General features: G+C 57.6%; 98 protein-coding genes, 2 tRNA genes, 5 pseudogenes and 1 other annotated feature (2 of these 106 running past the window's edge). Of the genes and pseudogenes, 55 read left to right on the top strand and 50 right to left on the bottom strand.

Annotation, left to right across the window (positions count from 1 at the left end):
- The 8 genes from I6L32_RS01820 to ltnD form a co-directional block, all read right to left on the bottom strand.
- Nucleotides 1-725: the 5' portion of a methyl-accepting chemotaxis protein gene (locus I6L32_RS01820; protein WP_216944568.1), read on the bottom strand. It extends 1,213 nt beyond the left edge of the window; 725 of the gene's 1,938 nt are visible here — the first part of the coding sequence; its start codon is at nt 723-725; the stop codon falls past the left edge of the window.
- A 59-nt stretch (nt 726-784) separates the two neighbouring features.
- A complete protein-coding gene (locus I6L32_RS01815; RefSeq protein WP_216944567.1) occupies nt 785-1,675 on the bottom strand; it encodes a DMT family transporter in 891 nt (296 codons plus the stop codon).
- Between the two features lie 90 nt (nt 1,676-1,765).
- Nucleotides 1,766-3,271, bottom strand: a complete 1,506-nt coding sequence (locus tag I6L32_RS01810) for a GntP family permease (RefSeq protein ID WP_010673294.1) — start codon at nt 3,269-3,271, stop codon at nt 1,766-1,768.
- On the bottom strand, nt 3,268-4,242 hold the full coding sequence (denD, locus tag I6L32_RS01805; RefSeq protein WP_223924706.1) for a D-erythronate dehydrogenase: 975 nt from the start codon (nt 4,240-4,242) through the stop codon (nt 3,268-3,270). The genes I6L32_RS01810 and denD overlap by 4 nt, the downstream gene beginning before the upstream one ends.
- Before the next feature lie 11 nt (nt 4,243-4,253).
- Nucleotides 4,254-5,027 (bottom strand): 2-oxo-tetronate isomerase, encoded by a 774-nt coding sequence (otnI, locus tag I6L32_RS01800; protein WP_010673296.1) that lies wholly within the window; start codon nt 5,025-5,027, stop codon nt 4,254-4,256.
- Nucleotides 5,024-5,656 (bottom strand): aldolase, encoded by a 633-nt coding sequence (locus I6L32_RS01795; protein WP_039041066.1) that lies wholly within the window; start codon nt 5,654-5,656, stop codon nt 5,024-5,026. The genes otnI and I6L32_RS01795 overlap by 4 nt, the downstream gene beginning before the upstream one ends.
- Entirely contained in the window at nt 5,649-6,899 is a 1,251-nt protein-coding gene (gene otnK, locus I6L32_RS01790) for a 3-oxo-tetronate kinase (protein ID WP_069784509.1), read from the bottom strand. Before otnK ends, I6L32_RS01795 begins: the two co-directional genes overlap by 8 nt.
- Nucleotides 6,896-7,804, bottom strand: coding sequence for an L-threonate dehydrogenase (ltnD, locus tag I6L32_RS01785; RefSeq protein ID WP_069784508.1), 909 nt, complete (start codon nt 7,802-7,804; stop codon nt 6,896-6,898). Before ltnD ends, otnK begins: the two co-directional genes overlap by 4 nt.
- Nucleotides 7,805-8,060: 256 nt before the next feature.
- Here ltnD and I6L32_RS01780 point away from each other — a divergent pair, with 256 nt between their 5' ends.
- Nucleotides 8,061-8,855 carry a DeoR/GlpR family DNA-binding transcription regulator gene (locus I6L32_RS01780; protein ID WP_041211238.1) on the top strand — a complete coding sequence of 265 codons (795 nt, stop codon included), beginning with the start codon at nt 8,061-8,063 and terminating at the stop codon, nt 8,853-8,855.
- Nucleotides 8,856-8,936: 81 nt separating this feature from the next.
- On the opposite strand, the pseudogene I6L32_RS01770 reads toward I6L32_RS01780, so the two are convergent.
- The 3 genes and pseudogenes from I6L32_RS01770 to I6L32_RS01760 all read right to left on the bottom strand — a co-directional run.
- Nucleotides 8,937-10,134, bottom strand: a pseudogene (locus tag I6L32_RS01770) (PQQ-dependent sugar dehydrogenase); the annotation flags it as partial.
- Nucleotides 10,135-10,294: 160 nt separating this feature from the next.
- Entirely contained in the window at nt 10,295-11,119 is an 825-nt protein-coding gene (gene ppk2, locus I6L32_RS01765) for a polyphosphate kinase 2 (protein ID WP_041214649.1), read from the bottom strand.
- A gap of 456 nt (nt 11,120-11,575) precedes the next feature.
- Nucleotides 11,576-11,652, bottom strand: a tRNA-Arg gene (locus I6L32_RS01760).
- Nucleotides 11,653-14,681: 3,029 nt separating this feature from the next.
- Between I6L32_RS01760 and I6L32_RS01755 the strand changes: the two genes are divergently transcribed.
- The gene (locus I6L32_RS01755) at nt 14,682-15,599 is read left to right on the top strand and encodes an IS5 family transposase (RefSeq protein ID WP_103261393.1); all 918 of its coding nucleotides are present in this window, start codon (nt 14,682-14,684) and stop codon (nt 15,597-15,599) included.
- 316 nt (nt 15,600-15,915) lie between these two features.
- On the opposite strand, the gene I6L32_RS01750 is transcribed toward I6L32_RS01755, so the two are convergent.
- A complete protein-coding gene (locus tag I6L32_RS01750; RefSeq protein ID WP_109422697.1) occupies nt 15,916-16,191 on the bottom strand; it encodes a transcriptional regulator in 276 nt (91 codons plus the stop codon).
- Nucleotides 16,192-16,987: 796 nt separating this feature from the next.
- Here I6L32_RS01750 and I6L32_RS01745 point away from each other — a divergent pair.
- From I6L32_RS01745 to I6L32_RS01725, 5 genes are all read left to right on the top strand, one after another.
- On the top strand, nt 16,988-17,395 hold the full coding sequence (locus I6L32_RS01745; protein WP_069785062.1) for an H-NS family nucleoid-associated regulatory protein: 408 nt from the start codon (nt 16,988-16,990) through the stop codon (nt 17,393-17,395).
- A gap of 141 nt (nt 17,396-17,536) precedes the next feature.
- Nucleotides 17,537-17,836, top strand: coding sequence for a hypothetical protein (locus tag I6L32_RS01740; protein ID WP_134697308.1), 300 nt, complete (start codon nt 17,537-17,539; stop codon nt 17,834-17,836).
- A 433-nt stretch (nt 17,837-18,269) separates the two neighbouring features.
- On the top strand, nt 18,270-18,686 hold the full coding sequence (locus I6L32_RS01735) for a hypothetical protein (protein WP_134697309.1): 417 nt from the start codon (nt 18,270-18,272) through the stop codon (nt 18,684-18,686).
- An 89-nt stretch (nt 18,687-18,775) separates the two neighbouring features.
- Complete coding sequence (locus I6L32_RS01730) at nt 18,776-20,032, top strand: relaxase/mobilization nuclease domain-containing protein (protein ID WP_162624661.1); 1,257 nt, start codon at nt 18,776-18,778, stop codon at nt 20,030-20,032.
- Between the two features lie 22 nt (nt 20,033-20,054).
- On the top strand, nt 20,055-20,765 hold the full coding sequence (locus I6L32_RS01725) for a hypothetical protein (protein ID WP_103261769.1): 711 nt from the start codon (nt 20,055-20,057) through the stop codon (nt 20,763-20,765).
- A 366-nt stretch (nt 20,766-21,131) separates the two neighbouring features.
- Here I6L32_RS01725 and I6L32_RS01720 read toward each other — a convergent pair whose 3' ends face one another.
- Together I6L32_RS01720 and I6L32_RS01715 are read right to left on the bottom strand one after the other, a co-directional pair.
- The gene (locus I6L32_RS01720; protein ID WP_103261767.1) at nt 21,132-22,763 is read right to left on the bottom strand and encodes a methyl-accepting chemotaxis protein; all 1,632 of its coding nucleotides are present in this window, start codon (nt 22,761-22,763) and stop codon (nt 21,132-21,134) included.
- 116 nt (nt 22,764-22,879) lie between these two features.
- Nucleotides 22,880-23,055, bottom strand: a pseudogene (locus I6L32_RS01715) (transposase domain-containing protein); the annotation flags it as partial.
- 1 nt (nt 23,056) lies between these two features.
- Here I6L32_RS01715 and I6L32_RS01710 point away from each other — a divergent pair.
- Nucleotides 23,057-23,664 (top strand): annotated as a pseudogene (locus tag I6L32_RS01710) (IS1595 family transposase); the annotation flags it as partial.
- Here I6L32_RS01710 and istB read toward each other — a convergent pair.
- Nucleotides 23,655-24,206 (bottom strand): annotated as a pseudogene (gene istB, locus I6L32_RS01705) (IS21-like element ISAeme17 family helper ATPase IstB); the annotation flags it as partial. The pseudogenes I6L32_RS01710 and istB sit on opposite strands and share 10 nt — an antisense overlap.
- 371 nt (nt 24,207-24,577) lie before the next feature.
- Here istB and I6L32_RS01700 point away from each other — a divergent pair.
- Entirely contained in the window at nt 24,578-25,558 is a 981-nt protein-coding gene (locus I6L32_RS01700) for an IS5-like element IS5 family transposase (RefSeq protein ID WP_216944565.1), read from the top strand.
- 272 nt (nt 25,559-25,830) lie between these two features.
- Here I6L32_RS01700 and umuC read toward each other — a convergent pair whose 3' ends face one another.
- Nucleotides 25,831-27,102 (bottom strand): translesion error-prone DNA polymerase V subunit UmuC, encoded by a 1,272-nt coding sequence (gene umuC, locus I6L32_RS01695; RefSeq protein ID WP_216944564.1) that lies wholly within the window; start codon nt 27,100-27,102, stop codon nt 25,831-25,833.
- Between the two features lie 3 nt (nt 27,103-27,105).
- Entirely contained in the window at nt 27,106-27,528 is a 423-nt protein-coding gene (gene umuD / locus I6L32_RS01690; protein ID WP_216944563.1) for a translesion error-prone DNA polymerase V autoproteolytic subunit, read from the bottom strand.
- Between the two features lie 92 nt (nt 27,529-27,620).
- Here umuD and vapB point away from each other — a divergent pair, with 92 nt between their 5' ends.
- Both vapB and I6L32_RS01680 read left to right on the top strand, forming a co-directional pair.
- Nucleotides 27,621-27,887: a type II toxin-antitoxin system VapB family antitoxin gene (gene vapB / locus I6L32_RS01685; RefSeq protein ID WP_337464697.1), complete on the top strand. Its 267-nt coding sequence runs from the start codon at nt 27,621-27,623 to the stop codon at nt 27,885-27,887.
- Between the two features lie 714 nt (nt 27,888-28,601).
- Nucleotides 28,602-29,045: pseudogene (locus tag I6L32_RS01680) on the top strand (IS5 family transposase); the annotation flags it as partial.
- 103 nt (nt 29,046-29,148) lie between these two features.
- Here the strand turns inward: I6L32_RS01680 and I6L32_RS01675 are convergent.
- Genes I6L32_RS01675 through I6L32_RS01645 form a run of 7 tightly spaced genes read right to left on the bottom strand, consistent with a single transcriptional unit; the run spans nt 29,149 to nt 35,884 of the window.
- The gene (locus I6L32_RS01675) at nt 29,149-29,580 is read right to left on the bottom strand and encodes a helix-turn-helix domain-containing protein (RefSeq protein ID WP_113721932.1); all 432 of its coding nucleotides are present in this window, start codon (nt 29,578-29,580) and stop codon (nt 29,149-29,151) included.
- A 32-nt stretch (nt 29,581-29,612) separates the two neighbouring features.
- Nucleotides 29,613-30,827 (bottom strand): DUF4236 domain-containing protein, encoded by a 1,215-nt coding sequence (locus tag I6L32_RS01670; protein ID WP_113721933.1) that lies wholly within the window; start codon nt 30,825-30,827, stop codon nt 29,613-29,615.
- Between the two features lie 5 nt (nt 30,828-30,832).
- Nucleotides 30,833-31,789 (bottom strand): HpcH/HpaI aldolase/citrate lyase family protein, encoded by a 957-nt coding sequence (locus tag I6L32_RS01665; protein WP_216944562.1) that lies wholly within the window; start codon nt 31,787-31,789, stop codon nt 30,833-30,835.
- Nucleotides 31,790-32,872, bottom strand: a complete 1,083-nt coding sequence (locus tag I6L32_RS01660) for a cysteine protease StiP family protein (RefSeq protein ID WP_216944561.1) — start codon at nt 32,870-32,872, stop codon at nt 31,790-31,792.
- A 3-nt stretch (nt 32,873-32,875) separates the two neighbouring features.
- On the bottom strand, nt 32,876-33,658 hold the full coding sequence (locus I6L32_RS01655) for a hypothetical protein (protein WP_254203870.1): 783 nt from the start codon (nt 33,656-33,658) through the stop codon (nt 32,876-32,878).
- A 7-nt stretch (nt 33,659-33,665) separates the two neighbouring features.
- Nucleotides 33,666-34,799 (bottom strand): phosphoribosyltransferase domain-containing protein, encoded by a 1,134-nt coding sequence (locus I6L32_RS01650; protein ID WP_216944559.1) that lies wholly within the window; start codon nt 34,797-34,799, stop codon nt 33,666-33,668.
- Nucleotides 34,796-35,884, bottom strand: a complete 1,089-nt coding sequence (locus tag I6L32_RS01645; RefSeq protein WP_113721938.1) for an ATP-grasp domain-containing protein — start codon at nt 35,882-35,884, stop codon at nt 34,796-34,798. The genes I6L32_RS01650 and I6L32_RS01645 overlap by 4 nt, the downstream gene beginning before the upstream one ends.
- Before the next feature lie 517 nt (nt 35,885-36,401).
- Between I6L32_RS01645 and I6L32_RS01640 the strand changes: the two genes are divergently transcribed.
- From I6L32_RS01640 to I6L32_RS01595, 10 genes are all read left to right on the top strand, one after another.
- Entirely contained in the window at nt 36,402-37,001 is a 600-nt protein-coding gene (locus I6L32_RS01640; RefSeq protein WP_113721939.1) for a TerD family protein, read from the top strand.
- Nucleotides 37,001-38,176, top strand: coding sequence for a TerD family protein (locus I6L32_RS01635; protein ID WP_216944558.1), 1,176 nt, complete (start codon nt 37,001-37,003; stop codon nt 38,174-38,176). The genes I6L32_RS01640 and I6L32_RS01635 overlap by 1 nt, the downstream gene beginning before the upstream one ends.
- Nucleotides 38,130-38,657, top strand: coding sequence for a tellurite resistance TerB family protein (locus I6L32_RS01630; RefSeq protein WP_270668022.1), 528 nt, complete (start codon nt 38,130-38,132; stop codon nt 38,655-38,657). Before I6L32_RS01635 ends, I6L32_RS01630 begins: the two co-directional genes overlap by 47 nt.
- Nucleotides 38,658-38,673: 16 nt before the next feature.
- A complete protein-coding gene (locus I6L32_RS01625; protein ID WP_113721942.1) occupies nt 38,674-39,723 on the top strand; it encodes a TerC/Alx family metal homeostasis membrane protein in 1,050 nt (349 codons plus the stop codon).
- A 32-nt stretch (nt 39,724-39,755) separates the two neighbouring features.
- Nucleotides 39,756-40,340, top strand: coding sequence for a TerD family protein (locus tag I6L32_RS01620; protein ID WP_113721943.1), 585 nt, complete (start codon nt 39,756-39,758; stop codon nt 40,338-40,340).
- A gap of 209 nt (nt 40,341-40,549) precedes the next feature.
- On the top strand, nt 40,550-41,128 hold the full coding sequence (locus I6L32_RS01615) for a TerD family protein (RefSeq protein ID WP_113721944.1): 579 nt from the start codon (nt 40,550-40,552) through the stop codon (nt 41,126-41,128).
- Between the two features lie 71 nt (nt 41,129-41,199).
- Nucleotides 41,200-41,853, top strand: a complete 654-nt coding sequence (locus I6L32_RS01610; RefSeq protein ID WP_149153937.1) for a hypothetical protein — start codon at nt 41,200-41,202, stop codon at nt 41,851-41,853.
- A gap of 27 nt (nt 41,854-41,880) precedes the next feature.
- Nucleotides 41,881-43,152, top strand: a complete 1,272-nt coding sequence (locus tag I6L32_RS01605) for a VWA domain-containing protein (RefSeq protein ID WP_113721946.1) — start codon at nt 41,881-41,883, stop codon at nt 43,150-43,152.
- A 144-nt stretch (nt 43,153-43,296) separates the two neighbouring features.
- A protein-coding gene (locus I6L32_RS01600; RefSeq protein ID WP_216944557.1) for an IS3-like element ISKpn10 family transposase occupies nt 43,297-44,384 on the top strand; the annotation gives its coding sequence in 2 pieces (ribosomal slippage) (nt 43,297-43,549 and nt 43,549-44,384; 1,089 coding nt in all).
- 1,245 nt (nt 44,385-45,629) lie between these two features.
- Nucleotides 45,630-47,900, top strand: a complete 2,271-nt coding sequence (locus I6L32_RS01595; protein WP_158657417.1) for a hypothetical protein — start codon at nt 45,630-45,632, stop codon at nt 47,898-47,900.
- Nucleotides 47,901-48,305: 405 nt separating this feature from the next.
- Here the strand turns inward: I6L32_RS01595 and I6L32_RS01590 are convergent, their stop codons facing one another.
- The 3 genes from I6L32_RS01590 to I6L32_RS01580 form a co-directional block, all read right to left on the bottom strand.
- A complete protein-coding gene (locus tag I6L32_RS01590) occupies nt 48,306-48,704 on the bottom strand; it encodes an antitoxin Xre/MbcA/ParS toxin-binding domain-containing protein (protein ID WP_254203898.1) in 399 nt (132 codons plus the stop codon).
- 281 nt (nt 48,705-48,985) lie between these two features.
- The gene (locus tag I6L32_RS01585) at nt 48,986-50,527 is read right to left on the bottom strand and encodes a tyrosine-type recombinase/integrase (protein ID WP_201980212.1); all 1,542 of its coding nucleotides are present in this window, start codon (nt 50,525-50,527) and stop codon (nt 48,986-48,988) included.
- 345 nt (nt 50,528-50,872) lie between these two features.
- The gene (locus tag I6L32_RS01580) at nt 50,873-52,024 is read right to left on the bottom strand and encodes a flagellar assembly protein FlgT (RefSeq protein ID WP_216944555.1); all 1,152 of its coding nucleotides are present in this window, start codon (nt 52,022-52,024) and stop codon (nt 50,873-50,875) included.
- A gap of 265 nt (nt 52,025-52,289) precedes the next feature.
- Here I6L32_RS01580 and I6L32_RS01575 point away from each other — a divergent pair, with 265 nt between their 5' ends.
- Nucleotides 52,290-52,910, top strand: a complete 621-nt coding sequence (locus I6L32_RS01575) for a FlgO family outer membrane protein (protein WP_010673310.1) — start codon at nt 52,290-52,292, stop codon at nt 52,908-52,910.
- An 88-nt stretch (nt 52,911-52,998) separates the two neighbouring features.
- Nucleotides 52,999-53,424 carry an LPP20 family lipoprotein gene (locus I6L32_RS01570; RefSeq protein ID WP_010673311.1) on the top strand — a complete coding sequence of 142 codons (426 nt, stop codon included), beginning with the start codon at nt 52,999-53,001 and terminating at the stop codon, nt 53,422-53,424.
- A 624-nt stretch (nt 53,425-54,048) separates the two neighbouring features.
- On the opposite strand, the gene pheA is transcribed toward I6L32_RS01570, so the two are convergent.
- Nucleotides 54,049-55,221 (bottom strand): prephenate dehydratase, encoded by a 1,173-nt coding sequence (gene pheA / locus I6L32_RS01565; protein WP_103244400.1) that lies wholly within the window; start codon nt 55,219-55,221, stop codon nt 54,049-54,051.
- Nucleotides 55,222-55,259: 38 nt separating this feature from the next.
- Nucleotides 55,260-55,393, bottom strand: a sequence feature (Phe leader region).
- Between the two features lie 191 nt (nt 55,394-55,584).
- On the opposite strand from pheA, the gene I6L32_RS01560 reads away from it, so the two are divergent.
- The 20 genes from I6L32_RS01560 (at nt 55,585) to galE (ending at nt 73,201) form a co-directional block, all read left to right on the top strand.
- Nucleotides 55,585-56,184 (top strand): HAD family phosphatase, encoded by a 600-nt coding sequence (locus tag I6L32_RS01560; protein ID WP_216945102.1) that lies wholly within the window; start codon nt 55,585-55,587, stop codon nt 56,182-56,184.
- Nucleotides 56,185-56,298: 114 nt separating this feature from the next.
- Nucleotides 56,299-57,162 (top strand): hypothetical protein, encoded by an 864-nt coding sequence (locus tag I6L32_RS01555; RefSeq protein WP_162726160.1) that lies wholly within the window; start codon nt 56,299-56,301, stop codon nt 57,160-57,162.
- A gap of 88 nt (nt 57,163-57,250) precedes the next feature.
- Nucleotides 57,251-57,805 carry a DUF3157 family protein gene (locus I6L32_RS01550; RefSeq protein WP_216944554.1) on the top strand — a complete coding sequence of 185 codons (555 nt, stop codon included), beginning with the start codon at nt 57,251-57,253 and terminating at the stop codon, nt 57,803-57,805.
- A 178-nt stretch (nt 57,806-57,983) separates the two neighbouring features.
- Entirely contained in the window at nt 57,984-58,613 is a 630-nt protein-coding gene (locus I6L32_RS01545; RefSeq protein WP_039041374.1) for an outer membrane beta-barrel protein, read from the top strand.
- 173 nt (nt 58,614-58,786) lie between these two features.
- A complete protein-coding gene (locus tag I6L32_RS01540) occupies nt 58,787-59,731 on the top strand; it encodes a DUF523 and DUF1722 domain-containing protein (RefSeq protein ID WP_010673317.1) in 945 nt (314 codons plus the stop codon).
- Between the two features lie 139 nt (nt 59,732-59,870).
- The gene (locus tag I6L32_RS01535) at nt 59,871-60,758 is read left to right on the top strand and encodes a MerR family transcriptional regulator (protein ID WP_143237944.1); all 888 of its coding nucleotides are present in this window, start codon (nt 59,871-59,873) and stop codon (nt 60,756-60,758) included.
- The gene (phrB, locus tag I6L32_RS01530; protein ID WP_216944553.1) at nt 60,755-62,179 is read left to right on the top strand and encodes a deoxyribodipyrimidine photo-lyase; all 1,425 of its coding nucleotides are present in this window, start codon (nt 60,755-60,757) and stop codon (nt 62,177-62,179) included. The genes I6L32_RS01535 and phrB overlap by 4 nt, the downstream gene beginning before the upstream one ends.
- A gap of 1 nt (nt 62,180) precedes the next feature.
- Nucleotides 62,181-62,609, top strand: coding sequence for a nuclear transport factor 2 family protein (locus I6L32_RS01525; RefSeq protein ID WP_010673320.1), 429 nt, complete (start codon nt 62,181-62,183; stop codon nt 62,607-62,609).
- Nucleotides 62,606-63,340 (top strand): SDR family NAD(P)-dependent oxidoreductase, encoded by a 735-nt coding sequence (locus tag I6L32_RS01520; RefSeq protein WP_182976018.1) that lies wholly within the window; start codon nt 62,606-62,608, stop codon nt 63,338-63,340. Before I6L32_RS01525 ends, I6L32_RS01520 begins: the two co-directional genes overlap by 4 nt.
- Complete coding sequence (locus I6L32_RS01515; RefSeq protein ID WP_049637022.1) at nt 63,337-64,596, top strand: NAD(P)/FAD-dependent oxidoreductase; 1,260 nt, start codon at nt 63,337-63,339, stop codon at nt 64,594-64,596. The genes I6L32_RS01520 and I6L32_RS01515 overlap by 4 nt, the downstream gene beginning before the upstream one ends.
- Nucleotides 64,593-65,372 (top strand): DUF1365 domain-containing protein, encoded by a 780-nt coding sequence (locus I6L32_RS01510; protein WP_042017709.1) that lies wholly within the window; start codon nt 64,593-64,595, stop codon nt 65,370-65,372. The genes I6L32_RS01515 and I6L32_RS01510 overlap by 4 nt, the downstream gene beginning before the upstream one ends.
- Nucleotides 65,373-65,478: 106 nt before the next feature.
- The gene (locus tag I6L32_RS01505; protein WP_182976017.1) at nt 65,479-66,735 is read left to right on the top strand and encodes a cyclopropane-fatty-acyl-phospholipid synthase family protein; all 1,257 of its coding nucleotides are present in this window, start codon (nt 65,479-65,481) and stop codon (nt 66,733-66,735) included.
- A 2-nt stretch (nt 66,736-66,737) separates the two neighbouring features.
- Nucleotides 66,738-67,217, top strand: coding sequence for a DUF2878 domain-containing protein (locus tag I6L32_RS01500; RefSeq protein ID WP_045523634.1), 480 nt, complete (start codon nt 66,738-66,740; stop codon nt 67,215-67,217).
- Complete coding sequence (locus I6L32_RS01495; protein ID WP_010673326.1) at nt 67,214-67,432, top strand: TIGR02450 family Trp-rich protein; 219 nt, start codon at nt 67,214-67,216, stop codon at nt 67,430-67,432. The genes I6L32_RS01500 and I6L32_RS01495 overlap by 4 nt, the downstream gene beginning before the upstream one ends.
- Entirely contained in the window at nt 67,389-67,931 is a 543-nt protein-coding gene (locus I6L32_RS01490) for a chalcone isomerase family protein (protein ID WP_182976016.1), read from the top strand. Before I6L32_RS01495 ends, I6L32_RS01490 begins: the two co-directional genes overlap by 44 nt.
- 11 nt (nt 67,932-67,942) lie before the next feature.
- Nucleotides 67,943-68,485 carry a DUF3833 domain-containing protein gene (locus I6L32_RS01485; protein ID WP_103244407.1) on the top strand — a complete coding sequence of 181 codons (543 nt, stop codon included), beginning with the start codon at nt 67,943-67,945 and terminating at the stop codon, nt 68,483-68,485.
- A 131-nt stretch (nt 68,486-68,616) separates the two neighbouring features.
- Entirely contained in the window at nt 68,617-69,084 is a 468-nt protein-coding gene (locus tag I6L32_RS01480; RefSeq protein ID WP_010673329.1) for a Dps family protein, read from the top strand.
- 236 nt (nt 69,085-69,320) lie between these two features.
- On the top strand, nt 69,321-70,970 hold the full coding sequence (gene hcp, locus I6L32_RS01475; protein ID WP_216945101.1) for a hydroxylamine reductase: 1,650 nt from the start codon (nt 69,321-69,323) through the stop codon (nt 70,968-70,970).
- A 100-nt stretch (nt 70,971-71,070) separates the two neighbouring features.
- The gene (locus I6L32_RS01470; protein ID WP_216944552.1) at nt 71,071-72,090 is read left to right on the top strand and encodes a hybrid-cluster NAD(P)-dependent oxidoreductase; all 1,020 of its coding nucleotides are present in this window, start codon (nt 71,071-71,073) and stop codon (nt 72,088-72,090) included.
- A gap of 85 nt (nt 72,091-72,175) precedes the next feature.
- Nucleotides 72,176-73,201, top strand: coding sequence for a UDP-glucose 4-epimerase GalE (galE, locus tag I6L32_RS01465; RefSeq protein WP_104454618.1), 1,026 nt, complete (start codon nt 72,176-72,178; stop codon nt 73,199-73,201).
- Between the two features lie 174 nt (nt 73,202-73,375).
- Here galE and I6L32_RS01460 read toward each other — a convergent pair whose 3' ends face one another.
- Nucleotides 73,376-74,125, bottom strand: a complete 750-nt coding sequence (locus I6L32_RS01460; RefSeq protein WP_039041345.1) for a DsbA family protein — start codon at nt 74,123-74,125, stop codon at nt 73,376-73,378.
- A 198-nt stretch (nt 74,126-74,323) separates the two neighbouring features.
- Between I6L32_RS01460 and I6L32_RS01455 the strand changes: the two genes are divergently transcribed.
- Nucleotides 74,324-74,411, top strand: a tRNA-Ser gene (locus tag I6L32_RS01455).
- 94 nt (nt 74,412-74,505) lie between these two features.
- Here the strand turns inward: I6L32_RS01455 and I6L32_RS01450 are convergent.
- The 6 genes from I6L32_RS01450 to I6L32_RS01425 form a co-directional block, all read right to left on the bottom strand.
- On the bottom strand, nt 74,506-75,201 hold the full coding sequence (locus I6L32_RS01450; RefSeq protein WP_080560416.1) for a family 16 glycosylhydrolase: 696 nt from the start codon (nt 75,199-75,201) through the stop codon (nt 74,506-74,508).
- Between the two features lie 240 nt (nt 75,202-75,441).
- Nucleotides 75,442-75,753 carry a PTS lactose/cellobiose transporter subunit IIA gene (locus I6L32_RS01445; protein ID WP_010673336.1) on the bottom strand — a complete coding sequence of 104 codons (312 nt, stop codon included), beginning with the start codon at nt 75,751-75,753 and terminating at the stop codon, nt 75,442-75,444.
- Nucleotides 75,754-75,763: 10 nt separating this feature from the next.
- Nucleotides 75,764-77,143, bottom strand: coding sequence for a glycoside hydrolase family 1 protein (locus I6L32_RS01440; protein WP_010673337.1), 1,380 nt, complete (start codon nt 77,141-77,143; stop codon nt 75,764-75,766).
- A 57-nt stretch (nt 77,144-77,200) separates the two neighbouring features.
- The gene (locus I6L32_RS01435; RefSeq protein WP_216944551.1) at nt 77,201-78,553 is read right to left on the bottom strand and encodes a PTS sugar transporter subunit IIC; all 1,353 of its coding nucleotides are present in this window, start codon (nt 78,551-78,553) and stop codon (nt 77,201-77,203) included.
- Between the two features lie 27 nt (nt 78,554-78,580).
- Nucleotides 78,581-78,886, bottom strand: coding sequence for a PTS sugar transporter subunit IIB (locus I6L32_RS01430; protein ID WP_010673339.1), 306 nt, complete (start codon nt 78,884-78,886; stop codon nt 78,581-78,583).
- An 831-nt stretch (nt 78,887-79,717) separates the two neighbouring features.
- Nucleotides 79,718-82,033, bottom strand: coding sequence for a glycoside hydrolase family 9 protein (locus I6L32_RS01425; protein WP_307773139.1), 2,316 nt, complete (start codon nt 82,031-82,033; stop codon nt 79,718-79,720).
- Nucleotides 82,034-82,787: 754 nt separating this feature from the next.
- On the opposite strand from I6L32_RS01425, the gene I6L32_RS01420 reads away from it, so the two are divergent.
- The 3 genes from I6L32_RS01420 to I6L32_RS01410 all read left to right on the top strand — a co-directional run bounded on the left by I6L32_RS01420 (nt 82,788) and on the right by I6L32_RS01410 (nt 88,875).
- Nucleotides 82,788-85,466, top strand: coding sequence for a glycoside hydrolase family 3 protein (locus I6L32_RS01420; RefSeq protein WP_042877829.1), 2,679 nt, complete (start codon nt 82,788-82,790; stop codon nt 85,464-85,466).
- A 93-nt stretch (nt 85,467-85,559) separates the two neighbouring features.
- Nucleotides 85,560-87,533, top strand: coding sequence for a methyl-accepting chemotaxis protein (locus I6L32_RS01415; protein ID WP_201901486.1), 1,974 nt, complete (start codon nt 85,560-85,562; stop codon nt 87,531-87,533).
- A 10-nt stretch (nt 87,534-87,543) separates the two neighbouring features.
- Nucleotides 87,544-88,875 (top strand): ABC transporter substrate-binding protein, encoded by a 1,332-nt coding sequence (locus I6L32_RS01410; protein WP_216944550.1) that lies wholly within the window; start codon nt 87,544-87,546, stop codon nt 88,873-88,875.
- 327 nt (nt 88,876-89,202) lie between these two features.
- Here the strand turns inward: I6L32_RS01410 and I6L32_RS01405 are convergent, their stop codons facing one another.
- From I6L32_RS01405 to I6L32_RS01380, 6 genes are all read right to left on the bottom strand, one after another.
- On the bottom strand, nt 89,203-90,225 hold the full coding sequence (locus tag I6L32_RS01405) for a LacI family DNA-binding transcriptional regulator (RefSeq protein WP_039041338.1): 1,023 nt from the start codon (nt 90,223-90,225) through the stop codon (nt 89,203-89,205).
- Nucleotides 90,226-90,364: 139 nt separating this feature from the next.
- Nucleotides 90,365-91,234, bottom strand: coding sequence for a MalM family protein (locus I6L32_RS01400; RefSeq protein ID WP_216944549.1), 870 nt, complete (start codon nt 91,232-91,234; stop codon nt 90,365-90,367).
- A 74-nt stretch (nt 91,235-91,308) separates the two neighbouring features.
- The gene (locus I6L32_RS01395; protein ID WP_039041336.1) at nt 91,309-92,598 is read right to left on the bottom strand and encodes a carbohydrate porin; all 1,290 of its coding nucleotides are present in this window, start codon (nt 92,596-92,598) and stop codon (nt 91,309-91,311) included.
- Between the two features lie 61 nt (nt 92,599-92,659).
- Nucleotides 92,660-94,009, bottom strand: coding sequence for a putative glycoside hydrolase (locus I6L32_RS01390; RefSeq protein WP_216944548.1), 1,350 nt, complete (start codon nt 94,007-94,009; stop codon nt 92,660-92,662).
- 811 nt (nt 94,010-94,820) lie between these two features.
- Nucleotides 94,821-97,946: a multidrug efflux RND transporter permease subunit gene (locus I6L32_RS01385; RefSeq protein WP_216944547.1), complete on the bottom strand. Its 3,126-nt coding sequence runs from the start codon at nt 97,944-97,946 to the stop codon at nt 94,821-94,823.
- A gap of 14 nt (nt 97,947-97,960) precedes the next feature.
- On the bottom strand, nt 97,961-99,118 hold the full coding sequence (locus I6L32_RS01380) for an efflux RND transporter periplasmic adaptor subunit (protein WP_216944546.1): 1,158 nt from the start codon (nt 99,116-99,118) through the stop codon (nt 97,961-97,963).
- Between the two features lie 155 nt (nt 99,119-99,273).
- Here I6L32_RS01380 and I6L32_RS01375 point away from each other — a divergent pair, with 155 nt between their 5' ends.
- Nucleotides 99,274-100,002 carry a response regulator gene (locus I6L32_RS01375; protein WP_048208200.1) on the top strand — a complete coding sequence of 243 codons (729 nt, stop codon included), beginning with the start codon at nt 99,274-99,276 and terminating at the stop codon, nt 100,000-100,002.
- Nucleotides 99,999-101,078: an ATP-binding protein gene (locus I6L32_RS01370; RefSeq protein WP_216944545.1), complete on the top strand. Its 1,080-nt coding sequence runs from the start codon at nt 99,999-100,001 to the stop codon at nt 101,076-101,078. The genes I6L32_RS01375 and I6L32_RS01370 overlap by 4 nt, the downstream gene beginning before the upstream one ends.
- Nucleotides 101,079-101,224: 146 nt before the next feature.
- Here the strand turns inward: I6L32_RS01370 and I6L32_RS01365 are convergent, their stop codons facing one another.
- The 3 genes from I6L32_RS01365 to I6L32_RS01355 all read right to left on the bottom strand — a co-directional run bounded on the left by I6L32_RS01365 (nt 101,225) and on the right by I6L32_RS01355 (nt 104,588).
- Nucleotides 101,225-102,715 carry a SulP family inorganic anion transporter gene (locus I6L32_RS01365; RefSeq protein WP_216944544.1) on the bottom strand — a complete coding sequence of 497 codons (1,491 nt, stop codon included), beginning with the start codon at nt 102,713-102,715 and terminating at the stop codon, nt 101,225-101,227.
- Nucleotides 102,716-103,034: 319 nt separating this feature from the next.
- Nucleotides 103,035-103,610, bottom strand: coding sequence for a DJ-1 family glyoxalase III (locus I6L32_RS01360; protein ID WP_124814165.1), 576 nt, complete (start codon nt 103,608-103,610; stop codon nt 103,035-103,037).
- A gap of 30 nt (nt 103,611-103,640) precedes the next feature.
- Nucleotides 103,641-104,588 carry a ketopantoate reductase family protein gene (locus I6L32_RS01355; RefSeq protein WP_124814167.1) on the bottom strand — a complete coding sequence of 316 codons (948 nt, stop codon included), beginning with the start codon at nt 104,586-104,588 and terminating at the stop codon, nt 103,641-103,643.
- Between the two features lie 358 nt (nt 104,589-104,946).
- Between I6L32_RS01355 and I6L32_RS01350 the strand changes: the two genes are divergently transcribed.
- A complete protein-coding gene (locus I6L32_RS01350; RefSeq protein ID WP_010673357.1) occupies nt 104,947-105,429 on the top strand; it encodes a YajQ family cyclic di-GMP-binding protein in 483 nt (160 codons plus the stop codon).
- Nucleotides 105,430-105,532: 103 nt separating this feature from the next.
- Here I6L32_RS01350 and I6L32_RS01345 read toward each other — a convergent pair whose 3' ends face one another.
- The 6 genes from I6L32_RS01345 to I6L32_RS01320 all read right to left on the bottom strand — a co-directional run bounded on the left by I6L32_RS01345 (nt 105,533) and on the right by I6L32_RS01320 (nt 110,725).
- Nucleotides 105,533-106,339, bottom strand: coding sequence for an outer membrane protein OmpK (locus I6L32_RS01345; protein ID WP_124814169.1), 807 nt, complete (start codon nt 106,337-106,339; stop codon nt 105,533-105,535).
- 156 nt (nt 106,340-106,495) lie between these two features.
- A complete protein-coding gene (locus tag I6L32_RS01340; RefSeq protein ID WP_254203897.1) occupies nt 106,496-107,797 on the bottom strand; it encodes an MFS transporter in 1,302 nt (433 codons plus the stop codon).
- 187 nt (nt 107,798-107,984) lie between these two features.
- A complete protein-coding gene (locus I6L32_RS01335; protein WP_216944542.1) occupies nt 107,985-108,314 on the bottom strand; it encodes a hypothetical protein in 330 nt (109 codons plus the stop codon).
- 114 nt (nt 108,315-108,428) lie between these two features.
- Nucleotides 108,429-108,980 (bottom strand): peptidylprolyl isomerase, encoded by a 552-nt coding sequence (locus I6L32_RS01330; protein ID WP_010673361.1) that lies wholly within the window; start codon nt 108,978-108,980, stop codon nt 108,429-108,431.
- Nucleotides 108,981-108,994: 14 nt separating this feature from the next.
- Nucleotides 108,995-109,567: a YajG family lipoprotein gene (locus I6L32_RS01325; protein ID WP_039040711.1), complete on the bottom strand. Its 573-nt coding sequence runs from the start codon at nt 109,565-109,567 to the stop codon at nt 108,995-108,997.
- A 24-nt stretch (nt 109,568-109,591) separates the two neighbouring features.
- Nucleotides 109,592-110,725, bottom strand: coding sequence for a methyltransferase (locus I6L32_RS01320; protein WP_216944541.1), 1,134 nt, complete (start codon nt 110,723-110,725; stop codon nt 109,592-109,594).
- 207 nt (nt 110,726-110,932) lie between these two features.
- Here I6L32_RS01320 and I6L32_RS01315 point away from each other — a divergent pair, with 207 nt between their 5' ends.
- The 5 genes from I6L32_RS01315 to I6L32_RS01295 form a co-directional block, all read left to right on the top strand.
- Complete coding sequence (locus I6L32_RS01315; protein WP_010673364.1) at nt 110,933-111,241, top strand: BolA family transcriptional regulator; 309 nt, start codon at nt 110,933-110,935, stop codon at nt 111,239-111,241.
- A 418-nt stretch (nt 111,242-111,659) separates the two neighbouring features.
- Nucleotides 111,660-113,003: a Na(+)-translocating NADH-quinone reductase subunit A gene (locus tag I6L32_RS01310; RefSeq protein WP_216944540.1), complete on the top strand. Its 1,344-nt coding sequence runs from the start codon at nt 111,660-111,662 to the stop codon at nt 113,001-113,003.
- A 3-nt stretch (nt 113,004-113,006) separates the two neighbouring features.
- A complete protein-coding gene (locus I6L32_RS01305; RefSeq protein WP_216944539.1) occupies nt 113,007-114,236 on the top strand; it encodes an NADH:ubiquinone reductase (Na(+)-transporting) subunit B in 1,230 nt (409 codons plus the stop codon).
- Nucleotides 114,226-115,014, top strand: coding sequence for a Na(+)-translocating NADH-quinone reductase subunit C (locus I6L32_RS01300; RefSeq protein WP_216944538.1), 789 nt, complete (start codon nt 114,226-114,228; stop codon nt 115,012-115,014). The genes I6L32_RS01305 and I6L32_RS01300 overlap by 11 nt, the downstream gene beginning before the upstream one ends.
- Nucleotides 115,007-115,343 carry the 5' portion of an NADH:ubiquinone reductase (Na(+)-transporting) subunit D gene (locus I6L32_RS01295; RefSeq protein ID WP_005303545.1) on the top strand. It continues 296 nt past the right edge of the window, so the window shows 337 of its 633 coding nt (coding positions 1-337); the start codon lies at nt 115,007-115,009; its stop codon lies off the right edge, out of view. The genes I6L32_RS01300 and I6L32_RS01295 overlap by 8 nt, the downstream gene beginning before the upstream one ends.

Genomic DNA, 115,343 nt, shown 5'->3' with positions numbered 1-115,343 from the left:
AGCGAAACCAGCTCGGCTTTGGGCTGATCCCCGAGCTCCTTGCGCTGCGGCTCCCCCAGGGTGAACTCGTCGGCCGGGGCCTCCTCGAAGAGATCCAGGCTCGGCAGGGCGGCTAGGGAATCCGCCTGCTTTTGCAGGGCGGCCAGCTCGAATTGCAGCCCCTCGAGGCGCTTGGCGCTCGCCTGCTCCATGTAGTTCTGGCGCTGGTGGGCGAGGGCGGGGAGGGCGGCCAGTATGTCGACGGCCCCCTGGCGATACTGCTCGGCGAGCGCCGGATCCCGCCCTGTGGCGGCCCCCTGCTGGCCATAGCGCAGCAGGGCGCGGGCCTGGGTGCTCAACTCGTTCTCGGCATTTTGCAGCAACCACTGGCTGTTGCCGGAGAGCTTGCCCGCCGCCAGGTAGTCGCCGTCGATACGTGCCCCCATCTGTTCGAGCCGGGCCCGCAGAGGGCCGGTCAGGGTGTCGTCCTGGCTGGAGAGCAGCGCCAGCGCCTGCTGGCGTACGCCCTGGGCCTGGGCCAGCAGCAGGGGATCCCCGCTGCCGAGGTAGTCGCGAAGCGCCCCCTGCAGGGAGCCGCTCAGCTGCCGCTGCAGGCGCTCCTGCTGGCGCTGGGCCTGCTCGGCCCGGTTGAACTGCTGCCAGCCCTGATAGAGGGCGGCGGCCTGAACACCGGCCACCAGCAACAAGACGAGGGAGGAGAGGGAGGCAAAATGGGCAATTTTCACTTTTCAGTCCTGCTTGAACCACGCAATGGGCGTGAGCTTAAGCAGGCCTGATGGCGTTTTTATGACATAGGCTCTGCAACTGGCTGAGTCTTGGGTGTTTTTACCAGCAGACCCAGCAGGGCGCCGCCCATGATGAGGGCCCCCGCCAGCAGATGGCGCGGGGTGAGCGCCTCGCCGTTGAGCCAGACCAGCAGCAGGGTGCTCAGCAAGGGGGTGAGGTAGGCGAGTGCCCCGATGCGGCGCGGATCCCCGTCCCGCAGCGCCAGATACCAGGTGACGAAGGCCGCCCCCATGGGGCCGAGGGCGAGCCCGGCGATAAGCAGCCAGTCCCCCTGGGGGATCCGGGCGAATGGCAAGGGGCCTTCCAGCATCCATGCCAGCAGCAGGGCCAAGAGCCCTGCGGGCAGGCAGGCGGCGGCCGTGACCACGGCGGGAGCGGGAGGCAGGCGGCGGGAGAGCACGGAATAGGCGCCCCAGACGATGGCGGCGCCGAGGGCCAGCAGGTAGCCGGGCAGATGGGCCTGTTGCAACTGCAGGTGACCATCGACCATCACCAGCACCGATCCCGCGAGACCCAGGGCCCCGGCCAGCAGATGGTGCAGGCTCAGGGGATGACCCGGCAGCAGCAGGGGCGTGAACAGTATGATGCACAGCGGCCAGAGGTAGTTGATGAGGTTCGCCTCCAGCACGGGGGCGTGGCGAAAGCTTGTGAACAGCAGCAGGTGATAGAGCAGCAGGGCGGTGATGGTCACCAGCCAGGTGAGGGGGCTGGCGCGCCACTGGCGCCAGAATGGCAGGGTGCCCGCCCCGCAGAACAGCAGCACCAGCCCCACCAGCACCAGCGGCGAGACGCTGGTGATCCGGGAGGTGAGCGCGGCGAGGGAGGCCCACAGCAAGATGGTGAGCAGGGCAAAACCGGTGGACTTGTCCCACCAGGAAGACGCAGGCATCCAACACTCCTTTGCAAGATGAATGAACGAAAAAGAGGGCCAGTCTAGCAGACTGGCCCTCGTCACACAGCGTTGCCGTGACGGTGCGGGTTATGACTCCCGGCTCGGGACGGCCCCTGCCGCCGGAGCCAGGGACTGCCCCTTGACGTACCAGACGATGAGGGCCAGCACCAGCAGCGGCAGCACGGGGTCGAACCAGGTGCCGCCGGAGCCGAACAGCAGGTTCAGCAGGGCGACGCCGGTGCCGCCGATGGCCCAGGCGATGGTGGTCGGGATGGACCAGACGATCATCTGCTGCTTGACGTCGGAGATCCCCATCATGCGGTTGACCACCCAGAACAGGCTGTCGTTGAAGTAACCGAAGAAGAGCGACCCCATGGTGGCGGCCTGGGCGGCCAGCAACATGTTGACCCCGGGGATCTGCGCCAGTATGGGGGCGGAGATGGAGGCCGCCGTCACCATGGCCACGGTGCCGGACCCCTGGATGAGGCGCACCAGGGTCGCCACGATGAAGGGGATCAGGATGGGGGAGATGGGCAGCTGGGCGATCTGCTCGGCCAGTTGCTGACCCGCGCCACTGTCGCGCAGCACGGCCCCCAGCGCCCCACCGGCACCGGTCACCAGCAAGATGATGCCGGCGGATTGCAGCCCCTCTTCCAGGCGGGCGGCGGTGGCGTGCCTGTCCATGTGCGGGACCAGGGTATAGACCGCCAGCAGCACGCTGATGGCCAGCGCGATGATGGGGGTGCCGATGAAGTTGATGCCCTGCACCAGGGGGTTCGCCATCAGGCCGTCCATGCCCTCCAGGGTGGCCAGGGTGGTGAAGATGGCCTTGACGAAGATGAGCACTATGGGCACCAGGATCGGCAGCAGCGACAGGGTCAGGCTCGGCAGGGTCTTGCCCTCCTTCTCCTTGAGGTACTGCTCATAGGTGGCTTGCAGCTCGTCCGGGGTCTGGGCGGCCTGGGCACCGAACTCGGGGTACTTCTTGTCGAGCCACTGGGCGTAGAAGACGATGCCGAGCACGCAGGGGATGGCCAGGGCCATGCCGGTCAGCAGCATGGCGCCGATGTCCACGCCAAACAGGCCGGCAACCCCCAGCGGGCCCGGGGTCGGCGGCACGGTATGGTGGGTTACCACCAGGCCGCCCGCGAGCGCCACCCCCAGGGTGAGCAGGGAGCGCTTGCCGCTTTTCGCCAGCGCCTTGGCCACCGGATAGAGGATGACGAAGGCGGAATCCACGAAGATGGGGATGCTGACGATGTAGCCCGTGATGGCCAGTGCCCACTCCTCGCGGCGCTTGCCGAGCCACTTGATGAAGCTGTAGGCGATCTGTTCGGCGGCGCCGGAGACCTCAAGCAGGCGACCCATCATGACCCCGAGGCCGATGACGATGCCGATGCTGCCGAGGGTGGAGCCAAAGCCCTGGGTGATCACGGTGAGGGTCTTGTCGATGCTCATGCCGCCGGTGATCCCGGCGATGCAGGCCGCCGCCAGCATGGCGATCAGGGCGTGCACCCGGGTACGGATGACCAGGAACACCAGCACGAAGACCGCGATGATGAGACCGATGATGGGGGTTGGGATGTCGCTCATGATGCCTCCTGCATGTCATGGGTAATGAAACTGTCGATGATGTCGGCAAACGTCCTGTCTGCCGCGAAGCCGAGGGTGCTGGCCCGCTGGTTGTCGATGCGTCCCGGCCAGCTCGCGACGATGCGCTCGATGGCCGGATCGGCGGCAAACTGCACCCGATCCCGGGCCGCCTGGCCACCGGCCCGGGCGAGGGCCTCCAGCATTTCGCCGACGGTCACGCTGATGCCGGGCAGGTTGATGCTGCGGGCGTCACCGGTGGCGGGAAGTCTTGCCGCCAGCAGGAAGTTCGCGACCACGGTGGCGGGGCTGGAGAGCCAGAGGCGCAGATCCGGGCTCACCGGGCAGATGGCGCTCTCCCCTTGCAGCGGCTCGCGGATGATGCTGCTGACAAAGGAGGAGGCGGCGCGGTTCGGCTTGCCCGGCCGCACGCAGATGGTGGGCAGGCGCAATACCAGACCGTCGACGAAGCCCTTGCGGCTGTAGTCGTTGACCAGCAGTTCCCCCATGGCCTTCTGGGCGCCGTAGGAGGAGGTGGGGGTCAGGGCGGTACCGTCATTCACCAGCTCCGGCAGCGGGCCGCCATAGACGGCGAGCGAGCTGGTGAAGACGAAGCGGATGCCCGGCCGGGCATGGCGGCACGCCTCCAGCAGGGTGCGGGTGGTGTCCAGGTTGACCTGCCAGCCGAGATCGAAGTCCTGCTCCGCGTGGCTGCTGACGATGGCCGCCAGGTGGTAGACCACGGCGGTCCGCTCGCTGATGAGGGACTCGGCGACACCGGCTTCGGTGAGGTCGGCCCGCAGACAGCGAACCCTGGGGTCCGGCAGGGGGGATTGCGGCTGCTGGATGTCCACCAGCAGCAGCTCGGTGAAGGGGTGGGGGCCTTGCAGCAGGGCCCGGGCCAGTTTCTGGCCCAGGAAGCCACCGCCGCCGGTGATGATGATCTGCATCTTGTTATCCTCAGACTCGTTCATGTTCAGGGTCGTTATTGTTGTGTCAGCCAGCCCAGCCCTTCCCGGGTGCCGGCTCTGGGGTTGTATTCGCAGCCTATCCAGTCGTGGTAGCCCGCCTGCGCCAGCGCCTTGAACAGGTGGGGGTAGGCGATCTCCCCCTCGTCCGGCTCGTGGCGATCCGGCACCGAGGCGATCTGGACATGGCCGATGGCCGGGCCCAGCTTGCCGATGAGACGGGTGAGATCCCCGTCCATGATCTGGGCGTGGTAGAGGTCAAGCTGCACCCCCACGTTGGGTCTGTCTATCTCCTGCACCAGGGCCAGGGCGTCGAGCTGGTGGGCCAGGAAGTAGCCTGGTACATCCCGATCGTTGAGCGGCTCCAGCAGCACCTTGATGCCGTCTTCGGCCAGGAAGTCGGCGGCGAAGCGGATGTTGTCGATCAGCGTCTGGCGGTGGGCCGAGAGGCTATGAGCAGGGTCCACGATGCCGCTCATGGCGTGTACCTTGGTGCAGCCGAGCGCCAGGGCATAGTCACGCACGCTTGGCAGGTGGCCGCGAAACTCCGCTTCCCGCCCCGGGATGGCAGCCATGCCGCGCTCACCCGCGCCCCAGTTGCCCGGCGGCATGTTGAACAGGGCCTGGGAGAGCCCCTGCTCGCGCAAGCGGCGGCCCAGCTCTGCGGCCGGCCACTCGTAGGGGAAGAGGAACTCCACCGCCTCGAAGCCTGCGTCGCGGGCGGCGGCGAAGCGCTCCAGGAACGGCACCTCGGTAAACAGCATGGTGAGATTGGCGGCAAACTTGCTCATGGTTTCATCCTCCTCAATTCATCAATTTCGGGTTCGCTCAGGTAGCGGATGGCGTGGCCATGGAGCATCAGTGCCAGGCGCGCCGTCTCCTCCAGCTCTTCCATGTTGTTGACCGCATCCACCAGATCCTTGCCCGTCACCACGGGGCCGTGGTTGGCAAGCAGGAAGGCGTTGCCTTCGGGAGCACGGCGCCCCAGCTCCTCGGCGATGCGGGCATCCCCCGGTTTGTAGTAGGGGATGAGCGGCAACTGGCCGACCCGCATCACGTAGTAGGGGGTGAAGGGGCGGATGACGTTGGCCGGATCCAGCCCCTCCAGACAGGAGAGGGCGGTCAGGTGGGTGCAGTGCAGGTGTACCACGGCCCGGCAGTCCGGATTGTTGTGGTAAATGGCAAGGTGGAAGGCCACCTCCTTGGAGGGGCGATCTCCCCCCAGGTGTTCCCCCTGCAGATTGACGTGAGAGAGCCTGTCGGCGCTGAGCCGTCCCAGGCAGGAGCCGGTCGGGGTGGCGATCAGGGTGCCGTCCGGTAGCAGGGCGGAGAGGTTGCCGGCGCCCCCGGTGGCATAACCGCGCTGGAAGAGGGAGGCTCCCAGCATCACCATGGTGTCGCGCAGTGCCTGTTCAGTCATGGAAGTGCTCCTGAGCCTTGTCGAAGAAGTCGTCGCTCCCGAAATTGCCGGACTTGAGGGCCAGCGACAGGGGGGCGTCGATGGCCCGCACCCAGGGCACACCGGGGGCGATCTGCGGGCCTATGTGGAACGCCTTGACGCCGAGAGCCTGGGTGACCCGGCTCGAGGTCTCGCCACCGGCGATGATGAAGCGGTCCACCCCGGCGCCTTGCAGCAGTTGGGCAAGGCGGGCAAAGCAGTGTTCCACCGCGTCGCTGGCTGCCTGCTGGCCGTGGGTTTCCTGAATGCGGGCCAGCTCAACCGGGCTGGTGGTGGCGTAGACCAGCGGCGCCGGGGTCCGGGGCTGGTCCAGTACCCAGCGCGCCAGCTCGGCCGGGTAGTCGGCCTCTTCGAGGCAGCGCACCACATCCAGCGCCAGGGCAGGGGCGTGCTGGCGATAGCGGGCCACCTGACGGTTGGTCATCTCGGAGCAGGAGCCCGACAGCACCGCGGCGCGGGTGCCTCTGGGCCAGCCCGCCTCACGGGCACCCTGCAGATCGCCGCTCCCAAGCTGGCGGGCCAGGCCGATGGCGAGGCCGGAGCCGCCGGTCACCAGGGGCATGTCGAGGGCGGCGGTGGCGATGTCCAGCAGGTGCTGCTCGGTCAGGGTGTCGACCACGGCGTAGCGCACACCAGCTTGCGTTAGCTGCTCAAAGGCGTCGGCAATGGCGCCGGGACCCTGTGCGATGGTATTGAACGGCACCAGACCGGCACGGCCCTGGGCCTGCCCCTCCATCAGCCGCAGCAGGTTGCTGTCGGTCATGGGGGTGATGGGGTGATGGCGCATGCCGGACTCGGCGAGCGGCTGGGCGCCGACGAAGAGGTTGCCCTGATAGACGGTGCGACCGTTTACCGGCAGGGCCGGACAGATCAGGGTGAAGTGCTGGCCAAGCGCCGCCAGCAGGGCGTCGGTGACGGGGCCGATGTTGCCCGCCGCCGTGCTGTCGAAGGTGGAGCAGTACTTCTGGTAGATGCGCGGGCAGCTGCGGGCCTTGAGCCAGTCGAGGGCCGCCAGGGAGTCGCGCACTGCCTCATCGGCCGGGCAGGAGCGGCTCTTGAGGCTGATCACCACGGCGTCGACCCCGGTCAGATCCGCCTCTGCCGGGATGCCGGCAAACTGGATGGTGGAGAGGCCGTTCTCCACCAGGAAACCGGCGATGTCGGTGGCGCCGGTGAAGTCGTCTGCGATGACTCCGAGTTTCATGCTTGCTCCTCCTGACCCGGCAGGGTGATGCCTGAGAAGATCTTGATGACGGCGCTGTCATCTTCCAGACCGTGGCCCGCGTTGCTGGCACCGAGGAACATGTTCAGCGCCGTGCTCGCGAGCGGCAGCGGGAAGCGCAGCGCCTTGGCGGTGTCCGCCACCAGGGTGAGATCCTTGACGAAGATGTCCACTGCGGAGCGGGCCTGGTAGTCACCGGCCAGCACACGGGGCATGCGGTTTTCAAACATCCAGGAGTTGCCGGCGGCATGGGTCACCACGTCATACATGAGATCCAGGGACACGCCTGCCCGACTGGCCAGGGCCATGGCCTCGGCGGCCACCGCGATGTGCACCCCGGCCAGCAGCTGGTGGATGATCTTGACCGTGCTGCCCTGGCCCGGCTCGCTGCCGACCCGGTAGACCTTGCCGGCCACCGCATCCAGCACCGGGGCCAGCTTGTCGAAGGCGGCGTCGGCGCCTGCGGCCATCACCGTCATTTCGCCGGCATCGGCCTTGATGGCACCACCGGAAACCGGCGCATCCAGCATCGGCAGTCCCATCTGCGCCAGCTCGGCGGCCAGGGCGCTCGCCTCTTCGGCAGCGATGGTGGAAGAGACCATGATGGCGGTGCCCGGTTTGAGGTGGCGAGCCAGCCCCGCTTCGCCGAGCAGGATGCGGCGCACCTGGGTGGCGTTGACCACCAGCAACAGCACGGCATCGAGCGTCTCGGCCAGGGGCCTGGCATCGGCCATGACGGCGGCGGCACCGGCCTGCTGCAACTGGCCGCGGGCCTGTTCGCTGAGGTCGATGCCATAGGTGGTGAGCCCGGCCCGCAGGCAGGAACGGGCGGCGCCCATGCCCATGGCGCCCAGGCCGATGACCGCAACATGATAGGGAGTGCTCATCTCGTGATTCCTCGATTACGACTGATGAGCTGATAGTAGAGGCTTGCGGCGATGAAATATCAGGCAGTCGTCACAAAAAATAACTTAATTAATGTTAATTTTTGTTATTCATGAGGGTTGAGATTCTTTCGAGTCAAATTTTGGCGTTTTTTGTGTGAATAAATGTGATCTGTGAGCCCGTTTCAGGTTATTTATCATTTTTTCCCAGGTCGCTGGGGTAGAATGGCACCTTCCTTTTCCCGAGGCGCGAGGCAAGATGATTCCCGTAGAGCGACAGCAACGTATCCTGCAACTGCTGGCAGAGCGCGGCGTGGTCAGCATAGTGGAGCTGACCGACTGGCTGCAGGTCTCCCACATGACCATCAGGCGCGACATCCAGAAGCTGGAGGAGCAGGGGCGGGTACTCTCCGTCTCCGGCGGGGTCAGCCTCTCCCAGCGGATCAAGAGCGAGCCCTCCCACGCCGCCAAGCGCAGCCTGATGCAGGGGGCCAAGCTGGCCATTGCCCGGCTCGCCGCCGCCCAGGTGAGCGAGGGGAGCACCGTCTATCTGGATGCCGGTACCACCTCCCTGGAGCTGGCCCGGGAGCTGGCGCTTCGGGAAGACTTGATGATAGTGACCAACGACTTCATGGTCTGCGCCTACCTCATCGAGCACGGCCGCTGCCGCCTCTATCACACCGGGGGTCAGGTCATTCGCGAGAACCAGTCCTGTGCCGGGGAGGCCACCGCCCACTTCCTGCGCAACCTCCATCTGGACATCGCCTTCCTGTCAGCCTCCTCCTGGGACAGTCAGGGGATCTCTACCCCGAGCGAACAGAAGGTGCCGGTGAAGCGGGCCGTGGTGGAGTCGGCGGCGACGCGCATCCTCATCTGCGATTCGTCCAAATATGGCAAGGTGGGGACCTTCAACGTGGTGAGCTGGGATGCGATCGATCAGGTGATCACTGACGAGCAACTGCCCCAGAGCGCCCGCGAGGCATTGGCACAGCACGGGGTCAGGGTGACCATGGCGCCGCTGGCCAGTCTGGTGGCCGGCGCCGAACAGGGGTAAGGAAAGGGGCGACAGGGGGCGAACCACTGCGCCACCCGGCCGGGATCAGCGACCCTCTGCGGCCGGTGCGTCCGTCAGTTTGGCGGAGCCCTGGATCACCTCCCCCGCCTTCTCGATGTCCCGTCCCATCCCGTGGATGGTGTTGCAGCCCAGCAACCAGAGGCTGGTGCACAGCACCAGCAGCATACGATTCGTCTTCATCCTTGCTCCTTTCATGCTATGGGGTCAGTTTGAGCAGGCGCCCCTGGCCTGAATCCGTCAACAGGTAGAGGGCGCCGTCGGGGCCCTCCTTGACGGTACGGATCCGCTCCCCCAGATCGGTCAGCAGCCGCTCTGCCGACACTATCTTGTCTCCGTCGAGGTGCAGGCGCAACAAGGCCTGACCGCGCAGGGCGCCGACCAGCAGATCCCCCTGCCACTCCCTGAACAGGTTCCCCTGATAAAAGGCCATGCCCGAGGGGGCGATGGAGGGCACCCAGATCCAGCGCGGTGCCGTCATGCCCGGCGCGCTCTGGCCCACGCCAATCTTGCCGCCCCCGTACTCCTCGCCAAAGGTCACTCTGGGCCAGCCGTAGTTGTGGCCTGGCAGGATGAGGTTGACCTCGTCCCCGCCCTGGGGACCGTGCTCGTGAGCCCAGAACTGCTGGCTGCCCGGGCGCAGGGCCGCCCCCTGCATGTTGCGATGGCCCAGGCTCCAGATCTCCGGCAGGGCCCCCGGTGTCTTGACGAAGGGGTTGTCGGCGGGGACCCGGCCATCCTTGTGCAGGCGTACTGTCTTGCCGAGGTGGTTGTCCAGCGTCTGGGCCCGCTCCCGCTCGCTGTAGCGATCCCCCAGGGTGATGAAGAGATAGCCATCCTCCGTCAGCACCAGGCGGGAGCCGAAATGGGCGCCGCCGACCACCTTGGGCTCTTGGCGAAACAGCAGTTGCCAGTCGACGAGGGCCTCTTTTTGCAGCCGGGCCCGGGCCACGGCGGTGCCGGCGCCTCCGTCCCCCGGCTCGCTGTAGCTGAGATAGAGCCAGCCATCGCCGTCCAGGGCGAGATCGAGCAGACCCCCCTGACCCGTGGCGGCGAGGGGCGGCAGGCCGGAGACCACATGGCGGTTGCCACCCGCATCGATGCGCAGCAGACGCCCAGGGCGCTCGCTGACGAGGTAGCCGCCATCCGGCAGGAAGGCGAGCCCCCAGGGGTGGCGTAGCTCCCCCGCCACCGGGGTCAGGGTCAGTGCCCGCACCGGGAGCACCAGGCAGACAAGCAGCAGGGCAAACAGTCGCAACATGGGGGCCTCCTCGCTCGGCCAGACCTGAATGTCGCTGAAGTATAGGGGAGGCAAACGGGAAAACGTGAGCAACAACAAGCCATTGGGTGATACCGGCAGCGCCTGTTACCCCTTGGGGCAGGAAGGGAAAGGGGGTGAGCCAGGGCTCACCCCCCTCTGGCTAGAAGAGGGCTGGCACGATGCGAAGTGGGTGCTCCGATGGTTTGACTTTGCCTATCTTGCGCTTGGGCAGCTTCACCGGCTCCGCCGGCAGCGCCTCGTAGGGGATGTGCGCCAGCAGGTGGGAGATGATGTTGAGGCGCACCCGTTTCTTGTCCTCGGAGTGGGCCACGAACCAGGGGGCCCAGGCGGTGTCGGTGGCGATGAACATGGCATCCCGCGCCCGGGTGTAATCATCCCAGCGATCGAAGGACTTGATGTCCATGGGGGAGAGCTTCCAGATCTTGCGGCCATCGTCGATGCGATCCCGCAGCCGCCGCTCCTGCTCTTGTGGGGTCACCTCCAGCCAGTACTTCAGCAGAATGATGCCAGAGTCCACTAGGGCTTTTTCCACCATGGGGGTGCCAGCCAGGAATTTGTCGCTCGCCTCCTCGCTGCAAAAACCCATGATGCGCTCCACCCCGGCCCGGTTGTACCAGCTGCGATCGAAGATGACGATCTCCCCCGCCGCTGGCAGATGGGGGATGTAGCGCTGGAAGTAGAGCTGGCTCTTCTCCCGCTCCGTGGGGGCGGGCAGTGCGACGACCCGAAAGACCCGGGGGCTGACCCGCTCGGTGATCGCCTTGATGGTGCCCCCCTTGCCGGCCCCGTCACGCCCCTCGAAGACGATGCAGACCTTGAGCCCCTTGTGCACCACCCACTGCTGCAGCCTGACCAGCTCCACGTGCAAGAGGCGCAGCGCCTTTTCGTATGCCTTGTTGCCAAGGGGCTTTTGCGCCTCGGCCACGACCGGTTCTTCCGTTCTGGATTTTCGTTTGCTGCCCATGATGTCCTTCTCTGTGTCTCGGCGAATGGAGGGCCGTCCTGCCGGACGGCGCCCTTCAAGGGTAGATGACGGTGTGCCGCCACCGGGAGTGGCAACTACAGGGGGATGGCCGGGATCATCTTTGGTGGGGCTCGCGGGGTTGTTGGTGGCAGTGAGACATTGAAGAGGGGGGCGGGACCTGGCCGCCATGGATGCAGGGGAAATGGCGCAGAAACGCACAAGGGGCTGGCATCATGACGATGCCAGCCCCTTGCTGTGTATGGCGTTCCCGACTGGAGTCGAACCAGTGGCCTGTCCCTTAGGAGGGGATGGTTATAAGAGCTTTTAAATAAAAAATATCGTTAAAAAACAATGATTTAAGTGTATTTTTGGATTTGAATAGCGCTGAAATAGCGCAAAATAATGCTTGCAACGCATGCGCAAATGCATTATTGGGGGTGAAATGAGGTTACGAGATGGCGTCCCAGGCAGGATTCGAACCTGCGACCTTGCCCTTAGGAGGGGCGCGCGCTATCCAGCTGTGCCACTGGGACGTGCGTGCATTATATAAAAATACTAATAAAAATAAACAGCTGCGTAGATTTTCTGTCGGAAAGCTTCTTTTTTAGCCTGATTGGGTGCTTGTTGTTCAGATTTTTTGGTAGGGAGCCACCACACGGCAAAAAATGATTTTTAGTCCTCGATTGCTAACTCCAATCTGACCTCATTAAGGCTTATGTAGTGCCCTTTTTGCCATTCATGATATCGATAATTGGATCGCCTGCGGCCACCGAGGCGCAGATTGGCCCGTTGTCAGCCGACAATCACTGTTTGCCAGGGTCTGAGTTCCATTTCACGATACCTGTAGCAGTTCCGGCCTATTTGGGTTTTGGCGCAGATCACCTCGTTGTCAGCCGACAATCGCTGCCTGTCAGGGTCAGATTTCCATTTCACGATACCTATAGTAGTTCCGGCCAGCGGGTACTCAGGCACAGATAAGCCTGTTGTCAGCCGACAATCACTGTTTGCCAGGGCCATATTTCCATTTCACGATACCTGTAGCACATCGGGCCAGCGGGTACTCCGGCGCAGATCAGCCCGTTGTCAGCCGACAATCGATGTTTGCCAGGGTCAAAATTCCATTCCACGATACCTGTAGCAGTTCAGGCCAGCGGGCCACTCTGGTGCAGATCAGCCCGTTGTCAGCTGACAATCGCAGCCAGTCAGCAGAGAGGGTTCCATTTCACGATACCGATAATGCGGTTGTCAGCGGGGCTGAGGTGCAGATCACTCCGTTGTCAGCTGACAATCGCAGCCAGTCAGCAGCGAGGGTTTCATTTCACGATACCTATAGCGGTTCCGCACTCGGGCACACCGGTGCAGATCACCTCGTTGTCAGCCGACAATCATTGTCTGCCAGGGTCAGAATTCTATTCCACGATACCTGTAGCAGTTCAGGCCAGCGGGCACTCTGGTGCAGATCAGCCCGTTGTCAGCCGACAATTACTGCCTGCCAGGGTCAGAATTCCATTTCACGATACCTGTAGCACATCGGGCCAGCGGGTACTCCGGCGCAGATCAGCCCGTTGTCAGCTGACAATCGCAGCCAGTCAGCAGCGAGGGTTCCATTTCACGATACCTGTAGCACTTCGGGCCAGTGGGTATTCTGGTGCAGATCAGCCCGTTGTCAGCCGACAATCGAGCTTGCTGGGGTCAGATTTCCATTTCACGATACCTGTAGCAGTTCCGGCCAGCGGGTACTCATGCACAGATCAGCGTGTTGTCAGCCGACACTCGCTGCCTGCAATGAGCCAAATTCCATTTCACGATACCTATAGCTGATAAGCCCCGATGTCGAGCAGCACAAAACAGCGTGTTGTCAGCCGACAATCGCTGCCAGTCAGGAGCGAGGGTTCCATTTCACGATACCTATAGTAGTTCCGGCCAGCGGGCACTCAGGTGCAGATCGGCCCGTTGTCAGCCGACAATTACTGCCTGCCAGGGTCAGAATTCCATTCCACGATACCTGTAGCAGTTCCGGCCAGCGGGCACTCTGGTGCAGATCAGCCCGTTGTCAGCCGACAATCACTGCCTGCCAGGGTCAGAATTCCATTTCACGATACCGATAATGCGGTTGTCAGCGGGGCTGAGGTGCAGAACACTCCGTTGTCAGCTGACAATCGCTGCCAGTCAGCAGCGAGGGTTCCATTTCACGATACCGATAATGTGGTTGTCAGCGGCCACTGAGGTGCAGATCCCCCGTTGTCAGCTGACAATCGCAGCCAGTCAGCAGCGAGGGTTCCATTTCACGATACCTATAGCGGTTCCGCACTCGGGCACACCGGTGCAGATCACCTCGTTGTCAGCCGACAATCACTGTCTGCCAGGGCCAGGTTTCCATTTCACGCTACCTGTAGCAGTACCGGCCAGCGTGTACTCTGGTGCAGATCAGCCCGTTGTCAGTCGACAATCGATGTTTACCAGGGGCGGAATTCCATTTCACGATACCTGTAGCAGTTCGGGCCAGCGGGTACTCTGGTGCAGATCAGCCCGTTGTCAGCCGACAATCGAGTTCGCTGGGGTCAGATTTCCATTTCACGCTACCTGTAGCAGTTCCAGCCTACTGGCGCTCTGGTGCAGATCACCTCGTTGTCAGTCGACAATGGATGTTTACCAGGGGCGGAATTCCATTTCACGCTACCTGTAGCAGTTCCAGCCTACTGGCGCTCTGGTGCAGATCACCTCGTTGTCAACCGACAATCGATGTTTGCCAGGGTTAGATTTCCATTTCACGCTACCTGTAGCAGTTCCGGCCAGCGGGCACTCCGGCTCAGATCACCCCGTTGTCAGCCGACAATCGATGTTTGCCAGGGTTAGATTTCCATTTCACGCTACCTGTAGCAGTTCCGGCCAGCTGGCACTCCGGCGCAGATCACCTCGTTGTCAGCCGACAATCGATGTTTGCCAGGGTTAGATTTCCATTTCACGCTACCTGTAGCAGTTCCGGCCAGCTGGCACTCCGGCGCAGATCACCTCGTTGTCAGCCGACAATCGATGTTTGCCAGGGTTAGATTTCCATTTCACGCTACCTGTAGCAGTTCCGGCCAGCTGGCACTCCGGCGCAGATCACCTCGTTGTCAGCCGACAATCGATGTTTGCCAGGGTGATAATTCCATTTCACGCTACCTGTAGCAGTACTGGCCAGCGGGTACTCTGGTGCAGATCAGCCCGTTGTCAGTCGACAATCGATGTTTACCAGGGGCGGAATTCCATTTCACGATACCTGTAGCAGTTCGGGCCAGCGGGTACTCTGGTGCAGATCAGCCCGTTGTCAGCCGACAATCGAGTTCGCTGGGGTCAGATTTCCATTTCACGATACCTGTAGCAGTTCGGGCCAGCGGGCACTCCGGCTCAGATCACCCCGTTGTCAGCCGACAATCGAGTTCGCTGGGGTCAGATTTCCATTTCACGCTACCTGTAGCAGTTCCAGCCTAGTGGCGCTCTGGGGCCTTGTTGCTCAAATCGGGGAACTATCTGTCATCTCGGTGATCTGATCCTGTAGCGCAGTCTCCGAGAGCATCAGATGGGCAAGTCCAAGCACAAGATCAGCAACTGGCAGCAGTACAACCAAGCCTTGGTGCAACGCGGTTCGTTGACCATCTGGATGGACGAACAAGCCATTAAGCAGTGGCATTGCCTGGTCCACCATGGCCGCCGAGGGAGAGGTTTCCACTACAGTGACACCGCCATTGAGACGGCCCTGATGCTAAAAGGCTTGTTCAAGTTGCCGCTGCGGGCGCTAGAAGGCTTCATTAACTCGTTGTTCCAACTGATGGCGGTGCCTTTGCAGTCGCCGGACTATAGCTGTATCAGCAAGCGCGCCAAGACCGTCGACATCAAGTACCGCCTCCCCAGCCAAGGCCCGGTGGCTCACTTGGTCATTGATGCCACCGGCCTCAAGGTCTATGGCGAAGGCGAATGGAAAATTCGCAAACACGGCAAGGAGAAGCGACGAGTGTGGCGCAAGCTCCACTTGGCGGTGGATGCCACAACCCATGCGGTCATCGCTGCCGAAGTCAGCCTGGAGACGGTGGCGGATAACGAGGTGTTACCGACGTTGCTCAACCCCTTACGACGCAAGATAAAACAGGTCAGCGCCGATGGTGCGTATGACACCAAGGCCTGTCATGCGCTACTGAAGAAGAAGGGGGCGAAAGCCACCATACCGCCGAGAAAAAATGCGGCACCGTGGGAGGAAGGCCATCCCCGCAACGAGGCGGTGACGGCGCTCAAGGCCGGTGAACTGAAGCAATGGAAGAAAGACTCCGGCTATCACCAGCGCTCGATAGCCGAGACCGCCATGTACCGGTTCAAGCAACTCATCGGGCCAACGCTGAGCCTGCGGAACTACAACGCCCAGGTGGGCGAAATCCTGGCTGGCGTGAAGGTGATGAACAAGCTGATAGGGCTTGGTATGCCTGTTCGCCAGCCAGTGAATTGAGTGGTATCAACGGGTTGGGGAACGGCCATCCAGCGACGGATTTGATCAACAACGCCGCGCTCTGGTGCAGATCAGCCCGTTGTCAGTCGACAATCGATGTTTACCAGGGGCGGAATTCCATTTCACGCTACCTGTAGCAGTTCCAGCCTACTGGCGCTCTGGTGCAGATCACCTCGTTGTCAGCCGACAATCGATGTTTGCCTGGGTCAAAACTCCATTTCACGATACCGATGATGTGTGCCCCTGCGATCACCGAGGTACAGATCTCCCTGTTGTCCGCCGATAATTGCTACGGTGTGCAGAGATGGATTTCTAGTTAAACGGCAAACGAGATCTGAGATCCGTTTGGCATTTCAACATTGAGCTGTAGTTTTCCCCCAGCAGCCTCGACCCAGCGTTTAAGGTCCATCAGTGTAACGTCCTCTATTGATAGATCTTGATCGCAAATCATGGGTTCGGTGCCAGCCTGGGTCAGCATTTCACGCAGTTGGGTGAGATGAATCTCCAGCCGCATTAGATCTGCTTTTTCCCTGGCCTGAGTGACAACGTCGGGCATTTCTGTGGTCAATATATCATCAAGCTTGCGTGCCATGGCTACCTCAAAAGAACCCTCGCTGGAGTGGGTCCTGAAAAAGTCATTTTGCGCTGAACGTAAGTGGCTAAGTTCTGTGCAAGATATGAGCAGTATCACCGGTGTGGGTTGAGGTGTCTACGAACGGGCTCCAATGGAGTTTTTTCGTGTTTGCTGCGGCTATGCCGCCAGCAGCTATACCAGTTGTAGGAGAGCTGCGTTGTTCCATTTCTCACTACCGATAATGGTGTGAGATTGATGTGGTGATAGGTATATGGTCGCGGAATCAGGTATTGCTGTTGAATCTTGAAGCTATCGATGAATTGTTACTGTTGGATCACAGAAGTGGGGCGGTGAAAACAGTCAGTAAAACAATGTCAGCCAAGCTGAGCTGACTGACATTAGGTTATCGTATAGCTCTTTTCTTTGTTAACGACATAGACAGTGGAAACTCCACCTTGTCCTAGGGAAGGTGCTAACAAGTCACTTGGCACAAAAACACACCATTCTAAATTATTGATATTAAATGGCTAAACTTTTTAGTTTTGGCACATAGGGTACTTATTCGCACCTTCCTTAGCAGAATGATTGTCGTCATCACCAGATCCCTGCCAGCATGAATAAACTAGTCTAGCAGTAACTAATGGAACCCGTTGAAGGTCGATCTCCGGTGAGAGGATTGCATACAGTACACATTGAACGAACAAACATACCCTCCCTGTGCAACTCAAATAATTTATCGAAAAATATTGGCACCAAACTACAGCTAGGAGATAATGCTAGGCGATAAACAAATAACTTTTTAGGCGTGATATCCATGAATGATTTTATCAAAACACTGCTGAACATTCGTAGTCTCCGGGCTGCTCTGCGTGAACTGCCATTCGAACAACTGGTCGAGATTAAGAGCAAATTTGATGAGGTGTTTGCAGAGCGTGAGGCTGCTGAGCTCCGATATCAGGAAGAAAACGCTGAACGTCTGCGTAAGCTGGCGGAGTTCAGCGAGATGCTGAAAAACGCAGGGATTGACCCCAGCGAACTGGTTGGTAGTGCTGCTCCGTCGAAAGCTGACGGAATGGAAAAGTCCAAGCGAGCGCCGCGCCCCGCAAAGTACAAGTATCACGAAGATGGCCAGGAAAAAACCTGGACTGGTCAGGGCCGTATGCCGAAAGCCATCGCTGAGGGCGTTGCTAGCGGAAAGTCCTTAGAGGATTATCTGATCTAATCCACAATTATAGTGGTATTGAAAGCAGCCGTAAGGCTGCTTTTTTTATTCATTCTACTATAATAAATTTTGTTTAGGGTGGCATGAGACATTTTTGTTAATGCTATTCGTCCATTACTCTACATGTATCGCGAGTGTTCGATGAAAATAATGACCACAAAAGAGGTTGAGGTTATAGCTGATATTCAGTGTGACGTATGCCATAAAAGCACAACCCCACATATGAACCCAAATTTGTATAATCCTCAGTTTGGAGCCCTGACTGCAAAATGGGGTTATGGTTCGAAAAATGATGGTGCGGCATATGAGGTGCATCTATGTGAGGAGTGCTTTTTTACTGTGCTGAGTCAGATAAAAAATATGCGTAAAAATGATCATGCGGGTTATGTTGATGATCAATCATTTGGGAGGATTTTATCTCACAGTCTTGAGCTTATATGACATCATTGGTTCGGCTAGTTCTAGAAAAGGTATGTCTGTCATAGGATGAGAGCATGTCTTTTTATATAACTTTAATCAGCCTATGTCATAGTTTTAATTTCACAGAAGAAAACTAAATTCACCATGTAAGTCTAGTTAATTTCATATTTTAAATATTAACTTTCGCCAATGCCATAGATAACGTTAGTCGTTAAATTAATAATTTAGCTCAAAAAATTGTTGATATTATATTTAGTGTTTGCAATACTATAATTAGAGTGAGCATTAAATATCACCGAATAATTTAGCTCACTTCTGAATGTGACTTCGTATAAATTTATTGTATGTTTTTTGAAAAAACGCTAAACCAGCTATGTTTTAATGTCTATTAAATAGGTTGGTTTGAAAAATAAAACGCATAACACTACTAATAATTATTATAAAGGTGCGCATAATGAACATAAAACCACGCTCAGGTAGGCCCCAAAAATCAGCTGACGAAAAACGCAGTTTAATACTCCGAATCTCATTTAATGCCGCTGAGCAACGAGTTTTAACTAAGCATAGTAAAACCTATGGTATTCCCAAAAAGTCTAGCCTGATTCGGTTTTTGGCTCTCCGGGAACCAGACAGTAATATCTCACCAGATTTTTCATATGATGATCGTGTGAGATTGCTCGAGGGGGTATACAATATATCATCGAATTTAAATCAAATCATTTTGTTGATTAGACAAGCTGAGGTCGGTAGTGACGTTTATAAATTTATTACTGACAGTAGTGATAACTCTCCAGTGATGCAGGCTTTCTCATCTATAAATTCTCTGTTTATAGGAATTGAAAAAGCTCTGATTGGAGTAAAGTTGAAATGAATTTTGAAAAACACAGGTTCGGCCAAAACTTCCAGTACAGACTGTCTTATATTTACCGAGCTATACATATTGGTAGGAAACGAAAATCCATGCCATCACAGGTTTATCATCTCGGTGGTGGTGTAATTAATAGACCAAATATTACATTGAATGAAAGAGGTGAGGTCTCTGATTATGACATCGGGCCACTACTCATGGAGTTGAATATGCAGGCATCATTGTATGCAGGCACAGGAAACCAACTATGTGCACATTATTCACTATCATTAAGCCCCGATGAATCATTAACGCCATATCAATGTCTAGTTGCAGCTAGGCTGCTAATGATTGAACTGGGATATGGTAGCGATACTCGATGGACATCTGTTATACACCGCGATACAAGGTCTCTACATGTACATGTTGTGGCATGTAGAGTAAAACTAGACAGAACCTTAGTTGATGATAGTAATGACTACGCTCGGGGAGTTGACGCTGCTCGAAAAATAGAAATTGAATTGGGATTGGCGAACTGTAAAAGTCCTGAAGCAAATTTCGGTCATGAGTATAGCATAGTCAATATTAAAAATGGCCGTGGTAGAGGGAGCTTTCATGCTATGCATGATCCCGCCTGTATAATTAGGGATGCAATGGACGTGGTTTTTAAAAACCAGCCAAACAACATGACTGAATTTGTCACTGGGTTGCGTGAGCATAATGTAATGGTCAGGGTGAGGAGAGCAGATAATCACGAGCCAAAAGGTATTTGTTATAGTATAGACGGTAAGAAATGGATATCAGGGTCTAAGGTTAAGAGATTGCGGGCTACCTGGTCTAAGCTGCTCGACCAGGGCATTGAATATTCACCTCGGCGAGATGATTTAAATTTGCAATTAGGTGAATCAAATCAATTAAGCGAGCTTAAGGTTATACTATTTACTGCATTGATTCGTTGTACTAAAAAACAATATGCCAAGATGAAAAAAGTGGTGCCGTCATTTGTGGATAAAAAAACATATTGTACATCGTCATTCTTTTTCCGGCTTCTAAGATTGGATTTTGTTTTGCTATCAATCGAAGAACCATCAGATAGTTTTATATCAAATGCACGATCACTGTTGAAAGACGTTTTGGCTACAATTTTTAGGAAAGGGCTGGAGAGCGTTCATGTAGGATCAAACGCATTGATTCCTGATGGATATGTCCAGGATATCAACTCAGAAAAAGATACTATTGATAAGCCAAACATGTTTTTCTTAGACAGAGAAAAACTTAAGAATGAAATTTTGACGAACAATGAATGGATTGCTGATTGGTATGGGGATCCCATATCACATGAACAAACTAAAGAAAAAAACATAAAATAACAATAATAATGAGAGGTGTGGCATGGCTAACATGAGGTTGAATGCAAATCTTAGAACAGTATCATTTAGCAAAACCGTGAGTGTACTGGAAGAGCTGGAGCTCAGTTCAGGTAAATGTGTTCGTAGGTATAGGGCTGTAAATGTTCACCTAGGTACAGTTGATGTAGATTCTGACTTTTCACTTATAAAAGAGTTAACCGAGGCTGACGCAAAAAATGCAAAGCTTTGGGTCCAGGAGCAGCAACGACTGGTCCAGTATGCTTATATGGAAAATATGAGGCGTGGGTTCCTTGGTGGTTCTCCTGTGATTAAGCGTAGTAAAGGCGACGATGAGCAGTATAGTGATTGCTATGGTTTTATACCGGGTCGGAAAGTCGGTGAGTTTATTGGTGTGATTATTGATGCTATTCCTATGGTTGAGGAATGTAGCGTAGAGAAGGATGAGTATGAAATAGAGTATGAGAAAGTGGAGCGTTTTCGTAAGAAAGGATGTCTATCTGAGATACTTGATCTGCTTTTATATGCCCTGAAAAGAAGCAATGAAAAAGTACCTTTCTCAGAAAAAGAGAAATGTGACCTATATTGTGCTGAGAGAGTTCTTTTTTACTTTTGCACTGAAGGTATGAATGTTAAACAAAGTAAGTTAGAAAAAGCCTCTCGAGATAAAGCTAAAGGTAAATATAAAAATTTGTTACGTGTCAACGCCGACCGAAAACTGATCCACTCTGGCTAATTTCGCCGATTGAAAAGTGATCCACCCGGACATGGGGTTAATTGGTTTCCTGATTACCCATGATTAGCAGTCACCACGAGCTATACTGATCTTACGTACAGTTACTGAGGTACGAGATCATGGCCAAAAGCAAAGTCCAATTCCAGAAAGGCTACAGCCTGTTTGATTTTTATGTTTGTTGAATTGAGGCATGCAGTCGTGGCAAGCCCGCCGATGCCATATCGGCTCTTGAAGCTGGCTGAGGGTCATGGGTAATCAGAAATTTCATTAACAAAGTGCGATCCCGCCCTGGGATGCGCTAGGGGAAGCCGTTTGCATCTGTTTAGGAAAAACCGGGCCCCGCTATCCGCGGGGCCCGGTTTTGATTTAGGCCATCAGCTTTTGCATGGCGCGGTTGAGGTCGACCGCGGTTTGATGCAACTGGTCGCTGGCACCCTGGGTGCGGTGGGCGTTCTCTTCGTTCTCGGTGGCGATGGTTTTGATATCCACCAGGTTGCGGGCGATATCTTCCACCACCAGCGTCTGCTCCTCGGCGGCGGTGGCGATCTGCTGGTTCATGCCGTGGATCTGGCTGATGGAGCTCGTGATGCTCTGCAACTTGCGACCCGCGACCGTCACCTGTTCGATACTCTGCTGGCTGAGTTGCTGGCTACTACCAATCGCCTGTACCGCTTCCTGGGTGCCACGCTGTACCTTGGCGATGATCTGGTTGATTTCCGCCGTAGAGTCCGCCGTGCGCTTGGCCAGGGTACGAACCTCGTCCGCGACCACGGCGAAGCCGCGACCCTGCTCACCGGCCCGCGCCGCTTCAATCGCCGCATTCAAGGCCAGCAGGTTGGTCTGCTCGGCAATGGAACGGATCACCTCCAGCACGGTACTGATGCGGCGGCTATCTTCATCCAGTTGTTTTATAACGCCAGCCGTGTTGTCAATTTCTTTACCCATCTGGGCAATGCCGCCTATGGTGTCCTGCATCACTTGCTCGCCTTCGTGAGCCGTATGGTCCGCCTGATCCGTCGCCTGGGCGGCCGATGCGGCATTCTCCGCGACATTCTGCGCCGTCGCCGACATCTCGTGCATCGCGGTAGCCACCATATCGGTGCGGGAGAATTGATCCTGGGTGCCCTTGGCCATCAACCCTGAGATTTCCTTGAGTTCATGGCTGGCACTATCCAGCTGCTCGCCACTCAACTTGAGCTGGGAAAAGGTCGTCCCCAAGAAATCGCGCAGGGTATTGGCGGCCTTGGCCAGGGCACCTAGTTCATCCTGCCGTTGCAGCGCAAAGGGTCGATCAAACTTGCCATGGCTCAACTGGATAATGAAGTCGGTGAGCGCCTTGATCGGCACCAGCAGTTGGCGATTCACCAACCAGAGACTGAGCACCCCCACCAGTAATGACGCCACAATCAGGAATACCACGCCGAGAATGGCTTGGCTGCGGGTCTCCTCACTAATGGCTTGGGCCTGACGATTGCCTTCTTCATGCAGATGCTTGACCAGAGCCTCCATCTGCTCGCTGGTTGCCCGATCGATACCCTTCACCGCCTGATCCCCCACAGTCGGGTCGCCCTGAGCGGCAACAAACTTCTCTTTGCCCTGACGATAGGCCAGCCCGAGTTTCTGATGTTCATCACTCAGGCTCCGCACCTGGGCAACCAACTCCTGATCCTGCCACTGCCCGGCCAACTGGCTCAGTTGCGCCAGCGTCTGGTTGACCGCACGCTCCTGCTCTTCAAACCGGGTCCAATACTTGGTCAGAGCCTCCGGATCCTTGCCGCGCAGCAGGACATTTTTCCACTCCTGAACCTGGCTCTTGAACTCCAGATTGGCCCGCTCAACCAGCGTCGACTCTTGCAGCGTGCTGTTAACCAGGGATTGATAATCTTCGACCCCGTGCTCCAGCAGACGGAAACATAACAACGAGATGATGACGAGAAGAAGAATACTTCCGCCCAACAACGCCAGTAACTGTGCTCTCAACGAACCTTGTATGGACATACTTGCCCCTTCATGACCTGAATCTGTACCTATATAGCGCCCCATGGAGCCTGACACCGTAATGGTGTCGTCACCGGGGGCGGCGTAGCATACACCGTAAGCGCCGTTAAATCGACCTACTTGCCTTCGTTGTATTGCACCACTTTTTTTGAAATCGGCTCCAGCGCCACATTCCACGGTAGCAGCGCTTCCAGCTTTTCCAGGCTGTCCGCTTCGCCGATCCGCGCAGCACATAATTGATATACGCTGACGGCTCCAGTTGATTGGCTTTGGCGGTCTCCAGCAACGAGTAATATGACACCGCCTGGATGCTCAAGCACAAGCTGCTGCAAGCCATGAAAGAGTCCGATGACAAGCAGCCCATCAGCGGCATCATTCAGCTCGATGATGTCTACTGAGGTGGCGAGCGCCGTGGTGGCAAACGGGGTCGGGGCGTGGCAGGCAAGACGCCGTTTGTGGCAGCAGTGGCCCTGAACAAGGGAGGGCATCCAATCAAGATGCGGATGACGGTGGTCGATGGTTTCAAAACGTCATTGCTGATTGGGCAAAACGGCATATTGCCAGTGGTAGCGCGGTGATATCCGATGGATTGGCCTGTTTCAAAGCGGTCAAGGAGGCCAATTGTGAGCACCTGGGTGTTGTCACCGGGGGCAACCTGGACTGGCTGGATCATCCGGCATTCAACTGGGTAAACACGATGATAGGAAATGTGAAAAACTCGCTGCGGGGCAGCTGTCATAAGCTCGGAGCGAAGCATTTACCAAGGCATCTTGCGGAATACTGCTTCCGGTTTAATCATCGTTTTGACCTCAAGAGCATGTTGGTTGAATTGGGGCATGCAGTCGTGGCAAGCCCTCCGATGCCATATCGGCTCTTGAAGCTGGCTGAGGGTCATGGGTAATCAGGATTGGTTTTGGGTGTGGCCCCCGCTTTGCGTTTCTCTTTCAAACGATAGCTTTCACCGCTGATCTGAACGATGTGTGCATGATGTAACAGTCTATCGAGCATAGCTGCCGTCAGTGTCTGATCATCGGCAAAGGTGCTGGCCCACTGGCTAAAGGGCAGATTGCTCGTCAAGATCAGGCTCCCTTTCTCATAACGTTTGGCGATCACATTGAAAAACAGGTTTGCTTCCTCACGCCCAAACGGCAAGTAGCCTATCTCATCGATCACCAGTAAACGCGGCCCCATCACGACACGGCTGAAGTAGGCTTTAAGCCGCTCCTGTCGTTGAGCTGCTTGCAGCTGCAACATCAGGTCTGCTGCGCTGATAAATCTGGTCTTGATGCCAGCCATCAGAGCCCGATAGGCCAGTGCGATGGCAAGATGCGTCTTGCCCACTCCGCTTGGGCCCAGCAGCACTATGTTTTCGCTACGCTCTATAAAAGCTAGGCTGGCCAACTCCTGCAACTGGCTGCGAGGTGCGCCACTGGCAAAGCCGAAGCCAACTTATTGATTACAATTAAAAACTGAATGGTAATCTGAAAATTAAACCATGTTCATAGTCAGAAGTCCGATACCTCCAGCCAACACCAATATACCTAAAACAACTATGGCTCGTAGCCCACTTATCGATCTTTTCTGAGACTCCGCCACAGCCTCTAACTTACTGTTCAATTCGCCAAATTGTTTAGCAATGCAGCTATCAATTGCTGCGCGGCCTTGTTCAAACTGATCAGGTGTTACGAACGTCAAGGCTGCTACGTCACGCCTTAGTTTAAACTGTTCATCTTTGATCTGGCCTAGGGAAGGTGCGAACAAGTCCCTGATATGAGATCATGTTTGTCATCTGGAGCCATGAAAAAGGGTTCATCATGAGTCATCAGCTCACCTTCGCCGACAGTGAATTCAGCAGTAAGCGCCGTCAGACCAGAAAAGAGATTTTCTTGTCCCGCATGGAGCAGATTCTGCCATGGCAAAACATGGTGGAAGTCATCGAGCCGTTTTACCCCAAGGCTGGTAGTGGCCGGCGACCTTATCCGCTGGAAACCATGCTACGCATTCACTGCATGCAGCATTGGTACAACCTGAGCGATGGCGCGATGGAAGATGCTCTGTACGAAATCGCCTCCATCCGTCTGTTTGCCCGGTTATCCCTGGATAGCGCCTTGCCGGACCGCACCACCATCATGAATTTCCGCCACCTGCTGGAGCAGCATCAACTGGCCCGCCAATTGTTCAAGACCATCAATCGCTGGCTGGCCGAAGCAGGCGTCATGATGACTCAAGGCACCTTGGTCGATGCCACCATCATTGAGGCACCCAGCTCGACCAAGAACAAAGAGCAGCAACGCGATCCGCAGATGCATCAGACCAAGAAAGGCAATCAGTGGCACTTTGGCATGAAGGCCCACATTGGTGTCGATGCCAAGAGTGGCCTGACCCACAGCCTAGTCACCACCGCGGCCAACGAGCATGACCTCAATCAGCTGGGTAATCTGCTGCATGGAGAGGAGCAATTTGTCTCAGCCGATGCCGGCTACCAAGGGGCGCCACAGCGCGAGGAGCTGGCCGAGGTGGATGTGGACTGGCTGATCGCCGAGCGCCCCGGCAAGGTAAGAACCTTGAAACAGCATCCACGCAAGAACAAAACGGCCATCAACATCGAATACATGAAAGCCAGCATCCGGGCCAAGGTGGAGCACCCATTTCGCATCATCAAGCGACAGTTCGGCTTCGTGAAAGCCAGATACAAGGGGTTGCTGAAAAACGATAACCAACTGGCGATGTTATTCACGCTGGCCAACCTGTTTCGGGCGGACCAAATGATACGTCAGTGGGAGAGATCTCACTAAAAACTGGGGATAACGCCTTAAATGGCGAAGAAACGGTCTAAATAGGCTGATTCAAGGCATTTACGGGAGAAAAAATCGGCTCAAACATGAAGAAATGAAATGACTGAGTCAGCCGAGAAGAATTTCCCCGCTTATTCGCACCTTCCCTAACTGGAATGCTCAACGGACATGTGATTAAACCACCAATGCGTGACGTGAAAGGCGTTGACCGAATCACCGGTTGCGAATTGATGATGGCGCAAGAGCGCCTTGCTGAGTGCAAATCCGGGTTGTCACTTTGCAATGGGTAATTCGTCTAATGCTGTGGTATAGCGGGGACTGAGTTTTTCACGCCTCATAATCCAATCACTGTTGTCTCTCCCACAAGATCCAAAATGAATTTTTCCTAATCGTCCCTGGTTGATTCGGTCGATCATCTGCATTAGGTCCTGACTGCGGGGCTTATGTTGATGATGGTCGAACAAATCTCCCTGCTGGCTGCCGATAGGAGTGAAGTCGGCTAGCATCACGCCCCCTTTTTGGTAGCGGTGCCCATCCCGCCAGATACGAGAGAGCAGTGAGTGGATCAGTCCCAGCAGCGCCCTAGTATCGTTAGTAGGTACAGCCAACTTGGTGCTCACGTGGTTGCCGTAGTAGGGCTCTTTGTCATTGAAGGGGCTGGTACGAACGAATAGGGCGACATGGCGACAGCACATTCCCTCTGCCCGGAGTTTTTCAGCTGCACGTTCCATATATCCTGCGAGGGCTTGATGCATGGAATTCATGTGTGTGATCCGTTCACCGAATGATCGGGAGCAGATGATCTGCTGTTTGGCTTGTGTGTCCTGCTCCAGGTTGGCGCATGGATAGCCGCGTAGCTCTAGCACGGTTCGCTCAACAACGACCCCATAACGATGCCGTAGGTTTTTACCATCGACAGCGACTAGGTCCGCCACACTATTGATCCCGTGCGCTTCGAGCCTGGTGGTCAGTTTTCTACCTATTCCCCATATTTCCCCGACCGGAGTGATAGCCATCAAACGCGCTCGACGTGCCTCATCACGCAAATCAACCACTCCACCAGTCGCAGGCCACTTCTTCGCGGCGTAGTTTGCCAGCTTGGCGAGTGTTTTGGTTGGCCCGATCCCGACGCCGACTGTGAGTCCAGTCCATTGCTGTATTCGTTCACGGATCTGACGACCATATGCTGTTAGGTCTCCCGCCCATGATTCGTTCAGTTCAACAAACGCCTCATCAACACTGTACACCTCGACAGTTGGCACCATGCCTTCCAGCGTGGTCATTACGCGCTGTGACATATCACCATAGAGGGCGTAGTTGCTCGAGAACCAAACACCGCCTACGGCCTCGAAGAACTGACGGATCTGGAAGTAGGGAACACCCATCTTGATGCCAAGCGCCTTGGCTTCTGCCGAGCGAGCCACAACGCAGCCGTCGTTGTTCGATAGCACCACGATCGGGCGCCCCTTGAGGTCTGGCCTAAACAGGCGCTCGCAGGACGCATAGAAGTTGTTCACATCGACGAGGGCAATGGCGTTGGGCATGGTTTACCCCAGTTTGGTCTTGTGGAGCACATAGGTTACGACGCCAAAAATTTCTAGTTCCTGCCCGTCCAATAGATGGATGGGTTGGAAATCCGGATTGGCGGGTAGCAGGGCAGGGAACGGGCGTTTTTGCAGCTGTTTGACAGTGAATTCTCCATCAAGGCAGGCTAGAACGATAGCGCCGTGGCGGGCCTTGAGCGCCCTATCTACGATCAAAAGATCCCCGTCATTGATGCCCTTTTCCACCATGCTGTGGCCACTGGCCCTGACATAGAAGGTGGCAGCGGGATGCTCAATACAGATCTGGTTCAGATCTATGGTTTGCTCAATATAGTCCTGTGCTGGGCTAGGAAAGCCGCAAACCACAGGGGACAGAAAAAGCGGCAGCTCTAGAGCGTCCGGGGTTGGATGTGGGATGGCGAACATGGTGGCTCACTGGTTACTGTTTTTATATACAGTATAGCCGTATTGCATAACGTGTGCATCCGGTGTCAGTTGACATACCGGGCCCATTAGCTATGTTCGGTTCACATGGTACTGTGTTCATAGGACGCGTGATGGAATCAACAGTTTTTAGGTGTGGTCGTGGCCAGGGGGTATACCTGCCCGAGGCCGTGGCCCTGCCAGATGAGGTCACGCATGTTGAGATCGTCGTGGTTGGTCGTACTCGCATAATCACACCTGTAGGTGAGTCCTGGGATAGGTGGTTTGATGAGCCTTGTATGAGCGCCGACTTCATGGCCGAATGTGAGCAGCCAACCGCCCAGGAGCGAGAGAAACTCTGAGGTCCAGCACGGTAACTGAGTTGCGTAGCTGAGAGGGATTGTTTTTATATATATAGATAAAGCGTATCCCTCTCACCTGAAAAGGTGAATAGCTATGGCTATCATTCTCGCGTAGCGAGGATTGTTCATAGATCTGTCGGTACTCGCTCCCCAGGCAGGATAGCTCAGTAGCCATTTTTTCTAGGTTGCACCACTGGTCGTGGTGCATGTGATCCAGTTATCTACCTGTGGTTTCCATTGGACCATTCGTTGAAGGTGTTTTGGTGGCACTAGAGCTGAGGTGCACAGCTGAGAGGGATTGTTTTTATATATATAGATAAAGCGCACCCCTCTCACCTAACAGGTAACGATGTGGCTACATCATTCTCGCATAGCGAGGATTGTCCATAGAGCTGTCGGCGCTTGCTCTCCCTGGTAGACAGGATAGCTCGATAGCAATTTTCTATGTTGCACCACTGGCGTGGTGCATCTCATCCAGTTAGTTATCTGGCCAAGTATTCCACCAGGAACTTGTCAAATGGGGTATTCCACTTGCTGCAATCCTCGGACTACCTGGGGAAGGTGCGAATAAGTACCCTATGTGCCAAAACTAAAAAGTTTAGCCATTAAATATCAATAATTTAGAATGGTGTGTTTTTGTGCCAAGTGACTTGTTAGCACCTTCCCTTCGCCGACAGTGAATTCAGCAGTAAGCGCCGTCAGACCAGAAAAGAGATTTTCTTGTCCCGCATGGAGCAGATTCTGCCATGGCAAAACATGGTGGAAGTCATCGAGCCGTTTTACCCCAAGGCTGGTAATGGCCGGCGACCTTATCCGCTGGAAACCATGCTACGCATTCACTGCATGCAGCATTGGTACAACCTGAGCGATGGCGCGATGGAAGATGCTCTGTACGAAATCGCCTCCATGCGTCTGTTTGCCCGGTTATCCCTGGATAGCGCCTTGCCGGACCGCACCACCATCATGAATTTCCGCCACCTGCTGGAGCAGCATCAACTGGCCCGCCAATTGTTCAAGACCATCAATCGCTGGCTGGCCGAAGCAGGCGTCATGATGACTCAAGGCACCTTGGTCGATGCCACCATCATTGAGGCTCCCAGCTCGACCAAGAACAAAGAGCAGCAACGCGATCCGCAGATGCATCAGACCAAGGGAGGGTGCGAATAAGTACCCTCTGCAACGAAAATGAAACTTTTAGTCAATTAAATTCAATCACTTACATAGGCGTTTTTTTGCGTTTGGTGACTTATTCGCACCTTCCTTAGATGATTGCAGAATTTTTTATCAACGATTCAACAATATCGCTGCGTGTTTTCCCCTCGGCAGCAGCTCGCTTATCCAGCTCGGAAATTGCAGCGTTGGTCAGGGAGAGGGTAACTGCTCGTTTCCTGATTTTCGTGAGGCTGACTGTTTCATCGTTTATATCAGATGCATCGTGTTTTTCGATAGCCGTTTTCATATGGGAGATATCTTTCTTTGTTAAGTTCCCCGTGTCTGTAAGCTGATATGAGTGGGTGCTTTTGCTGTACTTGATAGTAACATTGTAGGTTTCGCGCAGATCTCGAAGGCTGCGGGTTAGCGTCGCCTCAGAACATCCAAGATCTTCAATGATTTTTGTTGCAGAAACATGTTTTTCTGAAAAAAGCGATATCGCTAAAGTGAATGCCCGTTTCTGTTTTGCGCTTAACATCATTCGTAAATTACCGTTTTAAAATAGCTTGAGGATCACTGTGTTGTGATGATTGACTGAAAAATAAATGTTGCTGTCATTTTCCGGTTTGGGCTGAATGCATTTATTGCCTCTATCGGATCTATCGAGTCCAGTGCAGAAAAATTAATATTTAAAAAACGAGCCCGGTCTGCCATGCATTCGATAATGTAGTCATCGACCAAGTAACCGGTGGCTTTGCTGATCCGCTGAGTAAATCCACAGATGCTGACGTTCTCGAAAGGTAGTGCGTACAGGGTCGCTCCAATCAGCCGAAGTAAAATGCCATGCACATGACGGGCATAAGCCTCCCTGATTGCCTTCTGAGTCATTTCCTTCTCGACAATCTGAGTACCTTGGCGATTCAGAGCAAAGGTCGCTTGCGGCAGATCTTCAATCTCTGGCAGGTCAACATCGATCCGGGTCAGGGACTCTTCTGGATTTACTTCGAAAGAGATGACGGTCTCCCGAGGCCAATCCATCTGCTTCAATACTTCATCCAAAATCGCCTCAAAAAAGGCTGTGTCACTGGCGAAGCGAATACCTGCCTGCGCTACGGATGCACTCATCGTTTCTTGGTGACGGGTTGATTCACTCTGCCAAAGTGCATACTGCTCGGCCCATGCAGCGCGTTGGCTTTGATAGCGCTGCTCTGTCAGCTTTTTCTCTCTTTCCCAGTCCTGTACAGCTCGCTCCCAGTTTGCGAGAGCAAGCGTCTGCCTCTCTTGTCTATCCGCATCGGACTCGAAAAGCTTTTTAAAAAAACCAGCTCCCTCTTCGCCTGTCGGTTGAACAGGGGGAGGGGGGATCTCCGGCTTTGCTGGCCGGATAGGAGCCTCGACGGAGTATGGCTGACTGGCTGCTTTTAAATAATGTTCGCGCAGCTCGTCCATGCTATGCCCAAGTGTCGGATCCGGGGTCATGGTATGGACATTGATCACCTGCTCAATCACGGTATTCATCTGCTCGGCAGAGGCCAGCAGCGAACTACGTAACTGTTCTTTCGTTTCGGCACTAGCTCTTGCCGCGTTGTTTGATGAGGCAGCAGCTTTATCAAGTCTGGTTCGATAACTCAGACCCGTGCCAGCTAGCCCTATGTTTGCGTAGGTGCCGCGACTACCAAAGGAGATGGACGCTCCCCTCGGGCCGACACTTAAGCTAGGGCTACCATTACTGAGGTTCAGTCGAACGCCCGGAATAATGGTAATGCTGCGACGAAATCGAAAGCCCATTGATGTTACCCGTGTTGAGCCTGCATCGAGGGTGAAGCTGCGGCAGGTGAAGGTGCTTGAGCCACACCGAAGTAGTGGACGCGATCCAAAATGCTTTGTGCCCAACGGCGATGTGTCGCCGGTTCACACATGGCACCACCAGCTTTGAAGACGGCCTTGGAGGAATTATTAATACGCAAAGCGTCCTCGTGGTCAAGGGAGCTGACCATCAGGGCTTTTTGAATAATCCCGATCTGATTCGGATGAATAGCAGTCTTCCCGACCAAGCCATGGGCGACATCAAGGGCCAGCTCTTTCTCCAAGAGACGGTGGTCATCAATGTGCTCGCAAACAGGTGCAGTCAGGGCAAACCCTTTGGGGCCAAATACCGCGACGAGCATTTTGATGACATACCCCATGGGGCCGTCATAGAGGGTGAACTCGCGAGACCGACGCAGCGATACACAGTTCATCAGGTCGTTGCCGCCGATACGCAATGCGATGATCTTGTCACGGCATTCATGGGTTTCCAGTGCAGCCACCAGCTCTTGCATGGCATTGACATCAAAAACATCTTCAGTTTCCAGTGTCGGCATCCAGTGAAGGTGAGTATTCGCCAGCATGGCTGACCAGTCTGCCAAGCTAGCAAGGGTGAACTTGGGCAGCACAAAGCCATCTACAGCGCTCAGATCGTATTCATCGACCAACTGCTGACCGATTTTCTCGTTACGAGGCCGGATGAAGATCAGCGGCCAACCGATCAGGCTGTGGCACTGCTTTTCCTTCGACAGGGCCACCAGCATCCCCTTGAGGTTTTCCATGGCAGCAGCTAAGTCCTGCTCGGTCACAGCATCCTCAAGACAGATAACCAGTGAACGCAGTCCGACAATTTTACCGGTCACGATGGTATCAACGATGTCATGGCGGGTCGCGGGCATGTACAGCGTCGCCCCAAGACCATAAGCAGAGATTCCTTTTTTCATTCAGATCACCTTTTTAATAATGGTCACGGCGCGATACTGACCAATCAGATCACCGACTTCTGTGATTTCAATGCCTTTCTCTTTGGCGAGATAGACCAACAGAGAGACATCGGGGTCATTGATGGAACGCACGAGCACATGGTCTGGTACTCGGCGCAGGACAGCACGGGTCGCTTCGGCGATCCCCGGCTTGATGCGGTTTATGCTGGAAATTTCGAATCGGTCGGCCAGCATTGCAATGACGGCCTTGCTCTGCTCCCAAAGTTGAGCCTTCACCGGGGCCAGTGCAGCGACATCGATAGGGGAGACGAGCATCTTGTCAGAGCGGCAGCATTCCTCAACCGCATCAGCCAGCGCCAGACCGCATTCATACTCGGTCAGATGGTTGCACACCATGCACTGATGGAACCCTTCTTCGCTGTAGAGAGAGCGGGAGATCATGCCAGATACGGGCGCCCCCATGATACCGAACGGGATCAGCCAATCGTCTTCAGTGGCAGACATCCACGCGCAGCCGCACGGATCGGCCAGTACCACAAGCCGGGGTTGAGCTGGATAGCCAGCGCGGCCAGACAGGGCCTTGGTCAGCTCTTTGGTGATGGCGCCTTTGCCTGTCCAGCCATCGACCCAGACGATGCCTTCAGTGCCATGGCGCTGCTCGATAACAGAGAGGGCCGCTTCGTCAATCCCGCGATCACGGATGATGCTGATGCCGTAGTGATAAGACTCCTTACCCAGCATGGTCAGAGCGCGTTGCAGCATGACCCCGAGCGGCACACCTGCTCGCACCAGACTTGCCAGTACAATCGGGGTGTTACCGTACTCTTTGATTAGCGAAACAGCCAGCATCATCACTTCGGTCGCCAGACGCTTGGCTCCGATGGTGGTCGCCTTGCTGAACAGATCGAGGTGGTAGGCGGTCGGGGCAGGCTCTTGACTCAGCATGTCTGAGTAGTGCTTCTTGCCCGACTGGATCAGGGCCTCTTTTTCCTCAACGGAGGTCAGTTCGATGGTGACAGGAGTCAACAGGAATTCGACATCACCTTCACGGTAAGAGCCGGTAAAAACGGGTTTAGTGGTCACAGGTTACTCTCCAAAAACGTTGGTCTTGATGGCATCAACAAACTGGCTTTGCTTCGGCATACCAAACCAAGAACAGAGGCGAAGGAAGCTGAAATCGGTCAGGCTGTCGCCAAGGCCGATGGTGGGGAAGGTGCCGCGCTCTGCCCGCAACTTGGTCAACAGGTGTTGAGCTGCGAGTCCTTTTTCAATGCAAGTCGGTAGCCACGCGATGTTGTTGCTATTGCGGTGGACATAGAAACCATCTGTCCCGAGAATTTCTTCAACCTCATCGCCAATGGCGTTGAGTTCATGCAGCTTTGTACTGTCGGTATGCTTCATTACCAGATAGATGGGCATATCGTCGTATTCATAATTGATACGTGCCCATGCTGCGATGCCGCGCTCAGCCATCAATTCCGTAATGGCCTCCTGCATGTCCAGCAGGCGCTGACGATAGGGTTGTAGAGCGGTTGTGATGTGCTCTTGCCACTCTGGATCGCACTTGCCATCCGGGGTCAGGATGACCGCGCCGTGGGTGGTGATCGCCCAAGAGGTAAAGGGGATCTGCACACGCGAAAATTCTTCAGTACCACGGGCAGTGACGGGGATAACTTCGGCATTTGCCAGCAGCCAATCGACCAGCATGGCTTGCTCTTCGTTCATGTAGCTGCGCGGGCTCAAGCTGCGATCCAGTGCCCCGACACGGAAGGGCTCTTGTGCCAGCTCATTGACCATTTTGCGTTTGGTCTGAAACAGTGTGTCGTCCAGATCGGGAAGAACAACAGGTCGAACGATGGTATTGGTCATGGCTGGGTTACTCATAGGTAATGATCTCAACGTGGTTTGCGATAGCCTTCAGTTCTGTCAGCAGCAGCGGATCGAGGCTGTAGGCAGGTGTCTCGCAACACAGATAAATTCGGTCAAATCGCTGGTGGGCGATGTTGTAGGCAAAATTCGGGATCCCCAGACCGTAGTTATCGGTGAAAGTGATTGCAGATTTGATGGCGTGACCAATCGCAATAGGGGAACGCGAGGTTGAGCTGAAATAGACGTCAGCACCCTGTTTTTCCAGCTTTTCAGCCAGCAAGAAGGGCTGCCAGACAAATTCGCTGGTGCCAAGTACCAACACCTTGTCAGTCGGGGAGGCTTCGATATGCAAACCAATCCGGCAGAAGGTCTCATCCATTCCCAAACGGCCCCAACACTGAGGGCCGACGATATCAACAGCTCCCTTGGCTGTTACATTCACGCTCGGCATGACAGGACTGCTGGCTTGCGGATCTGCTTCCCACGACCATTTGCCTTGAGTGAGAGAGATGGAAGTGAGTGCAGGTACATCGACTTTATCCATCAGGGCATCCTGACTCCAGTCGGTCAGGGTGACGGCTACCAGATGTTCAATGCCATCCAGTCCCGCATCCACCAGTGCGGCATAGAGGTTGGCAAAGGTGTTGCCCGTCGTAGCCTCGTCGTCGATCAGTACCAGCGTTTTCGCTTCTTCTACACGTTCAGCCAGTGTCGGGTCTTCCGGCCAGTAGATAAGGTGATCGGTCGCATGAGAGTGATTTTCTTTAAACTCGCACAGCAGATCACCGTCAACCGGATGGCGGGTTGATGTCAGAAACACAGATTCAGACAGGGAAGCGCTGGCTTCCTGATATACCCCGGCAGCAAGGCCGACAGCGGTTTCGGCCATCCCGATAAACAGGACAGGCTCAGGCAGATCATCAGGCATTTGAGACGCGAGCGTCTTGTAGCTGTCTCGCATCACGTTTGGCTTGATGGGGATATGGCGACCCAGCAATTTGCTGACAAACAGAAACGCCCGCTTCGGATTACGACGCTCGGCAATTTCAAATAAATCGTCCAGCGGCGCAGATTGCTGACTGACAACGGTCACTGTGCCAGTTGACAGTTTGCGCTGGAAAACTTGCTCGTGATTACTCATGCCTGAGTGCCTTCGATTTCTTTAATTTCGGAACCCTGTTGCACAGGGAGCGCAATAACGCTGCTCACAGAGCGCACGACCGTAGGAGTAAAGCCGTCTTTGCCCATGGCAATCGCAGTCTCTTGGTCAATCAGCCCCAGTTTGCGCAGGGCAAAGATGCCGGGCAGGTTGATTCCGCAGGAGCGGGAATAGCAGATCCCGCCAGATGGGCGCATGTTGATTTCAAGCAGCAAGGGCTTGCCCTCGCTGTTGTTGCGAGTTTGGACGTTGACCAGCCCATCAGCTCGCATCAGTTCGGCACAGGCTTTAGCTAACTCGAAAGCTTCGCCGGATTGCTCAATGTATTGCAGGGGGCCTTCTTTACGACGACTTACCGCCGCAATGACTTTGCCCTGCTCGACCAACATATCGACCGAGCGCTCCGGGCCGACCAGATAGGGCATCATCACCATGGACTCGGGCAGCTTGTTCGGGGTTTCACTGCGCATCGCCGAGACATAGGTGTGAGGATGAACACGACGATTGTCAGGGTTGCTGAAAGCGGCCATCGGGCCAACCGAAGGGTCAAGGATCCAGAAACCAATCCCGTAAATGCCGACGACCGGCTTGATACAGGACAGCTCCCCCTCAACGAGCTTCGAGCTGATTTGGCTTTCCAGCTCGGAGACGTCATTGATCTGCACGGATGGCACGACAGGCAGCTTATATTGCTCCATGAAATGGGCGTAACGTACTTTGTCGTCGGCCAGTGAAATCATATCGAGATCCATCGAGCCAGTGGTGAGAGAAACCCCCAGAGATTCGATCTCCTGACGGCGCTCTTCAAACCAATGGCAATTACGGCCAGTATGAATTGCAGCGACGTTAAACTTCGCCACTACATTTTTAATAAACTCCAGACGCTCTGAATCCTGTTTTGGCTCAGTCAAAGAAACATCGGCTACCGAGGTGATTTCGGGACGATTGCCTCGATGTGAAGCGATCACCTTAAATGCATGACCTAGTTTTTCACGCATATCCGTTACAGCAAGGACAATATCTCGCTGGGAGGACAATCCCTCCATGAACCAAATAGACTTGAGCATTGCGTTGACCTTTAAAAAGCAGAAAGTAAGAAAGTTCTTTTCGTGGGGTTACTGTATGCTCGCTGATGATTAAAGTCAATCATATTTTGATTGACTTCATCTTGGAGACATGACGACTATATAAAGCAGAGGAAGGGCAGATGGTAGGGCGTTAGGTTTTAATGTTGACGATGGTGCAACATGCCTTACTTCCTAAAGATGATGTCCAGCCATTTATTAGTGAAAGCTTAAGTAAACTTGCCGTTCGCTTGATATATCAGCTTGAGTAACGCATTTTTTTTAAAAATTCATCAAGTTGTAAAATTAAAAAAAATGAATTCAAAACGTGAAAAATTGCAAAAAACTCGGTCAGATTATGATTGACCTCAATCTGTGGGATGGCTAACAATAGACGCATTCGGTTCATACCCATCCGAGACAAGAGTTGCTGCAAGTGTTAAAAGGTATTGCTCGAAGCTCGGTATGTCGTCTTGTGAACAATGACGATATTTTTAAATCAGATAAGGAAGAGTAACAGATGAATTCAGTATCTCTTGCAAAACACCAAACCATCTCGCTGGCAAAGCAGTCTGGCGCGGCGCTCACCAAGCTCGAATTCGGTTTGGGCTGGGATCCGGCCAAGGCAAAGAGCGGCTTCTTCGGAAAGATGTTCGGTGGCGGTAGCAGCGACTCAATCGATCTGGATGCCAGCGTCGTGCTGCTGGATGCGCGTGGCAACAAAATCGATACCGTCTGGTTCCGTCAAACCAAGTCCAAGTGCGGCTCTATCAAGCACAGCGGTGACAACCTGACAGGTGAGGGGGATGGCGACGATGAAACCATCTACGTTGACCTGACCAAGCTGCCGAGCAATGTGGAACACCTCGCATTCACCGTGAACAGCTTCCGTGGTCAAACCTTTAATGAGGTTGAAAATGCCTACTGCCGCGTCGTTGACCAGAATGGCAAAGAGCTGGCGAAGTTCAAGTTGACCGAACAAGGTAGCCACACTGGGGTTCTGATCGCCTCGCTCGAACGCAAGGGCGGCGAGTGGGCCTTTACCGCTCAAGGTATGGCCTGTACTGGCCGCACCATCGATGACATGTACACCCAGATCCTCGCGCAACTGGTGCAGTAATGGAACTCATCCAAGGGGGCAACGCCCCCGTTCCAACCCAACCGCTGATCGTGCGGGTGCTCTCGGGCGCTGACGTGGATGTCTCGGCTTTCCGCCTCTATGCCAATGGCAAGGTGCAGGATGGCGTGGACATGATCTTCTACGGTCAACCTCGGAGTGATGATGGGGCCATTGTGTTGGCTGGTGGGGCGCAAAATACCTCATTCAACATCAACCTCGGCGCTATTCAACCGTCAGTGCAGAAGATCGCTTTTTCCGCCACGGTAGATGCCGGGATGGTGATTGCCAGTCTGCGCACCCTGAAAATTCAGGTTGAGCAAGGGGGCACAGTGCTGCTCTCTGGCGAAGTGCCGATGGTCGGTCGTAATGAAGCGGCCCTGATCTTGGGTGAGCTGTACCGCCGAAACAACGAGTGGAAGTTCCGCTTCGTTTCGCAAGGGTTCAATGGTGGCCTCAAGCCGCTGGCTGAGCACTTTGGCGTAGTGGTATCGGATGATCAAGCGCCGCCTCCTGCTCCAAAACCGGCCCCGGCCCCGGCCCCGGCCCCGGCCCCGGCCCCAACCATCAGCCTGCAAAAGGTCACGTTGAGCAAAGAGAAGCCAACCGTGAGCCTGACCAAGCAGGGGGACAAGTTCGGCAATATCCGCATCAACTTGAACTGGCATCGCGGCACCAAAAAGAGTGGGTTCGGCTTGGGGATGTTCGGCAGAAGCAATCAGATCGATCTTGATTTGGGGGCGTTTGTTGAAACCCAAGATGGCAATCGTCATGTGGTGCAAGCCCTTGGTAATGCCTTCGGAAGTCTGAATCGCTCACCCTTTGTTGAACTGCAAGCAGATGATCGGACGGGTGACAGCGCTGATGGCGAATGGATGTTCGTCAATGGGGCACAATGGGACAACATCAAGGAAGTCCTGATCTACGCCTTTATTTATGAAGGTGTACCGAGCTGGGAAAATACCGATGGTGTGGTCACGCTGCATATTCAAGGTCAGCCGCCTATCGAAACACACCTGACAGAGGGGGATTCAGGGCGCGGAATGTGTGCCATTGCAAGGCTGGTAAATGATCGCGGGACTATTAAGGTTGAACGGATAAACCGTTACTTCAATGGTCACAAGAATATGGATGATGCCTTTGGCTGGCGATTTCGCTGGACTGCCGGAAGCAAATAATCCACCAATCCTTAATGGGGGTCGTATGTCGTTTTTTGATAAGGTTCGCAAGACCTTTTCCGAAGGTCGCGCCGAATTGGTCGCACAAGTAGGGCGTTTTAAAAATAAGAAGTTTATGGAGGGCACTGTCGCCGTCTGTGCTTACATCGCCACGGCATCCAAAGGCGCTGATAGCGGTGAAAAGCAGAAGATGATGGGGTTCATCAAGAATTCTGATGAGCTGAAAGTCTTTGATACCAGCGAAGTGATCGCGTTTTTCAAAAAACTGGAAGACGGTCATCAATTCGACGCCGATATCGGCAAGGGCGAGATGATGAAATATATCCTCGCGCTGAAGGGTGATGAAGGCGCTGCGCAATTGGCGCTCCGGGTAGGTGTTGCTGTTGCCAAAAGTGATGGTGACTTCGACAGCGCAGAAAAGCAGGCTGTCAAAGAAATTTGCATGGCCCTCGGGTTTGACCCGAACGACTATCAACAGTAATTAAGGAAAAGAAAACATGGGTTCTACGCATATTGGCTTCCCGCTTGAAACAGTTGCAGTGTTCGTGCTGCTATCTGTTGGGGCAATCCTCATCGATCTGTTCATGCACCGTGATGACAAACCCATCCCGTTGAAGAGTGCTGTACTGTGGTCACTTTTCTGGGTAGCCATCGCGTTTGCGTTCGCAGGCTTCCTGTACGTGCATCACGGCGCGGAAGTGGCAAGTTTGTTCGTCACCGGTTATGCCCTCGAAAAAGTGCTTTCCGTTGATAACCTGTTTGTCATGATGGCGATCTTCTCTTGGTTCTCTGTGCCGGACGGTTATCGTCACCGGGTACTGTACTGGGGGGTGATTGGTGCAATCGTGTTCCGTGGCATCTTTGTTGCCATCGGTACTGGCCTGCTGGCGCTCGGCCCTTGGGTGGAACTGGTCTTTGCTGCCATCGTAGGCTGGACGGCTGTCATGATGCTGCGCAGTGGCGATGACGAGGACGAGATCGAGGACTATTCCCAGCATCTGGCATATCGGATGGTGAAGCGCTTCTTCCCCATCTGGCCGAAACTCAGTGGTCACGCTTTCCTGCTGAAGCAGTCTGAAGTTGATGCTGAGCTGGCTAAGCCGGAAAATGCGGGAATTCAGGTCGGTCGTGTCGGTAAGGCAGCATTTTACGCAACCCCCCTGATGCTCTGCTTGGCTGTGGTGGAACTGTCGGACGTCATGTTTGCCTTCGACTCCGTACCTGCCGTCATTGCAGTAAGCCGTGAGCCTCTGATCGTCTACAGCGCCATGATGTTCGCCATCCTCGGCCTGAGAACCCTGTACTTTGTGCTGGAAGCGCTCAAGCAATACTTGGTGCATTTGGAGAAAGCGGTAATCGTGCTTCTGTTCTTCATTGCCATCAAACTTGGCCTGAATGCGACAGCACATATCTTCCACCACGACTACACGATCTCTGCTATGGCAAGCTTGGGTGTTGTTCTGGTAGTGCTTTTCTGTGGTGTGTTTGCGAGTTTCATCTTCCCCGAAAAGAAAGATGAGGCGGAAGAAGTAAAACAGCAAAACTGATTTTTTTAAAACATCAAAAGAGGGTAATTTCGATGACTACTGTTGTTTCTCTTTCAAAAGGCGCCAACGTATCTCTGACCAAAACTGACCCGTCCATCAAACGAGTGCTGGTCGGGCTGGGCTGGGACGCTCGTTCCACCGACGGTCAGGATTTCGACCTTGATGCTTCGGCGTTCCTGCTGAGTGCATCGGGTAAGGTTCGCTCTCCGGCTGACTTCATCTTCTACAACAACCTTGCGAGTGTTGAAGGTTCGGTGAAACACACTGGTGACAACCGTACTGGTGAGGGGGATGGCGACGATGAAAGCCTGAAGATCAACTTGGATCTGGTGCCCGCCGATGTCGCCAAGATCGTGTTTGTCGTCACCATCCATGATGCTGCTGCTCGTGGTCAGAACTTCGGTCAGGTCAGTGGTGCCTTCATCCGTCTGGTCAACGAAGACACCCAAAAAGAGGTCACTCGCTATGACCTCTCTGAGGATGCTTCCACCGAAACCGCCATGCTGTTCGCAGAGCTGTATCGTCACAACGGTGAATGGAAGTTCAAGGCAATCGGTCAAGGCTACAAAGGCGGTCTGTCTTCGGTCTGTGCCGAGTATGGCGTCAGCGCAGCCTGATAAATATGTGAATCAGAAAATGATGTAAATGTTTTTTCCACCTATCTTCTTTCACGTATTGCTTTTGGTGTGGCGCGTGTTGTTGTTTGGGCATGAATTCAAGTAGCAATATCAGTGCGCTAAAAATCGTTTAAAAATGCAATAAATAGAAGGGGGGGGCTCCCCCCTAAATCAGGGGACTTTCCCCAAATCAAATCGGGAGTTTTAAAATGGGTGTATCTCTGCAAAAAGGCGGTAACGTTTCTCTGACCAAAGCTGATGCCGGTCTGAAAGTGGTAATGACTGGTCTGGGTTGGGATCAACGTGTAACTGACGGCTCTGCGTTCGACTTGGACGCCTCCGTCTTCATGGTTGGCGAAAACGGCAAAGTTCTGTCAGATGCAAACTTCATCTTCTACGGCCAAAAAACCAGCCCCTGTGGCTCTGTCGAACACCAAGGTGACAACCGTACTGGCGAAGGCGCTGGCGACGATGAGCAAGTCAAGATCGACCTCTCCAAGGTGCCTGCCGACGTCAAGAAGCTGGTCTTCGCCGTCACCATCCACGAAGCTGAACAGCGCAAGCAAAACTTCGGCATGGTCTCCAATGCCTACATCCGCATGTCCAACAACGAAAGCCAAGTAGAACTGGCCCGCTTCGATCTGTCCGAAGATGCGTCCGTGGAAACCGCCATGATCTTCGGCGAGCTGTACCTGAACAACGGCGAATGGAAGTTCAAGGCCGTTGGTCAAGGTTTTGCTGGTGGCCTGCCTGCTCTGGCGACTGCCCATGGCGTAAATCTGGCTTAATAGGCCAAAAAAGAATTATTCAGGGGCAACCATATGTTGCCCTTTTTTATATTTAATTTCAGGGGAAACTTATGGCAAGGAATAATCGAGCTAATGAAGAGATGATGAAATATGCATTCATAGCTCTTGGAGTGATTTTATTTCTCCCGTTCATGTTGTTTTCATATCTTCACTATAGCAGCATTAAAAAACGCCACATAAAGGGCTCCTGCACCCAGCGGGTGTATGATGTTGGTTTGCTGTGGAGAAGTATCATATTCAGCTCAGGCATTATCACCACTGGCCTTATTGCCATGTTTTACACCAATAGCTATTTGCTTTCGGCTATCCCTCCTGAATATGCGAAGGTGCTTTTTGGCGTTGACATATTGGTTGTGATTGCCTCTTTGTATCCAATTAAAAAGATGGCAGAGCGAGTGGCAGTACGATATTTCGGGGTTATCTTCGACGACAATGACAAGAAGATGGTAATCCCGGCTGATCTTGAAAATTCAAGTTTTGGCGAAAATCTTCGTTTGAACTTCATCAGGAAGATGGGGGATTATGAGGAGATTTATATTAAAGATATTTCTAGCGTCACGAGAGAGAAAGGCGTGAACTTTTATATTCATGGGCACTTTGGTTCGAGAAAAATCAACTTCAGCAATAAACAGAAGCGCGATGAATGTCTATCTGCCTTGCAGGCCAGAACTTCTGTAAGGTTTGGGCGAGATCTCGGGTATTGATTTATTAATAGCTATGCGGGGTGTGATATGGAATTGATTTCTGGTCAGAACGTGCAGTTGTCGGGTCATGAGCTTGTTATCGAGGTAACTCATCAGCAAGGTGGTCAGTTCAGTGGCGACATTGATACATCGGCATTTTTATTAACAAATGCTGATAAGGTGCGTAGCGACAGCGACTTTATCTTCTACAATCAGCCCGAGTCACCGGATGGCGCAGTCAGCTACGCGAAGACTGCCACCGGGGGCCGCTATACGGTGAACACCTCAAAGGTAGATGAGGCAATTCAGAAGATCGCTCTGACGATGGTAATTGACGGCAGTAGTACCGTCTCCGATCTTTCCTCTCTGGGGCTGAGCATTGCCGGTCAGGTTACTTATCAAGTGCCGCTGGTGGATCGCAGCGAGAAGGCTCTGATCGTAGGCCAGATTTACCGTCACAACGGTGCATGGAAGTTCAAGGCCCTTGGGATGGGATTTAACGGCGGTCTGGCCGCTCTGGCAACCAACTATGGCGTGGTGGTTGATGATGAACCGACAACCCCGGCACCAGCCCCTATCCCTGCACCCAGCAAACCCCCTGTAGGCGTGAGCCTTGAGAAGAAGCTGGCTGAGCAAGCCCCTTACCTTGTCAGTCTGGCAAAGCCTGTTGGTGTGAGTCTGGCGAAGCACAAGCTTGAGCAAGTGAAAGCCAAAGTCGCCTTTGTGCTCGACGCTTCTGGCTCTATGTCGGGCCAGTTCCGAGACGGCAATGTTCAAGCGGTTTTGGAAAGGATCGCCGTGCTGGCAGCCCAGTTTGACGATGACGGGCAAATGGATGTTTGGGGATTTGCTGAACGACACAAAAAATACCCCGATGTCTCTCTCAGTAATCTGAAGGGGTATATTTCAGGCATTCAGACCTCTGGCAAGAGAGGCATGTTTGAACTACTCCCAGCATTGGGTGGAACGAACAATGAGCCACCAGTAATGAATGAAATCGTGGACACCTTCAAGGGTAGTAAGGAGCCTGTCTACATCGTCTTCATCACCGATGGTGGCATCAGTAAAACTCGGGCAATAAAAGAGGCAATTCGTGAATCTGCCAACTATCCAATATTCTGGAAGTTTGTCGGGTTAGGCGGGCGGAATTACGGTATTCTGGAAAATCTCGATGATTTTACCGACCGGGTGATCGACAATACGGACTTTTTCCCGATAGACGACTTCAAGAGCATGTCAGATGATGTCTTGTATGACAATCTGCTTACGGAGTTCGCCGGATGGCTGAGTGAGGCAAAGCGCAAGTTGATTATTGTCTAGTCGGTATATTAAGCAAAAAAGCGCTGAAGGGCGCTTTTTTTGTTATCAGTTGGTACTAATTGCAAAGTGCTGCGGTAATCCCCCCGAAAAACCAGGGTGCTCATAAGTAGAATTTTCCCGTACCTTGAACGCAGGAGGTTCTACATGAAAACATCACGCTTTAGCGATACCCAGATCATCGCCATCCTCAAACAAGCTGAGGCTGGAGCTCCCGTCCCGGAGCTCTGCCGCGAGCATGGCATCAGCACGACCACCTTCTACAAGTGGCGTTCCAAATTCGGGGGGATGGATGCCTCCCTCATGGCTCGACTCAAGGAGCTGGAGGACGAAAACCGCCGCCTCAAGAAGATGTACGCCGAGGAGCGCCTCAAGGCAGAGATCATCACCGAGGCCATGGCAAAAAAGTGGTAACGCCATCTGCCCGCCGGGAGATGGCGACCAAAGCCGTGACTCACTACGCCATATCCATCCGTCTGGCTTGCCGGATCTTCAAGGTCAGTGAAAGCTGCTATCGCTATCAGTCCGTGCTGGTCGATGAAAACCAGGAAATTGCCGATTGGCTGCTACGTATCACGGCCAGCCAGCGCAACTGGGGCTTCGGGTTATGCTTTTTGTACCTGCGCAACGTCCAAGGCTTTGGCTGGAATCACAAACGGGTATACCGGATCTATCGGGCGCTGGAGCTCAATCTGCGGATAAAACCCAGGAAACGGTTGGTTCGGGCTAAGCCAGAGCCGTTGGCGGTTCCCGACCAGCCTAATCAGTGCTGGTCGATGGACTTTATGCATGACCAGCTCAGCGATGGCCGCTCGGTGCGGCTGTTTAATGTGATCGATGACTTCAATCGTGAAGCGCTGTGCATCGAGGTGGATTTCTCCTTACCCGCCTCACGAGTCAAACGGGCGCTGGAGCAGGTGATCACGTGGCGAGGTAAGCCCGCCATTATCCGATGTGACAATGGCCCGGAATACATCAGCGAAGAGCTCAAGCGATGGGCGAAACAGGAGGGGATAACCCTAGGCTATATCCAGCCAGGAAATCCGCAGCAGAATGCCTACATCGAACGGTTTAACCGCACGGTGCGCTACGACTGGCTGGGCCATTACCTGTTTGAGTCACTGAATGAACTACAGGAGTTTGCCACGAACTGGCTGTGGGTTTATAACCATGAGCGGCCCAATATGGCGCTGGGTGGCTACACGCCGAAACAGCGTCTGGCACAGGCCGCATGACCTCTACTTTTGAATGCCCCTAAAAATGGGGGGATTACCCTGCGTATTCCGGTGAATTTGAACAGTGATTCCGGAATCTGTGAACACCATTTCCGGAAAGTATGCGGCCAGGGATTCTGCGAGCAGAAGCTGAGCTTTGAGGGGAGGCATCTTTTCGACTCACCGAACAAGCCAGCAGCCAAGCGCAGCGCGGCAGTTGTGGATCCAGGTCATTGGAGCATGACGGTTCATCTGACATCAGAGTTCGTGCTCTGAGGTGTCCGGAAATGGTGTACACGCAAGCCGGAATCAGCGTTCATTTTAAACCGGAATAGGTGTTCATTTTCGACCGGAATATGCAAGTGCAAAGTGCAAAGTGCAAAGTGCAAAGGTACAAGGGAAGGTGCGAATAAGTACCCTATGTGCCAAAACTAAAAAGTTTAGCCATTTAATATCAATAAGTTAGAATGGTGTGTTTTTGTGCCAAGTGACTTGTTAGCACCTTCCCTATAACTCTTTCTGAGCAAGGTCCCGTGATGGGACGAAAATATTTGTTGCATAAATCTATGTGACTATGGTTGTTAAAAATGCTTTCTATTGCACACGGAGAGGTATCATGAATAATAAGACAAAGAAACCGTACATTTGAATAGTGACAATTATGAAATATCTTATGAGCCTCAGATGATAAGTATGGCCTGCTTCTCGCGGAGCGAGGAATTCGCCTACTTATTACCTATCTATAAATCAATCGTAGTTCGGGCTACAATTTTGAGTTTTGCACCACTGTGGTGCATTTACACCAGTTACAATAAATCACCTCAAAGACCGCCCTTGTCACAAGCACCTCATACATCGTTCTTGTCCACTTTGTATTGAACGACTGATTCTGAATCGAGTTGACTGTTGAGATAGAACACTCATCCCCTCAAAATTATTAGAGTTTATAGATGTTTTTGCCATTTTAGGGCTCAATTATAATGTTTAACTAATAATTCAAGAAGAAAGTCAAGATATTTTTCTTTACCCTATTGCAAACGCTTTGGAATAAGCATATCGTTCTTTTCGTACATACCAGTCAGTGTATGTAGATACATAATTTATATTTATGAATTTTTCCAAGAGATTAAAAAATCTCTAAGGGGCATACCTACGCAAAATTTTGGGTGTGAATGCTAGAGAAGTATTTAAATATTTAATAACTATAATAAAAGTGTAGCGTTGAAAAACGCCACCATATTATTATAAAAACTAAATGAGGTGGATATGATTGTGTTGAGTTGTGGCGTTAACTGCCAGTTGAAATTTGGGGTTGATGAATCTAACGCGCTGAGGGATAAAATCGTAGAAATTATTGGCGATGGTGAGTCTAGGAATTCAGTAAGATTAATCAGTGACAATAAATCGGGGTTTGATGCAGTGAAAATTGCATTCGATTATAAGATCACAGTCGTGCTGGATGGGCATGAGTTTAAGCCAGGTTCGAACAGGTTCAATCTAGGGGTGACGCTACTCCCATTTGCTAAAAATGAGGTGGAGGAGAAAGAAGCAATTGATTTAGTGGTGACCAGCTCTCATCATTTGTGCCCAGAGAGAATGTCCGAGGTGTCTCTAATTGATGAAGTTAGGTCTCGAACTTGTAATCAATTCCATAATAGAATCGCTGAGGCTATAAAAAACCACCTAAATGCTAAAAAAAATGCAGTATCTTTAGCGCACAATTTCTATACTAAGAATGATAATATTACTGAAACTAATATCGATCTTTGTCACGAAAGATTGTGTCTAGATCGTTTCCCTGGGATTCACATAGTTGTCACTCCGCCAGGGACTGGTAAAACAACTAATTGCCTAATACCCACATTTGACGAGGCTGGGAATAATGGTATGCATCCTATTTTTTTAAATCCATCTCGAGCTTTCAATAATTCTCTGTATCACAATCTGGATAATCGAAACTATCAGACAGATACTCCCAAAAATAAAACCGGTGTCTATGGTGTTAGTCTGAGCATTTTATATAGTAAAAAATATAAGCATATCCGGGATAAGTGCCAAGTTTTGATTATAGATGAGTTTGAGGATGTTTTTAATTTAATGCACTCAGAATTGGGCATGAGAGTCTCAGTTGATGAATACATTGAAAGGATGGATAATTTCAAAAAAATTATTGCTGATGCCAGCACTGTTGTTATTGCCGATGCGTTTTTAAGTCAGGACTCATTTGATTTTATTTCAAATTTAGCTACGCTCAGTAATAAAAAAGTGTTCGTATATAGATCATCCAAACCTAGGAATATGCCAGAAATCTTTTTAACAACTAAACCAGATATTATAAACAAGATCAATGAGCGTGCATCAAGTGGCAAAAAATGTATTGTATTTAGCGACGAGGCACACAATGCAAAAAAATCAAATGTTAACGTATTGGTAAATGCAATAAATACACCAAAAAAAATATTAATCGATGCTGACACTGCTCGTAAATTCCCTAATGGTGCTATAAACAAAAATGTTAGCAGTAAACTGGTGTCAATTTTTACACCGGTTGTGAAAAATGGATTTAGTTTCACAGATAAGGATCTAACATTTACTGCAATTTTTTCAAATGGGCTCGTTCAGCCTAATGATATTATGCAGTTTGTCCACCGAGCGAGGAATGCTAATAATGCATTTTTAGCACTCCTTGGTGGCAAAAATAGGGTATATAAAAATAGCGATCATATCATTACAGAGTTGGTGATGTCAGCGTTGGGGTGTGATTATTCTATTGAACGTTTGCATGAGTATTGCCACAACCCCACATTAATGCATATGGTTAACCGATTGTTTATTCAACATAAATTGTGTTTGGATTATAATTTCACCCTACTAACAATGCTGGAACAACAGGGGTATAAAATTAGCTATCTTTTACCTGAGATGACGATGAGTGATAAAAAAATGCTTGAGTTAGCGGAGTTGAAAACAGAGGAGGAGCGAATTTGCGGGTTATTAAATAGAAGTGAGTTTTATGCTAAAGAGGCTCTTGATATTGAGCACTTTTATAGTGAGGTATTGAGTGAGGAATTGATTAGGTTTGATGATAGAGGAAATACACGCAGAATAATTACAAATAACATTCCATTATATAAGTGTACTGACGATTATAATAGTCAAGAATCAGTAACATTTGCAATGATAAGATCGCTAGCCAATAATTTAAAACTCAGTGACAATTATTGCTACAGTAGTGATGAGGCTGGTAAATTCCTAGCGTGGATTGAGAATGGAAAATTTGAGTTTGGGCATGAACTCATTGCAGTAAAAAAATTCTTTAATAATGACTATTTTATCATTCCATCTAACAGGAAAATTCCAATTAAGTTTTTAGAGTCATTTCTTAAAAATAATTTTGGCTATGAAACTTATATGAGTCAGGAACAAAATTACTATCGTGATGGACCAGGGGCGGGTCGTTCAAAAAGAACTGTAAAAAAAGCGCGTCTGTCAAATGATATTAGAGAGTGGGTTGCTAAAATTATGAGCCGTTACTAAAATAGATCGCTATTGGTATTGCTGTTACTATCAAAAACACCGGTCTTGAACCGGTGTTTTGTACGCTTATCCAGTCTATTTGTTAGGGAAGGTGCTAACAAGTCACTTGGCACAAAAACACACCATTCTAAATTATTGATATTAAATGGCTAAACTTTTTAGTTTTGGCTCATAGGGTACTTATTCGCACCTTCCCTAGCTCGAAGGAATTAAAAATCTGGATCATCTTCGCTGCGAAGCAGCGGAATGTTGAAATTCTTAAATTTTTTAATTGTTCTCAATAATAGTAAATGGACAGTTTTTCGATTTTTTCAAGTGGGGTAAATGAAAAAAGTTCGAAAAAAGATGAGGTTGATTATTTTTGAAGCATTCTTAAGGGGGGGCTAGCCTATCAGCTACCTCGCTCTAGGTGCACACCCCATGTTGGATTCGTCCTACAAGTACTATTACTGCCTGAGCCCCTAAAGCTGTCGACAGCACCTCTGCTGGCCGTTTACCACCTAATCCCCAAGCTGGGCGATGTAACCATGACATTGTTCTGACGGTATTGTTTCTGTGGAGGGAGAGAACAGCTTCGAGTGCCTGTACAACGCCGTATACCCTGGCACCCTGCGAGATTGATAGGGGAGCCTCAATCTTCAGCTTGCGAGCAACAGTGCTCCGGCTAATGCCTGCTAAGCGGCATATCAAACCTAAGTCTGTGCTCATCAATTCAGCTAGTCGATGAATGATGCCAGGAGCTACGCCAGCTATGATCCAGAGATGTGCACTCAGTGGATCTTGAGGGATGTTGAGAGTCGTCATAAGGGTGGGGGCTGAACTAGCCTGCGTACTGGGTTGATAAACTGAAAGTGACATATTTTACTGTTCCAGTATTGACAATGATTTGTTCTCATCATCGTACTCCATGTTCAGATTTTCTGACAGTTACCTCACTGGTTATAATTGTTGATGTTGCTGATATGGAGGGCACCCGCCCCCTCCATTAGCGAATGAACGAACTGAATCATGTTCATAGCCTATACCTAGAAATATGGCCTCATTCAGCAAGTCCATTTCAAGAAAATAATAGCTGTATATTCAAGCTACAGCATTTCTTTAAGCCAAAAAATTTGCTCTGCATTTAGTTGGTTTTGGTCACCCAAATCTTTCATTTCTTGTACGAATGTAGAGAGTTCATCTTTTATATTCTTCTTTATACATCTCCTAATATAGCTTTCATATAGGCTATTAACAGATGGAGGGAAATTTGTTTCCTGTTGCACCTTTATAGCTGCATTAGAATTTGTTGCATCCCTTAACTTTTCTCTTGTGGCTTTGCTGATGTTGTTGTCAATATAGTAATCCATCAGCGTTTGGAGGCTATGTCCAGTGATCTTGGATAAATCTTGAATAGGCACTCCGCTTTCTAGTGCTTTTTTGGCAAAAGTATGTCTGGCATCATATAATCGGCCTATCTTAGGAAAATTAAACTCTTTTTTAACTGCCTGCCAAGTTTTCTGATAAAGGCTCGAAGTTACATGGGGGGCCTTTGCTTCGCGACAACAAGGAAACATTAACTCACCCTCTCTATCACTCAAGCTTTTTAGAGTTTTGTACTTCGCTACATAATTCCAGTATGAGTCTGACTCAATAGCAACAATGCGTGCAGCCTTGTTTTTACTAATGTGCTCAGGAATACGTATGGTTCTATCATTAATATTAAAGTTGTTGCTTGTGTTTCTATATATTTCAGAGTTTCTTGCCCCGCATAGGAACATGGTTGCAACTATGATCTTGGAATCCCCACCACCTGGAGTGTCTTCATTAAAAATAAATTCTACGACTTCATTTGTGGGGTCAGTATATGTTGTGACAGGCCTCTTAGGGTTTCTGGGGAACAGAAAAATATGCCTATCAATTTTATTCTTTGGTAAATAGGTGCACGTAACACACATATTAAACAAGCTATTTAATAAGGAATAGTATTTCCTCATTGTTTCTGATGTTATTGGCGTTTCTTTGTTCTGCCAATACTTTTTGAATATTACTGGATGATCTTCATTAAATTCAGATAGCTTTAGGTCTAACCATGGTTCAAAGGCAGATGAGATTTCCCTTATTGTTTTGTCGGTAACAGGGCTTAATGAATTTCTCTTGTTTGATTTATTTTCACGGTCGTTTTTATAATGCTCTAAAAGATATGTTCTCAATGTAAAAGACTGATATTTCCACTTTTCTGGATTAATCTTTTCAGCATCACTAACTAATCTCTTAAACTCTTCCTTAGCCTGTGTAACGCTAAAAAAACCTTTTTGGTAATGTCCACTTTTAGTGCGAGGCGTCCAATTGCCAATTTTCTGCCTCCGATTTTTATCGTAAACAATATAGAATGTCTTAACACTGTTTCCGATTCTTAGTTTTAATCTTGGTTTGTTCTTTTCATTATATTTTTCATCGTCAGAACTATAGTGCGTTAATTCAACACATTTATTTTTATCATTAATAAATGGAAGACTATCTATGTACTGGTCTTTAAAGGTAAATGAGAATTTCCCTTTAATTATGGCCGCAGGGTGACCCTGGAGCAGCGTCTTAAGATCGAACTCTTCTTTGCGTATGGATGTAGCCGGATTTTTGGGAGCCATTGGGTACCACCGAAAAATGTTCTATTGAGACATTATAGCGGCAAAATAGCGCAAAGTAGAGTTGAATGGCGTGAATAGCTCTTAAATAGCGCAAAACGGGCATCGATTGCGCCGCTCACAAAACAAGCGGTCTGGTTGTTTATGAATGCTTTTTGATCTATAAGGCTATGTTTTTAAAGGAAATATTTATAATTCCTAATATTTAAAAAATCTTATAACAGCCTATTTAGATAGATTTTTAAGCAATAAACATCCCTTAGGAGGGGACCGCTCTATCCTGCTGAGCTACGGGAACCTTGTGGCGGGCATTATACAAGAAGCATTGTGCTTTTAAACCCTTGATTCCTATTCCAATACGGCCAGGTCACCGATTTGGACATTGAACGGCGAATATTTGTTCTGACTGCTGATGATGGCGCCATCCTCAAACACCTGCACCACCTCGAACAGACCGTCAGCGGGGTTGCGCATCACCCTGGACTTGCCATAGGGGTCGACGAAGTTGGCGCTGTGCTGGACCCGGAACTGGTCCCCGAGCTTGACCCCGTTGCGACGGCCCAGGTTGATGTGGGGGCCGCGCTCGTGCTGGGCCACGATCCGGGCGGTGACGGGGGCACAGGCGAGTTCGGCGGCGATGTCCTGGGCCGCCTCCTTCAACTGGTAGCCCACCTCCTGGCCAAAGCTCGACTGCCAGAACTGGCCGCCGCTGCTGCCCACCTGCTCCCGCTTGGAGAAGGTCCAGTTGGCGCGGCCCTTGTACTCCTTGCGACCGAGCAGGCTGCCGTTGATGCCGTCGAACAGGTAGAGCTGCATGGAGAAGTTGCGCACGGGATCCTCATACCAGCTGGTGAGGGCGTTGCCCTGGGGCTCGAGGGAGAGGTCGTCGATGCTGCCGAGCACCAGATACTGGCTGTCGGTGCGCAGGCTCAGGGCCTTGATCTCCTCGAGGGCGCTGCGATCCCCCTGTTGCAGATGGAGAGGGTCGATGCGCAGGTTCTCGTCCAGCCACTGGCGTGCGACCACCTGGGGCGTCGTCGCCAGGGTTTCAAACAGCCGGCGGGAGAGGTCGGCGGGCATGTCGTCCAGGGCACCGGTGCTCGCCTGGTCCGGGTAGCGCATGCGCAGGCGCACCAGCGTCAAATCCTTGGCGTAGTGCTGGGTCTGGCAGATCTGCCGCTCCGCCTGGATGTCGGCCACGAGGGTGATGTACATGCGGCCGTTGCGCACCTCTTCGCGCTTGAGGCGGTACTGACGGATGTCACCGCCGGAGCGGATCTGGATCTGCTCGGAGCGCAGGCTGCCGTTTTCCAGGCGCTGGATGCTGGAGACGGAGGCACCGCTGGCCAGCAGCGCCTGGCGCAGGGCATCCCGGGTCGCCTGCTCGCGGGCGTAGACCTCGTCGCCCCCCAGAATGGCGGCACTGCCCTGGGCCTCGATAAGTTCGGCCCTGGCCGACAGGCTGGCCAGCAGCAGGGTGAACAGCAGCGAAACTTTCATAACAAACACCTTGAGTGGGCGACCCCGCTGCCGCCGGTGGGGCGGGTCAGGGATCCTGGACACAGATCCGGTCTGCACCGGAGCGGGTGACCAAATAAAAGCAAGAACCATGCCTTCTTCCCCGGCCGGAGCCCGCGCGGCGGGCTCCGGTGGCACAGTGCGCGCCTTTGCCCGGGGATCATTGAGGATCCTGCGCGCATTCCCGCCTCAAGTGTTGGCGGTTGCGACCGATAACAGGTCAGGTGCAGATACAGGAAAGGTATCCATGAAGAGAGTTATCACGGTGCTGGCGGTGGCGCTGGCATTGGTCGGTTGCGGGTCGGCCGACCCCATCAATCGGGAGCTGGGAGACCCTCGTCAGGCGGCGAAGGGGATGGAACTCAACTGGCTGGTGGCCCGCATGACGGATCAGCTGATGGAGCGCAAGTCTCTCACGACCCTGACCGAGCCCATTGCGGTCGCCTCCTTTGTCGATCTCGACACCCTGAAGGACACCAACTGGATGGGGCAGCAGATCGAGGAGAGCTTCATCTACGAGCTGAACCGGCGCGGTGAGGTGGTGGTGGACTTCAAGACCACGGGCAACATCCAGGTGACCCCGCAGGGGGACTTCGTGATGAGCCGCAACTACAAGGATCTCTCGTCCCGGCTACCCATCTCCCGCATCCTGACCGGCACTTTCAGCCGCAATCAGCAGGGGATCCTGGTCAACGCCCGCATCATCGATCTGCGCACCAAGATGGTGGAGACCACGGCCCAGAGCCTGATCCCGAAACAATATTTGTCCGGTGCCAGCAACTCCTTTGGCCGGGCCTCCATCAATCGCGGTTACCTGATGCGGGGGGGCCAGAGCCCGTCCGGTCATCTGGTCAACCTGACCCCTTGAGGTGGCGCGTCATGAAGCGTGAAGCGGGCTGGCTGACATTGAGCCGTGAAACATCGGGTGTGGTGAACAGGAAAACGGGGAAACAGCGATGAAAATCTTGTTGGGTTGCCTGATGGCCATGTTGCTGACGGCGTGCAGTGGCAACCGGGTGGTGAACTATGACGTGGGCGAGAAGCCCGATGACTTCCCGGTGCTCAAGGCGGTGGGGTATGCGGTGATCGACATCCAGCCCGGTCCCTCCCAGTCCGAGAAGATGTTGCAGGCGATCCGCGCCTCCAAGATGGACGCCTACCGGGAGCTGGCGGAGCAGCTCAATGGCCAGCAGGTGCGCGGCCAGAGCAGCTACAAGGACCTGACCCAGACCTCCAACTCCCTGGATGTGTCGGTGGCGGGCATGGTGCGCGGTGCCCGGGTGGTGGCGACCTATCCCCGTGGCAACACCTATGCCACCGAGCTGGAGCTCGACACCCGCAACCTCTATCACCTGAACCAGCTGATGGCGGGCCAGTTCTAGGGCGGGTCCGGGGGGCGCCGGCATGAGCCCGGCGAGCATCACGGCACAGACAAAGGCGAGCGCAGGCTCGCCTTTTTGTTTGGTCGGGAAGGAGCTCGGATCTGCGGGGAATAACCGGGGCTGGCGCCTTGGACGGCATAGGGCCTGGGGAGGATAAACGGGGTTGGCGTCTTGGACGGGATAGGGCCTGGGGAGGATAAACGGGGATGGCGTCTTGGGGGGGAGCTGGTCTTCGGCAGGAGAAACGGAGTTGATGGGCCGGGCGGGATCCGGCCTGTGACGAGGAAAAAGGGGGCTGAGATCGCACAAGAGGTGCCCGGGGGTCGGAATGGCGGCCTTTTTTGTTTAGGGAAATCTAACGATATCACCATGTCGTTAAATAAAGCCAAACGATAGAAAGGCCCGGCAGGCGGCAAAAGGGTGCCGCAACGGGAGGAAGATGGCCTGATGGTGAGTGGAAAGACAGCCGCGCCAGGATCCCGGGTCCACGAGGAAGGGGGTGGAGGGCGGTTTAACGCCGGAAGGGAAGGGCGGGACTGGGCCGCGTCTCACGGGGAGGGCGCAGAGAGTACAAAGGCGAGCCGGGGCTCGCCTTTGTGTGGCAGGGGCGGGATCCGCTCCCCATCAGCTTCCCATCAAGACGGGCGGCACGGCGGTCGGCTTGACGTCTTCGCTCGGGTAGCAGCCCAGCACCTTGATGTAGCGGGTGATCTTGGTCAGCTCCAGCAGGGCGGCCTGCATGGCCGGGGTCTGCAGGTTGGCGGAGACATCCAGGTAGAACATCTCCTCCCAGGGGTTGCCCTGCACCGGACGGGATTCGAGCTTGGTCATGTTGATCTCGTGGCTGCGCAGCACCAGCAGCGCCTCCACCAGGGAGCCCGGCTTCTGGGAGGTGGACATGATGAGGGTGGTCTTGGCCGGGATCTGGGGCGCCACGTCGATGGGCTTGCGCGCCACCACGATGAAGCGGCTGTAGTTCTCCTTCTGGTTGGCGAGCTGCTCGGCCAGCACGTCCAGGCCATAGAGCTCGCCGCCGGCGGCGCTGCCGATGGCCGCCGCTTCCGGGCTTGCCAGCTCCTTGACCTTCATCATGGCGCTGGAGGAGGAGTCGCAGATCTCGTGGCGCGCCCCTTCCAGCTTGCTGAGGTAATGGGAGCACTGCTGGAATACCTGGGGATGGGCGTAGAAGGTCTTGATGCGGGACAGCTCGGTCGGCACGGCGGTGAGGATGCAGTGCTCGATGGGATAGGTGAGCTCACCCACGATGGAGAGGGTGGTGTGCTGCATCACGTCGTACACCTCGTTGATGGAGCCCGAGCTGGTGTTCTCGATGGGCAGCACCCCGAAGGCGGCACGGCCCGACTCCACGGTGTCCAGCACCTCGCGGAAGTTCTGGCAGTTCACCTCGATCACCTGATCCTTGTAGCGGGCCAGGTACTTGCGGGCGGCCAGGCTCGAGTAGGAGCCGCGCGGTCCCAGGTAGGCGACGCTGGTCATGGGCTCCTGCTGCTGGGGGTTGAGCAGGCTCTGCAGGTAGGCCTGCTGGGAGAGCACGGAGTCTTCGATGATGGTGTGGTAGATGCGGGTGATGTACTGGGCATCCAGTCCGAGGGCGCGCCCTTTCTGGATCAGGGCGACCAGCAAGTCCTGCTCGCGCTGGTGGTCACGGATGGGACGGGGATTGGCCTGCTTGGCGCGGGCGACCTCGATGCTGAGGGTCTTGCGTTTGGCCAGCAGGGCGAGCAGCTCCTGATCCAACTGGGTGATGTCGTGTCTGATCTCGTCGAGCGTTGCCATGGTGGTTCCCTATCCAGTGATTCTGTGGTGTGTGGTGCAAAAAAAAGCCTCCGCTGGGGAGGCTCGATTCGTCTTTGGTTTCTGTTTACGCGAATGGTTCACGTGACGACGGGCCTTCCCTCATGTGGGCCGGGTAAACGAGAAAACAAAGAAGAATGGTGTGTTCATGGGCGTGTCCTGAATGTAACGCCATAACCATTAAGGGATTTGGCGGTGCGATGCAAGTAAAACTTGCCCGGGGGCGTTGAACGGGGCAGGGTGGTGGCTCGGGTTGCCGAGGGAGAGTGAGCGTCGTTCTAGTCCCTGTTTATGGCGACCGCCGTGACCACATCCGTGGCAACAACACATAGAGGGGACGAGACGATGGCGGTGATCTTCGATCTGGGCAGGGTGGTGGTGCGCTGGGATCCGGTGGCCATAGTGAGTGGGGTGCGCGGACCCGAGGGGGCGACAGCGATCGCGGAGCAGCTGTTCAACCACCCGGACTGGCTGGAGGTGGACAGGGGGACCCTCTCTCTGCACACCATGGCCCGTCAGGCGCAGGGGCGCACCGGCCTGTCGATGGCGGAGAATCTGGCCATCTTGCAGGCGGTGCCGCCCTCCCTTGTGCCGGATCCCGCCATGGTGGCGCTCATCGAAGAACTGCACGGTGCAGGCCACCCCCTCTATGCCCTCTCCAACATGGGGCACGCCAGCATCGACTGGCTGGAGCAGCATCAGTCCTTCTGGCGCTTCTTCAGCGGCAAGGTGGTGTCGGCCCGGGTACGGATGCTCAAACCCGAGCCCGACATCTACCGCTATCTGCTGGTCTCCTTCGATCTGACGGCGCAGGAGTGCCTCTTTATCGATGACAGCCCGGCCAACGTGGCGGCGGCCGAGGCGCTCGGTCTGCGGGGACTGATCTTCACCGATCCGGCCCGGTGCCGGGCGCATCTGATCGCTAAGGGGTTGTTGCCTGCCTGAGGAGAGCCAGTTTCGCTTCGCAGCGAAAAAAGTGGGGGAAGCGTTGATTTGGAGCAAATAATGTACAGTTTTACCCGCACTCTTTAAGTGTATATTCAGCTTGGGGCGGGCAAAATGGTATCCAGTTCATCATCCGGAGTTGTTGTTATGGATGCCAATGTCGTTGCGCTGAATCGGGGATACGATCAGACCTTTCAAGCCAGGGAACAGAGGCTCATCAACACCCTGGCCGGTTACAGCGAACTGCTTGTCTCCTTCTCCGGCCGACTGGAATCCTGCTACAGCATGGATCTGTGCCGGGCCAGCGGGGTGCGATTTCGCGCCATCACCCTGGACAACCCCACCCTCAGCCGCCAGTCGGTGGCCAGGGCACAGCGCTACTGCCGGCACTACGGCATCCCCCATCAGGTGCTCAAGACCGACGAGATGATCTTCAGCGCCCACCTGGGCCACCTCGCCGAGGTGACCGACCCGGTGCGCTACCTCTGCCAGCAGCTCGAACATGAAGAGGGACCGCCGCTGCTGATGTCGGCCTCGGTGGAGGAGAAGCGGGAGTACCTGCGCCGATTCCACAGCCTGCCCGCCAACACCCTCTGGATCTTTGCCGAGCAGGGGATGACCAACCGGGATTTTCGCTACGGCTTTCACAAACGGCAACTGGCGCTCTGGGGAGACGTGGGGGAGGCCTGCCTGAGCCGGCGCTTTGTCGATATGACCTCCCTGGACAGGCGGCACCTGCGGATGGTCGACATGGCCGAGCAGATGCTGGTGGACATGGGACTGGGGGGCGCCCAGGTCTTCTTCCATACCCTGGGTGACAGGGTCACCACCCTTGCGAGGATCCGGGTGCCCGAACGGCTGCGGGCCTTGGTGTTCGACATGCAGCCCACCATCCAGAAGGCCCTCAGGAGTGCACAGTTCGATCTGGTGACCCTGGATCTGGCCACGCTGGAGGATCCCCACCCCCTGGTCATCTGAGCCGGGGCGTAACGTGAGGGGGGTCATAGGCAAGGAGGGCACGACTCTTTATACTGCCCCCTTCGCATCCTTTATCGAGTGCCTGCCCATGAAACCCCTCTCCCGACTGCTGGTCGCCCTCTGTCTGTGCCCTCTGCTGGCCGAGGCGGCTCCCCTGCACCAGATCACCTTGCCGGATGGTCGCCAGGTGCAACTCAATGACGATTTCACCTGGGAATACCTGCTGGTCAAGCCGGCAGCCACGGTAGCCGGTCAGGCAGTGACGGCGAGTGTCGCGGCCCCGGTGCTGACCGAGCAGGCCATGGCCCATCCCGACTTGCTCTCCCAGGCGACCCGGGACGGCATCATGGTTAAGCTGGACCAGGTGGCGGGGGACGATCCCCTCATCCTGCAGTTCGTGGTGAGCAACACCGGCAGTCGCAACGTGGTGCGCGTCAACGGCAGCCTGACCCTGTTCAGCGCCGACGGGGTGCAGCTCTCGAGCGAGCCCGTGCGCTTCTGGGTCGGGGAGAACCGCCTGCCTGACTCCTACCTGCGCAAGGGGGAGGCACGCGCCTCCCGGGCCATCGAGCTGGCACGACCCGCCGGCCTCACCGGCAAGCCGCTGGTGCGGGTGCAGATCGACGAGGTGGAGTTCCGCTAGGATGACGGCGGGGGAGCCCTCGCTCCCCCGCAGAGTGTTGCACCGGTAACTGCCAGCAATATCCGCTTACATCTGACATGGTTTGGCAACAGCTTGCTCCTCGGCGTTGCCCCCTTTGCCCGTCACAATGGCTCCATTCCAGTTAGGTCCGCCTAACTCAACCCATGGAGTCAACAAAATGCAAAAGATCGCACTGTCTGTTCTGGTTCTGGCCGGTCTCTCTTCCACCTCCGTCCTGGCGCAAGATGCCTTCAGCTATGCCAAGGGCTCTGCCACCTGGGCCCACACCAAGTCTGACTACATCGGTGGCAAGGATGGGGAGAACCGCGACTTCGGCGGCCTGAGCCTGGATCTCTCCAAGAGCTTCACCAGCAATGTCTATGGCCGGATCGGCAGCGAATACACCTCCCGCAGCAGCGGCAACGACAGCATGGCCATCTCCAGCCTGGGGATGGGTGTCTACACCCCCCTCAGCACCGGCCTGAACCTCTACGGTGAAACCGGCCTGATGGGCTACAGCCTGGAACGGGAGCTGGCCTCCGACGTGAACCACTCCGGTTGGGATACCCTGGCCCGCAAGAAGAGCGGCAGCCTCTACGGAGAAGTGGGCCTGCGCTACGACATCGGCGCCGTCGAGCTCTCCACCGGCTATCGCTACGCCAACATGACCGACGACATGCACGACTTCAAGGCGGGGGCGGCGTACAAGCTGACCCAGAACCTGGCGCTCACCGCCGACTACACCTATCGCAACTGGGATCTGCAAAAAGGCTCCATCTCCAGCCTGGGTGTGAAATACAGCTTCTGATCATCCTTCCTGCAGGGTCTTCACCTTTACCCATGACTTCGGTCATGGGTTTTTTTTATGGGGGCTGATCCGCCCGCCGCCCCCTGGCCGTATCAGTTCGCAATAGTTATACATCTTCCAATTTTTTGTATAACTGCTATAACTTACTCAAGGCTTATACAAGGGGCTTCATCATGTACAAGATCAAGGTCGGTATCAGTGCCTGTCTGCTCGGCCAGGAAGTGCGCTTCGACGGGGGCCACAAACGATCCAGTTTCTGCGAACGGGATCTGGGTGCCCATTTCGACTATCACCCCGTCTGCCCCGAGATGGCCATTGGCCTGGGTGCACCCCGCGCCGCCATCCGGCTGGTGAAGCGCCAGGGCGAGGTGCGGGCCGAGGCAAGCAACGGCAGCTTCGACGTCACCGACAAGCTGATTGCCTTCAGCGAGCAGAAGGCACGCCAGCTCGACTTCCTCTCCGGCTACATCCTCTGCGCCAAGTCCCCCAGCTGCGGCATGGAGCGGGTGCGCATCTATGGCGCCAACAACGAGGGGAGCGCCAAGGAGGGGGTCGGCCTCTTCGCCAAGGCGCTGATGGAGGCCAACCCCCTGCTGCCGGTGGAGGAAGATGGCCGCCTGTGCGACCCCATCCTGCGGGAGAACTTCGTGCTGCGGGTCTTCGCCTACCACGACTGGCAGCAGCTTTGCGCCCGGGGGATCACCGCCTCAGCCCTGATCCGCTTCCATTCACGCTACAAGTACCTGGTGCTCTCCCACGCCACCACCCACTACCGGGCGCTGGGGCGCCTGCTCGCCAACCTTGGCAAGGCCAACCTGCAGGAGGTGGCCGACAGCTACATCCAGGGGTTGATGGCGGCGCTGACTCTTCGCGCCAACCGCCGCAGCCACACCAATGTGCTGATGCACCTGCAGGGCTACTTCAAGCGGGTGCTGACCCCGGCCCAGAAGCAGGAACTGTGCGACACCATCGACAAGTACCGCACCGGAGTCTTCCCGTTGCTGGTGCCCCTTACCCTGATCCGCCACTACCTGCGCGAGTACCCGAACCCCTATCTCGCCGAGCAGGTGTACCTCAATCCCCATCCCGACACGCTGAAATTGCGTTACGGGCTGTGAAGGTGTGGCTGGATTTGGCCGATCAGGCCTACCTCGACCTTCATCCCGACACGCTCAAGCTGCGCTACGGGCTCTGAACCCTCTGTGCAGGCCCTGGTGGATGACCGGGGCCTCTTCCCAACGTCTGATGGACTCTCTCATGTCTGATGAATCACAAGCCGCCGCGCCTCTCCCCGACGAGGGCGTCTACCCCATTCGCGAGGTCTCCCGCCTCACCGGCGTCAACGCCGTCACCCTGCGCGCCTGGCAGCGCCGCTACGGGCTGGTGCAACCGGCCCGAACCGAGAAGGGCCATCGCCTCTACAGCGAGCAGGATATCCGCCAGATAGGCGAGATCCTGAGCTGGCTGGAGCGGGGGGTGAGCATAGGTCAGGTGAAGGGGCTGCTGAGCGAGCCCCAGAGTGCGCCGGTGAGCGACCACTGGCAGCAGACCCTGGAGCAGTTCAGCCAGGCGCTGCTCGCCTTCAACCAGCGCAAGGCGGAGGCCGAGCTTGGCGATCTGCTGGCGAGCTACCCCTTCGAGCTGGTGCGCAGCCGGGTGCTGCAGCCCCTGGTGGAGCGGCTGCTGGGGCTGTGGCGCGAGCGCCCCGATGGCGAGTTGCTGCAACAGGTGTGGCTCGGCTGGCTGCATACCCGCTTCGCCCGCCACCTCATCGAGCAGGAGAAGGGCATCCCCGTCACCCTGGCAAGCTGGGGGCAGGTGGGGCCGCTGGATCTGGTCTGGGCTGCGTATGAGCTCATTGGTCAGGGTTATGAGGTGCAACTGCTGGGGGCGGTGGAGCCCCGCCATGCCACCCTGCTGGAGGGGCGCGCCACTCCCCCCTGGCTGATCCTGCTGGGGGCCGGGCTCGGCAAGCAGGACCAGGCCGCCGAATGGCCTGAGGGCACCCGCTTCTTTGGCGAGCTGGGACGCCTCTACGATGAGCCGTGGCGGCGTGCCCGCAACTGGCACGCCACCCTGGCAGAGGTCAGTGCGACGCCCCGCACTGCCAAGGCGAAGGGCAAGGGCGGGAGAACACCGTCATGAGGCTGGTCTGGTTTCGCAACGATCTGCGTCTGGCCGACAACCCGGCCCTGCGCCACGCCTGCGCCGGAGATGAACCGGTCGCCGCACTCTTCATCGTCTCGCCGACCCAGTGGCAGACGCACAAGCTGGCCCTGGTCCGCCAGCGCTTCATGCTGGCACAGGTGGATGCCATGGGCCGCGAGCTGGCGGCCCTCGGCATTCCGCTTCATCTGCTGCGGGTCGAGACCTTTGCCGAGGTGCCGACGGCGCTGACGGCGCTTTGCCGGGATCTCGGGGTGAGCCAGCTCTACGCCAACCAGGCCATCGAGATTGACGAGCTGCGCCGCGACCACGCCGTCAGCGCCGCGCTGGGGGAGCAGGGCATGACCAGCCACTGGTTCAACGGCTGCTGCGTGCTGCCGCCCGGTCGGGTGCTGACCGGGTCGGGGGAGATGTTCAAGGTCTTCACCCCCTTCAGCCGCGCCTGGCTCAAGGCTCTCGAGGAGGATGGCTTCGTCATTCACCGTGCCCCCGCACCACGCGGCGAGTCGTTGCCGTGGCTGCCCCTGGCCGAGCGGGAGTGGGTGGACGACGGGCTGGGGGATTTGACGCCGGACACCCGCTGGCCGGTGGGGGAGGCCGAGGCGAGCCGCCGGTTGCACGCCTTTCTGGATCAGGCGGTGCTCGATTACGGCGAGACCCGGGACTTTCCGGCGCTGGCGGGCACCTCCGTGCTCTCCCCCTATCTGGCGGCGGGCATCATCAGTGCCCGCCAGTGCGTGGGGGCGCTGCAGCAGCGTCTCGGCTACCGGCCCCAGTCGAAGGCCCAACCCGGTTTCGTCTGGCTCAACGAGCTCATCTGGCGCGAGTTCTACCGCCACTTGCTGGTGCTGATCCCGAGCCTCTCCATGAACCGCCCCTTCAAGCCGGAGACGGCGGCCCTGCCGTGGAGCTGGGATCCGGATGCCTTCGCCGCCTGGTGCGAAGGGCGCACCGGCTACCCCGTGGTCGATGCGGCCATGCGTTGCCTCAACGCCACCGGCTGGATGCACAACCGGCTGCGGATGATAGTGGCGAGCTTCCTCACCAAGGATCTCCACATCCACTGGCGGCTCGGGGAGGACTACTTCATGAGTCGGCTCATCGACGGGGATCTGGCGGCCAACAATGGTGGCTGGCAGTGGGCGGCGGGGACCGGGGCCGATGCGGCGCCCTATTTCCGGGTCTTCAACCCCACCACCCAGGGGCAACGATTTGATCCACAAGGGGAGTTCATTCGTACCTGGGTCACTGAGCTGGCGGATGTGCCTGCTGCCTATCTCCACGAGCCCCACGACTGGTTGCGGCTCAAGGGGCGGCAGGATTATCCGGCCCCCATGGTGGATCATGCCGTTGCACGGGTGAGGGCCATCGAGATGTTCCGCGAACTGGAGAAAAACTAGCATGAATGACGCGCTGGCCCGCTTTGTCATCCTCTACCTGCAATTGGACAAGCATCAGTTGCACCGCTTGCCGGAGGTCTATGCCGATGAGGTGCTCTTCATCGATCCTGCGCACCGGATAGAGGGGCTGGCCGCGCTCACCCGCTACTTTTCCTCCCTTTATGAGCGCCTTGCCCAGTGCAGTTTCGAGATAACGAGTCAGCAGCAGTCGGGCAACGAAGCCTGGCTCGCCTGGGTCATGACCTTCTCCCACCCCAGGATTGCCGGTGGCCGGGCCGTCAGGGTGGAGGGGGCCACCCGGCTGACGTTCGACTCCTGGGGCAAGGTGTGCCTGCACCGGGACTACTTCGATCTCGGGGCCATGCTCTACGAGCAGTTGCCGCTGCTGGGGCCCGTGGTACGGGCCATCAAGGGGAGGCTGGGGACATGAGCGGCCGGGTGCTGATCACCGGGGCCACCTCGGGCATCGGCCGCCAGCTGGCGCTGGATTATCGGCGCGCCGGCTGGCAGGTGTGGGGTTGTGGCCGGGACGAGGCGCGCTTGCAGGCACTGACCGACCTGGGGATCACCCCTTTGCGATTCGATGCGCGCGACAGCGCCGCCATGGCCGGGGTGGCCGCAAGCTTGCCCGCCCTCGACCTGCTCATTCTCAATGCGGGCAACTGTGAATACATGGATCCGGCAGAAGGCTTTGACGGCGCCCTGTTTGCCCGGGTCATCGAGACCAACCTCATCGCCACCGGCAACGCCCTGGCCGCCTTGCTGCCGCGGTTGGGGGTGGGTGGACGGCTTGCCATCGTCAGCTCCTCGGTGAGCTGGCTGCCCCTGCCACGGGCGGAGGCCTATGGCGCCTCTAAGGCGGCCCTCGATTATCTGGCGGATACGTTGCGCCTGGATCTGGCCAGCAAGGGCATCGGGGTGACCCTGATCCGCCCGGGCTTCGTGCAGACGCCGCTCACCGACAAGAATGATTTTCCCATGCCCTGCCTGGTGACGGTGGAAGAGGCTTCCCGCGCCATCATGACGGGGCTTGCCGCCGGTCGCCACCAGATCCACTTTCCCCGTCGCTTCATCTGGCTGCTGCGCCTGCTCGGCGCTCTGCCGACGGGGCTCTGGCTGCGCCTTGGCCGCACACTCGTTTCGAAAGGACGCCCTTCATGAAGAAAAAGATCGCCATCGTCGGCTCCGGTATCTCCGGTCTCACCGCCGGTTTTCTGCTCCACAAGCTGCATGACATCACCCTGTTCGAGGCGGCGCCGACCCTGGGAGGCCACACCGCCACCGTGGAGGTGGAACAGGCTGGGCGCCACTATGCCATCGACACCGGCTTCATCGTCTTCAATGACCGCACCTATCCCAACTTCCTCAAATTGCTGGAGCGCATCGGGGTGGGGCGCCAACCCGCCGAGATGAGCTTCTCGGTCAAGAGTCCCGAGGGGATGGAGTACAACGGTCACAACCTCGATACCCTGTTCGCCCGGCGCCGCAATCTGCTGAGCCCGCGCTTCTATCGCTTCGTCGCCGAGATCCTGCGCTTCAACCGGGAGGCGCGGGCCTGGCTGGCCGCGCATCGCCAGCGGGAGCTGACCCCCGAGCTGACCCTGGGGGACTTCCTGCAGGCGGGGAAATTCAGCGACTATTTCGCCCGCCACTACATCCTGCCCATGGGAGCGGCCATCTGGTCCTCCACCCTGGCGGACATGCGTGCCTTCCCCTTGAGCTTCTTCCTGCGGTTTTTCGCCAACCACGGGCTGCTGGAGGTGGCGAACCGGCCCCAGTGGTATGTGATCCCGGGAGGCTCGCGAGAGTACATAGGGCCGCTCACGGCGGGTTGGCAGTCGCGCATCCGCCTCGCTACCCCGGTGGAGGCGGTGCGCCGGGTGGCGGATGGCGTCGTGGTCACCAGCCAGGGGCAGGAGGCCCATTTTGACGAGGTGATCTTCGCCTGTCACAGCGATCAGGCCCTGGCCCTGCTGGCGGATGCGAGCGACGGAGAGAGGGCCATCCTCGGGAACATGCCCTATCAGGCCAACGACGTCTGGCTGCACACCGACGCCTCCTGCCTGCCGATGCGCCGCAAGGCGTGGGCGAGCTGGAACTACCAGCTCGGTGAGGATGACGGGGCGCGCCCCCTGGTGAGCTACAACATGAACATCCTGCAGGGGGTAAGCTCCCCCGCGCCCTTCTGCGTCAGCCTCAATCCCCGTGGACGGGTGGACGAGAGCAAGGTGTTGCGCCGTTTCGTCTATCATCATCCGGTATTCAATCAGGGCTCCATCGCCGCCCAGCAGCGACGGGGCGAGATCTGTGGCCATCAGCATACCCACTTCTGCGGGGCTTACTGGTACAACGGTTTTCACGAGGACGGGGTGCGCAGCGCCCTGGACGTGGCCAGACGCTTCGGGGCCGAGCTATGAGCGGCGCCGCAGCCTTGACGCAAGGGGACGAGGGAATGGGGGAGGGGATCAGCGCCATCTGGCAAGGCTCGGTGCGCCACCGCCGCTTCGCCCCCAGGGCCCACGCTTTTTCATACAGCCTCTTCATGCTGGGGCTGGATCTGGACGAACTGCCCGGGCTTGAGCAGGGGCGCTGGTTTGCCGTGGAGCGGGCCGGACTGCTCTCGTTTCGCCGCGAGGACTATCTGCGGGGCAGCGAAGGGCCCCTCAAGCAGGCGGTCTGGGACAAGGTGGCGGCCCTCGGGGGGGATGCGGAGCCCGGCGGACGGGTGCTGCTCCTTGGCAACGTGCGCTGCCTCGGGTTTTATTTCAGCCCGGTCAATTTCTACTTCTGCGATCGGGCGGGGGAGACCCGCTACCTGCTGGCGGAGGTCTCCAATACCCCCTGGAACGAGCGCCACTACTACCTGCTGGATCTGGCGGCGCTCTCCCCCCATGACAAGGATTTTCATGTCTCCCCCTTCATGGGACTGGGGATGCGCTACCACTGGCGCATCCGGGCGCCGAAAGAGGAGGCGCTGATCCATATCGAGAGCCACCCCGTATCCGGTGAGAGCAAGCTGTTTGACGCCACCCTGGCCCTGCGCCGCGCGCCGCTGTCGCGCAAGGGGCTGGCGGCGCTGCTGGCTCGCTGGCCCTGGATGACCCTGAAGGTGCTGCTCGGGATCTACTGGCAGGCCCTGCGCCTTTTTATCAAACGCACCCCCGTCTTCACCCATCCGGAGAGCCGCCCGTGACGCTGACACACCCGCTTAATTCCGCTTCCTGGTGTTGTCAGCAGCCCATGGTGCGGGTTCATCCCAACCGAACGACCCCACTCTTGACCCATTCGGAGAGCCGCTAATGGAACTTGCTCAATCAACCCTCTCTGCCTCTTTCATCGACAAGGGGGCCAAGCAACTGCTGCTCAAATTGCTGGCGCGCCTTGAGCAGGGCCAGCTGGTGCTCCACGACGGCAGCGAGTGTCACCGTTTCGGCAAGGCGGGCAGCGACCTGTATGCCGAGCTGGTGGTGCAGGATCCGGCGTTTTATCGCCGCCTGCTGCTGGGGGGGAGCATCGCCGCAGGAGAGACCTGGGTGGAGGGTCTCTGGACCAGCCCGGAGCCGGTGGCACTGGTGCGCTTGCTAGCCCGCAATCTGCCGCTGCTCGACGCCCTGGAACGGCGCCTCGGCTGGCTCAGCTTCCCGTTCAACAAGGTGCGCCACTGGTTCAATCGCAATACCCTGACCGGTTCGCGCGCCAACATCGCCGCCCACTATGACCTTGGCAACACCCTCTATCAGGGCTTTCTCGACGATCACATGCAGTATTCGAGCGCCATCTATCCCCACCCGGATGCCACCCTGGAGGAGGGGCAGCAGGCCAAGCTGCGCACCATCTGCGAGCGGCTTGAGCTTGGGCCGGACGACCATCTGCTGGAGATAGGCACCGGCTGGGGCGGTCTCGCCGTCTATGCGGCCCGTCACTACGGCTGCCGGGTCACCACCACGACCATCTCCCAGGCCCAGCACGACTATGCCAAGGCGTGGATCGAGCGGGAGGGGCTGGGAGATCGCATCACCTTGCTGCTGGAGGATTACCGCAAGCTGGAGGGACGCTATGACAAGCTGGTCTCCATCGAGATGATCGAGGCGGTGGGGCACGCCTTCCTGCCCGACTATTTCCGCCAGTTGTCGCGCCTGCTCAAGCCCGGCGGACGCCTGCTGATCCAGGCCATCACCATCGCCGATCAGCGCCACGCCCAGTATCTGCGCGGGGTGGACTTCATCCAGCGCTACATCTTCCCGGGAGGCTGCCTGCCCTGCGTCTCCCAGATGGCGGGTCTGCTGGCGCGGGAGACCGACATGCAGCTGGTACGGCTGCACGATCACGGCCACCACTATGCCCGTACCCTGGCCCACTGGTGCGAACGCTTCCTGACGCTGGCCCCGGAGCTGCCCAAACTCGGTTACAGCCAGGATTTCATCCGGCTCTGGCACTTCTACTTCGCCTACTGTGAAGGGGGATTCTGGGAGCGGGCCATCAGCCTGGTGCAACTGGAGGCCGCCAAGCCGGGGCCCCATGGCTGGTCCGGGGACTTGCCGGCAAGCGGTCGCTGATCATGTGGCAGTGGGCCCACCTGCTGGGGTTCAACCTCTACTGGTTGCTGGCGGTGACATGGCAGCAACCGGGCCCGCTGCTCGGGATGCTGCTGCTCCATTTCATCTTCTCCCCCCGCCGCGGGCAGGACTGGCGCCTCATCCCGGTCGCCCTGGCAGGCTGCCTGCTCGACATCCTGCTCTGGCGCCTCGGCCTGTTTCACTTTCCGTCCGGTTTTCCGCTCTGGCTGTTGCTGCTCTGGTGCGGTTTCGCCCTGACCCTCTCCCACGGCCTTCGCTGGCTTCGCCCCTTGCCGCGCTGGCAACAGGGGCTGTTCGGCATGGTGGGGGGGGCCTCCTCCTATATGGCGGGGGCCGCCATGGGGGCAGTAAACTTACCCTGGGGCATCTGGACAAGCGCAGTGCTGCTGGCGGTGATCTGGATGTGGTGGTTACCCGTACTCCTGTGGGTAACGGTCAAGCTGGAGGGTGAGACGAGATGAACACCTTTTCGACCGACACCTTGTTGTTTTCCAAGTGGACCAGGGATGGCCAGTGCGAGCTGGCCGAGCGATTCTACCTGGTGGTGGCCTGCCAGCGCGATGCCCAGGGGCATCTGGCGAGCGTGGTGATGCAGGATATCAACACCCTGCAGGAACAGGAGATGGACTGGCATGAACTGGAGGATCCCGCCCGTTGGCACATGGGGTGGAACTAGCCTGCTGCTGGCGGCCTTGAGCCTGCCACTGTTTGCGACCGCCCAGAGCGTTGCCGCCCCCTGGCAGGGGCTGCGCACCGTGGGACAGGGGGAGATGCGCTGGCTCTGGTTCAAGCTCTATGACGCCACCCTCTACAGCGAGAGCGGCCGCTATCAGCCGGGGCGCTACCCGCAGGCCCTCAGCATTACCTACGCGAGGGCCATCGAGCGCCAGGATTTGCTGGAGGCGACCGCCGCCGAGTGGCAGCGGCTCGGCCTTGGCAGCGAGAGTGAGCGCCAACACTGGCTGGCTCGACTGGCCACGCTCTGGCCGGATGTCGCCCCCGGCGACAAGCTGGTTTTTTATGTGGACGAGCAGGGGGCGGGCCACTTCTGGTTGCGAGATCGCCTCCTTGGCTCTCTCTATGATCCCGCCTTCGCCCCCGCGTTTCTTGCTATCTGGCTGACTGACGACAGCCGGGATCCCGCTCTGACCCGCCGCCTGCGCGGCCAATCCTGATGGAGTATTCCATGAAGTTCTCTTCTTGGTGGCGTCTTGCCTGGTTGCTGCCCCTGCTGTGGCTCTCTGGTTGCGGCGCGGGTCTTGACGATTATCGCGGCTCCCGGCCGGGTTGGGATCTCGCCCGTTTCTTCAATGGCAAGCTGGTGGCCCATGGCCTGGTGACGGACCGCAGCGGCGAAGTGACCAGTCGCTTTCGGGTCGAGATGCAGGGGCACTGGCGAGAGGGCAAGGGGGAGCTGTTCGAGCAGTTCTACTTTGATGATGGCCGTCGGCAGACCCGCACCTGGTTCTTGAGCAAGGGGGCGGATGGCCACTGGCGCGGCACGGCTTCAGACGTGGTGGGGGAGGCGGTAGGCAAGACAGCGGGCTTTGCCCTCAATTGGCGTTATCAACTCGATCTGGCTCTGCCGGATGAGAGCGTGGTGAGGGTGAGCTTTGATGACTGGATGTATCTGCTGGACGACGACCGCCTGATCAACCGCGCGAAGATCAGCAAGTTCGGCATTCATCTCGGCGAGGTGATCCTCTATATCGAACGGCTTGAGCAATGAAAGCCGGTGCATTTTTTTGCCGACGATAGCCATTGGCTATGGATCGGTAAGGCACGGACGATTGTCCTTTGAGTCTGCTTCTGGATAAGCTGACTCCGTTCCCGATAATGCTTACCACCTGGAGGTGAATCATGAAGAGCCCCATTGGTCTTGATACCGTTCAATCACAAGCCCTGGCCGCCGAGCTCAACAAGCTGCTGGCCAGCTACCAGATCCTCTACATGAACGTCCGTGGCTTCCACTGGAACATCCGCGGCAACCAGTTCTTCGAGCTGCACCTGAAATTCGAAGAGATCTACAACGACCTGCTGCTGAAAGTCGATGCCCTGGCCGAACGCATTCTGACCCTGGATGGGGTGCCCCTGCACAGCTTCAGCGACTACATCCAGGTGTCCGCCATCCCCGAGCAGAAGGGGTTGCATGACGGTCGTGCCTGCGTGGAATCCCTGCTGGCGAGCTTCCGCGAACTGCTGGTTGCCCAGCGCCGCATCCTGGGTCAGGCCGCCGATGCCGGTGATGAAGGGACTGCGTCCATCCTCTCCGACTATGTGCAGCAGCAGGAGAAACTGGTCTGGATGCTGCGCGCCTATCTGGCCTGATGAACCTGGGGCCGGCTGCCCATGCCCCGGCCCGTATCATTGCCCCTGTTGTTGCAAACCCGAGTTGTCTCTCCTTGATTTCCCACCCGCTTGCCGCCCGATTTGGGCGGCTTTTTTCTATTTGATCTACATCAATGAAATGTTAATTGGTAAATTGAATGCCTATTAAGTTTTCCAGGAGGGGAATAGAATCGCCACAAAACAGACAACTGAAATGTCCAATTAGGAGAGGCATGATGTTTTGTGTGCAATGTGAACAGACAATTCGTACCCCGGCAGGCAACGGCTGCGCCTATGCACAAGGCATGTGCGGCAAGACGGCTGAAACTTCTGATCTGCAGGATGTGCTGATCTATACCCTGCAAGGGCTCAGCGCCTGGGCCCTGGCGGCCCGCGAGCACGGCATCGTCGACAGCGAAATAGACGCTTTCGTGCCCAAGGCGTTCTTTGCCACCCTCACCAACGTCAACTTCGACTCCGCTCGCATCGTCGCCTACGTCAACCAGGCGCTGAGCTATCGTCAGCAGCTGGCCGCCAAGCTGGCACCGCTGGCGGTGCAGGCCGATGCACTGCCCGCTGCCGCCCGTTTCGAGCCGGGTGCCGATCTGCTGGCCCAGCTGGCCCAGGCGCCGCAGACCGCGGTCAACCGCGGCAAGAACGAAGTCAACGAAGACATCATGGGGCTGCGCCTGCTCTGCCTCTACGGCCTCAAGGGTGCCGCCGCCTACATGGAGCACGCCCGGGTGCTGGATCAGCAGGATGCCGGGGTAGCCGCCGAATTCCATCGCATCATGAGCTGGCTCGGTACGGATCCGAGCGATCTGGATCCCCTGTTCAAGTGCGCCATGGACATTGGCCTGCTCAACTTCAAGATCATGGAGATGCTGGATCTCGGTGAAACCACCGCCTTCGGCCACCCCGAGCCGACCCAGGTTCGCGTCACTCCGGTTCCGGGCAAGTGCATTCTGGTCTCCGGTCACGACATGGTGGATCTCAAGCTCATTCTGGAGCAGACCAGGGGCACCGGCATCAATGTCTACACCCATGGCGAGATGCTGCCGGCCCTGGCCTACCCCTTCTTCAAGCAGTACCCGCACCTGGTGGGCAACTACGGCTCTGCCTGGCAGAACCAGCAGAAGGAGTTTGCCAACTTCCCGGGCGCCGTGGTGATGACCTCCAACTGCATCATCGACCCGAACGTGGGCAACTACTCGGATCGCATCTTCACTCGCTCCATCGTCGGCTGGCCGGGCGTGACCCACCTGGAAGGGGAAGATTTCTCTGCCGTGATCGCCAAGGCGCAAGCGCTGGAAGGCTTCAAGCACGTTGAGCTCGAGCACTTCATCACCATCGGCTTTGCCCGCAACGCCCTGATGCAGGCCGCTCCCGCAGTGATCGACAAGGTCAAGGCTGGCGAAATCAGCCACTTCTTCCTGGTGGGGGGATGTGACGGCGACCGTGCCGAGCGCGCCTACTACACCGAGTTTGCCAAGGCGATCCCGCAGGACAGCCTGCTGCTGACCCTGGGCTGCGGCAAGTACAAGTTCAACAAGCTCGATTTCGGCGACATCGGCGGCATTCCGCGCCTGCTGGACGTGGGTCAGTGCAATGATGCCTACTCCGCCATCCAGCTGGCCCTGGCGCTCGCCGACGCGTTCGAGTGCGGCGTCAACGATCTGCCGCTGACCCTGGTGCTCTCCTGGTTCGAGCAAAAAGCCATCGTCATTTTGCTCACCCTGCTGGCGCTCGGCGTGAAGGACATCCGCACCGGCCCGACCGCCCCGGCCTTCCTCACCCCGGCCCTGCTCAAGGTGCTGGAGGAGCAGTTTGGCCTGAAAGGCACCACCACGGCAGACGCGGATCTCGCCGAGATCCTGGCGGCCTGAGCAAAGACACAGCCTTACACGCTCAGCATGTTGTAAGCCTTTGGCGAGCCTGATGGCTCGCCTTTTTTCAACGCTATTTCCGAGCAAGAGGAGCCTTGCGATGACCTCCACCTCTTTGAGCCTGCGCTGTATAGCCCGCCGGGCAGAGACCCACGACGTGGCGAGCTGGCAATTTGAACCCCTGGCTGGCGACCTGCCCTCCGTGCTGGCCGGCCAGTGCGTCACCCTGCACACGATGATTGACGGCAAGCCTCACTGCCGCGCCTACACCCTCTCCTCCAGCCCGCAGGATCCTTTCTGGCAGGTCACCATCAAGGATGTGGGGCTGGTTTCTCACCATCTGCACCAGAGCCTGCAAGTGGGGGACGAGATCCGGGTAGACGGCCCCTTCGGCGACTTCCACCTGACCGCGCTCCCCTGCGAGCGGCCGCTGCTGCTCAGCGCCGGCTCCGGCATCACCCCCATGTGGGCCATGCTGCGGGACGAGCTCGCCAAGCGGCCGGACGCCGATATCCGCTTTATTCACAGCGCCAGAACCCCCGGGGATGTGATCTTCGCGAGAGAACTGGCTTCATTGGCCGAGGCTCATGCCGGTGTGCGCCATGCTTTAGTGCTGGAGAAAGTAGGGAAAGAGGCGCCAACGGCTCATCCCTGGGTTGGCCGGCTCACACCGGGGATGCTCAAGGAACTGGCGCCGGATCTCTTGAGCCGCCATGTCTATCTGTGCGGGCCCGCCCCCTATATGGCGGTGGTGAGCGAGATGCTGGCCGGGCTCGGGCTGCCCCCCGAGCAGTTGCATCAGGAGTCGTTCGGCCTGCCTGGGGTGGCCTCAAGCGCGGCGCCAGTTGAGGCCGATAGCGACCACTTCTGGCTGACCCTCAAAAAGAGCGGCAAGAAAGTGAAGATACTGCCTGGCCAGACCCTGCTGGCGGCACTGGAGGGGGCGGGGGAGACCATGATGGCCGCTTGCCGCGCCGGGGTGTGCGGCGCCTGTCGCTGCACCACGGAAGGCGAAATCGAGCGCCAGAGCGTGATGACCCTGAGCGCGCAGGACCTCGAGAACGGGGTGGCGCTGGCCTGTTCCTGCACCGCCAGAGGGGATGTGAGCCTGGAGTATTGACGGGCGTCATTGGTATCCCGAGCTTTTCCCGGGCGGGTCGTGCGGGTAGACTCAACCCCAGTTTCAGCAAAGTACGGGATAAAAAATGACAATTCTGGTGACGGGGGGAGCCGGTTACATCGGTTCCCACACCCTGGTCGAGCTGCTTGGTACCGGGCAGCAGGTCGTAGTACTGGACAACCTCTCCAACGCTTCCCCCGAGTCTCTCAAGCGGGTCGAGAGGATCACCGGCAAGCCGGTCACCTTCGTGGAAGGGGACATTCTGGACAGAGCCTGCCTGCAGCGGCTGTTTGCCGAACACAAAATAGCATCCGTGATCCACTTCGCCGGCCTCAAGGCGGTGGGGGAATCCGGCCAGATCCCGCTCACCTACTATCAGAACAACGTGACCGGCACCCTGGTGCTGTGCGAAGAGATGGCCAGGGCCGGCGTGTTCCGGCTGGTGTTCAGCTCCTCGGCCACCGTCTATGGGGATCCGGCCTCGGTACCGCTGCGGGAAGATTTCCCCACCAGCGCCACCAATCCTTATGGCCGCTCCAAGCTGATGGTCGAAGAGATCCTGCGTGACCTCTCCAAATCCGATCCTCGCTGGGCCATCGTGCTGCTGCGCTACTTCAACCCGGTGGGGGCTCACGAGAGCGGCCTCATCGGTGAAGATCCCAACGGCATCCCCAACAACCTGCTGCCTTACATCAGTCAGGTCGGCGTGGGCAAGCTCAAGGAGCTGGGGGTCTTTGGCAACGACTACCCGACCCCAGACGGCACCGGGGTGCGCGACTATATCCACGTGGTGGATCTCGCCATCGGTCACCTCAAAGCGTTGGCCCGCATCAAGAGTGATACCGGCGTCTTCACCTATAACCTCGGCACCGGTCAGGGCTATTCCGTGCTGGAGATGGTCAAGGCGTTCGAGGCAGCCAGTGGCCGTGCCATTCCCTACCAGATCAAGCCCCGTCGCCCCGGTGACATCGCCGAGTGCTGGGCTGAACCGGCTCTGGCCCGTGACGAGCTGGGCTGGCAGGCTGAGCGGGGTCTGGAGCAGATGATGATCGATACCTGGCGCTGGCAAAGCCAGAACCCGAACGGTTATGGCCCTGCTGCGAAGCCGTGATCAAGGGTCATGCGCTGCTCGGGAACCTCATTTATTCATATAAACTCGGGTCCCAGCGCTGCTCTTCGCCTTGCTGACAGCTTCTCGCGACGGCCCATCAGGCCTGATGGTTTGCAGCCTGAATAGCAAAACGCCCCGGCATGCCGGGGCGTTTTTTCATGAACAGCGCGCGGGTTACTGAATGCTCTTGCCGGCGCGGACATCCTTGATGATGGCCTTGAGGCTGGCCAGATCCCGCGGTGCGCCGCGCAGGATCTGATCGCCGATGATGAAGGCCGGGGTGCCGGAAATGGCCATGGCTTCGGCCAGCGCCCGGTTGGTACCCAGATTCTGATCGATGCTGCCGTCCTTGATCTTCGCCTCTACCTTGCTCCAGTCCACGCCGGCGGCCCTGGCGACGTCTTTCACCTGGGCTTCGTCGGAGAGGGGCCCCTGATGGGCGTACAGCTTGTCGTGGAAGGCCTGGTATTTGTCGGGCTGGCCGAGCTTCACCGCCAGCGCCGCGCGGGCGGCGTAGTAGGAAGTTTCGCTCAGGATGGGGAACTGCTTGTAGATGTAGCGGATCTCCTTGTCCTCAGAGAGCAGTTGCTGAATGAGGGGATGAGCGCGCTTGCAGTAGCCGCAGTTGTAGTCGAAGAACTCCACCACCGTCAGGCTGCCCTTGGGATTGCCGCTCTCGGGATCCTGGTTGGCGAAGAGCTGCTTGGCATGGGCTTCTATCAGCGTCTTGTCGTTCTCGGCCTGCTGGCTCTCCTGCTTGGCACGCAGGGCGTTGGACATCTCGACCAGGATCTCCGGATTCTTGACCAGATAGTCGCGCACGATCTGCTCGACATCGCTCTTGGTCAGCTCGCTCGCCTGCACGGGCGCCGCAAGCAGGGTCGCGCCGGTCAGGGCGGCGAACAGGGCATGTTTGATTCTCATAAGTCCATCTTGCTGGGGATGTGGTAGTGGCCCCTATAGTGGGTGAGTCTGTTTTCAAGTCAAGCCATCCGCTTGAAAAAGCACGGTTTGCAGCGGTTTTGCCGGTTTTGTGCGCCAAATAGCCCAATAAATGGGCAAACAAACGGAGTGGGGATTTACAAGGGCTGGGGGCATGGGTAATATGCGTCGCACTGCTGCGGAGGGGTGGCAGAGCGGCTGAATGCACCGGTCTTGAAAACCGGCGATGGGCGACCATCCGTGGGTTCAAATCCCACCTCCTCCGCCATCTACATAGCCCAACTGATTTATTCAGTTGGGCTTTTTTGTGTCTTCGGTTTTGGGTATGCCGCCGTGTGCCCGGATTTAGTTGACCATCGCGATCACTCCCAGGGCGTCACATTGGCGTACTTGTATTTGGCGTAGACGGGCTGGCCGTTGTAGGAACTGGGCGGGAAGCTCGGGTTGGCGCTGATCCAGTTATTCACAAACGTCTGCATCCAGCTGGTGACGGGGCGGCTCTCGCGGCGCACGCTCACCCATTTGTTCTGGGTGCGGCTGAAGACCTGCCAGGTGACTCCCGCCTCGTCGATGTTGAAGGCGTAGCGCTCCATGTTCCAGATGGAGATACCGTACTTGCCCAGGTCGATGTCCTGGGGATACTGACGCCCCTGGATCCAGACGTTGGTATGGAGCAGGTTGGTGCCCCCCATCAGCTCGATGTCGACTTCATAGTGAGAGCTGGTGCCTGCATCTCCGGTATAGGTAAAGAAGGAGCTGATGGTGCCGGGCACCGATCCTGCCTGCATCTGCACCTCATAACGACCCTTGCGGGTGTAGTTGTAGGTTCGCAGCTCAGCACAGCTCTTGTTCCCTTTGTCGGATTTCGCATGGAGGATGGCCGTGCCGGACTCCATCCAGACGTTGGCGGCGCGCCAGGTGCAGTCGAATTCTGACCCGCCATTGCGCCAACCATCAGAGACCTGCCAGTCCTGATTGCTCCACCACCATGCCGATGCCTGAGTGGAATATAATCCTCCCGCCATCAGCAATACTGACATCAGTCCAAGTTTACGCATATTATCCACATTCCTGTGTGTTTATTAATGAGTGTTTTATTGATGACTACAAGCAGCATCAGAATAGCCATAAACAGATATTGAAACTTATACTGGTATCGCGTCATGACAGTTTCATACTTTTGAAATTGCCTGAAAAAGGTATGAAAGACATGACGGCTGGCTGGTATAACCAGAATAAAAAAAGCCACCGTATATAACGGTGGCAAAAGCACGGACTCCCGATCCGATGAGTTAAAATCAGCTGGCTTGGCGGCGATAGATCTCGACCAGTTCGGTGGCCAGTTCGCGGCACAGAATGGAGGTCATCAGGTGATCCTGGGCATGTACCATGACCAGTGTCATCTTGGTCTTGCCTTCGCCCTCATCGGCTTCAATCAGTTTGGTTTGTACGGCATGGGCAGCCTTCCCCGCGTCGGTGGCCTGGAGCAGCAAGGCATCCGCTTCGCTGAACTGGCCAGCACGAGCCTGACGCAGGGCTTCGAAACAGAGACTGCGAGATTGGCCGGCATTGACGATGATGCCCATGACTGCTTCTTCAAGATCCATCATTTATGACTCCTTAAAATCCATTATTACGAGAGACGTTGGCGAACCATTCACCACTTTTCTTGACGGTGCGCTGCTGGCTTTCCAAATCAAGGCTGATGAATCCATAACGGTTCTTGTAGGCATTCATCCAGGACCAGTTGTCAATAAAGGTCCACAGGTGATAACCACGGCAATTACTTCCTTCGGCAATGGCGGTATGAATCCACTGGAGGTGGCCGCGAATGAAGTCGATACGATAATCGTCTTTTACCTGACCATCTTCACCAATGAATCTGTGCTCCCCTTCGACACCCATACCATTTTCGGAGATATAGCTTGGGATATTTCCATAGTTGTCGCGCAGGTTGATCAATATGTCATAAATACCGCGCTCATATATTTCCCAACCGCGATAAGGGTTCATTTTGCGGCCTGGCATCTCGTAATTCTCGAAGAACCAGTCAGGCAGGAAAGGGGAGTCCGGGTTGATGGCCGTCATGCGTGCCTTCACTCGCCGCGGCTGGTAGTAGTTGATGCCGAGCAGATCGATCTTGCCGGCGGCCAGCAGTTCGCAGTCGCCGCTTTGCACCACGGGCATCTGATCGTGCTCGCGCAGGATATCGATCAGCTCCTGGGGATAAACCCCCTTCACCGCAGGATCGAGGAAGGCACGGTTGAAGAACAGGTCGGCAATGAACGAGGCCTTCAAGTCTGCCGGGTTTGAAGAGCGCGGATAGGAGGGGGTCAGGTTCAGGACGATGCCGATCTGGCCGGGCAGGGAGAGTGTGCGATAACGCTTCACCGCCAGACTGTGGGCCAGCATCATGTGATAGGCCACCTGGGCTGCCCGTTTGAAGTCCATCTGGTTCGGGTAATGGAAGTCATACAGATACCCTCCTTCCACTACCACAACGGGTTCATTGAAGGTCATCCAGCAGGCGACGCGATCACCGAACAGTTTGAAGCAGAGAGCTGCGTACTCGGCATAGGCCGCCACGGTTTCGCGGCTCTCCCAGCCCCCCTGCTCCTGCCAGTACATCGGCATGTCGAAGTGGAACAGGCCGATGAAGGGTTTGATCCCCTTGGCCAGCAGCTCATCGATAACCTTGTTGTAGAAGTCGACGGCCTCCTGATTGACGGTGTGGCCATCCGGCAGCAACCGGGCCCAGGAGATGGATGTGCGGAAGCTGTTGTGGCCAATCTGTTCCATCAATGCGATGTCTTCACGATAACGATCGTAGAAGGTGGAGGTGTTGGCCGGGCCAACCTGACCGTGGAAACGGTGTGGCTCCGTCTCGAACCAGTGATCCCAGATGGTCGGTGCCTTGCCGCCCACATTGGCAGCTCCTTCCGATTGTGCGGCCGACGAGGCGCTACCCCACCAGAAGCCTTCGGGGAATGTATATTGCATTGCAGTTTCCTCTTGATGACCGGCGTGCAGGCGGCGTGGCGCCCGCACGCCTGGCGCTTACGCCTGACTCTGAATCGGTGTGATTGTGTCTGCTTTTTCTGATCTGGCGGCTTCTTCCACTTCAGCCGTCTCGGCTTCCTGCTTGAGCAGGGTGCGTTCGTAAGCCCGCACGAAGGGGTAATACATCAGGGCGGAGATCCCCATGCAGATGAAGCACATGATGACCGGACTGAAGGCCCAGTTGGTCGCCCAGGAGGCGCCGATGGGGGCCGGCGTGGTCCATGCGGTCAGCATCACGACCTTCTCAACCAGACCCAGATCCACCGCGAACCAGGCCAGGATGGCGTTGATCACCGGCACCAGGATGAAGGGCAGGAAGAAGACCGGGTTCATGATGATGGGAGCACCAAACAGGATCGGCTCGTTGATGTTGAAGAACCCGGGGACCACGCCCATTCGCCCTATGGTGCGCAGGTGTACGGCACGGCTGCGCATCAGCAGGAATGCCAGTGGCAAGGTGGAGCCCACGCCGCCGATAAAGAGGAAATGATCCCAGAAACCGGGCAGGAAGGTGTGGGGAATGGCCTGACCTGCGGCCAATGCGGCCTGGTTGCTGGCCAGGTTTGCCATCCAGAAGGGGTTCATGATGCCGGTGACGATCATGGTGCCGTGGATGCCGGCAAACCAGAGGATCTGGCACAACAGCACCGCCAGCAAGACGGCAGGCAGGCTGTCGGAAGCCGCCACCAGCGGTTTGAGCATGGACATGATCGCCTCGGGCAGGATCATGCCTGTGGTTTCCTGCAGCAGCATGTTGAAGGGGTGCAGGGTCAGGATAATCGCCAGGACCGGGATCAGCACCTCGAAGGAGCGCGCCACTCCCATCGGCACCTGCTCGGGCAGACGGATGGTGATGTTGTTGCGCTTGAGCCAGGCGTAGACCTCGGTCGAATAGATGGCGCAAATAAGAGCGGTAAAGATGCCCTGACCGGAGAAATACTGGGTGGAGATGGTGCCGTCTTTATATTGCGCCGCCACCAGCATGAACGACATCAGGGAGAGTAGACCTGTGGTGATGGGGTCCAGGGAGTATTGCTTGGCCAGGCTTGATGCGACGCCCACCGAAATGAAGACCGTCATCAGCCCCATGCTCATGTTGAAGGGCAACATGAGTTCGGCACGATAGGTGTTGGAAAAATCGAGCCAGGCTCTGGCAAAGCCCCAGGTGGTTTCGCTGGAGATGGGTGGAAAAATGAAGACCAGCATGAAGCTGCCGACGATCATGAACGGCAGCGCGGCAATAAAACCGTCACGGATGGCCAGAACATAGCGTTGCTGGCCAAGTTTTCCTGCCAATGGGCCGATCCGTTGTTCGATCAACTTGACCAGCATCCCATAGAGTGAACTCATAGTGTGTGTCCTTCCTTGTGAGCACGCTTAACCAATCAGGGAGAGGGCGTAGTCCAGCACCTTGTCGCCGCGCTGCATGCCGTAATCCATCATGTCGATAGGTTGTACCTTGATGCCGTGAGCCGCCGCCTTGGCTTGCAACTCCGGTTGCATGTACTTGATCTGCGGTCCCAGCAAGACCACCTGGTAATGGGGCATCTGGTCATCGAACTCCGATGCGCCAAAAGCCTTGATCTCGGCAGCCAGGCCCCGTTTTTCGGCTTCTACCAGCATTTTTTTCACCAGCAGGCTGGTGGACATCCCGGCAGAGCAGCACAACATGATTTTTTTCATGATCATTCCTCAGTTATTAAGCTGGGCTCACTATAGATCGATGCAACAAAGTGGGAAATCGATTTCACAAGTCGGGTTTTGTAATTGTGATCGCGATCACTTGATGGATATTTGATATAAGGTGGTTAAAATAAAATATCGTTATTTATCAGTAAGTTGTCTTTGTTTTTGTGATGTGGCTTTCGCCATGTTTGTTCGACTTGGCTTGTTGAAATATCGATTTCAAATTTGTCGTGGTTTTCATGCTGCTCCTGCCCCCTGCATGATGCAGGGGGCGCTTTCGGCATGGTGCCGATCCGGCGCCCATGCCAGCAACCCCGGATAACCGAGCCCATCGCCGTGCTCCCTCACCCCCTGGTGGCAGGGGGTCATGGTGGCGGCTAAGGGGCTCTGTACAGTGTCTTGCTCAGATGGCGGGCTCAGCCTGGGGTTGCCTTGTGGTTCTCGCTGAGGGTCACGAAACCCGATTCAGGAGCCGGGTATCCTGCTTTCCCGCCTGCTTCGCGCGGGGCACTGTAGAAGAGGTGGGGGGGGATGCCCAGATGGCGTCAGCAGATCTGATGGCAAATGAGGGATCAAGTGGATGCGCAAATAAGGTGGCCAAGAGACGGACATGTAAAGGCAGGGTTGCGAAGGTGCGGTCAGATGCAATGAAATGATCGATAAGAGAGGGTTCTGCTGCCGTCAGCCTCTGAATGATGACGGAAAAGGGAAAAGGGAAAAGGGAAACGTAAAGTGGAGGGCGGCGACCGGTGCGGGAGCTGTCCTGGGCAAGGTCGGCAGGAGAGTAAAACAATGCTCCGTCACGGGGACGGAGCATTGGAAGGGTGATCAGCGGGTCAATCCACCTTCATCCAGTACGCTGACCGTCCAGAAGAAGGGGGCATTCCAGTTGACGGTGACCTCGTTCAGCGTCCAGGCACCAATCTCATCTTTCCAGCAGGTCTGGCCGGTACACTTGCCCTTGAGGGTGGAGGCAACGGGATCGCTGAAGTTGATGGAGTTCGGTCCGCCCGAGAGTACACCTGGCGGAACCAGGGGAGACGCGGGGTCGATGGGGTGAGCCCAGAACCTGTGGTGCGGATTCTTCAGCGGACGGCTGCCGTAGCCCGACACATAGGACTGATCGAGGGGGTTGCGACCGAGCACATAGTCCATGGCATCGGACATGGCCTGCAGGTATTTGCGCTCTCCCGTGAAGTCATGGGCCAACCCGAGGAAGATGCTGCGGTTCATCAGGTTGGAGTTGGAGCCCCAGGGGTATTCGGTAGCCTGATAGGGGATAAGGTAACCCTCCGTCGCCACGCTCTTCTGGTAGCCGTCAGCTGCGGCGATGATAGCGGCGCGCGCCTTCTCCACTTCCTGTTTGCCCAGTTTGTTGGGCACCATGGCCAGCGTGATGGTCCCTGCGCTGCTGAGATCCTGCCAGTAGAGATCACCGCTTGCGCTGCGATCCCCCTTGGGGGCGGCCAGATAGAGAGGGGACTGCTGGACGGCCTTCTTGTACTCGGCTTTGCCGGTGGTGGCAAACAGCTCGGCGGCAGCCCAGTAGAATTCGTCCTTCAGGTTGGTGTCATCATAGGGACCGGATCCCACAAAGTTGTCATAGGCATAGACGTCCGGATGGCGGTTGGCCGCCTTCCAGGCTCGTTCCGCTGCCTGCAGGCTGCGCTGTGCGAAGGCCGGATCCAGATCTTTCCATACGCGAGCAGACTGGGCGGCAGTGGCCGCCAGGTTCAGAGTCGCAGCCGTGCTGGGGTGGCTCAGGAAACGGGGTTGTGGATCCTTGTGGGGCGGGAGCGGCATCCCGGTCCAGGCTTCGTCGGCGACCTTGTGGAAGACCATGCCGGAGGCATCGATCTCGGTCAGTTTCAGGCTGTCGAGCTGCTTGGACTGATCGCCTACCGGCACCCAGGCCTTCTTGCCTTCGGGCACCTGCATGGCGAGGAAGAACTCCATCATCCAGCGGGACTCGTCCAGCAGATCGTTGTAGCCGTTGTGCTGTTCCGGGATCTTGACCTTGCCGTCGGCAAAGGCGCTCTTGTCACCCTCTTTCGCCAGCTGCTCCCGTTCATAAAGGTTCATCAAGGTCCATACCGAGATCCCCCCGTTGACCACGTACTTGCCCTGATCGCCAGCGTCGTACCAGCCGCCGGTCACATCCAGCGTGAAGTCACAGCCAGGCCACTGGTTGCCCTTGGCGTCCTGCTTGTTGAAGCAGGTTACGTTCTCGGGCTTGTGTCCTGCCGGGCGAGCAAGGTCGGGGCGCTGGACATATTTGGCTTCGATGTCGATGCCGCTACGCTGCTGATAGAAGAAGGAGAGGGCATCGAATTTCATGGTGTGATAGATGTCATCGCCGATGCTGAACGGATGACTCTTCTGGCCGGCGACCTCCAGTACCAGGCCGGTGCCCGGGGTGGTGACCTGACTGAAGTCGGCAATCTGCACGTTCTCGCCGGATGCGGCATTCAGGCCAAAGGGCGTGGTCTTGCCTTCCGCGATGGTCTCACCCTGGGCATTGCGCAGGGTCCAGGGGAGCGCGTCCTTGCTGTCGGTGGCGATGGTCGCCCGTTTCAGAGCCTTGCTCAGATAGCCGACCTGGTTGACGCGCACGCTGCCCAGCTCCGATTTCTTGATCAAGGAGGGGCCCGATAGCGTGGCTTCACCGATACAGACAGTGGTCGGTGTCTGGGTGCCCATCTGAAGTTGGAACTGGGTCTTCTCGTCAGTGGCAGAAGGTGTGAACTGGATATCGAACGGTTTGGGCGTGCTGCCGAGGGCGAGGTCCTGCACCATGTAGTTGGTGTAGGGGGCGCCATCATGCTGGATCAGGGCCTTGACGTTGATGTCGCTCTTGGCCATGGCAGTGAAATGGAGTTTGTAGGTTTGCCCCTGCACCAGGCCGAGATTGGACTGACCCAGGATGACATCCCAGGGATTGGAGCCCGACTCGGTGAAGGTGATACAGCCCATCTGGTTCTCGGCGTTCAGGGTCCCCCCGGCCGTCCACCATCCATCGGTTCCCTGGAAGCCCCCATTGGTCAGCAATTCACCCACAGGTCCGGCAGATGCCGAGGAGGTAGCTGAACCAGATGCTCCTGCACTGGGCAGGGAGCAGCCATGCAAGCCAATGACGCAAGACATGGCAAGCGTCAGGGCACTAAGCCGAGATGTTTTCATTGTTACCCCTTTGATCACAGACGGAAATAATGGCGTCGATTTTCGCACTCACGCAGAAAATGACCGAGTCATCCTGCGGCCCGCATTTCACTGTCAAGATTCACACACAATCCTTGAGTGGAAATCGATTTCACGATTCAGGTAACAGTAAATTTTTTGGCAGATCAAGTTTGCTTTTATGAAATGTGATGGAGACGGCAAATTTTCGTTTATTGATATATTCATGCACTTGAATTGAATTCCATTGAATCCTTTCAACATTCCTCTGACTCCCCAGCCGTTTGGCCATATCGGTGTCGTTCCAGGCAGCTCATGCGGCAAATTAACGTGATTGACTGCATTTAAATCATTGTTTTGATTTTATTTTGTTGAACTTACTGCAATGAGTCTACCCGTTCTCTCTGTTCCTTCCTGGGTATTCTGCTGATGAGACACGCCCCCGAGTTTGTGAGTTGCATCACTATTTTCTCTTTCAGCGGGATCTTTGTCATGGCATGACAAAGATACTGCTGGAATGACGAAGAGATTTCTGTTTACCATTTAATATTCTTGCAATCGATTTCAAATTCGACTGTTTTTCAAGACGACTCGCCATGAACGATGAGTCCAGGCGATGAACGAGAACATCCGGAGAGTCATAAGGAAAATGCGTAAAACTACAGGTCTCACCAGGTCTATGACCTGCCTATTCGTGGGGTGCGGCATCTGGAGTGCCGGGATGGCGGATGAGTTGTCGACCATGCCCTATTTTTCCACTTGGCCGCAGATCCACAGCGCCATTGCCAGGGACGAGGGGATGGAGCGCCAGATCCAGGCTCTGCTCTCCCGGATGACCCTGGAGGAGAAGGTTGGCCAGATGATCCAGCCCGACTTTCGTGAAGTGACACCTGAGGAGGTGACGCGCTACAAGATTGGCTCCGTCCTCAACGGGGGGGGTGGCTGGCCCGGCAACAACAAACACGCGTCGGCCCAGGACTGGGCACACCAGGCCGACACCTATTGGCAGGCGGCGGAAGCGGGCTTTGAGGGCAGGGGGTATCGCATCCCCTTCATGTGGGCGACCGATGCGGTGCACGGCCACAACAACGTCTTCGCGGCGACCCTGTTCCCGCACAATATCGGCCTGGGGGCGGCGCGGGATCCGGATCTCATCTACCGTATCGGCCAGGTGACGGCGCGGGAAGTGGCCGCCACCGGGCTGGATTGGACCTTCGCCCCGACGGTGGCGGTGCCCAGGGATGATCGCTGGGGCCGGACCTATGAGGGCTATTCCGAAGATCCCGCCATCGTCTATCACTATGCTGGCGAGATGGTGCGTGGCCTGCAAGGTTCCGCGACGGATCTGCGCGGCCAGCGCCATGTCATCTCGAACGTGAAACACTTCGTGGGGGACGGCGGTACCCTGAACGGGGTCGACCGGGGTCAGAACTTCTATTCGGAAGAGGACCTGCGCAACCTGCACGCGGTGGGCTACTTCTCGGGGCTGGATGCCGGTGCCCAGGTGGTCATGGCTTCGTTCAACAGCTGGCACAACGAGCTCAACCGCGACGTGCTGCCAGAAGACGGGGTGGAGTACAACGGCAAGCTGCACGGCAGCCGCTATCTGCTGACCGACGTGCTCAAGGGCAAGATGGGCTTTGATGGTCTTGTCGTCTCTGATTGGAACGGTCACAGCGAGATCGCCGGTTGCACCATGGGGAGCTGCCTGCCTGCGGTGCTGGCCGGGGTCGACATCTTCATGGTCACGGCGCGCAAGGACTGGATGGAGTTTCGCCAGAGCCTGCTCGATGGCGTGGCGAGCCGGCAGATCCCGATAAGCCGGATCGACGATGCCGTGACGCGTATCCTGCGGGTCAAGATGCGGGCCGGGCTGTGGGAGAAACCCATGCCGTCGGCCCGTGAGCTGGCGGGCAAGCAGGGTGAACTTGGTGCCGTGACGCATAAGGCGCTGGCCCGGGAGGCGGTACGCAAGTCGCTGGTGCTGCTCAAGAACGAGGGCAGGATCCTGCCCCTGAGCCGGCAGAGCCGGGTGCTGGTGGCTGGGAGCGCCGCCAACGATCTGGGCAAGCAGGTGGGGGGCTGGAGCCTGACCTGGCAAGGCAGCGAAAACGGGCGCGGTGATTTCCCCGGTGCCCAGAGCGTGCTGGATGCGGTGACCGCCACCGTCGGTGCGGATCATGTGCAGGTGAGCACGGGATCCGGTGAGTTTGCGGGAGCCAAGCCCGATGTCGCCATCCTGGTCATGGGGGAGGATCCCTATGCCGAGTGGTTCGGCGACATTCCTGACAACAAGACCCTTGCCTATGGGGATCTCAAGAGCAGCTATCACGAGGACCTGTTGACCCTCAAGCGGCTGAAGGCGGCCGGCATCCCCGTGGTGACCGTGCTTTTCTCCGGACGTCCGCTCTACGTCAATGAGGAGCTCAATCTCTCTTCCGCCTTTGTCGCCGCCTGGCTGCCGGGCACCGAGGGGGAGGGGATCACCGATCTGCTGTTCAGGGATGCCAAGGGCAAGGTGGCCCATGACTTCCAGGGACGCCTCTCCTTCTCGTGGCCCTTCAGCAAGTGCGCCACCACCATCAATCGCACGCCCACCCATATCCCGGGCTGGCAGCGTCCAGCCTTCGAGCAGGATCCAGCGGGTGAGTACGCACCGCTCTTCCCCTATGGCTACGGGCTCAGCTACGGCAAGCCTTCCCCTGTGGCGGCCCGGGTCAGCAACCTCAATACCCTGGCCCTGGATAAACGCACCTTCGGCTGCAACGAGAGCGACCCCGCCAAACTGAGCGCCGCTGACAAGGTGCTCGAGCTGTTCGGGCCAAAGGCGGGTGAAGAACACCGTCTGCGCATGGGGGATGCCAGCAACTGGACGGGGACTGAAGTCTCCGGCAACAGCGTGACCGAGATGACCTTCATCAAGGTTCAGCCCATCGACTACCTGCGCCAGCAGGATGCGCGAGCGGTCACCTTCCTCGGGGCGGACAAGCCGGGTGTCGACTCCGGGGCCACGATCCAGTTGCAGACCACCCAGGTCAAGGGGGCGGATCGTCGCACCTACCTGAAGGGCGAGAGCGAGCTGCAGGTGACGCTGCGGGTGCAGCAGGCGCCAGCAGGGGACATGACGCTGGGGCTGCAGTGTGGCTGGCCCTGCGGCAAGTCCATCGAGATTGCTCCGGCCTTGCGCCAGTTGCCCCCGCAGAAGTGGGTGACCCTGAGTCTGCCCCTGCGCTGCCTCGAAGAGGGCATGGACTTCGCGAAGGTCAATACCCCCTTCATCCTGGGCACCAGTGGACAGGCACGCATCGACATGGCGACCGTACGCTGGGTACCGGCTTCTCTGCTGGGGGCCTCAGGGGAAGTGGTCAGGCTCGATTGCCAGGGCAGGTTGAGTCGATAAGCCGTCAGCCAGATGCACCAGGATGCCTGTCGGGCTCCTGGTGCCTTGATAACCGGCTCCGCCCCGATGCGGAGGGAGAGGTGGGAGAGAAGGATGTCGATCGTACAGCGGATCAGATTGGGCTTTACGCTGCTGCTGGTCCTGTTGCTATTGCTCGGGGCCATCAGTTACCTGAAGACGACCTCCATTCACGGTCGTTTCCAGCAGGTGACCGAAGAGGCGACGCCTCAAGCCCTGACCGCCAGCCGGCTGCGCGCCGCGTTGCTGATGGCTGACAGGGACAGCCTGGCGCATCTCGCCATCTGGGAGACGTCGGCGTTCCCCGAGTCCCGTCAGCGTGTTGCCCATGACAAGGTCCGCTATGAGCAGCACATCAAGGCATTCGCGGCCCTGACACTCGATACCGAGAGTGAGCGGCAACTCGCCCGGGTCACCGACCAGGCCCCCCGGCTGTTTACCATCTCTGAGCAGTTGATGAGCCTGCACGAAGAGTCGGTCGAGCTGGAACGGGTGCTCGCACGGATGCGGAGCGAGCTGCTGCACCTGGACGACAACTACCGTTCGGCGGCAGACCTGCTGGTGCGTTACACGGCGGGGCGGCGCTCTTTGCAGAACAAGGCGGAGCTCATCACCAGCGGTATTGCACGGGATCTCAAGCTGATCCTGCGTGCCGACGGCAACACGGATCTGGTGGCGCTACAGGGGGTGCTGGCCAAAGACATCGACATTGCGAACCAGCGTCTGGAGCGGATTGTTGTCCCCGATGACGTCAAGGCCAGATTCACCCGCCATGTGGCGCGCATTCCCCAGCTGGTATTTGGCGACAAGGGGCTGATTGCCACCCTGGTGCGCCGTCAGCAAATCAGCCAGCAACTCCATGGCTTGCGTGAACAGCAGGAGGCGCAGAGCCAGCAACTGGGGGAGGTCCTGGACAGGCTTATCGCCATCAGCAACCAGAGCATGCAGGAGGACAGGCTGAGTGCCGACGTCGCGGTTGACAGCGCCCGCACCTGGATCGTGATGGTGGCCCTGTGTTCCGTGCTCATCGCCCTCATTGTTGCCTGGAGTACGGCCCGCAGCATCCAGGTGCCGCTGGTGCGGATCAATCGGGTTCTCGGTCTGATGGCACAAGGTGACATGACGCTGCGGGTTCGCTACCCCGCCAGGAACGAGCTTGGTGAGGTCGCGAACTCCATCGACCAGCTGGCCCACCACACCAAGACGCTTCTGATGGAGGTCCAGACCGGCTCTGAGTACCTGGTGAGCGAGACGCGCAAGACCGCGGAGATCGGCGAGCAGGTGATGTCGCAGGTGCAGGCGCAGAAGGCCCAGACCGATCAGGTAGCGGCCGCCATCTTCGAGCTGGAGACCAGTGCGACCGAAGTGGCGCGCTCGAGCGATCATGTTCGTCGGGAGGTGGGGGAGGCCAATGACGAGAGCCGGCGCGGACGTCATCTGATGCAGGCCAATCGGGATGGCATCGAGCAACTGGCGACCGACATCGCCGGGGCCATGGCGATCACCCGCAAGCTCGAAGGCTACAGCAGCAACATTGGCAACATTCTCGAGGTGATCCGTGGCATGGCTGAACAGACCAACCTGCTGGCCCTCAATGCGGCCATCGAAGCGGCCCGTGCCGGGGAGGCCGGGCGGGGCTTTGCCGTGGTGGCCGAGGAGGTGCGGGCGCTGGCTACCCGTTCACAAGGGGCGACCCAGGAGATCCAGGTGATGATCGACAACCTGCAGGGATGCGCCCGCGATGTGGCGAGCGTGATGGCCCAGAGCCATGAGCAGACTCAGCAGAGTGTGCAGCAGACCCGGGATGTCGAGAGTGCCCTGGGGGGGATCGCCTCGCGCATGGAGGCCATCAAGGAGATTGCGGATCACATGGCTTATGCCGCAGCGGAGCAGATTTCGGTGAGTCAGGGAGTGGCCCAGCACGTGGCGGCCATCGCAGACGTGGCTCACGAGACCGAGCAGGCGTCCCGGGTATCGGCGAGCAGTGGTGAGGTGTTGTCGGGGCTGGCCAGCCAGCAGCAGAGTCTGGTGGCCCGTTTCAAGGTGTAGGAGAGAGGCGATGTGGAAATCTGTGAGTGCCCTGCTGGTTTGGGGGCTGAGTACGGCGGCGGTATCCCAGGAGCTGGTGCTGGAAACCTGGCGCGTGGATGACGAGGCGCTCTGGAAGGAGCAGTTTCTGCCCCGTTTTCAGGCGATCCATCCCGAGATCACCCTTAAGCTGTATTCGCAGCGCTCGGCGGATTACGATCGGGAGCTTGCCGAGCGGCTGGCGGCGGGGAAGGCGGGGGATCTCATCACTTGCCGTCCTTATGATCAGTCCCTGCGGCTGTTCCAGCAGGGGCATCTGCTGGATCTGACGGACCTGCCCGGGATGGAGAACTTCCCGAGCTTTGCCAAGGCCGCCTGGCAGACCGACTCCGGGGCCCAGACCTTCTGCCTGCCCATTGCCTCCGTGATCCAGGGTTTCTACTTCAATGTCGATATCTTCAACGCCCTTGGGCTGACACCGCCGCGAACCCGTGCCGACTTCTTCGCCGTGCTGGAGAAGGTGAAGCAGGATGGCCGCTATCTGCCGCTGGCACTGGCGGCTCACGACAGCTGGGTGGTCTCCGAGCTTGGTTATCAGAATATCGGTCCCAATTACTGGCATGGGGAAGATGGCCGCCTGGCGCTGATCAACGGTCAGGCGCGAGTGACCGATGCCCCTTATGTGGCGGCGTTTCGTGAGCTGGCAAGCTGGCGGCCCTACATAGGGGATCATCCGGCCGATGCCACCGAAGCACAGGCGGTGGATGCCTTTGCCGCGGGCAAGGCCGCCATGATAGTGGCGGGCTCCTGGTCGCTGGCCCAGTTCACCGGCAAGGTCAATTTTGGTGCCTTCCCGCCCCCCGTCGCGCGGGAGGGGGACACCTGCTATTTCACCGATCACACCGACATGGGGATCGGCATCAATGCCGCCAGCCCGAACAAGGAGGCCGCCCTGAAACTGGTGGAGTGGATGGCAAGCGCCGACTTTGCCGAGCGTTTCTCCAATTCGGTGCCCGGCTTTTTCTCCCTCTCCAATCACTTCTTCGAGCTCAAGGATCCGGTGGCGAGCACCATGATGGGCTGGCGGGATACCTGCGATTCCACCTTGCGTCTGGGGGCGCAGTTCCTCACCCGGGGTGAGCCATCGCTTACCACAGAGCTTGCGGAGGTATCGCAATCCGTGGTGCTTGGCACCATGACGCCGGAAGCGGCCGCCGCGCGCATCCAGCAGGGGTTGGCAAGCTGGTATCCCCCCCAGAAGGCGGCCACGAGAAGAGCCCGTCAGTGTGAAGCGGACGAGCCTCTCCCCACGCTGGCAACCAGCGCGGCCACCGGGACGGAATCCCCCTTCGCAGCGCCTTGACGGTGGCCCTGCTCCCGCAGGGATCTGCACACTCCCCAAGGCGCCTTCAGGCGCCTTGTTTCATTCAGGTCGACCGGGTTCATCGGGTTGTGATTGCCAGGCTTTGGCTGGTGTCATGGGGCCAGGCCGGATTGAGGGGCCGGCAGAAGAGGGACGCCAGGTTGTGCGTGGTGTCTGTGCTATGTCAGAGAGTCAAGGTGGAAGACGTGGCAGGGGCAAGTCATTCGCTGGACAGGTGGCTGACAAAAGAAAAGCGGCCCGAAGGCCGCTTTGCGCTGATGCTGTGCAGGGATCTGATGCTGCGCAGGGAACTGCCCCGGTCTGTGTTCACCCCTTGTACGGCAGTGTGGTATCACGCACCACAATGCTCAACTCGGGCAGTTCGTCCGAGTTCAGCTCCGTGTTCTCAATCAAACCCAACAGAGTCTTGACCATCTTGACACCCATCTCGTAGATGGGCTGGCGTACCGTGGTCAATGGCGGGTTGGAAAAGGTGGAGAAGGGCAGGTCGTCAAAACCGATGAGCGAGACATCCTCAGGCACCCGCAAGCCGCACTGCTTGAGCCCCAGAATGGCCCCGTAACAGGTCTGATCGTTGGCGCAGAAGATGGCGGAGAATTTCCGGCCGCTCTCCACCAGCTTCTTGACGGCATTGAGCCCGCCGACTTCGGCGAAATCCCCCTGGATGACCAGGGAGGGGTCATATTCGATACCTGCGCTCACCAGAGCCTGGCGATAGCCATGATGACGCTCGATGGCATCGTTATGATCCGGCAAACCGACGATATGGGCGATGTCACGATGACCCAGATCCAATAAATAGCGAGTCGCCATGTAGCCACCCAGCCGGTTATTGATGCTGAAGGAGTGTACCCGCTCGGTCATGATATTGTGACCTGTGGCCACAATCGGTATTTGCTGGGAAAACTCGAGCAGTGTTTGCTGATTGACGTGGCCGGTCAAAATAATAAGGCCATCAACCCGCCGGGCCACCAGCAGGCGCAACCGCTCAACTTCTTCTTCCGCATTCCAGTGACCGCTGACAATCAGCGGCACATACTCCATGCCCTGAAGAGTGTGTTCAACACCCCGCAACATTTCGTTGGAAAATGGACTCTCCACATGTTGGGTCAAAACACCCAGGGTCATGGACTGACCCGTTTTCAAATATTGCGCCATCAGGTTGGGACGAAAATTCAATTCCTGAATGGCATCTTCCACCGCCTGACGTTTATCTGCGGCCACTTTGGCCGAGCCGTTCAATATCCGGGATACAGTGCTTGCCGAGACACCGGCTCGGCGGGCGATATCATAGACAGTGGCTTTTTTCTCCTGAGCTGACTTCGACATCCCCCCTCCGTACTCGACTGTGAAAACCCCTGGTCATGGCCAGTGTTATATGAATATCTTCTTAATAAATCAGCAAGTTAGGATACCCGTTTCCCCTGGTGGTGACAAGCGATGATGCGCCTTGCCAGGGGAGGGAATGCTACTGCTGGGCGGCAAAAAAGACCTCTTTTGCCTTGGTAAAACCGGCTTGCTCGGCGGCTTTGACCCAGGCGAGCGCCTGCTCATAGTTTTTGCTCTGAACGGCAGTGCGAATATGCTGATAATAATCCAGTTCACCCAACGATTTATCGGGTGAGACCATCACGGGCGATATGGTTTTTGCGATCTGCGTCGCATTTTCAGCGGGCTCTGCGTCCAGCGTCAAATATAGGCGTCCGGTAGCAGAGTGAGGCACTTCCACATTGATGAGGCGGGCGACATCCGTGGTGCGATCATATTGCATGGCGCGCTGGAGATCGTCCGGGTTGAGCCGGGTACTGCCCTGCATGTCCTTCGCCGTGGAATAGATCACCATATAGGCGGCCCGAGCGCTGCCAATGGGGGCCGGAATGGTGAATTCCCCCTGAATGTTCTGCCCTGAAATTAACGAACGACCGTCATAACTGAATGTGGAACCGGGAATGGTTTGAACGGCGTTGTATTGCTCGTCCAGCAACAGGATGCTGGGCAGGAAGACGGTATAGTCGACCGGAATGGTTATTTTGACGCGAGTTGCCTGGCTGACTTCGGGCAGCGAGAAGGCCATTACATAGCTTTTGCCTGAATCAAATGCATAGACCTGGCTGTCGGTGCTCACATCGACCCAGCGGCTCTCCTGCCCGAGGGACTGGAAGCGAAGTTCCTTGAATGACTCGACCGCCACCTTGTTCGACAATTGTTCCCGACCTTGCTCAACCTGTTGCTGCAGGGCGGAGACTGCCGAACCTGGCGAATGCTCCGGGCCCATGCCGGCGCATCCGGCCATCAGCAGACTGACCAGGAAAGGCAGACACTGCTTCGTTCCCTTCATCGTGTTTCCTCGTATGCAATGCGGGCCCCCCAAGGGACCCGAGATTATAGTGCAGATAAGTATCGCGACCTAACCTACCACCACATGTCCGCCTGTACACCGACCAGGAAATCTTCCCGGTCTTCCTGCCAGGGGGTCTCGTTGTTGTGATCGACATAGGTCGTCAGAATGCGGATCTCCGGTGAGGGCCCCATGCCGGTATTGACGGTGAAGGTCGGCACTATGCTGACCTTGTGAGAGGTGCCACCCCGTTCGACGTTGTCGATGATCAGGTTGTTTTTCACATATCCGACTTCTGTCTGGATGGAGAAGAACTCATTGATCGGGAATACCGGGCGCAGAGATGCGGCATACCAGGAGTCATGGCCACCCAGCTCGTAGTCGTTGTACTGGTAGGAGAGGGTCGGCAGCAGATGAATATTGGCGCCATACCAGCCGCCCCAGAGGAAGAGGCGGTAGGATTGATCGCCTTCCATCACCTTGGACTGGTAGGGTTTATAGCCATCCGCCTTGTCCTGCAGTGTCTTCTGATACAGGGAGCCCTTGCGATACATCGCGGTATTGGTCAGGTTGGCACCCAGCAAGTCCCCTGAACCCAGCCCACGTCCTGCCTGGGCGATGAACTTGGAGAAGCCCCCCGGCATGAAGAAGAAGTCGTCGCGGGAATAGATGACGGTTCCTTCTGCCCCCTTGGTCGCATATTGCTTGTTATCGCCGGTGAACTCGTTGCTGGGCATCTGCTTGAGTGCAATCTCCATGTCCCAGGCACCGTAGAGGGCGCTGGTGTGGAGGGTGTGCATGGTGGCTTCAGTGCCATTGGCGCGGTCGGAGTGGCTGGTGTCGTTGCTGTTGATATAGGCAAAGTCCCACTTGCCACCCGCCATCTCCATGGCTTTGATGCCGACGCCGGTTCCCGAGTAGTCCGTGTAGAAATAGTCGGTGGTCCAGATGTAGTTCTCGCGGTCGTAATAGCGCAGGCCGCCCCACATGGTTCCGGTCGGGGTGATGCCACCCAGCTCCACATAGGTTTCTGACACACCGCTTTCGCGAGGCGCGGCTCGGGTTTGCAGGCCGTCGGCATCGGACTCCACCTTGAAGTGGATGTTGACCGACTTGTTGCTGCCCAGATCCCACAACTTGTTCAGGCCCGCTTCCCAGCTGTTGTCCAGCTCGGAGCCCAGGCGCCCCATGGTCTTGTCCATCTCATATTCGTACCCCGCCTTGGCGAAGTTGTCCTTGGCGTCAAACATCGAGCCGGCACGAATATAACCGTGGAAGCCAAAACTCTCGGCGGCATTCGATACTGCGGGCACTGCCAGCCCGCAACATGCCCCGACAAACAAGGCGAGTGACTTCAATTTCATCTTATTGCTCCAATCCGTAGAAAATTATTTTCAATCGATTTCTCGAAGATTCAATGCCTTGTCACTTGATCTGCTGGCAGGGCTGATTGCTGTCAAAGTCTGCCGGGATGGCTGTTTTCAGGGCCACGTTGGTGAAGGCGAAGCGCAGACCGGCCATGGAGTCCCAGGCCCCGCTCAGGTAGAGCGCCTTTTGCACCGAGCCTGTGTTGGCCGCTGGAATGAGAGAGGCGACCGGCAGGATGCAGCGGTACCAGGTGTCGTCATCGGGCACGATGTTGCTGTCCATGGTGAAGAAGGTGCCAAAGTCCGGGCCTGCGGTACCGTCCATGCGGATCTGGATGTTGGGGGAGTCACCGTAGCTGGAGACTTTCAGGTCGAGCAGCATGGCGCCGTCCTGATAGGCGGAGAGATCCCCATTGGCGCTGTCGGTCCCGAGGAAGGCGGCGCCATTGCCTGGCAGGTCCATGGTGATGACCTGGTTTTCATCGGTCAGGGTGCCGCCGAAGCTGGCTGCCGGGTAATCGGCGCTGCGGTCCTGGGCCTGGCTCTTGTCACCGGAGTAGTAGAGTGCGGCATCGGTGGCCACCAGCGCGGGGGCATTGTTGACACCGGAGCCTGTGTCCGGATTGGTACCTGGATCGGTGCCAGGATCGGTTCCCGGGTCGGTGCCTGGGTCTGTGCCCGGGTCGGTAGCGCCGCCAGGCGCTTCACAGGTGACCGGGTCGACAACGGGCTTGGCCGAGGTGGTGAGCAGGTACTTGATGTTGGTGATTTCGTAGTTGAAGGCTTCTTTGGTGGCCAGGTGGAACGGTGTGCCCACAGTGGCGAGGTTGATGGCCGTGGCACCGGGGAAGGGCTTCATGCAGTTGATGGGCAGCGTGAGCGTTTCCCAGTCGCCCGAACCGGTCAGGGCGCTGGCAATGGGCAGGCTGCTGCGGTTGGGATACTCGTTGTCGATGGAGGCATTGAGCACTTCCGGCACCTTGCTCTTGGTCCGCAGCTGGAACTCGATGAAACCGGAGGCGTATTTGCTCAGGTTCAGAGGGGTGGCGGATTTGAGCATGAAGGTGCCATCTCCGTCACCGGCTACCTGCACATCGGCGGTGTCATCGGTACCGGCATTGTTGATGAGCACGGCGCTGATGCTGGTCATGGCGACGGGAGAAGCGGTGACCGGTTGCAAGCTCCAGTTGTCCTTCTCTGACTGGATGCTGGGGGTTGTACCCCCATTGGCACCGACCCCGAACAGGATCAGGGTGCTGTCGCCAGGGGGCGTGGTGCCACCGTTGTCGCCACCGTTATTACCACCGTTGTTGCCACTATTCGAGTCGATATTATCGGCCCCACCACACCCGCCAAGCAGGGCAGCGGCGATCAACGACGCCAAAAGTCCTTTTTTTGATGCATTCATACTGACCACTCCAATCAATGGGAAAAATATCCACCGCGATGAACCGTCAAGACTCAAACAGACGCTATGCAATCGATGCCAAGACAAATCATGCTGGCTTCATTTTCTTGAAATCGATTTCCAATGCAATGCTTATCCCCTGTGATGATCAAAGTTTGTGTTTCAAATCACAGAAAACGTGTCCTGATGACCAGCTGATGGGATGTGCAAGAAAGAGTTATCTTTAAATAAAAAGAGTTCATGATGTTGTTTTTAATGGTTTATTTCATTTTTCTCTTGAGGCTGACGATCAGAGGGAAAGTATCGGAGTAGATCTGCAATGTATCTGAGGTGATTGCGATGTGTCGATTTCTGAGCAACACTTAAATTGACTTCGATTTCATGGTGTATTGAATGAGACTCAGGCTGTCATCAACCTTGCGGGGGCCTCTCCAGCGGTTCAGGCACCAGGAGTGTCCAGCCTTGACTGGTGATGGCAGACAGCATGCGGTCGATGAGGCCAAGGGAGTCGGCCGTCAGAGCGATGCTGAGGCCGGGTTCCGGCAGGGTTGGCACCGACCCGGGATGGTGCAAGCCCCCTGTGCCAGATAGCAGATCGCAATCTTGGAGAAGACCAAGGATGCGCTGGCGACGGAGGGCTGGTCACAAGTCCTGGAGAGGCAACCCGCGATAAGGCCACCCCCGCAGCATCGGCCATGAACCACAGGCCCGGCACCATGGCGTGCTCATCCTCTTCGAAGGAACGCAAAATGGTACCAGGCATGCATTGCATGATCATCGCCTCCCCAGGGCCAGCAAACCCGCACAGCGGTCAGCATGATCGGTGCTGTGCTCGCTGTGTCCGCCAGGCCTGAATGCGCGCCTGGGTACCGATGACGAAGACAAAAAAGACCGGCACGAAGAAGATGGCCAGCAGGGTGCCGCTGATCATGCCGCCGAACACGCCGGTGCCGATGGCATGCTGGGTCTCGGCGCTGGCACCGCTGGCAAGCATCAGCGGCACCACGCCGAGGGTGAAGGCGAGCGACGTCATCAGGATGGGGCGCAGACGCAGGCGTGCGGCGGTCACCGCAGCGTCAAGCAGCGAGCGTCCTTCGCCGTGCAACTGGCGGGCAAACTCCACGATGAGGATGGCGTTCTTGGCCGACAGCCCGATGATGGTGATCATGCCCACCTTGAAGAAGACGTCGTTGGGCATGCCGCGCAGCATCACCGCCGCCACGGCGCCGAGCAGGCCCAGGGGGACCACCAGCATCACGGAGAGCGGAATGGACCAGCTCTCGTAGAGCGCGGCCAGCACCAGGAAGACCACCAGCGCCGACAGCAGCATCAGCAGGGGGGCCTCGGCCGCCGACTGGCGCTCCTGCAGCGACTGTCCCGTCCAGGCCAGGGCGAAGCCTGGCGGCAATTGCGCCACCAGGCGATCCATTTCCGCCATCGCGGCGCCACTGGAAACCCCGGGGGCGGCACTCCCGGAGAGACGCACGGCGGGGAAGCCCTCGAAGCGCATCATCTGTTGCGGCGACTGGCGCCAGGTCGGCGTCACCACCTCCCGCAGGGGCACCATGCCGCCGCTGGCATTGCGCACCCGCAGGCCGAGTACGTCATCGAGCTGCATGCGCGCCGACGCGTCGGCCTGCAGGATGACCTGCTGCATGTGCCCGCCGTTGGGAAAGTCGTTGATATAGAGCGATCCCATCGCCGCCGACAGGGTGCTGCTCACGCTGGTGAACGAGAGTCCCATGGCCTCGGCCTTCTGCCGGTTGATCTCGAGGTGAATGCTCTCGCCGGGGGGAAGGCTGTCGGGATAGACATCGCTCACCACCTTGCTGTTGGCGGCCAGCGCCAGCAGTTGCGCCTGGGCGGCCTGCAGCGCGGCCTCCCCCTGGTTGGCCCTGTCTTGCAGGAAGAGCGTGAAACCCGAAGAGGTGCCCAGTTCGTCGATGGCGGGCGGCAACAGGCTCATCACAGTACCTTCCTTGCTGTTGGCCATGGCGGCCTGTGCCAGCTCTGCCTCTTCGGCAGCCGTGGCACCATGGCGCTGGTCCCACTCTTTGAGCATGGTGAAGGCCATGGCCGCATTGGGGCCGGCGCCGGAGAAGCTGAAGCCTTGCACCACCAGGTTGGTGTCCAGCGCCTCGCGAGAGGCCACATGAGCCTCGAAGGCCTTGACCACCTCAAGAGTACGCTCGCTGGTGGCGCCGGTCGGCAACTGGATGGAGGTCATGAAGTAGCCCTGATCCTCGTCCGGCAGAAAGGAGGAGGGCAGCTGGGTGGCCGCAATGGCCAGCACGGCGCAGAGGGCGGCGAAGGTGACCATTATGCGTCCGCTGCGCCCGACCAGCCGGGTGACCCGAACGCCGTAGCCTGCGGTGAGCCGCTCGACGCCCCGGTTGAAGGCGCCGAAGAAGCTGCGCTTCTCATGGTGATCCGGGCTGACCGGACGCAGCAGGGTGGCGCAGAGCGCCGGCGTCAGGGTCAGGGCGAGGAAGGCGGAAATCAGGATCGACACCGCCATCGACAGGGTGAACTGCTGGTAGATGACCCCCACGGAGCCGCTGCCGAACGCCATGGGGATGAACACCGCCGTGAGCACCAGAGTGATGCCGATCACCGCCCCGGTGATCTCCTTCATGGCCCGCGATGTCGCCTCTCGGGGCGATAGCCCCTGGGTGGCCATCAGGCGCTCGACGTTCTCCACCACCACGATGGCGTCGTCGACGATGATGCCGATGGCCAGCACCATGCCGAACATGGTCAGGGAGTTGATCGAAAAACCGGCCAGCAGCATCACCGCGAAGGTGCCAAGCAGGGCGATGGGGGCGACGATGGCCGGGATCAGGGTGTAGCGCAGGTTCTGCAGGAAGAGGAACATCACCAGAAACACCAGCACCATGGCTTCCAGCAGGGTGTGGATCACCTTGTCGATGGAGACCTTGACGAAGGGGGCCGAGTCGAACGGGATGGAGTAAGCCATGCCCGCCGGCAGGGTTGGCGAGAGCTGGGCAAGGCGAGTGCGTACCGCATCGGCGGTGCGCACGGCGTTGGCGCCGGGGGAGAGCTGGATGGCGGCGCTGGTGGCAGCCACCCCGTTCTCGCGGTTGGAAAAGGCGTAGGATTGCGCCCCCAGCTCGACCCGGGCCACGTCACCCAGCACCAGCTTGGCGCCATCACTACCGGCCCGCAGCACGATGGCGGCGAACGCCTCGGGAGTGGTCAGCTGCCCCTGTACCGTGAGGGGAACCGTCAGTCGCTGGCCAGGCAGGGCGGGTTCGTCGCCGAGGCGCCCCGGTGCAATCTGCACGTTCTGCTGCTCGATGGCCTGCGCCACCTCGCTGATGGTCAACCCGTAGGCGGCGAGCTTGCCCGGATCCACCCAGATGCGCATGGCCTGCTCGGCGCCGAACAGCTGCACTCGCCCCACGCCGTCGATGCGGCGCAGCTCCTGCACGATATTGCGGGCCATGTAGTCGTTCAGCGCGACCTCATCGAAGCGGCCATCCGGTGAAGTCATGCCGACCATCATCAGAAAGCCGGACGAGGCGGACTCCACCTGCAGGCCGGTTTGCCGCACCGCCTGTGGCAAGCGAGGCTCGACCGCCTTGATGCGGTTTTGCACGTCCATCTGGGCCAGCTCCGGATCGGTGCCCGGCTTGAAGGTGGCGGTGATCTGCGCGCTGCCGGAGGCATCTACCGACGACTCGAAGTAGAGCAGGTTCTTCACCCCAGACAGCTCGCGCTCGATAAGGCTCACCACCGCATCGTTCAGGGTCTGCGGCGTGGCGCCCGGATAGGTGGCATAGAGGGTCACCGACACCGGCGCCACCGAGGGATAGCGGGAGATGGGCAGCTTGGGGATGGCGATGACCCCCGCCAGCACGATGAAGAGGGCGAGCACCCAGGCAAACACCGGGCGATGAATGAAAAACTGCGGCATGAAATGTCTCCGATTCAACGGTTACCGGCGTCAGCCTGCTGGCTGACGGCGGGGGATTGCCAGGGATGGGCAATGACTTGCGTCCCCGGGGTCAGGCGGTCGATCCCCTCGATCACTACCCGCTGTCCGGCGTTGAGCCCGGACGTGATGCGGTACTGGCTATTCACCAATTCAGCGGTGTTGACCGGAACCAGTTGTGCCTGCCCCTGGCCATCCACCACCCACACGCTGGTCTGGCCCGATGTGCGCACCACCGCCTGTTGAGGCACACTCAGGGCGTTGGCATAGTGAGCCCGGGGAATGCGCGCCTGCACGTAGAGGCCGGGCAAGAGCCGCCGCTTCGGGTTGTCCACCAGTACCCGCAGCAGTACGTCACCGGTACCGGCATCCACCTCGATGCCGGAGAAGAGGATGTGCCCCTGCATGCCGAGCGGCTTGCCGTCGCTGCCGAGGATGTCCACCGCCAGTTCCGGTGCCGTCGAGCCAGCCTGCTGGCGCAGGGTGTCGAGCACAGAGGCCGGTTGACGCACATCGACGTAGACCTGATCGATCTGCTGGATCCTGGCCATGGGGGTGGCGTCGGTGGGGGACACCAGGGCCCCTTCACTCACCAGCGCCTGATCGATGCGCCCGGCGATGGGGGCCTCCACGCTGGCAAATTGCAGGTTCAGCTGGTGCCGGGCCAGGGTCGCCCTGGCCTGAGCCACGTCGGCGGCCGCCTGATCACGCTGGGAGACCGCATCGTCATAGGTCTGGCGGCTGATGGCCTCGGTGCGCAGCAGCGGCACCAGACGGTCAATCTGGATACGGGCGCGAGCCAGAACGGCCTCCGCGCGCTGCAATGCCGCGGCGGCGCTGTCGACATCCGCCTTGAAGGGGGCCGGATTTATCTGGAACAGCACTGTGCCTGCGCCGATTTCGGCGCCCTGCTCGAACAGGCGGCGCTGCACGATGCCGCTGATCTGGGCGCGAATCTCGGCGCTGCGCACCGCCGCCACCCGGGCGGGCAGATCCTCGCTGATGACCAGGTCCTGACCTGCCAGCGTCATCACCGACACCTGAGGAAGGACCGGCGCATCTTGCGCTTGCGACGCCCCATCGCAACCCGCCAACCCGAATACGGCAATGACGGCGAGCAGGGCGCCCGCATACCGCTGTTTGACAAACATCATACTCACCTCGTTAAACCGTCTCCCTGGCATGGTGTTGCCGCGAGAGCACATCGAGCGGGCATTATGGAGAGGGGCTATTGCGAATGATTCGAGGCTTTGTGGAGAATCCATGGAGGCGGTGATAAAGTTCAAGCCCCCCATTTTCGAGTCCGACCATGTCGTATCTTCCTGCTTCCGCCAACCCGGCGGCCCAGTCACTGGTACTGATTGCAGAGGATGAAGCCGAGATAGCCGACATCCTCGCCGCTTACCTGCAACGCCACGGATTGCGCACCCTGCATGCCGCCGATGGCCGCGAAGCCCTGGCCATGCACCAGACATGCAAACCCGATCTCCTGCTGCTGGATGTGCAGATGCCGCAGCTCGATGGCTGGCAGGTGCTCAGCGAGATCCGGGCCCGTGGCGACACGCCGGTGATCATGTTGACCGCTCTGGATCAGGACCTCGACAAGCTGATGGGGCTGCGCATGGGGGCGGATGACTATGTGGTCAAACCCTTCAACCCGGCCGAAGTGGTGGCTCGGGTACAGGCGGTGCTCAGACGCAGCCAGGCTGCGAAACAGACCACGGCCCGGGTGCTGCGGGTCGGCCCCTTCCAGATCGATCTGGAGAGCCACGAGGCCAGCATTTGCCGCGATGAGGGGCAGCAGATGCTGGATCTGACCCTGACCGAGTTCAAGTTGCTCGCCTCTCTGATGCGGGCACCCAAGCGGGTGTTCAGCCGCGCCGAACTGCTGACCCACTGCCTGCCGGAGGGGGATACCCAGGAGCGCACGGTGGACAGCCACATCAGCAAGCTGCGCAAGAAGCTGGAGGCACAGGGCATCCAGGGGGTGCCCGCCAGTGTCTGGGGCGTCGGCTATCGCTTCGGGGGCGATGCGTGACATCGGCACCCGGCCTGCGCAGGCAAATCATCCGCTCCCTGGGGCTGATGGCGCTCGGCATCATCTGCCTCGCGGTGATCGGCACCTATGTGTTCTACGCCATTGCCGTGACCTATGTGCCTGGCAGCATCTCCGAGAGCTGGATGCCCTCCAGGGTCGAGATGATCTGGATTGGCTCGACCATTCTCATTGCATTGGGGATGGCGCTGTACGTGGCAGTGCGCCTCTCTCGGCGCATCCTGACTCCCCTCAATTCGGTGGCAACCAGCCTGCGCGAGGTGGCAGAGGGCAAGCTCGATGCGCGCGTGCCGCTGGATGAACAGGCGATCGGGGAGACGGCGCAACTGGTGCGGGACTTCAACACCATGGCCGAACGGCTGCAGAGCATGACCCGTGAGCGGGAGTTCTGGAATGCCGCCATCGCCCACGAATTGCGCACCCCGGTGACCATCTTGCGTGGCCGCTTGCAGGGGCTGGCCGAAGGGGTATTTCCGCCAGAACGTGCGCTCTTTGAAGGTTTGTTGCGCCAGGTGGAGGGATTGACCCACCTGATCGAAGACTTGCGGGTACTCAGTCTCAACGACAGCGGCCACCTGGAGTTGCAACGAGAGGAGATCAGGCTGGCCGACGAGCTTGCCGTGGTGCTTGAGGCGTTTGCCACCCCTCTGGCCGCGAGCGGTTTCACCCTCAAACGGGAGCTCGATGCCGAGCTCTGGGTCTGTTGCGATGCACTTCGCATCCGTCAGGTCCTGATGGCGCTGCTGGAAAATGCCCAGAAGCACGCGGTGCCGGGCATGCTGACCGTGCGCCTGCATCGTTCTGGCGCCCAGTGCATCCTGAGCGTGGAAGACGAAGGGCCCGGCATCAGCGAGGAGGTCGCCGCCCATATCTTCGAGGCGTTTCGCCGGGGGGATCCGTCACGCTCGCGCAAGAGTGGCGGCAGCGGGCTCGGGCTGGCCGTGGTCAAGGCGATTGCCGAGGCCCACGGCGGCAGTGCGGTCTGCCAATCCGGCGGGCGGGGCGGCACCCTGTTCCTGCTTTCCTGGCCCCTCTTGCACCCTGACGGCAGGTCATGACCCCGCATTGCCGCATCGGCTCGGGATGGGCGCGCCGAGGCGCGTGTGTTGACTGTGATCCAACAGCCCAAAAAAAGCCCATCTCATGGGGGGAGACGGGCTTTTTTTATGGCTTGCAGGCAGCGCCCTCTTGGGGCGCGCCGGGATCAATGCTCGGCCAGCAGGGGCTCTCCCTCCTGGCGTTTGTCGTGGATGGCAAAGCGATCGACCAGGGTGGCACTGGCGTCGTTCAGGCCGATGACCGCCACCTCTTTCCCCTCACGGCGGAACTTGATGACCACCTTGTCGAGGGCCGTGATGGCGGTGATGTCCCAGAAGTGGGCGTGCGTCAGGTCGATGACCACCTTCTCCACTTCCTCCCTGAAATCGAAACCGGCCAGGAACTGCTCGGCGCTGGCAAAGAAGAGCTGGCCCCGCACCAGATAGGTACGCACGGCGCCGCTGCGCTCGCTGTCGCTCTTGACCAGCATGACGCGGGCAACCTTGTGGGCGAAGAAGAGGGAGGCGAGCAGCACCCCCACGAAGACCCCGAGTGCCAGGTTGTGGGTCGCGACCACCACGGCGACGGTAGTCACCATCACCAGGTTGGTGGAGAGGGGGTGGCTCTTCAGGTTGCGTACCGACTCCCAGGAAAACGTGCCGATGGAGACCATGATCATCACGGCCACCAGGGCTGCCATGGGGATCTGACGGATCCACTCATCCATGAAGACCACCATCAGGATGAGCAGGGTCCCCGCCACGAAGGTGGAGAGGCGGCCGCGGCCACCGGATTTGATGTTGATGACGGACTGGCCAATCATGGCGCACCCCGCCATGCCTCCCAGCAGACCGGCGCCGATGTTGGCGATCCCCTGACCCTTGCACTCGCGGTTGCGATCGCTTGGGGTGTCGGTCATCTCGTCGACGATGGCTGCCGTCATCATGGACTCGAGCAGTCCCACCACCGCCAGCCCCGCTGAATAGGGGAAGATGATGGCCAGGGTCTCCAGATTGAGGGGGACGTCGGGCCAGAGGAAGACCGGCAGGGTATCGGGCAGCTCGCCCATGTCGCCCACGGTACGGATGTCGATGCCCAGGATGATGGCCACCGCCGTCAGGATGACGATGCACAGCAGGGGGGAGGGGAGCAGTTTGCCCACCACGGGAACGAGCGGGAACAGATAGATGATGCCAAGCCCGGCTGCGGTCATGGCGTAGACCTGCCAGGTGACGTTGGTGAGCTCGGGCAGCTGGGCCATGAAGATAAGGATGGCCAGGGCGTTGACGAAGCCGGTCACCACGGAGCGGGAGACGAACCGCATCAGGCTGCCGAGCCTGAGGTAGCCCGCCGCTATCTGGAAGAGGCCGGTGAGCAGGGTGGCCGCCAGCAGATACTGCAGGCCATGTTCCCTGACCAGGGTCACCATCAGGAGCGCCATGGCGCCGGTGGCGGCGGAAATCATGCCGGGACGACCGCCGACGAAGGCGATGACCACGGCGATGCAGAAGGAGGCATAGAGGCCGACCTTGGGGTCGACGCCCGCAATGATGGAGAAGGCGATGGCCTCCGGGATCAGCGCCAGGGCGACGACGATGCCCGACAGCAGATCGCCCCGTATGTTGGAGAACCACTCTTGTCTTGCACGTTCCAGCATGGGGATTTTCTCGCTCGTTGAGGATCCATGGCCACAGGCCCGCAAATCAGGGGGAATGGCGGGGATCACAGGGTTGGATTGGCTGTTGATGGTCGGGTAAACCGGCCGGTCGGCATAACCGGAGTCAGGCGGCAGAGGCCGCACAGGGCAGGGTCAGGGCGGCGTGACGGCCACCCCAGAGCACATAACAGGCATAAGGGGCGCATGTTAACAGCCGGTGCCAGGCCGGGGAAGCCCGGATTGTTTTATCTAGCACAAGAGCAGCCAACATAGACCAAACAAGGGGGCTCTGTCGCTTTCATCGGAGTGCCCGATGCGGTTATGGCGATACCGAAGGGAGGAGGATCATGGGACCGGCCACCGCGTGAGCAGCCTCGTCACCGCGCAGTACCCGTACTATCTCGAGGGCGAACTCGATGGCGGTACCCGGGCCCTGGCTGGTGATCAGGCGATGGGCTTCATCGGTCACTACCCGCGCCGTGCTCAATTGTGTCGCGGGCAGACGGGCCTGAAAGCCCGGATGGCAGGTGGTGCTCGCATCCCCCAGCAAGCCGTGATGGTGCAGTACCACGGCGGGTGCGGCGCAGATGGCGGCGCGCCAGCGGCCGAGGCCTGCCTGCTCCCGTAGCAGGTCGATGGCGAGGGGGGTGTCGCGGATCACTTCGCTGCCGGGCAGACCGCCCGGCACGACCATGGCATCGAAGTCACGGGTGGTCAGCTCGTCGAGATGGCAATCCGCCACCAGTTGCACCCCGCGAGAGGCGCGGATCTGGCGCGCTCCAGTGGGGCAGCAGGAGGCCAGCACCACATCGATGCCACCCCGAACCAGGGTATCGACGATGGCAACCGTCTCTATCTCTTCCGACCCGGGGGCCACCAATACCAGTATGCTCATCTAGCACTCCTTGCTTGCCAGCAGCTCTGCTCAGCGCTTCTCTTTGACGGCCTGATAGAGGCCCTGATTGACCGGCACCGCGATACCGTGAAGGGCGGCCTTGTTCAGCAGGAAGCCGGTGATGGCTTCGATCTCGGTCTCGCGGCCCTGTTCCATGTCCTGATACATGGAAGAGTAATTGTCGGCGGTGAGCTCCACCACCATCATGACACGGCGCAACAGCTCTTCGCTGCCGGTAGGCTGACCTTCAGCCCGCATGACGTCAGCCACTTCCACGCAGATTTGCTGCAGGGCATCGGCAAAACGCGGACCAGCCAATTCGCCGTTCTTGAGCTTGTAGAGCGCGGTGAGGGGATTGATGGCGCAGTTGACGGCGAGTTTCTGCCACTGGCGTGTCAGGATCTGCTCATCCCAGCCGGCCTGACCCAGGGCGCTGGCCAGCTCGTCGGCGAGGTGGGCATGGGCACGGGCCGCTTCGTTGACAGGGCCCAGCCAGGTCTCCCCCTTGCCGGTGTGGCGGAACACGAAGTGGCCGCTCTGCATGGCGCCATGGCTGGTGACGCCGGCGATCACGGGGTTGTCGGGGAAGAGTGCGACCACCTGATCGGCGATCCCCATGCCGTTGTGCAGCAGCACGATGGGCACCCCTGCCGCCAGTTGCCCGACCAGGGGAGTGAGGGCCGATATCACCTGCCCCGCCTTGGTCATGACCAGCAGGCGTTTGATGTTGCCCGGCTTGTCGATGAAGGCGCGTTCGATGGCCAGGAGCTGGGTATGCCCCTCAAGGGAGGTAAAGTCGACGCCGGGGTGCAAGGTGGCACGATGGCGCTCGCGCAGCAGGAGGCGGGTTGCTTGGCCGCTTTGGGTCAACAGGGAGGCGAAGACGCCGCCCAGGGCGCCGCAGCCCAGCAAGGTCCACTCGGGAGAGACAGGGTGACGGCGTGTTTTCAGGTTGTTGTCGCGTAATCCGCTTGGCATGAAGAGGCTCGATCATGGGAAGGGCTGCCATCCTGTCAACCGCCAACCCGGGATAAGGGAAGATGTCGCTTGGTGAATACCTGGAACCGGTGCATGAGCTGACTGCCGGGTCGTGCTCAAGGCTCATGCGCAACCAGGGAGCCTCATGTATGCATGACCATACGGGTTCCTGGGCTGCACTTCACCGAGTGTCGGACCTCTCGCGACCGCTCCTGGACGGGTTCTAACGGGTCTCACCATTCCTGTGCGCAGGGGATTCTAGCAGAGCAATCCCATCGAAATCAGCAAATTTGCCCGTTTTCTGGTAGATTTGCCCACCTGTCAGCACAACCTGAAGTACAGCATGAGGAGCCCGGCTATGCCGTCATTCGATATTGTCTCTGAAGTCAAAATGAACGAGGTGTTGAACGCCGTTGATAACGCCAACCGTGAACTGGCGACCCGTTTCGATTTTCGTGGTGTGGAAGCCAGCTTCGAATTGAACAAGGAAGAAGTGAAGCTGGAAGCCGACGCCGATTTCCAGCTCAAGCAGATGGTCGAGATCCTGCGCGGCGCCCTGCTCAAGCGCCAGATCGAGAACAGTTCCATGGACGTGGGTGACAGCGTCCACTCCGGCAAGCGTTTCCACCTGACCGTGAAGTTCAAGCAGGGGATCGACAAGGAAGTGGCCAAGAAGCTGGTGAAGCTCATCAAGGATTCCAAGATCAAGGTGCAGGCCGCCATCCAGGGCGACGAGGTGCGGGTCACCGGCAAGAAGCGCGACGATCTGCAAGAGACCATGGCTCTGGTGCGTGGCGCCGAACTGGGCCAGCCGATGCAGTTCCAGAACTTCCGCGATTGATGGCGAACGGGGAGGGCGCGGCTCTTCTCCCGCTGCCAGCATGAGGGCATAAAAAAACCGGAGCAGCTGCTCCGGTTTTTTTGTGTCCGTGTGACGAGTTCGATTAGAACTTGTAGGTCACGGAGAAGTAGTGGCCGAAACCAGTGGTCTTCAGACCGTAGGAACCGTTCTGGATGCCGTAGATGTCGTTGAAGTACTTCAGACCGTAACCGACGGCGTAGCGGTCGGAGTGCCAGTACAGGCCGTTGAACATGGCGGTACCGTCGGTGGAAGTGTCCTTGGCATCAAACAGGTGATCCAGGTAACCCTGATAGGCTACGAAGCTGCCGTTGGAGAAGGTGTAGAAAGGCTTGAACCAGTTCATGGAGAACTGATAGCCGTTCCAGCCCTGCTCGCCACCGCCTTCATTGACGTGACGGGCATACAGGTTCATGCCCATTTTGCCGAACCAGGGCACCATGACGTCTGCACCCAGACCGGTCATGGCTTCAAACAGACCATCCGGACCACCTACGTTGATCAGGTTGGCGATGTAGACTTCCTGCACCGGGCCGAAGGAGAGATCTTTGCCGGTCATGGCATCGATGGAGATGCGCGGTGCAAATTTGATGAACAGGTTGTCCTGGTTGTGCTTGTCGTCGTGACGGTTCTGGAAGATGTCGAATACGTCGACGTAACCGTACAGATCGAAGATACCGGAACGGCCACCAAACTCCATTTCGAAGTAGGTATCGTTGTAACCACCTTCGGACTCAGCGTAGGGCAGCTGGTCGATGGTGTGCATCACGTTGAACTGGAACCACTTGTAGTCGTTCTTGTGGATGTCGCCGCTGTAGTCGGCAGCGATGGCCGGAGTGGCGGAGGCAGCCAGCAGACCGGCAGCGATCAGAGTCTTGGTAAATTTGGCCATTTTATTGGTCTCTTGTGCGTTAGTTGAGGTTTTCCGTAGCCTGCCCACAAGGAGCGGGAGGGATTCTAGCCAAATAAATTCAGCGGATAAACAAGCACCAGGGAACTTTGTCAGGATTTGTGAATCTAATCACCCCCTAAAATGCGCAAACGCTTGCTATTTGTGCGTTTGTGGTGACAAGGTGCTGCCTCGTTTGGCAACCATGATGATCAGTATCATCACCGGAATGCCGAGCAGGCTGGTGCCGATGAAGAAGTGGCTGTAGCCGATCAGCTCGACCACCCGACCGGAGAAACCCGCAAGCAGCTTGGGCAGCAGCAGCATGATGGAGCTGAACAGCGCGTACTGGGTGGCCGAGAAGGCCACGTTGGTCAGGCTCGACAGATAGGTCACAAACGCAGCCGTCGCGATGCCGGCGCTGAGGTTGTCCAGCGAGATGATGAGGGTCAGCAGCTCCAGGTTGTGGCCCACCTCGTTGAGCAGGGCGAACAGCAGGTTGGTGCTGGCGGTCAGCACGGCGCCGAGGAACAGGATGCGCAGGGTGCCGAAGCGCATCACCAGCACCCCACCGAGCGCGGCCCCCACCAGCGTCATGATAACCCCGTACACCTTGGTGATGGTGGCCACTTCCGTCTTGCTGAATTGCAGGTCCACATAGAAACTGTTGGACATCACCCCCATCACCACGTCCGAGATGCGATAGCAGGCGATAAGCCCGAGGATCAGCAGGGCCGAGGAGCCGTAGCGGCGGAAGAAGTCGGCGAAGGGACACCAGATGGCCTCGTAGGTCCAGGCCCCCAGCCCGGCCAGCATGGGTGACCAACCCCGTGCCAGCAGGGTGGCTTTGCGCGCCATCTGCTGCTCGTCCTGACTCTTGAGATCGATCTGCGGCTCGTGACTCATCAGGGTGGTGAGGATGCCAAGAGACATCAGCCCTCCCATCAGCAGATAGGTGAGCTGCCAGCCGCGATAGTCATAGTCGCTGTTGCTGCCGAGCCAGGCCGCCAGCGCCAGCGCCCCCGCTCCCGCCATGATCATGGCGAGTCGATACCCCGTCATATAGGAAGCGGCCATGGCCGCCTGCAGCCGCTCGGGAGCAGATTCGATGCGATAGGCGTCGATGACGATGTCCTGGGTGGCAGAGGAGAAGGCAACCAGCAGGGCGAAGAGGGCCAGCTGGGCGAGCTGGGTCTTGGGATCGCAATAGGCCATGCCGACCAGGGAGAGGGCGATCAGCACCTGGGAGAACAGCATCCAGCTGCGTCGCCGCCCAAGCAGCCGTGACAGCAGGGGCAGGGGCAGCCGATCCACCAGGGGCGACCACAGCCACTTGAAACCGTAGGCCAGCGCTACCCAGCTCATGTAGCCGATGTCGGTCAGGCTGACATCCGCCTCGCGCAGCCAGAACGAGAGGGTGCCAAAGACCAGCAGCAAAGGCAGGCCGGAGGAGAATCCCATGGCAAACAGGATGAGTACCCGCGCTTCCAGATAGACGGCGAGGGCATCTCGCCAGCGGGTGGCGCGGCCCGGTGTGTGGCTGGGCGGGCGGAGATTGTTCAACTGCCTGACTCCTCTGGGAAAAGGGGATCATTTTGTCAGGTTCGGCAGGCCTAGCCAAGGCAAGCCGAGGGGGGAGCGGCAGGTTTCAGGGGCGCGAGCCGATGCAGTGGTGCGGGCAGGGACCCTCGGCGGCGAGAAAATTGGCGCAGGCCATGAGTTGCAGACGCAGCGTGTCATCACAGAGGAGGTGCTGCTCATCCCACAGGTGCAGGCTGTGAAGCAGATGCCAGAACACCCCTTCTTGCTCGTTGGCGGGGGCTTTGTCCATGGGGATCACGCAGAGCGCCTGCCAGTGGGAGAGGAGCTGCCAACTCAAGTCCTCCAGCTGCTGATAGGGAATCTTGCGTGCCAGAAAATGGCGAACCGCCTGGGCCAGCGGGCCGGCGTGTTGGGTTATGTAATCATGACAGGTCACCGGCTCCTCCTTCTGGTTCTGCTCCCCGATGCGTGGCACGCATCGGGGAGCAGAGTATAGAAAAAGAGACCGGTGACCCGTTCAGGGACGCGGTGGAATGTGATCCGGGCCGCGTTATTTGTCCGCGAGCAGCACCACTTTCTTCAGGATGATGGGGCTGGTGGGGACGTCGTTGGCACGCAGGATGGAGCTGTAGCCGGTCTGGACCTGGGCCAGTTTGTCCAGCACCTCCATCCCCTTCACGACCTGGCCGAACACGGTGTAACCGGCGCCGGCATTGGCGTTGAGGTTGTCGTTGTCCACCAGATTGAAATAGAACTGGCGAGTGGCGCTGTCGACCGCCTGGGTGCGGGCCATGGCGATGGTGCCGCGCTTGTTGGGCAGGCCGCCTCTGGACTCGTTGACCACGGGATCGAAGGTCGGCAGGGGCTGGAACTGCTGGTTGTAGCCTCCACCCTGCACCACGAAGTTCTGGATCACCCGGTGGAACAGGCTGCCGTCATAGCTGCCGTCTGCCACGTAGCGCAGGAAGTTCTTCACGGTCTGGGGCGCCTGTTTGGGGGCCAGCTCCACGACGATGGTGCCATGGTTGGTCTCCATCTGGACTTTTTGACCGGCAAAAGCCAGGGGGGCGATCAGGGTGACCAGTAACCAGAGTTTCTTCATTTATATGTCCTCGCTCAGCTCGGCTGACCCTTGAGATAACCGCGCAGCGCCTCGTCGGCCATGATCTGCTGCAGCACGCTGCCCAGTTGCTGGTTCAGAGTGGACTCCAGATCGGCCATGCTCGGCTCGCCCGGGCCCTCCTTGCTGGAGGACATGTTGAACTGCTTGGTCAGCTTGCTGCCCTGGAAGTCGGCAATCACCTGCAGGCTGACGCGGGACTTGGTGACATAGGTGAAGGTCTTCTCTTCCACGGTGACGGCGGCAGTGGAGATGGCCAGCGTCAGGTTGGTGGTGCCGCTGTTGCCCACTTCCAGGCCCTGGCTGCGCAGCCCTTCCGCCAGTTTTTCAGCCAGCAGGCTGTTGAGAGGCTGACTGCTGTTTACCAGCACAGGGGCCTTCTCTTTTTTCTTGATGGAGAAGACATAGGCGGCTTCACGCTTGTCCACCCCTTCCATGGTGATGCGGTTGCCGGAGTAGTACTGCTGGTTGGAGGGGATGACTTGCGGGTTGAGCAGGGCGCTCTCGGGCCAGTGAGTAGCACAACCGCCCAATACCAGAGCGGCCAGCAGCAAGAGTGACTTTTTCATCATGGGTTTCCTTTAGCTTTATCTTTAGCGTTTGATGGCTTTCAAAATAACGAATTTGCTGTTCGACGCAACGACTTGTGCGTTGCCAAACAGGCGCTTGAGTTTGTTGTGATAGTCCAGATGACGGTTGCCTACTATCCAGAGTTCGCCCCCCTGAGGCAACACCCGGTGGGCATCGCTGAACATCTGCCAGGCGATGTGATCGGTGATCGCCTGCAACTGATGGAAGGGGGGATTGCAGAGGATCCTGTCCGCTGCCCCGACGGGAACGTCATCGAGACAGTTGTTGACCATGAAGTGGGCACGGGGCAGGGCATCGGGCCGGTTGTGCTCGATGTTGAGCCGTGCGGACGCCACCGCCATCCGGGATTCGTCGATGAAGGTCACCTCCACCTCGCTGTCCCGCGCGAGCAGGGAGAGCCCGAGCACGCCATTGCCACATCCCAGATCGATCACTCTGCGGGCACTGTGGATGGGCAGGTTGTCCAGCATGAAGCGGGCGCCGATATCCAGGCTGGTGCGCGAGAACACGTTGGCATGGTTGTGGATGAGCATGTCGGTACCTTCCAGCGGCCAGACGGTCGGGAAGGGACTGGTCAGGGACGGGCGCTCGGCGACCGGGGTGCAATGAATGAGGCGCGCCTTCTTCCAGGCGAGCGAGGTGCGGGTCTCCCCCAGATACTTTTCGAACAGCTTGAGGGTGGAGGTGTGGATGTCCTTGGCCTTGCCGGCAGCAATGATGCGGGTCGCAGGGGTCACGACCCCGCGCAGGGCAAGCAGTTGCTGCTCCAGCAGCGCCTGATACTTGGAGACCTTGATCACCACCAGGGCGGGGGCATCGGGCAGGGGGGCCAGCGCATCCTGCAGGGTGATTGCGTGGGGATCCAGCCCGTTTTCCGCCAGGTTGGCCAGGGTGGCCCGCTCGCTGATGTGGGAGTCGGTCACGCAGACGGGGGCGTGGGCATGCAGATAGCCGGCCAGGGCGCCGAAGCCGTCGTTCATGATGATGACGGGGCCGTCAGGTGCCTGCTGCGATTCGGCAAGGTGGCTTATCAGATACTCGTCCGCCGCATCCCAGGCCTGCAGGGGGTCCTGGCTCTGCCGTGGGTAACGATACAGGGTCAGGCGGCAGTGGGCCGTGTCGAGCAGGGTTTGCATAGGCAAGAGTCCAACGTGTGATTGATGAATGGCGACCGTCTGCCCCGTGTTGCCCGGCAGCGGTGAAAGTGGCGCTATTCTAGCGGCGGCGGAGAAATTCACCAGTCCGGTGCGGCGAGAGCGAGCGGATCCTTCGTACCTGATGCATCGGGCGCACAACCCTGGCTACAATGGCCGGATATTCAACGAGGAGTCCTTACCGTGAGCATGCAACAACAGATAGAGGCCAAGCTGGCCGCCGCGCTCTCCCCGAGCCACCTGGAAGTGATCAATGAAAGCTACATGCACAGGGTGGCACCGGGCTCCGAAAGCCACTTCAAGGTAGTCGTGGTGAGCCAGGCGTTTGAGGGACAGCGTTTGCTGGGGCGCCATCGTCAGGTGAACGGGGTGCTGGCCGACGAGTTGGCGGGAGCCATTCATGCATTGGCGTTGCATACCTATACCGAATCCGAGTGGCAGGCCAGGGAGCAGGCGCCAAAGACGCCGGGTTGCGTCAGCAAATCCCCCTTTGCGTGAGCCGTTGGACCTTCTGATGGCGCCTTCCTCGGGCCATTAACAGCGCTATCACGAATGGTGTGCGGCCAGGGATGAGGGGTGTAGCATTATTTTTTCTAATCCTTTTCCTTATGTCTGAAAATACCTCTATATGGTTAGTTTTGCGAAAAGTCCTTTAAAACCACGGTTTGCAAGGACGTGCGCGAAATATTCAGTGAAGGTTAATTTTGTGATAGGGCGGGGATTTTCCCCATTTGGCGTGGCGGCTAACTCGCCTAGGGTGGTAAACTCAGGCGCTTTTGAATGATCCTGTATGTTGCTGATTTGTTTATTTCTTCGACAGCTTTCCGCGATGTTGACGGGCTCATTCAACAACTCGTCGTGATGTATTTCTCGGCGCTAACCAACCTGTCTTCCCTTAACGGTAGTGCAAGTGAGTATGATTACAATTAAAAGAGGACTGGACATCCCCGTGCTGGGTGCTCCGGAGCAAGTAATCTACGATGGCCCGGCCATCACCCGTGTTGCTACACTCGGCGAAGAGTTCGTGGGGATGCGTCCTACTATGTTTGTCAAAGTAGGTGATCGCGTCATTAAAGGTCAGGAGCTCTTCGAAGATAAGAAGAATCCCGGCGTTAAATTCACGGCCCCTGCCACCGGTGTGGTTTCTGAGATCAACCGTGGTGCCAAGCGTGTTCTCCAGTCCGTCGTCATCGACATCGATGGGTCCGACGAGCAGGTGACCTTTGAGCATTTTGCCTCCGCCGAGCTGGCACAGCTCGAGCGTAGCAAGGTGCAGGAGATCCTGGTCGCATCAGGCCAATGGACCGCGCTGCGTACCCGCCCGTTCAGCAAGGTGCCTGCCGTGGGTTCCACCCCGCGCGCCATCTTCGTCACCGCCATGGACACCAACCCGCTGGCCGCCAGTGCGGAGCTGATCATCAAGGAACAGGCCCAGGCCTTCCTCGACGGTCTGGCCGTGCTGACCCGCCTGACCGATGGCACCGTCTACGTCTGCAAGGGCGAAGGCAGCCTGCCGCACGCCACTCTGGCCCAGGTCAAGGAAGAGGTGTTTGTCGGTCCGCATCCTGCCGGTCTGCCGGGCACCCACATCCACTTCCTGGATCCGGTCAGTGCCAACAAGGTGCAGTGGCACATCAACTACCAGGACGTGATCGCCTACGGCAAGCTGTTCACCACCGGCCAGATCTTCACCGACAAGGTGATCGCCCTGGCTGGCCCGAACGTGATCAAGCCGCGCCTGCTGCGCACCCGCATGGGCGCCTGCCTCAGCCAGTTGACCAACAACGAGCTGCGCGCAGACGAGAACCGCATCATCTCCGGTTCCCTGCTGAGCGGTGCCAAGGCTGACGGGGTCCATGACTACCTGGGTCGCTTCCACAATCAGGTGAGCGTGCTGGGCGAAGGTCGCGAGAAAGAGTTCATGGGCTGGGTCAAACCCAGTGCCAACAAGTTCTCCATCACCCGTACCACCCTCTCTCATCTGATGAAGGGCAAACTCATCAACTTCACTACCACCACCAACGGTAGTGACCGCTCCATGGTGCCTATCGGCAACTATGAGCGCGTGATGCCGCTCGACATCCTGCCGACCCTGCTGCTGCGGGATCTGATCTCCGGCGACACCGACAGCGCACAGGCGCTCGGCTGCCTGGAGCTGGATGAGGAAGATTTGGCGCTCTGTACCTTCGTCTGCCCCGGCAAGACCGAGTACGGCCCAGTCTTGCGTGAGTGCCTGACCAAGATCGAACTGGAAGGTTAAGCGATGAGTTTCAAGCAACTTCTTGAAAATATGGAACATCACTTCGAGCCGGGTGGCAAGTACGCCAAGTACTATGCCCTGTTCGAAGCGGCGTACACCCTGTTTTATACCCCGGGTTCCGTGACCCGCAATGCCGCCCACGTCCGTGACGCCATCGATCTGAAGCGCATGATGATCATGGTGTGGCTGGCCGTGTTCCCGGCCATGTTCTGGGGTATGTACAACGTCGGCAACCAGTCCATCGCCGCCATCGCCCACCTGGGCAGCGCGGCCGGTGCCGATACCTGGCAATACACCCTCGCCACCCTGTTCGGCGCATCGCTGGATCCGGCCGTGGCCGGTGTCGGCAGCAAGATGCTGATCGGTGCGGCACACTTCTTCCCGATCTACATCACCGTCTTCATCGTCGGTGGTTTCTGGGAAGTGCTGTTCGCCATGGTGCGCAAGCACGAGATCAACGAAGGCTTCTTCGTGACCTCCATCCTGTTCGCCCTGATCGTGCCGCCCGAGCTGCCCCTGTGGCAAGCTGCCCTGGGTATCACCTTCGGCGTGGTGCTGGCCAAGGAAGTGTTCGGTGGTACCGGCAAGAACTTCCTGAACCCGGCGCTGGCGGGTCGTGCCTTCCTGTTCTTCGCCTACCCGGGTCAGATCTCCGGTGATGCGGTCTGGGTTGCCGTCGACGGCTTCTCAGGCGCAACCGCGCTGAGCCAGTGGGCACAGGGCGGCCAGATGGCGCTGATCAACGGTGCAACCGGTGAAGCCATCAGCTGGATGGACGCCTTCCTCGGCAACCTGCCGGGCTCCATCGGCGAAGTCTCCACCCTGATGATCCTCATCGGTGCGGCCATGATCGTCTACATGCGTATCGCCTCCTGGCGCATCATCGCCGGCGTGATGGTGGGCATGGTAGCGACCTCCCTGCTGTTCAACGTCATCGGTTCCGATACCAACCCCATGTTCAACATGCCGTGGCACTGGCACCTGGTGCTGGGTGGCTTCGCGTTCGGTATGGCCTTCATGGCGACCGATCCGGTCTCCGCTGCCTTCACCAACAAGGGCAAGTGGTGGTATGGCGCCCTCATCGGCGTGATGGTCGTGCTGATCCGGGTCGTGAACCCCGCCTTCCCGGAAGGCATGATGCTGGCCATTCTGTTTGCCAACCTGTTTGCCCCCTTGTTTGACCATTTCGTGGCGCAGGCGAACATCAAGCGGAGGATCGCTCGTGGCGTTTAATAAAGACTCTACTACCGGCACGCTTGCCGTAGTGACCGGTCTGTGTCTGGTCTGCTCCATCGTGGTCTCCGTGGCTGCCGTGGGTCTGCGTCCGGCCCAGCTGGAAAACAAGGCGCTGGACAAGCAAAGCAACATCCTGTCCGTCGCCGGCGTCGACGTCAGCACCGTGGCCAAGCGTGACCTGGCCAAGCTGTATGGCGACAAAATTGAAGCGCGTCTGGTGGATCTGACCAGCGGTGAGTTCGTTGACGGCGACGCCGACAACTTCGACACCAAGGTTGCCGCCAAGGATCCGGCCCAGAACATTCGTCTGGCCCCGTCCGACGACAAGGCTGGCCTGCGTCAAATCTCCAAGCTGGTCCCCGTGTTCTTCGCGAAGGACGCCGAGGGCAAGGTCGACAACATCATCCTGCCGATCTACGGCCAGGGTCTGTGGTCCACCATGTACGCCTTCGTAGCGGTCGCGGCCGATGGTCAGACCATCAAGGGCATCACCTACTATGACCACGGTGAAACCCCGGGTCTGGGTGGCGAGATCGAGAACCCGGCCTGGCGCGAGCTGTTCGTCGGCAAGAAGCTGTTCGACCAGAACGGTCAGCCTGCGCTGCGGGTGATCAAGGGCCATGCTCCGGCTGGTTCCGAGCATGAAATCGACGGCCTGTCTGGTGCAACCCTGACCGGTAATGGTGTACAGCACACCTTCGACTTCTGGATGGGCCCCAAGGGCTTCGGTCCCTTCCTGGCCAAGGTACGTGCAGGAGAAATCAACAATGGCTGACAAGAGCGAAATGAAAAAGTTGCTGTTGACGCCTGTGCTCGGCAACAACCCCATCGCACTGCAGGTGCTGGGTGTCTGTTCCGCGCTGGCCGTTACCAGCCAGATGAAGACGGCGTTCGTGATGACGCTGGCCGTTACCGCGGTCACCGCCTTCTCCAACCTGTTCATCTCTCTGATCCGCAACCAGATCCCTAACAGCGTGCGGATCATCGCCCAGATGGCGGTGATTGCCTCGCTGGTTATCGTGGTTGACCAGGTGCTCAAGGCGTATGCCTACGACATCTCCAAGCAACTGTCGGTGTTCGTCGGTCTCATCATCACCAACTGTA

The organism is Aeromonas sp. FDAARGOS 1402, from assembly GCF_019046925.1.
GTDB classification, from domain to species: domain Bacteria; phylum Pseudomonadota; class Gammaproteobacteria; order Enterobacterales; family Aeromonadaceae; genus Aeromonas; species Aeromonas caviae.
Note: the sequence above shows the minus strand (reverse complement) of the source record. Positions and strands in the feature narration are given on the sequence as shown.

Bases quoted from the DNA above. Each gene is read 5' to 3' on its own strand.
- I6L32_RS01555 (WP_162726160.1), top strand. From the start codon at position 56,299: ATGGTATCCAGTTCATCATCCGGAGTTGTTGTTATGGATGCCAATGTC.
- otnK (WP_069784509.1), bottom strand. From the start codon at position 6,899: ATGAAACTCGGAGTCATCGCAGACGACTTCACCGGCGCCACCGACATC.
- I6L32_RS01780 (WP_041211238.1), top strand. From the start codon at position 8,061: ATGATTCCCGTAGAGCGACAGCAACGTATCCTGCAACTGCTGGCAGAG.
- I6L32_RS01645 (WP_113721938.1), bottom strand. From the start codon at position 35,884: ATGCTCAAGTCTATTTGGTTCATGGAGGGATTGTCCTCCCAGCGAGAT.
- I6L32_RS01665 (WP_216944562.1), bottom strand. From the start codon at position 31,789: ATGAAAAAAGGAATCTCTGCTTATGGTCTTGGGGCGACGCTGTACATG.
- I6L32_RS01420 (WP_042877829.1), top strand. From the start codon at position 82,788: ATGGCGGATGAGTTGTCGACCATGCCCTATTTTTCCACTTGGCCGCAG.
- I6L32_RS01545 (WP_039041374.1), top strand. From the start codon at position 57,984: ATGCAAAAGATCGCACTGTCTGTTCTGGTTCTGGCCGGTCTCTCTTCC.
- otnI (WP_010673296.1), bottom strand. From the start codon at position 5,027: ATGAGCAAGTTTGCCGCCAATCTCACCATGCTGTTTACCGAGGTGCCG.
- phrB (WP_216944553.1), top strand. From the start codon at position 60,755: ATGAGGCTGGTCTGGTTTCGCAACGATCTGCGTCTGGCCGACAACCCG.
- I6L32_RS01630 (WP_270668022.1), top strand. From the start codon at position 38,130: ATGATGCCTTTGGCTGGCGATTTCGCTGGACTGCCGGAAGCAAATAAT.
- ppk2 (WP_041214649.1), bottom strand. From the start codon at position 11,119: ATGGGCAGCAAACGAAAATCCAGAACGGAAGAACCGGTCGTGGCCGAG.
- I6L32_RS01490 (WP_182976016.1), top strand. From the start codon at position 67,389: ATGAACTGGAGGATCCCGCCCGTTGGCACATGGGGTGGAACTAGCCTG.
- I6L32_RS01550 (WP_216944554.1), top strand. From the start codon at position 57,251: ATGAAACCCCTCTCCCGACTGCTGGTCGCCCTCTGTCTGTGCCCTCTG.
- I6L32_RS01510 (WP_042017709.1), top strand. From the start codon at position 64,593: ATGAGCGGCGCCGCAGCCTTGACGCAAGGGGACGAGGGAATGGGGGAG.
- I6L32_RS01400 (WP_216944549.1), bottom strand. From the start codon at position 91,234: ATGAAGGGAACGAAGCAGTGTCTGCCTTTCCTGGTCAGTCTGCTGATG.
- I6L32_RS01365 (WP_216944544.1), bottom strand. From the start codon at position 102,715: ATGCTGGAACGTGCAAGACAAGAGTGGTTCTCCAACATACGGGGCGAT.
- I6L32_RS01620 (WP_113721943.1), top strand. From the start codon at position 39,756: ATGACTACTGTTGTTTCTCTTTCAAAAGGCGCCAACGTATCTCTGACC.
- I6L32_RS01395 (WP_039041336.1), bottom strand. From the start codon at position 92,598: ATGAAATTGAAGTCACTCGCCTTGTTTGTCGGGGCATGTTGCGGGCTG.
- I6L32_RS01605 (WP_113721946.1), top strand. From the start codon at position 41,881: ATGGAATTGATTTCTGGTCAGAACGTGCAGTTGTCGGGTCATGAGCTT.
- I6L32_RS01650 (WP_216944559.1), bottom strand. From the start codon at position 34,799: ATGAGTAATCACGAGCAAGTTTTCCAGCGCAAACTGTCAACTGGCACA.
- I6L32_RS01480 (WP_010673329.1), top strand. From the start codon at position 68,617: ATGAAGAGCCCCATTGGTCTTGATACCGTTCAATCACAAGCCCTGGCC.
- I6L32_RS01815 (WP_216944567.1), bottom strand. From the start codon at position 1,675: ATGCCTGCGTCTTCCTGGTGGGACAAGTCCACCGGTTTTGCCCTGCTC.
- I6L32_RS01505 (WP_182976017.1), top strand. From the start codon at position 65,479: ATGGAACTTGCTCAATCAACCCTCTCTGCCTCTTTCATCGACAAGGGG.
- I6L32_RS01390 (WP_216944548.1), bottom strand. From the start codon at position 94,009: ATGAATGCATCAAAAAAAGGACTTTTGGCGTCGTTGATCGCCGCTGCC.
- I6L32_RS01435 (WP_216944551.1), bottom strand. From the start codon at position 78,553: ATGAGTTCACTCTATGGGATGCTGGTCAAGTTGATCGAACAACGGATC.
- denD (WP_223924706.1), bottom strand. From the start codon at position 4,242: ATGAACGAGTCTGAGGATAACAAGATGCAGATCATCATCACCGGCGGC.
- I6L32_RS01305 (WP_216944539.1), top strand. From the start codon at position 113,007: ATGAGTTTCAAGCAACTTCTTGAAAATATGGAACATCACTTCGAGCCG.
- I6L32_RS01675 (WP_113721932.1), bottom strand. From the start codon at position 29,580: ATGATGTTAAGCGCAAAACAGAAACGGGCATTCACTTTAGCGATATCG.
- I6L32_RS01450 (WP_080560416.1), bottom strand. From the start codon at position 75,201: ATGCGTAAACTTGGACTGATGTCAGTATTGCTGATGGCGGGAGGATTA.
- I6L32_RS01355 (WP_124814167.1), bottom strand. From the start codon at position 104,588: ATGCCAAGCGGATTACGCGACAACAACCTGAAAACACGCCGTCACCCT.
- I6L32_RS01330 (WP_010673361.1), bottom strand. From the start codon at position 108,980: ATGAAGAAACTCTGGTTACTGGTCACCCTGATCGCCCCCCTGGCTTTT.
- I6L32_RS01460 (WP_039041345.1), bottom strand. From the start codon at position 74,125: ATGAGAATCAAACATGCCCTGTTCGCCGCCCTGACCGGCGCGACCCTG.
- I6L32_RS01730 (WP_162624661.1), top strand. From the start codon at position 18,776: ATGCCATCACAGGTTTATCATCTCGGTGGTGGTGTAATTAATAGACCA.
- I6L32_RS01745 (WP_069785062.1), top strand. From the start codon at position 16,988: ATGAATGATTTTATCAAAACACTGCTGAACATTCGTAGTCTCCGGGCT.
- I6L32_RS01385 (WP_216944547.1), bottom strand. From the start codon at position 97,946: ATGCCGCAGTTTTTCATTCATCGCCCGGTGTTTGCCTGGGTGCTCGCC.
- I6L32_RS01580 (WP_216944555.1), bottom strand. From the start codon at position 52,024: ATGAAAGTTTCGCTGCTGTTCACCCTGCTGCTGGCCAGCCTGTCGGCC.
- I6L32_RS01500 (WP_045523634.1), top strand. From the start codon at position 66,738: ATGTGGCAGTGGGCCCACCTGCTGGGGTTCAACCTCTACTGGTTGCTG.
- I6L32_RS01515 (WP_049637022.1), top strand. From the start codon at position 63,337: ATGAAGAAAAAGATCGCCATCGTCGGCTCCGGTATCTCCGGTCTCACC.
- I6L32_RS01350 (WP_010673357.1), top strand. From the start codon at position 104,947: ATGCCGTCATTCGATATTGTCTCTGAAGTCAAAATGAACGAGGTGTTG.
- I6L32_RS01795 (WP_039041066.1), bottom strand. From the start codon at position 5,656: ATGACTGAACAGGCACTGCGCGACACCATGGTGATGCTGGGAGCCTCC.
- I6L32_RS01635 (WP_216944558.1), top strand. From the start codon at position 37,001: ATGGAACTCATCCAAGGGGGCAACGCCCCCGTTCCAACCCAACCGCTG.
- vapB (WP_337464697.1), top strand. From the start codon at position 27,621: ATGTTCGGTTCACATGGTACTGTGTTCATAGGACGCGTGATGGAATCA.
- I6L32_RS01740 (WP_134697308.1), top strand. From the start codon at position 17,537: ATGAAAATAATGACCACAAAAGAGGTTGAGGTTATAGCTGATATTCAG.
- I6L32_RS01700 (WP_216944565.1), top strand. From the start codon at position 24,578: ATGAGTCATCAGCTCACCTTCGCCGACAGTGAATTCAGCAGTAAGCGC.
- I6L32_RS01425 (WP_307773139.1), bottom strand. From the start codon at position 82,033: ATGTCTTGCGTCATTGGCTTGCATGGCTGCTCCCTGCCCAGTGCAGGA.
- I6L32_RS01575 (WP_010673310.1), top strand. From the start codon at position 52,290: ATGAAGAGAGTTATCACGGTGCTGGCGGTGGCGCTGGCATTGGTCGGT.
- I6L32_RS01495 (WP_010673326.1), top strand. From the start codon at position 67,214: ATGAACACCTTTTCGACCGACACCTTGTTGTTTTCCAAGTGGACCAGG.
- I6L32_RS01750 (WP_109422697.1), bottom strand. From the start codon at position 16,191: ATGGCACGCAAGCTTGATGATATATTGACCACAGAAATGCCCGACGTT.
- I6L32_RS01560 (WP_216945102.1), top strand. From the start codon at position 55,585: ATGGCGGTGATCTTCGATCTGGGCAGGGTGGTGGTGCGCTGGGATCCG.
- I6L32_RS01810 (WP_010673294.1), bottom strand. From the start codon at position 3,271: ATGAGCGACATCCCAACCCCCATCATCGGTCTCATCATCGCGGTCTTC.
- I6L32_RS01520 (WP_182976018.1), top strand. From the start codon at position 62,606: ATGAGCGGCCGGGTGCTGATCACCGGGGCCACCTCGGGCATCGGCCGC.
- I6L32_RS01525 (WP_010673320.1), top strand. From the start codon at position 62,181: ATGAATGACGCGCTGGCCCGCTTTGTCATCCTCTACCTGCAATTGGAC.
- galE (WP_104454618.1), top strand. From the start codon at position 72,176: ATGACAATTCTGGTGACGGGGGGAGCCGGTTACATCGGTTCCCACACC.
- umuC (WP_216944564.1), bottom strand. From the start codon at position 27,102: ATGCCCAACGCCATTGCCCTCGTCGATGTGAACAACTTCTATGCGTCC.
- I6L32_RS01625 (WP_113721942.1), top strand. From the start codon at position 38,674: ATGGGTTCTACGCATATTGGCTTCCCGCTTGAAACAGTTGCAGTGTTC.
- I6L32_RS01485 (WP_103244407.1), top strand. From the start codon at position 67,943: ATGAAGTTCTCTTCTTGGTGGCGTCTTGCCTGGTTGCTGCCCCTGCTG.
- I6L32_RS01405 (WP_039041338.1), bottom strand. From the start codon at position 90,225: ATGTCGAAGTCAGCTCAGGAGAAAAAAGCCACTGTCTATGATATCGCC.
- hcp (WP_216945101.1), top strand. From the start codon at position 69,321: ATGTTTTGTGTGCAATGTGAACAGACAATTCGTACCCCGGCAGGCAAC.
- I6L32_RS01570 (WP_010673311.1), top strand. From the start codon at position 52,999: ATGAAAATCTTGTTGGGTTGCCTGATGGCCATGTTGCTGACGGCGTGC.
- I6L32_RS01725 (WP_103261769.1), top strand. From the start codon at position 20,055: ATGGCTAACATGAGGTTGAATGCAAATCTTAGAACAGTATCATTTAGC.
- I6L32_RS01380 (WP_216944546.1), bottom strand. From the start codon at position 99,118: ATGATGTTTGTCAAACAGCGGTATGCGGGCGCCCTGCTCGCCGTCATT.
- I6L32_RS01345 (WP_124814169.1), bottom strand. From the start codon at position 106,339: ATGGCCAAATTTACCAAGACTCTGATCGCTGCCGGTCTGCTGGCTGCC.
- I6L32_RS01360 (WP_124814165.1), bottom strand. From the start codon at position 103,610: ATGAGCATACTGGTATTGGTGGCCCCCGGGTCGGAAGAGATAGAGACG.
- I6L32_RS01430 (WP_010673339.1), bottom strand. From the start codon at position 78,886: ATGAAAAAAATCATGTTGTGCTGCTCTGCCGGGATGTCCACCAGCCTG.
- I6L32_RS01375 (WP_048208200.1), top strand. From the start codon at position 99,274: ATGTCGTATCTTCCTGCTTCCGCCAACCCGGCGGCCCAGTCACTGGTA.
- I6L32_RS01720 (WP_103261767.1), bottom strand. From the start codon at position 22,763: ATGTCCATACAAGGTTCGTTGAGAGCACAGTTACTGGCGTTGTTGGGC.
- I6L32_RS01640 (WP_113721939.1), top strand. From the start codon at position 36,402: ATGAATTCAGTATCTCTTGCAAAACACCAAACCATCTCGCTGGCAAAG.
- pheA (WP_103244400.1), bottom strand. From the start codon at position 55,221: ATGGCAACGCTCGACGAGATCAGACACGACATCACCCAGTTGGATCAG.
- I6L32_RS01535 (WP_143237944.1), top strand. From the start codon at position 59,871: ATGTCTGATGAATCACAAGCCGCCGCGCCTCTCCCCGACGAGGGCGTC.
- ltnD (WP_069784508.1), bottom strand. From the start codon at position 7,804: ATGAGCACTCCCTATCATGTTGCGGTCATCGGCCTGGGCGCCATGGGC.
- I6L32_RS01585 (WP_201980212.1), bottom strand. From the start codon at position 50,527: ATGGCTCCCAAAAATCCGGCTACATCCATACGCAAAGAAGAGTTCGAT.
- I6L32_RS01595 (WP_158657417.1), top strand. From the start codon at position 45,630: ATGATTGTGTTGAGTTGTGGCGTTAACTGCCAGTTGAAATTTGGGGTT.
- I6L32_RS01590 (WP_254203898.1), bottom strand. From the start codon at position 48,704: ATGACGACTCTCAACATCCCTCAAGATCCACTGAGTGCACATCTCTGG.
- I6L32_RS01755 (WP_103261393.1), top strand. From the start codon at position 14,682: ATGGGCAAGTCCAAGCACAAGATCAGCAACTGGCAGCAGTACAACCAA.
- I6L32_RS01415 (WP_201901486.1), top strand. From the start codon at position 85,560: ATGTCGATCGTACAGCGGATCAGATTGGGCTTTACGCTGCTGCTGGTC.
- I6L32_RS01540 (WP_010673317.1), top strand. From the start codon at position 58,787: ATGTACAAGATCAAGGTCGGTATCAGTGCCTGTCTGCTCGGCCAGGAA.
- I6L32_RS01440 (WP_010673337.1), bottom strand. From the start codon at position 77,143: ATGCAATATACATTCCCCGAAGGCTTCTGGTGGGGTAGCGCCTCGTCG.
- I6L32_RS01310 (WP_216944540.1), top strand. From the start codon at position 111,660: ATGATTACAATTAAAAGAGGACTGGACATCCCCGTGCTGGGTGCTCCG.
- I6L32_RS01445 (WP_010673336.1), bottom strand. From the start codon at position 75,753: ATGATGGATCTTGAAGAAGCAGTCATGGGCATCATCGTCAATGCCGGC.
- I6L32_RS01670 (WP_113721933.1), bottom strand. From the start codon at position 30,827: ATGGGCTTTCGATTTCGTCGCAGCATTACCATTATTCCGGGCGTTCGA.
- I6L32_RS01320 (WP_216944541.1), bottom strand. From the start codon at position 110,725: ATGCAAACCCTGCTCGACACGGCCCACTGCCGCCTGACCCTGTATCGT.
- I6L32_RS01610 (WP_149153937.1), top strand. From the start codon at position 41,200: ATGGCAAGGAATAATCGAGCTAATGAAGAGATGATGAAATATGCATTC.
- I6L32_RS01340 (WP_254203897.1), bottom strand. From the start codon at position 107,797: ATGGGATTCTCCTCCGGCCTGCCTTTGCTGCTGGTCTTTGGCACCCTC.
- I6L32_RS01315 (WP_010673364.1), top strand. From the start codon at position 110,933: ATGCAACAACAGATAGAGGCCAAGCTGGCCGCCGCGCTCTCCCCGAGC.
- I6L32_RS01470 (WP_216944552.1), top strand. From the start codon at position 71,071: ATGACCTCCACCTCTTTGAGCCTGCGCTGTATAGCCCGCCGGGCAGAG.
- umuD (WP_216944563.1), bottom strand. From the start codon at position 27,528: ATGTTCGCCATCCCACATCCAACCCCGGACGCTCTAGAGCTGCCGCTT.
- I6L32_RS01655 (WP_254203870.1), bottom strand. From the start codon at position 33,658: ATGACCAATACCATCGTTCGACCTGTTGTTCTTCCCGATCTGGACGAC.
- I6L32_RS01615 (WP_113721944.1), top strand. From the start codon at position 40,550: ATGGGTGTATCTCTGCAAAAAGGCGGTAACGTTTCTCTGACCAAAGCT.
- I6L32_RS01325 (WP_039040711.1), bottom strand. From the start codon at position 109,567: ATGAAAAAGTCACTCTTGCTGCTGGCCGCTCTGGTATTGGGCGGTTGT.
- I6L32_RS01735 (WP_134697309.1), top strand. From the start codon at position 18,270: ATGAACATAAAACCACGCTCAGGTAGGCCCCAAAAATCAGCTGACGAA.
- I6L32_RS01410 (WP_216944550.1), top strand. From the start codon at position 87,544: ATGTGGAAATCTGTGAGTGCCCTGCTGGTTTGGGGGCTGAGTACGGCG.